A 115,343-nucleotide genomic window follows, 5' to 3' on the forward strand; every position below is an offset into this window, starting at 1 on the left:
GGCGTGGTCCAGCGGGCCTACGCCGTGCTGATCGATGAAGGACTCGTGCTCGCCCGCCCAGGCGCCGGCTACTACGTCAAGTCCCAGGAGCCACCGGCCGTCCTGGTGCGGCGCCAGCGCGTTGCACCAGGCGACGGATCGCCGACGGAGGCCACCCTCGCCCGGCAAGGCGTAGCAGGAACTTGGCGGCACGAGTCGCAGCCTCGTGCCGCCGACACCCGGATCGCGACCCGGCTGGAGATCCAGCCCGGTGATCCGGTGATGCACACCGGCTACGTCTACTTGGCCGACGGCGAGCCGGCTCAGCTGGCCGAGAGCTGGGAGCCCATGGCAATCACCGGTGGCAGCCTGATCGTCCTGCCGGAGGCCGGTCCGCACGCGGGCATCGGCGTCGCCGACCGGATGGCCCTCATTGGCATCGAGGTCGGCGTCCCGGTCGAGCGGGTCTCGGCCCGCCAAGCCAGCCGTTCCGAGGCCCAGGCCCTCGGCGTCGCACCCGCCGTGCCCGTGATGGGAATCGAGCGCACCTACTACGACCAGGCCACCGGCCGCCCGGTCGAGACCGCCGACATCGTGCTGCTCGGCTCCCGCTGGGTGGCCGAGTACGGCCACCGCCCACAGAACTGAGCCCCGCCGCCGGATCGCGATCCGGCGGCGGGGCCCCAACTCAATCCATTTCCGCTCAGGCGTCGAGCTTCTCGGGCTCGCGCTCGGACTGCTTGGCCTGCTTGGCCTGCTTCTTGGAGGCCATCAGGCTGGTCACCGTCGTCACGGCCAGCACCACCACGATGAAGCCGAGCGAGACCGGGATGCCGATCTCCGGCGCCCACGTCGCGCCCGCCTCGTGCGCGGCGTGCAGCACCAGCTTCACGCCGATGAAGCCGAGGATCACCGACAGGCCGTAGCTCAGGTGGACCAGCTTCTTCAGCAGGCCGCCGATCAGGAAGTACAGCTGGCGCAGGCCCATCAGGGCGAAGGCGTTGGCGGTGAAGACGATGTACGGGTCCTGGGTGAGGCCGAAGATGGCCGGGATCGAGTCCAGGGCGAACAGCACGTCCGTCGTGCCGATCGCCAGCATGACGATCAGCATCGGGGTGATCAGCCGGCGGCCTTTCTCCCTGATGAACAGCTTGGTGCCGCGGTAGTCGTCGGTGGACGGGAAGCGCCGCGTGATCGACTTGAGCAGGCGGTTCTCCTCGAACTCCTCTTCCTCCTCGTCGGCGCGGGCCTCCTTGATCAGCTTCCAGGCCGTCCAGACCAGGAAGGCGCCGAAGATGAAGAACACCCACGAGAACTGGGCCACCAGCGCCGCGCCGCCGGCGATGAACGCCGCCCGGAGCACCAGCGCGATGATCACGCCGAACATCAGCACGCGCTGCTGGTAGATCCTGGGCACCGCGAACTTGCCCATGATCAGGATGAACACGAAGAGGTTGTCGACACTGAGCGACTTCTCGGTGATGTAGCCGGCGAAGAACTCACCCGCGGGCTGCCCGCCGGAGTGCCACCAGAGGAAACCGCCGAAGAGCAGCGCCAGCACGACCCAGACGGCCGTCCAGATCCCGGCCTCCTTGATCGAGACCTCGTGCGGCTTGCGGCCACCGATGAAGAAATCGGCCACGATCAGGGCGATCAGCACACCGATCGTGGTGACCCACATGGTTACGGAAACGTCCACTACTGCTCCTCCGGCAGGTAGGCGAGACAGACATCGTCACTGCCGGAGGTCTCTTCCGCCCGTCGGGCCGGCCGCCCCGGGGCGCCGCGATGGGCACCCGTGATGACGGGGTCGGCTGTCGAGGAATACTCCCCTCCGCTGCCCTCGAGAGTAACAGGGAAGACAAGGAAAGGTAAAGAAGGTAAAGAACCGTCAGAGATAGGGCTCGATCGCCGGCAACAGGTCCTGGAACGTGCGCCCCTTGGCCGGCGCGCCGATCGCCTGCATCTCCCAGCCGCCGTCGCCGTCCCGGACCACCTTCGCCATGATCTGCCCGGTGTGCGGCCCGCCGCCCGCGAGCTCGTAGCGGGCCAGCTCCAGCCCGGTGGTCTCGTCCACCAGCCGGCAGTGCGCCCGCTGCACCTCGGCGAAGGTCTGCCCGGTGTACGAGCTCACCGTGAACACCACCTGGGTGATGTGCGCCGGCACGTGCAGCAGGTCCACCAGGATCGCCTCGTCGTCCTCGGCGCCGGAGCCGCCCTGAAGGTTGTCCCCGGTGTGCCGGACGGAGCCGTCGTTGCTCTCCAGGTGCTGGAAGAACACCACGTCGGACGGGGTCGTCTCGGCGTACAGCAGCGCCGAGGCGTCCAGGTCGATCGTCCGGGTACGGCTGCCGAACAGGCCCCGCTTGGGGGCGGCCTGCCAGCCGAGGCCCATCCGGACCACGGTCAGGGCGCTGCCCGGCCCCTTCTGGAGGCTGACCCGCTGCCCCTTGGCCAGGTTCACCGACACGACGTTGTCCTCTCTGCCGGCCGCGCGGTCGCTGCCGCCCGGCACCACGGTGGAACACCCCGTCGCCGTCCCCCGGCTGAGGCCCCCTCTGCGTAGGCCCGCGCCCGTCCCTTGAGCACGATGCCGCAGGCCAGCCTAGGCCCTGCGGCGCCCCCGTCTCCTCAGGGTTTCCCCGTTTGTGGCAAGGCTGAGACACCTCGGAGCTTGACCGGTGTCATTCCGGCCAAGCCCCGACCGTCCCGTCAGGCCACGCCGGCCTCGCGCATCTGCCGCAGCTCTTTCTTCAGTTCCTTGACCTCGTCGCGGAGCCGGGCCGCGACCTCGAACTGCAGGTCGGCGGCGGCCGTGTGCATCCGGTCTGTCATCTCCTGGATCAGGTCCGCGAGTTCGGCGGCCGGCAGGGACTTGGCGGGCTTGCGGTCCGCGCCCAGCGACGGCACCGGGGCCTTGCCCTTCCCCTGGTTCCGGTACCCGGTGGACAGCAGCTCGTCGGTGTCCACGTCCTCGCGGGCGAGGGTGTCCAGGATGTCGCCGATCTTCTTCCGCAGCGGCTGCGGGTCGATCCCGTGCTTCTTGTTGTAGGCCTGCTGCACCTCCCGGCGGCGGTTGGTCTCGTCGATCGCCTTCTCCATCGACGGCGTGATCCGGTCCGCGTACATGTGGACCTGGCCGGAGACGTTTCGGGCGGCACGGCCGATCGTCTGGATCAGCGAGGTACCGGAGCGCAGGAAGCCCTCCTTGTCCGCGTCCAGGATCGCCACCAGCGACACCTCGGGCAGGTCCAGGCCCTCGCGCAGCAGGTTGATGCCGACCAGCACGTCGAACCGGCCCGCCCGCAGCTCGCGCAGCAGCTCCACCCGGCGCAGGGTGTCCACGTCGCTGTGCAGGTACCGGACCCGGATGTCCAGGCCGAGCATGTAGTCGGTGAGGTCCTCGGCCATCTTCTTGGTCAGCGTGGTGACCAGCACGCGCTCGTCCCGCTCGACCCGCGTGCGGACCTCGTGCACCAGGTCGTCGATCTGGCCCTCGGTGGGCTTGACGATCACCTCGGGGTCGATCAGGCCGGTCGGGCGGATGATCTGCTCGACCTGGCCGTCGCCGCGCGACAGCTCGTACGGGCCCGGCGTCGCCGACAGGTACACCGTCTGGCCGATCCGGCCCAGGAACTCCTCCCACTTCAGCGGGCGGTTGTCCATCGCGGACGGCAGCCGGAAGCCGTGCTCGACCAGCGTGCGCTTGCGCGAGGCGTCGCCCTCGTACATCGCGCCGATCTGCGGGACGGTGACGTGCGACTCGTCGATGACCAGGAGGAAGTCCTCCGGGAAGTAGTCGAGCAGGGTGTTCGGCGGGGAGCCGGGCTCGCGGCCGTCGAAGTGCATCGAGTAGTTCTCGACGCCCGAGCAGGTGCCGATCTGGCGCAGCATCTCGATGTCGTAGGTGGTGCGCATCCGCAGCCGCTGGGCCTCCAGCAGCTTGCCCTGCTTCTCCAGCCTGGCGAGCGTCCCCTCCAGCTCCTTCTCGATGCCGGTGATCGCGCGCTCCATGCGCTCGGGGCCGGCCACGTAGTGCGAGGCGGGGAAGACGTAGACCGACTCGTCCTGGCTGATGATCTCGCCGGTGAGGGGGTGCAGGGTGTAGAGCGCCTCGATCTCGTCGCCGAACATCTCGATCCGGACGGCGAGCTCCTCGTAGACCGGGAAGATCTCGATGGTGTCGCCGCGCACCCGGAAGGTGCCGCGGGAGAAGGCGACATCGTTGCGGGCGTACTGGATGTCCACGAAGCGGCGCAGCAGGACGTCCCGGTCGATCTCCTGGCCGACCTTGAGCGGCACCATCCGGTCCACGTACTCCTGCGGGGTGCCGAGGCCGTAGATGCAGGAGACGGATGCGACCACGATCACGTCGCGGCGGGTGAGCAGCGAGTTGGTCGCCGAGTGGCGCAGCCGCTCGACCTCCTCGTTGATCGAGGAGTCCTTCTCGATGTAGGTGTCCGTCTGCGGGACGTACGCCTCGGGCTGGTAGTAGTCGTAGTACGAGACGAAGTACTCGACCGCGTTGTTCGGCAGCAGCTCGCGGAACTCGTTCGCCAGCTGCGCGGCCAGCGTCTTGTTCGGCGCCATCACCAGGGTGGGCCGCTGCAGCTTCTCGATCATCCAGGCCGTGGTGGCCGACTTGCCGGTACCGGTGGCACCGAGCAGCACGACGTCCTTCTCCCCTCCCCTGATCCGCCGCTCCAGCTCGGCGATCGCCGCCGGCTGGTCGCCGTTCGGCTGGAAGGGGCTGACGACCTCGAAGGGCGCCACGGACCGCTCAATACTCGTGATGGGACGCACGAGTCCACCGTACGACCCGCCACTGACAAGCGGGACCGCTTCGCTCAGCCCCGGCCGCAGAACACGCAGGCCGGGTACCAGGCGAGCGGGGTGAGGACCCGGTGGCGGACGCAGCAGGCGGCGGTGACCTCGGCCGGGTCGGCCGCGGCTCCGGAGGCCGGCACGGCGGTGGGGCGGGTGTCCTCGATCATCCGGCGGAGGGTGCGCAGGTGGCCCTCGGTGTACGGGGGGTGGTAGCCGAGCTCGTCCCAGCGGTGCCGGGTGAGGGCCAGGTCGACGACGGCGAGGGCGAAGGCGCGGCCCTGTTCCGGGTCGGGGCCCCAGTCGAGGTCCTCCAGGCGCAGTCCCACCGTGCCGCGGCCCATCAGGTGCTGGTCCTGGCGGGCGAGCTCGGCGGCGAAGCCGTACTCCCAGCCCTGGCGGGCCAGGGCGGTGACCGCGAGCATCAGGACCTCGACCAGCACCTCGGTGGCGCCGTTGCGCAGGTCGAGCTCGTGGCCCCCGCCCTCGAAGAGGTTCACCCCCGGGTCAGCTGCTCGCTGTCGTTCAGCTTCTCGCTGTCGCGGGCGAGGGCGACCAGGCGGGAGACGGCGCGCAGGTACTTCTTGCGGTAGCCGCCGCGGAGCAGTTCCTCGGGGAAAACCTGGTCGAAGGGGATCCCGGAGGCGGTGATGGGCAGTTCGCGGTCGTACATGCGGTCGGCCAGGACGACCAGGCGCAGGGCGGTGGACTGGTCGTCGACCCGGTGCACGCCGCGCAGGCAGACGGCGGTGACGTCGTCCAGCAGCGCGCCGTAGCGGCTGGGGTGGACGGCGGAGAGGTGGGCGAGCAGGGCGTCGAAGCCGTCCAGGGAGGCGCCGGGGGTGCGGGCGGCGGTGGCCTCGACGGCCTCGTCGGAGTACGGCGGCGGGGCGTCGGGCAGGCCGCGGTGGCGGTAGTCCTGGCCGTCGATCCGCAGCGGGCGGAAGTGCGCGGACAGGCCCTGGATCTCGCGCAGGAAGTCGGCGGCGGCGAAGCGGCCCTCGCCGAGCTTCTCCGGCAGGGTGTTCGAGGTGGCGCACAGCTTGACGCCGTTGTCTACCAGGCGGCCGAGCAGGGTGGAGACCAGCACGGTGTCGCCCGGGTCGTCGAGCTCGAACTCGTCGATGCAGAGCAGCGTGTGTCCGGAGAGGGTCCGGACGGCCTGCTGGAAGCCGAGCGCGCCGACCAGGTTGGTCAGCTCGACGAAGGTGCCGAAGGCCTTGGGGCCGGGCGCGGCGTGCCACAGCGAGGCGAGCAGGTGGGTCTTGCCGACGCCGTAGCCGCCGTCGAGGTAGACCCCGGCCGGGCCGGTGGGCGCGGGGGCGGAGCGGCGGAACCAGCTGCGCTTGGGCGCGGAACCGTTTCCTCCCGCGAGGGTGGCCGCGAACTGCTCCAGGACCTGGACGGCCTCGTACTGGCTCGGCTGGCTCTGGTCCGGGATGTACGACCCGAAGCTCACGCCGGCGAACCGGGGCGGCGGAACCATCTCGGCGACCAGCCGCTCAGCGGGCACGACGGGGCGGCGGTCGGTGAGCGCGATCGGGGAGCCGGCCGCGCTCGCGGTGGCTATGGACTCGGTCGCGGTGTCGGGGCGGGAGGCTGCGGGCACGGTAGTAGAGGGTACGCCTGGTCCCGGCCGCCTCCGAACCGCCCGGGGACGGCCTGCGGTGGAACACTGAGGACATGCAACAGTTGATCAGCCCGCTGGGTCGGCCGGTCGCCGATCCGGCCGCTCTGGAGTCGCTCGCCGCCGTGTACGCGTACCCCGAACAGGTGAATCGGGGTCGCCCCTGGCTGCGCGCCAACATGGTGGCCGGCCTGGACGGCGGGGCACGGCTCGACGGCCTGTCCGAGGGGCTCTCCGGCGACGCCGACAAGCGGATCTTCGGGGTGCTGCGGGCGCTGTCGGATGTGGTGCTGGTGGGCGCGGAGACGGTCCGCGCCGAGGGCTACCGGCCGGCCCGGGCCCGCAAGGAGTTCGCGGCGGCCCGGACGGCGGCGGGGCAGGCGCCAGCCCCGGTGATCGCGGTCGTGACCCGCTCGCTGCAGCTGGACCTGACCGCGCCACTGTTCACGGAACCGCTGGTCAGGACGGTGGTGATCACCACCGAGGACGCCTCCGCGGAGCGTCGCCGGGCGGTCGCCGAGGTGGCCGACCTGGTGCTCGCCGGCACCGGTTCGGTGGACCTGCGGGCGGGCGTCGCGGCGCTGGCCGAGCGGGGCTGGACCCGGCTGCTGGCCGAGGGCGGCCCGCGCCTTCTGGGGCAGCTCGCGGCGGCGGACCTGGTGGACGAACTGTGCCTGTCGCTGGCCCCGCTGCTCACCGGCGGCGACGCGCCGCGCATCCTCCACGATGCGGAAATGCCTGACGTGCAGCGGATGCGGCTGGTCTCATTGATCGAGCAGAAAGGATTCCTCTTCACCCGTTACCTGCGTCACCTGGGTTCGGAATGACCCCGTGACCCCCCGATCGTGATCCCGTTATGCGATGCCGGGGCCCGGGGGCCGGCCACTGGAAGGGACTCACGTGTTCAAGACGGTACTGATGATCGAAAAGGCTCTTTCCGCCGCGGACGTGGAGCTCGTCACCACGCTCCACAGCGACGAGAAGGTCTCCTTCGTCGTCCTGATGCAGCCGCGCGGCAAGCAGGACGAACTGCTGCGGGCGCTGGACGACGTCGCCCTCGGCCACCTCGACAAGGTGGTGCGCGAGCACGACGAGTCCGAGAGCGGGCCCACCGTGGCCACCGAGTCGCTGGAGCACAGCCTGCGCCACCTGCGCTCGGCCGGAGCCGAGGCGGTGGGCGAGCTGGTCGAGGAGAAACCCCTGGAACGGCTGCGCGCGGTCGTCGAGGCACACCGGGCGGACGAGGTGGTGGTGCTCACCTCCCCGCACTTCGTGGAGGAGTTCTTCCACCGCGACTGGGCCTCCCAGGCCCGGCACAAGGTGGGGGTGCCGGTGCTGAGGCTGTTCGCCAGCGACTCCTGACTCCGCGCGCCGGTGGTGCAGAATCGTCCTTGCGGTCCCGCCCGCGAGGACGGTTCCGGCGCCTGTGACGTCCGCGACGTTTCCGACGTTTCCGACGTCGGTGACGTGGGTGACGTCGATACGCACCGACCCGTCCGCTTGACCTGTCTGCCCCCGCCCGTACGGAGCCACGCCTTGAACGACGCCGCGCACGACCTGCACGCCCCGCACTTCATCGGCATCGGCGGCGCCGGGATGTCCGGCCTGGCGAAGATCCTCGCAGTGCGCGGTGCCAGCGTCTCCGGCAGCGACTCCAAGGAGTCCGAGACCGTCCTCGCGCTGCGCGCCCTCGGTGCCACCGTGCACGTCGGCCACGCCGCCGAGCACGTGCCGGACGGCACCAGCAGCGTGGTCGTCTCCAGCGCGATCCGCACCGACAACCCGGAGCTGGCCGCCGCCCACGAGCGCGGCATCCCGGTGGTGCACCGCTCCGACGCGCTGGCCGCGCTGATGGGCGGCCGCCGCGCGCTCGCGGTGGCCGGCACCCACGGCAAGACCACCACCACCAGCATGCTCGCCGTCGCCCTCGGCGAGCTGGGCGTCGACCCGTCCTACGCGATCGGCGGCGACCTCGACGCGCCCGGCTCCAACGCCCACCACGGCACCGGCGAGATCTTCGTCGCCGAGGCCGACGAGAGCGACCGCAGCTTCCACAAGTACGCGCCCGAGGTGGCGATCGTGCTCAACGTGGAGCTGGACCACCACGCCAACTACGCCTCGATCGACGAGATCTACGAGTCCTTCGAGACCTTCGTCGGCCGGATCGTCCCCGGCGGCACCCTGGTGGTCTCGGCCGACCACGACGGCGCCCGCGAGCTGACCTCCCGGGTGGCCGGCCGCGAGGGCCTGAACGTGGTCACCGTCGGCGCCGCCGAGGACGCCGACGTCCGGGTCCTCTCGGTGGTCGCCCACGGCATGACCAGTGAGGTCACCGTCGTCCTGGACGGCACCGAGCTGACCTTCACCGTCTCGGTGCCCGGCCGCCACTACGCCCACAACGCCGTCGCCGCGCTCGCCGCCGGCGTCGCGCTGGGCGTCCCGGCCGCCGACCTGGCCAAGGCGCTCGGCGCCTACACCGGCGTGCGCCGCCGCCTGCAGCTCAAGGGCGAGGCCGCCGGCGTCCAGGTGATCGACTCCTACGCCCACCACCCCACCGAGATGGCCGCCGACCTGGAGGCGATCCGCGAGGGCCTGGACGGCGCGGGCCGGGTGCTGGTGGTCTTCCAGCCGCACCTGTTCAGCCGCACCCAGCAGCTCGCCGAGGAGATGGGCCAGGCCCTGGCGCTGGCCGACGCCTCCGTGGTGCTCGACATCTACCCGGCCCGCGAGGACCCGATCCCGGGCGTGACCAGCGAGCTGATCATCGACGCCGCCCACCGGGCCGGCGCCGAGGTGACCGCCGAGCACTCCTTCGCCGCCGCCCCCGCCCTGCTGGCCGGCCTCGCCCGCCCCGGCGACCTGCTGCTCACCATGGGCGCGGGCGACGTCACCAACCTCGGGCCGGAAATTCTGGAGCAGCTCGCGAACGTTGCTTCCAACGTCTGACGTACGTCCGCCGCGACCGGGAGCCGTGATGAGCTACGAGATCGAGAAGTCCGAGGCCGAGTGGCGCGCCCAGCTCAGCCCGGAGGAGTACCACGTGCTCCGCGAGGCGGGCACCGAGCGCCCGTTCGCCGGTGAGTACACCGACACCAAGACGGTCGGCGTGTACGGCTGCCGGGCCTGCGGCGCGGAGCTGTTCAGCTCCGCGACCAAGTTCGACAGCCACTGCGGCTGGCCGTCGTACTACGCGCCGCTGGCGGAGGACCGGGTCCAGTACATCGAGGACACCACGCTCGGCATGCGCCGGGTCGAGGTGCGGTGCGCGCGCTGCGGCGGCCACCTGGGGCACGTCTTCGACGGCGAGGGCTACGGCACGCCGACGGACCAGCGGTACTGCATCAACAGCATCTCGCTGACGCTCAGGCCCGCCGAGTAGGACGGGCGGCAGGAGGCCCGGACACCGCACGGTGTCCGGGCCTCCGTGCTGTCCGGGTCCCTGCCGCCCGGCTTTCGTGCCGTCCGGGCACTACCCCGCCGTCGGCTCGAAGCGGACCGGGAGGTGCACCAGGGCGCGGTGGAACGGGCCCGGGCGCCAGAGCAACTCCTCGGCCGGGGTGGCCAGTTCGAGGTCGCTGAGGCGGCTGCCCAGCTGCTCGATCGCGGTGATCGCGATCAGCAGGGCCGGGTCGCGGGCCGGGCAGGCGTGCGGGCCGGCCGCCCAGGCCAGGTGGGCGCTCTCACCGCTGCGCAGTTCGCCGCCGTCGGTGGGCGGCGCGGCCTGGGAGTTGGCGGCCGCGTAGGAGACCAGCAGGAGGGTGCCGGCCTTGATCTCGCGGCCGTGGAAGACGATGTCGTAGCGCGGGTAGTGGGCCGAGAGGTTGGCCAGCGGCGGTTCGTGCCAGAGCACCTCGTCGATCGCCTGGTAGGCGGTCATCGCGCCGCCGAACAGCGAGCCGGCGTAGCGGGCGTCGGTGAGCAGGCGCAGCAGAGCGTTGCCGATCAGGTTGGTGGTCGGCTCGTGCCCGGCGATCATGGTCAGGCTGATCTGCCGGATCGCCTCGTCGTCGTCCAGCCCGACCGGGTGGGTGACGAACCAGGAGGTGAGGTCGTGCCGGGGGCGTTCGCGGCGCTCGGCGACCATGGCGGTGACCACCGCGAGGAGCTTCCCGTACGCGGCGCCGGCCTGCGCGGTGGACTCGATCAGTCCGGTGATCGCGGCGACCACCTCGGCGTGCTGCTCCTCGGGCACCCCGAACCAGGTGGTGAGCACGAAGGCGGGCAGCTGGCGGGCGTACTCGGCGATCAGGTCGGCGCGGCCGACCGCGGCGAAGCGGTCGATCAGCCGGTGGGCGGTCTCGGCGACCTGGCGCTGCAGCCGGTGCGGTTCGAACAGCGCGAGGGCGTCGGTGATCGCCGCGCGGTAGCGGGCGTGCGTCTCGCCGTCGGTGAACAGGGCGGTCGGGCGGTAGCCGAGGACCGGCAGCAGCGGGGAGTCCGGCGGGACGGTCTGCTGCCAGGCGCGGGAGTCCTTGGAGAAGGTGTCGGAGTCGCGCAGCAGGTCCAGGGCGGCCTGGTAGTCGGTGACCAGCAGGGCCTCCACCCCGGGCGCGATCTCCACCGGGGCGACCGGGCCGTGCCGACGCAGCCGCTCGTACACGAGTTGGGGGTCGGCGGCGAAGACCGGGCCGTGGATCGGGGTCGGGCGGGTCTCGACGGTCACGGGCGCTCCTGGGAGGCGGTGGAGGCGGCGGGCAGGGCCTCGAGCACGTGCTCGGCCAGCGCGATCAGCGCGTCCAGGCTGGCCTCGCGCTCGCGGGCGTCGCAGAGCAGCAGCGGGGTGGCGGGGTGCAGGTCCAGATGGGCGCGGAGCACCGCGACCGCGTGGACCGGCGCGTCCGGGAAGCAGTTGACGGCGACGGCGTACGGCAGGCCCTGCTCCTCGACCATGTCCATGATCTCGAAGGAGTCGGACAGCCGACGGGTGTCGGCGAGCACCAGGGCGCCCAGGGCGCCACGGGCGATGTCCTGCCAGAGCGGGAAGAAGCGGCGCTGGCCGGGGGTGCCGAACATGTAGAGCACGACGTTGCCGGGCAGGGTGAGCCGGCCGAAGTCCACGGCGACGGTGGTGGTGGTCTTCTCGGGCAGGCCGGCCAGGTCGTCCACCGGCCGTCCGGTCTCCGTCATCGCCTCCTCGGTGTGCAGGGTGGCGATCTCGGAGAGGGTGCGGATGAGGGTGGTCTTGCCGACCCCGAACGGGCCGGCCACCACCAGCTTCATCAGCGTCTGGTCCCGGTCGGGCAGGTAGCCCACCCCGGCCGGCCGACCGGCCGGCTGCCCGGCCGGGTCACCGACGGCCCGGCCGACGGGGTCACCGGCCCAATCACCGGCCCAATCACCGGCCCAGTCACCGGAGCGCACGGAGTCCAACGAGGAGCCTCTCGACGATGGAGCGGTCGGTCTGCTGGGCGCGCGGGATCGGCGCGCGGGCGTGCAGACAGCCCGCCGCGACCAGATCGGCCGCGAGGAAGACGGTGGCGCTGACCGGCAGGCGCAGGTGCGCGGCGGCCTCCACCACGGTCAGCGCGCCGGGGCGCAGCAGTTCCCAGAGCCGGCGGTGTTCGGGTTCGAGCCCGGTCGGCGGGTCGGCGCGGTCGGCGAACAGGACGGTGAGCCGCTCGAAGCCCTCGGTGCCGGGGCGGCTGCGGCCGCCGGTGGCCAGGTAGGCGGGCACCATCCGCCTGCGGGGGGCGGCGGTCATGACCGGGCGGTGTCGTCCTGCCGCCGGGGCGGGCTCGCGAGCGCGCGGCCCAGGGCGGCGACCTGCACCTGCATCTGGTAGGACACGTTGCCGAGTTGGGCGTCCGGGGCGGTGAACACGGCGAGCGAGGTGTTCTCCCCGGCCGGGACGACGATGGCGTAGCCGAGGTCGGACTCCACCACGGTCTGGGCCAGTCGCGGCCGCTCGGTGTCGGTGAACGCGGTGGTGAACGCGCGGGCGGCGGCGTGCACCGTGGCGGTCATCGCGGCGACCCGCTCGGCGGAGGCCCGCCCCAGGCCGCCCGAGGCGCCTTCGACCAGGCCGTCCCCGGTGGCGATGACCGCGTGCAGCACACCCGGCAGCTCCAGCAGCGGGGTCAGCACCCACGAGATCTCGTCGGTGGCGGTCGGGCTCGGCGAGTTGCTCACTGCTCGGCTCCTTCTAAGGTCGTCGGGCCGGTGGTGTGGTCACCGGTGGGGCGGGCGGCGACGGGGTCGCCGGGGGTGGCGGGGTTGCCGGCGGTGCTCGTGCTGTCCTCGGTCGGCGCGCCCTCGCGGGCGGCGCTCTCGCGGGCAGCGCTCTCACGGGCGGCGCGCTCCCCTGCGTCGCTCTCGCGGGCGGCCTGCGCCACGGCGGCGCGGCCGGAGTCGGTGCCCTGCTGCAGCGCCTGCCAGTGGGCGGCAGCCTGCTCGGGGGACCGGCCGGGGGCGGCGGTGGCGGTGGCGGTGGGCGTACCGGCCTCCTCGGCGGCCAGCGGACGGCGGCGGCGCCGGGTGGGCAGGCCGGTGCCGTCATCGGCCGGAGAGTCCGGAGAAGCCGGGAACTCCGGAGTGTCCGGGGAGCCCTGGGAGGCCCCGGAGTCCGCAGCCGGCGCGTCCGCCGCCGGGCCGGCCACCGGGCCGTTCGCGCCCGGGTCGGGTACCACGTGGATGGCCGGTGCCGGGTGCGGTCCGGGCTGGTGGTGGCGGTCCGCGAGCTGCGGGCCGTCCTGCTCGTCGGCGGCGCGCATCGGCGGGACGGCGGCGACGGTGGGCGCGGGGGCGGGCCCGGCGCCGGCTCGCAGCGGCAGCGGGGTGAGCACCGACAGCGGCTGCCCGTCGTCGACGACGGTCACCAGCCCGGCCGGGATGCGCAGGATGGTCCGCATGCCGCCGTACGGCGAGGGCTCGATGTGGCAGGAGAAGCCGTACTGGCGGGCCAGTTTGCCGATCACCGCGAAGCCGGTCTTGGGCGGGTTGCCGAGTTCGGTGAGCAGGAGGTCCGGCGGGCCGGCGAGCAGTCGGCGGGCGCGGTGCAGCTGGTCCTCGTCCATGCCGATGCCGCTGTCGTCGATGATCACCAGCGCGCCGCGGCCGACCTGCTGGACGGTGACCGGGACGTCGGTCTCCGGGTGGGAGTAGGCGGTGGCGTTGGCGAGCAGTTCGGCGATGGTGACGGCGATCGGCTCGGCGGCCCGGGCGACCACCGCGAGCCGATGCTCCCGCAGGTGGTTGGCGACCTTGATCCGGCCGTAGCCGGGCACCCGGGAGAGCGCGCCGACGACGACCTCGGCGAGCGGCGAGTCGGTGCGGGCCAGGCCCGGCCAGGCCTCGCAGAGCACGCCGACGGTCTGGATCCGGCGCAGCGCGATCTCGTTGCGGAAGTCGACCTCCAGCAGCCGGGGGTCGTCGTTGTCGTGCTGGAGGTGCTGGACCAGGCTCTGGATCTGGTAGAGCAGGGTCTGGATCCGGGAGGTGGCGCCGCGCATGGCGGCACGGGCGGCGGCGTCCACCCGTTCGCGCTCGTCGGCGAGGGCGGCGGCGGTGGCGTCCAGGACGGACTGCAGGGCCCGGACGGCCTCCGGGCCGGCGGCCTGCGGGTCCAGCGGGCCGACCAGCGGGGCGTTGGCGTGGGTGAGCCGTACGGCGGTGGCGGCGACCCGTTCGCGGGCGAGATGGCCGATCTCGGCGAGCAGCGCGGCGGCGCGGGCCTCGGCGGCGGCGCGGCGATGGTCGGCCTCCTCGGCGCGGGTGGTCGCGGCGGCGCCCTGCTGGGCGGCGTCCCGGACGGCTTCCTGCGCTTCCCGGGCCGTGTCCTGGGCCTCGTGGACGGCGTCCTCGGCGGCGCGGGTGCGGCCCTCCGCCCGCCGGGCCTCCTCGGTGGCGCGCCGGGCGGTGTCCTGCGCCTCGCGCAGTTGCTGCTCGGCGCGGGCAAGCCGGCCCTCGGCGACGCGGGCGCGCTCCTCGGCCCGGGTGAGCGCGGTCTCGGCGGCCGCCGCGCGGGCGACGGCCCCGGCCCGGCCGCGGGCGAGCACGGCCGCGGCCACGGCGGCGACCAGCGCCAGGGCGATCAGCGCGATCTGCGTCATCGGAGTCCTCGGGGGTGCTTGCGGGGCGGGCCGGACGGGGCGGGGCGGGCGGGTCAGGCCAGGAGGCCGGGGCGGGGCCGGTTTCCGGGCGGGGTCGGACTTGGGCGGGCGGGGGGCTCAGCCCCGGTCGGAGCGCGGGCGCGAGATCCGGGCGACGGCGTCCTCGGCCAGCTCCCGGGCGACCAGGGCGACCTGTCCCATGGCGTCCAGCGCGCCCGGCGCCGCCGAGCCGTCCAGGTGCCGGTACTCGGCCGCGACGGTGAGCACCAGCCGCTCGGGCAGGCCGAGTTCGGGGTGGCGCTGCTCGGCGATGACCCGCCGGGCGGCGTCCAGCGCGGGTATGCCGGCGGCGTGCAGGGTGTGGGCGCGCTCGCGGACGTACGCGAGGTAGCCGATGTGCTCCCGGACGCCCTCGCGGTCGAGCACCGGGCCGTGGCCGGGGACGAAGATCTCCGCGCCGGTGGCCAGGGCCTGCTCGCAGGCGCCGACGATGTTCTCCAGTGGGCCGGCCCAGTGCGAGGGGTGGTCGCCGGGCTGCTCGGGCGTCGAGGCGAAGATCACGTCGCCGGTGAACACCGCGCGCTGGTGCGGGAGGTGGACCATCAGGTCGCCGCCGGTGTGGGCGGCGGGCAGGCTGGTGATCTGCACGGGGTAGCGGCCGACCCGCAGCTCCAGCTCGCCGGTGAAGACGGTGTCCGGGTGCACCGGGTCGGTGCCGGACCAGTCGAACCGCCCGAAGTGCTCCCTGAGGTAGCCGCCGAGCAGGGAGTCCGGGTCACTGTTGGTGACGAGGGCGTGCTGCTGCTGCGGGGTGGGCTCCCAGTGGATGTGCTCCAGCGCCTCGCGGGTGGCGATCACCTCGGCGTCCGGTAGCACCCCGGCGCCCCACAGGTGGTCGCCGTTGGCGTGGGTGACGACCACCCGGTCGACCTCGACCCCGGCCGGCAGCAGCCGGCGGCTCGCGGCGAGGAACTCCCCGGCCATCGAGGGGTCGTAGGGGGTGTCGATCCAGAGCGCGGTCGTCTCGGAGGCCAGCAGGCCGCAGTTGGCCAGGCCCCAGCCCCGCTTCGGGGGGAGCCACACGTACAGGTCCTCGGCAATCGCGCTCACGTTCGCACGGTTGATCGTCATGTGCGCGATTATGCCCATGATGCGCCAGGAGTGGGGCAAAACCTGTACGTCCACCAGGAGTTCATGACCCGGTCTCACCCGTGCTGTCCGGATTCGCACCACGTGGTCGAGACCAATTATCTCACTGTTCGGGACGACTGACGGGCACCTCGCCCCGGAAGCCCGACGGGACCTCCGACCGGGGCGCGGGCAGGACGCGGCAGACCTCGACCGTGACGTCCACGGTGTCCAGCCCGATCACCCGGCCCTCCACCGCGACGAATCCTTTCTCCCCCGAGCGGAAGAGCGCCGCCAGCGGGGAGGTCCGGCTCGCCGTGGTCAGCGCCTCCACCGCCATCGCCGAGCCGAACGCGAACACCCCGCAGAGCACCACGCAGGGCGCGTGCCGGGGCGTGCGGGTCACGAAGATGAAGCCGTGATCGCGGATCAGCTCCCCGGTCGGGTTGAACAGCGCCTCGAAGGTCATTCCGCCCCACCGGGCGCGGGCTGCCTCCGGGTACTCGATCGCGAAGTCGGGGAACACCGCGTCCAGCACGCCGCCGGAGTAGGCGTTGACGCTCGGGCCGCCGATCGAGAAGGTCGGCATCCGCGGGTCCTGCGCGCCCGCCACCACCAGCTCGATCGTCGCCTTCCGGTTGACCTTCCGCAGCAGGTCGGTGAGTTCCGCTATGGCCCTCGCCTCGGCCATCGGCATGAACAGCACGTTCTTAGGCCCGCGGCTGGTCAGCTGGCAGCCGTCCGTGGTGAAGGCGAACTCCGCGACCTCGATGCTCGGCGTGATGATCTGCACCCGGCTGTACGGCGCCAGCAGCGCCCGCAGGAAGCCGTAGCGCAGGAACAGTCTGGTCCGGGCGAGGGAGTGGGCCGCGAGGAAGCCGATCACGGCCGGAACCGATGCGACCAACACCTGGAGCAGAAGGTCCATATCATCCCCTCGGAGGAAGACTCGACCACGAACTGTGTGCCCTGGTTAAGTCCCCGCCCGTGGCCGAAATACCCCCCTCGCGGCCATTCCGAGCGTCAGAATCACCGCACCGAGGGTCACTTCAGGCGCTTGATGCCCTTGCGCTCCCCGGCGCAGCGCTCGTACCCGAGCCATGCGTTGATCGCGAGCATCGGCGCGTTGGTCTCGTCGTTGGAGGTGTACGCGCGCCGGTAGCCCGCCGCGGCCGCCAGGCGCAGCGACTCCAGCTTGGCCAGCTTGACCAGGCCGCGCCCGCGGAAGGCCCGGCGGCTGGCGCTGAACGCGGACCAGTAGCGGTCCACGCCGTCGGTCTGCGCCATGGTGAACGCGGCCGGTTCGCCGTCCACCACGGCGACGACGGTCAGCGCCCGGTCCAGGTCCGGCCGGGCCCAGAAGCTGCGCAGCCAGTCCTCGTACTCCAGGGCGTCCATCGGCACCTCGCCGGGCTCGTCCCGGAGGGCGTCCGCATCGACCAGGAACAGCGGGCGCGGGTCGTCCGCCCAGTCGGTGGCCGGGCGCAGCTCGACGCCGGCCGGCCGTACAGGCGCCTGCGGCAGCGGCAGCGCCAAGTCCCGCCCGCCAAACTGGGCCGCGCGCCCGATCTCGTAGCCCCGGGCTGCGCCGAAGGCCAGCGAGGCGGGCTCGTCGTCCAGCCAGGTGTGCAGTTCGGTCACCCCGTGCTCGGCCAGGTGCCGTTCGGCCGCGGCCAGCAGCGCGGTGGCCGCGCCGCGCCGCCGGAACTCCGGCCGCACACTGCCGTTGGCGTACCCGACGCCGGCGGCCGTCGTCCCGAGCACCAGCGCGCAGCGCACCGCGCCGACCACCCGGCCGTCGCACTCGGCGACGAAGGTGCGGAAGTGCTCGTCGGGGTTCGGCTGGTCGTTCAGCCAGAGCAGGGCCTCGGCGGACATCACCAGGTGCTCGCGCCCGGCCCGGTGGGCGGCCGCCACCGCATCGGCGTCTCCGGGGCGGAATTCACGGATGGTCAGGGAAGTCGAAGAAGTCAAAGAAATCATAGGTTCCCACGCTAGCCGGGCACGCCCCCGCACCGCCTCCGATTTCCCGCCGGAACGGCGCCCCACCTGCGGGGACGGCCTCGGCCGGGGATCGAAGTCCATTATCGTCAGAACGGCAAGCTCAAATAATGCTCTGAGAAGACCGGGTGAGGCTTGGCAGCCACCCCGCTCGGGGACATCCTCAGCAACAACGGCCGCGTGGTCCTGCCGACGACGCCCGCACCACCCGACGGCCCTTCCCACCCCGGCCCTCAGAAGGGGGCGAACCGATGACTTCCCCTGCCCTGGCCCTGCCCGTACGGACCACCGGCGACCCCGCCGCCCCCACCCGTCTGGGCGTCGGCCTCGGCTGGCGCGGCGAGATCGACACCGTGGTCGAGCGCCAACCCGGCCTGGACTGGGTCGAGGTGGTCGCCGAGAACATCTGCGCCGGCCACCTGCCCCACTCGCTGACGGTGCTGCGCGAACGCGGCGTCACCGTCGTCCCGCACGGCGTCGGCCTCGGCCTCGGCGGCGCCGACCTGCCCGATCCCGGCCGCCTCGCCCAACTCGCCGACACCGCCCTGGCACTCGGCTCCCCGCTGGTCACCGAGCACCTGGCCTTCGTGCGGGCCGGCGGCCTGGAGGCCGGTCACCTGCTGCCCGTCCCCCGGACCCGGGACTCGCTGCGGGTGATCGCCGAGAACGTCCGGATCGCCCAGGACCAGCTCCCGGTGCCGCTCGCCCTGGAGAACATAGCCGCCCAGCTCGCCTGGCCGGACGACGAGTTCACCGAGGGTCAGTTCCTCGCCGAGCTGGTCGAGCGCACCGGCGTCCGGCTGCTGATCGACGTCGCCAACCTGCACACCAACCGGGTCAACCTCGGCGTCGACCCGGCCGCCGAACTCGACCGCCTGCCGCTGGAGGCGCTCGCCTACGTCCACGTCGCGGGCGGCACCCTGGTCGACGGGATCTGGCACGACACGCACGCCCACCCCGTCACCGAACCCGTGCTGGAGGTGCTGGCCGAGCTCTGCGCCCGGATCGCACCGCCCGGCGTCCTGCTGGAGCGGGACGCCAACTTCCCGCCGCCCAGCGAGCTGGCCGGTGAACTGGACGCCATCCGCCGGGTGCTGGAGGGGAGCACCCGGCGGATGGGCGACCTCACCACGGCCACCGGCCCCACCGGGGCGACCGATCCGACCACGACGGCCGGCCCGACCGCGCCCCGGGACGCCACCGCCGCCCGGGAGCGCCTGGCCCGGCGCCAGGAGGAGCTGCTGGCCGCCCTGGTGGCCGGCGGGCCCGTCCCGCCCGGCTTCGACCCGGCCCAGGTCCGCGCCCAGGCCACCGGCCTCGCCGCCAAGCGGCGCGACACCACCGCCAAGGTGGCCCCGGAGCTGCCCCGCCTGCTCGGGGAGCAGTACGGGCCGCTCTTCCTCCGCTACGCCCGCACCCACCCGCAGAACGGCGGCTACCGCGCCGACGCCCGGGCCTTCGCCCAGTGGGTGCTCACCGACGGCGGCCAGCCCGCCACCGACCACCGCCGGGCCCTGGAGCAGTGGCTCCACCCGGCACCCGTACGGCCGTCCGGCCCGCTCGCGCGTCTGCGCCGGGCCCTGCACGGCTAGCGACCCATCGTCATTCCGGGGGAACCGCCCATGTGGCACGACATTTACTTCATCATCCCGGCCGCCCTGCTGGTGGCCGCCGCCCTGTACGCCGCCCACACCCGGCAGCGGATCGGCCACGTCCCGTACGCCAAGGGCCTGCCCGGCCGCGGTCTGCCGCTGCTCGACACCGCGTTCCTGTCCGGCGGACCGGGCCGGGTCTTCGACACCGCCCTGGTCCGGATGCACCTGGGCGAGCAGGTCGTGATCAGCCGCTCCGGCCTGGTCACGCTCACCGGCGGCAAGCCGTACGACGCCGTCGACCAGGCGATCCAGGAGGCCGCCGGGCCCACCGGCAGCCGTGAACTCGCCCCGCTGCGCCGCATGGTGATGCGCTCCGCGGCCGTCCAGGAGATCGGCGACCGGCTCGCCGACCGCGGGTTGATGCGCCGCCCCGAACGGATGCACCGGGCCCGGACCGCCCGTCGGCTGCTCTGGCTCGCGATGCTCGTCGTCGTGGCCTTCGCCGTGGCCTCCGAGCTGATCGACGGCGTCTACGGGCCCGACCACCCCAACCTCTGGATCCCGGGCTTCCTGCTGTTCGCGGGCGCCGTCTCGCTGCTCGCCACGAGGCCGGTCAGGGGCCGGATCACCCCGGCCGGGACGCGCCAGCTGACCCTGATGGACGGCTCGCCGTGGACGCCCAGCTCCGGTGTGTCACCCAAGCTGGTGGGCGGCGCGCTGCTGGGCGCGCTCGCGCTGGGCGGGCTGGCCGCCGCCGGGCTGGAGAACCAGGAGTTGGAGGCCGCGATGCTGGCCGCGACAGCCGAGGAGGAGGCGATGCGGCAGGCTTCCGCGAGCTCGTCCTGGTTCGCCTCGTCGGCCTCCTCTTCCTCGTCGTCCTCGTCCTCCTCCTCGTGTTCGTCGTCCTCCACCTCGTGCTCCTCGAGCTCCTGGTGTGGTTCCTCCGGCTCCGGGTCGTCCGGCTGCGGCTCGTCCAGCTGCAGCTCCGGCTCCAGCAGCTGCGGGTCGTCGTCCAGCTGCGGCTCCTCGTCCTCCAGCTGCGGATCCAGCTGCGGCTCGAGCTGCGGCGGCGGCTGCGGCGGCTCCTGACGCCCGCCCGGCCCGCGCCGAGGGGAAATCGCACGGTTTCGGCTCGTCGTACCGTCGCGGTTCGTCCCACGGCCGACGTCACAGTTCGGTATCGCGGACCGGGAAGGCGTTCCCCGCACCATCGGGCCAGGCATAGAACAAGGCCATGTGGTTGCTGTTCCTGATACCGGCCTGTGTCGCGGCGGTGCTCTCCTGCCTCCGGCTGGTCCGAATGACCGCCACCGCCGACGCCCTGGCCGAACAGGACGGGCTGCGCCCACCGGAAGCCGTCGGCATCGGGCTCTACGAGACCGCCTACCTGGCCGGCGGCCCGGACCGGGTGGTCGAACTGGCCCTCGTCCTGATGGCCGGCCGGGGCCGGCTGCACCTGGCGCACACCGGCTGGACCACCGTGGTCGACCCCAGGGGCCGCAGCCGCCTGGAACGGGCCGTCATCGCCACCGTCGGCCCCGAGGGCCAGTGCCGCACGGACGAGCTGCGCCGCGCGATGGCCGAGCACCCCACCGTGCTGGAGATCGGCGCCCGGCTCTCGCTGGCCGGCCTGGCCACCCCGGCCCTGGTGCAGCGCAACACCGTCGTGGTGGTCCGGCAGGTCCGGCACGCGCTGCTGCTGTCGCTGCTCCTGCTGGCCGTCTCGCTGGCCGTCAGCGGCTTCACCGGCGGTGACACCCTCGCCCCGCTCGCCTGGTTCTCGCTGCCGCTCGTGCTCACCTCGGGCACCCTGCTGATGGCCCGGGTCGACGTCTACCCCTACACCCGCTGGGCCTCCCCGATCGGCCAGGAGGTGCTGCGCGAGGTCCGCCCGGCCCGCCAGCGCGGCCTCGCCGACGACGAGGAGCGCGAACTGCTCACCGCCGTCGCCATGAACGGCCCGGCCGTCCTCCCCGACGCCCGCTTGCGCGCCGCCCTGCGCCCCCACCGCACCTGAGCCCGCCGCCCGGGCGTCACGACGGCGCGTCACAACGGCGGAGGCCGGTTCCCCGTACGTACGGGGAACCGGCCTCCGAAGGAACCGCGGTCGCTCAGACCAGGCCGTTCAGCAGCTCGCTGACCGGCTTGCGGCGGCCGGTGAAGAACGGCACCTCCTCGCGGACGTGCAGCCGGGCCCGGGACGGGCGCAGGTCGCGCATCAGGTCGACGATCCGGTGCAGCTCGTCCGCCTCGAAGGCGAGCAGCCACTCGTAGTCGCCGAGCGCGAACGAGGCGACCGTGTTGGCCCGCACGTCCGGGTAGCCGCGCGCCATCTTGCCGTGCTCGGCGAGCATCGCGCGCCGCTCCTCGTCCGGCAGCAGGTACCACTCGTAGGAGCGCACGAACGGGTACACGCAGACGTAGTCGCGCGCGCGCTCGTCGGCCAGGAAGGCCGGGATGTGCGACTTGTTGAACTCGGCCGGGCGGTGCAGCGCCATGTTCGACCAGACCGGCTCCAGGTGGCGGCCCAGGCCGGTGCGACGGAAGCGGTTGTACGCCTCCTGGAGGTCGTCCGAGTCCTCGGCGTGCCACCAGACCATGATGTCGGCGTCCGCGCGCAGAGCGGAGACGTCGTACGTGCCGCGCACGGTCACGTCCTTCGCGGCCAGCTGCTCGAACAGCCCGTCCACCTCGGCGGCCAGGGCGGCGCGGTCCTCGGGCAGGGCGCCCTTGAGCTTGAACACCGACCACATGGTGTAGCGGATGACCTGGTTCAGGTCGCGCGCCTTCTTCTTCTCGGGCCGCTGCTCCGGCTCCCGCTCAACGCTCTCAGTCATGCGCCCATTGTCCTCTCCGTGGAACCTTCCCCGGTCGCCGGGGTCAACAGTCTGTCGACGGCGGCCACCGCGGCGGCCGCCGATCCGATGCACGCCGGAATGCCCACCCCGTCGTACGCGGCGCCGCACAGCGCCAGCGCGCCCACCCGTTCGGCCGCCGCCCGGACCCTGGCCACCCGGTCCGGGTGACCCACCGGGTACTGCGGCAGGCCGGCCGTGAAGCGTGAGACGAAGGTGTCGTACGGCCGGGCGGTCAGCCCGATCGCCTCCCGCAGGTCCGCCAGCGAGCGGGCCACCAGCTCCTCGTCCGGCAGGCCCAGCGCCTCCTCCTCGCGGTGCCGGCCCAGCGAGGTGCGCAGCAGGAACGCGTCCGGCGCGGAGCGCTCCAGCCAGCCCCACTTGTTGGAGGAGAAGGTCGACGCCTTGATCCGCCGCCCGTCCACCGGCGGCACCAGGAACCCGCTGCCGCTGGGGAGTTCGGCCAGATCGGAACGCCGGAACGCCAGCGTCACCAGCGCCATGCCCGCGTACTCGACGGTGTCCAGCTCGACGGCGGCCGCCGGGGCGTCCGCGCGCAGCAGCCGGGCTGCGGCCGGGGCCGGGACCGCCAGCACCACGGCGTCCGCGTGCAGCACCTCGCCGCCGGCCACCACCCGCCAGCCGTCGGGGGTGCGGCGCAGCTCGTCCACCGGGGCGTCCGTGCGCAGGTCCACACCCGCCTTGACGCAGGCCGCGGCGACCGCCTCCGGCAGGGTGCCGAGGCCCCCGCGCAGACCGTTGAACACCGGGCTGCCGACCACCTGCGGCCGGGACGCCAGCTCGTGCACCCCCTCGACCAGCGAACCACCGCCCCGGGCGATCGCCAGCAGTTGCGGTACGGCGGCGCGCAGCGAGATCTCGTCGGCGCGACCGGCGTAGACGCCGCCCAGCAGCGGCTCGACCAGCCGGTCCACCACCTCCCGGCCCAGCCGGTCGGCGACGTAGCGGCCGATCGCGACGTCCTCCCCCACCTCGGTCGGCTCCTCGTGCCGGGCCCGCTCCAGCCCCTCGGCGGTGAGCACCCCGGACGCCGCCAGCGCCTCCAGGTCGCCCGGTACCCCCATCACCTGCCCGCCCGGCAGCGGCCGCAGCGCCCCGCGCGTCCAGATCGCGGCCTTCGCGGTGGTCGGCGGCTCCAGCTCCTCCCCCAGCCCGACCGCCCGCGCCAGCTCCACCGCCTCCGGCCGCCGGGCCAGCACCGACTCGGCCCCGAGGTCCACCCGGACCCCGCCGACCTCCCCGCCCCACAGCTTCCCGCCGACCCGCCCCGACGCCTCCAGCACCGTCACCCGCGCCCGCGGCGCACCCCCGGCCGCTCCGCTCAGAAAAGCGGCCGCAGCCAGCCCCGCGATCCCACCACCGACGACGACGACCCGTGCATCCGACATGCCTCGCAGTCTCGCAGGTCCTTACACCGAACCCTCAATCCCCCGCACGCTTCGACCGGGGCACAAGCCCAGCGAGATCGACGGCGACGGGGAACGGCACCGGCCGTTCCAGCGTGCCCCGGAAGATCCCGGCAGCCACGTACGTGGAGGTCGGGACGTCCAATTCATAGACGTGCACGACCGGCAAGCCGTCCTCCTCCTCGACAATCCAGTAGTGCGGGATACCCGCTTCGGCGTACTTGCGGACCTTTACAGTGCGGTCGCGATGGGCGGACTCAGGGGAGACGACCTCCACGACGAGCACCACGTCAGCGGGGGCGTACCAGGTCCGGTCCGGGTCGTACGCCGCGGTGGCTACCACCACGTCAGGCTCCGGCCGGTTGCGCGGGTCAAGCTTGATTGTCATCTCACGCTCGGCGACCGTTCCGTCAGGAACCGAGTGCTCCAACACGGCGGTTAGCCGCGACACCACCTGACTGTGCCACGAGCGCTGCGGGGACATCATGAAGACCAGGGCTCCATCGATCAGTTCGGTGTGCCGCGGCGCCTGCGGCAGGTGGTCGAGGTCGTCGGCGAACCAACCCTCGTCTCTGGGGGCGTACATCCAGTCCGGCAGCTCACTCATGACCTCAAGATAGCGAGTTCAAGGACACGAGGAACCGCCGCTTAGGGTGTGTGCTATGGAGCCGATCATGGTGAGTGCGTGTCTGGCAGGCGTGCCGTGCCGGTACGACGGGCGGGCGAAGACCTCCGAGGGTGCGCTGCGCCTGGTGGAGGAGGGGCGGGCCGTCGTGGTGTGCCCGGAGGGGGCGGGCGGGTTGCCGACGCCGCGGCCGCCGGCGGAGATCGTGGGCGGGGACGGCGCGGACGTGCTGGACGGGCGGGCGCGGGTGGTGGACGCGACCGGGGCGGACTGCACCGGGGAGTTCCTGGCCGGCGCCCGGGCGGCGCTCGCCGCCGCAGAGGCGGCGGGGGCGCGGCGGGCGGTGCTGATGGCGCGCAGCCCGTCGTGCGGCTGCGGGCAGGTGTACGACGGGACGTTCACCGGGGAGCTGCGCCCCGGCGACGGCGTGACGGCGGCGCTGCTGCGGCGCGCGGGGATCGAGGTCACCGCCGGGTAGCGGGCCCCCGGGATCCGGAGGCCCGCCACCGTGGAGGGGTCAGCGCGCGCTGGCCTCGTGGACGAAGGCGACGAGCCGGCTGAGCGCGTCCGGGTCCATGGACGGCATGACGCCGTGGCCGAGGTTGAAGATGTGACCGCTGGTGCCGAGCGCCTCGGCGGCCTGCAGCACCTCGCGGGCCTTGGCCTCCACGACCTCGGTGGGCGCGAACAGCACCGCCGGGTCGAGGTTGCCCTGCAGGCCCTTGCCGGGGCCGACCCGCTCGGCGGCGACGTTCAGCGGCACCCGCCAGTCCACGCCGACGATGTCCGCGCCGGCCTGGCCCATCAGCCCGAGCAGTTCGCCGGTGCCGACGCCGAAGTGGATGCGCGGCACGCCGTACCCGGCGACAGCGTCGAAGACCTTCGTGCTGGCCGGCATCACCGAACGGCGGTAGTCCTCCGGCGCGAGCGAGCCGACCCAGGAGTCGAACAGCTGGACCGCCGAGGCGCCGGCCTCGATCTGCACCTTGAGGAAGGCCGAGGTGATGTCGGCGAGCCGGTCCACGAGGGCGGCCCACAGCTCGGGCTGCCCGTACATCATGGCCTTGGTGTTCTCGTGGTTCTTGGACGGGCCGCCCTCGACCAGGTAGCTGGCCAGCGTGTAGGGCGCGCCGGCGAAGCCGATCAGCGGGGTCTCGCCGAGTTCGTCCACCAGCAGGCCGATGGCCTCGGTGATGTAGGGGACGTCGTCCGGCTCGAGCGGGCGCAGCCGCTGGAGGTCGTCGAAGGTGCGGATCGGGTCGGCGATGACGGGGCCGATGCCGGGCTTGATGTCGACGTCGATGCCGACCGCCTTGAGCGGCACCACGATGTCGCTGAAGAAGATCGCGGCGTCCACCTTGTGCCGGCGCACCGGCTGCAGGGTGATCTCCTTGACCAGCTCGGGCCGCATGCAGGACTCCAGCATGGGGATGCCCTCGCGGACCTTCAGGTACTCGGGCAGCGAGCGGCCGGCCTGGCGCATGAACCAGACGGGCGTGTGCGGCACCGGCTCCTGCCGGCAGGCGCGCAGGAACGCGGAGTCGTACGCGGCGCCGCGGCGCGCGGGGGTGGTCCGGCCGTTGTTCGAGGCCGCCGTCGGGTCTGCCGTAGTCTCGCTCACGCGTCAAATCTTCGCACGCGTCCCGGGGACCCCTTCCCGGCCGGTCTCGTCGGTTCCTCCAAGATCTGCCCGGGTTTGCCGTTCCGGCACGCCGCTGGGAGAGAAGTTGCGGCGATAACCCGGGTTTTCGACCTAGTCTTCGGGTCATGGCAGCGGTCGGAGGGCACCCCGCACAGGGTGGCGGAGCAGGTGGCGGAACGGGTCGCGAGGGGGCGCCGAGCGAGTTCCGGGCTGCCGTGGCGGCCCTTGACGGGGCCCGGTTGCGGCCCGAGGTGCAGCTCTCCCCCGCGCCGGCGCCGCGCCGGCTGGCCCCGCACGCCTTCGCGGTGACCGCCGCGGTCGAGGTGGACGGCGAGGAGTTGGCGGACGGCCGGCTGGTGCTGCTGTACGACCCGGCCGGGCAGGAGGCCTGGAACGGTGAGTTCCGGGTGGTCACGATGACCCGGGCCGAGCTGGAGCCGGAGATGGCCGGCGACCCGATGCTCTGCGAGGTCGGCTGGGCCTGGCTGCTGGACTCGCTGCAGGCGCACGGCGCCGGGTACGCGGAGCCGTCGGGCACGGTGACCAGGTGCGCGTCCCAGTACTTCGGCGGTCTGGCGGACCGCCCCTCCTCGACCGAGATCGAGATCCGGGCGTCCTGGACGCCGGCCGACGGTCGTTTCGAGCGGCACCTGGCGGCCTGGGCGGACCTGCTCTGCATCAGCGCCGGCCTGCCGCCGGTCGCACCGGCGCCGCAGGGGCCCGCCGAGGTGCCGTCACTCGGTGGAGTGGTCCCGATGCCCGCCAGGCGACGCCCGCGGTCGCACTGACGGGTGGCGTCGGGGCTCGTCGACTGCGGGCGGCCGGACGCCACTCCCAGGACTGACGGAGTGTGACTTCAGACCCGCTCTGCGTCAATTAACCGGTCGATACCGACCGATCGGCATCGAATCTGATCGATTTTGTGCGAATACCAAGCATGTCGCATCAATCATTTGCGCGATTTGTCCGTATTGTTACTCACTAGATCGTGATCTTTTGCTAAAGCCGGGCACGGTTGCTGCCGAAGCAGACTGTGACCCTTTCCGAACGCGGAACACTCCGACCGCCCCCATCGGGGTTCCGTCCGCCACTCCCCGCAGGAGGCCTGGTGTCGGTCCTTCTTGAGCACCCCGCAAACGTGGTCGCCTACCGCCCGACCAAGCCCACCGCCATGGTGGTCATCGCCGATCCCCGCGTCCGAAACACCGTCACCCGTCACCTGTGGGCGCTCGGCGTCCGAGACGTGATCGAGGTGTCCTCGATCGCCGAGGCCCGCCCCCGGGTCTCCACCCCACGCGACATCTGCGTCGCCGACGTACACCTGCCCGACGGCTCCGGGCTGACCATCCTCGCCGAGACCCGCGCCGCGGGCTGGCCCAACGGCCTGGCACTGTCCGCCGCCGACGACATCGGCGCGGTCCGCAGCGCGCTGGCCGGCGGCGTCAAGGGCTACGTGGTCACCGGCACCCGGACGAACGTCGCGATGCCGGGCCGCCCGGGCATGCCGCTCGGCGCCGCCGGGCTGGCCGGCCGGATGCGCCGCCCCGGGATGCCGGGCATGCCGGGTGCCACCGGTGCACCGGGAGCCCCCGGAGCTCCCGGTGCGCCCGGTGCCCCGGGCCCCCAGCAGGCCGCCTACCGCGAACTGTCCGGCCGCGAGGTCGAGGTGCTGCGGCTGGTCGCCGAGGGGCAGTCGAACAAGGCGATCGGCGTGGCAATGGGCCTGTCGGCGCTCACGGTGAAGAGCCACCTCGCCCGGATCGCCCGCAAGCTGGGCACCGGCGACCGCGCCGGCATGGTCGCCGTCGCGCTGCGCACCGGGATCATCCACTGAGCCGAGCGCTCCGGACCGCCGCGGCGGCCAAGGAGGAACGTTTCCTCCTCGGCCGCCGCGCCGTTGCCTGGGCCCCCTCAGCAAGCGGGCGAGCACCCGGCGCGAGCGGGTGAGTCCCCGCCCCGAGACACCCTTGAGGCGAGCGGGCGAGTCCCCGCCCCGAGCCGAAGGGGCGCGCCGGTGCCGAAAGGGAGAAGCGAGGAGGCCTGAGGAACGAGGGCCTTGGAGCGCCGACCGTCGGCACCGGGCCAGAGCGCCCCGGAGGCGAGCGGGCGAGTCCCCGCCCCGAGCCGAAGGGGCGCGCCGGTGCCGAAAGGGAGAAGCGAGGAGGCCCGAGGAACGAGGGCCTTGGAGCGCCGACCGTCGACACCGGGCCAGAGCGCCCCGGAGGCGAGCGGGCGAGTAACTGGCGCCCCGGAGGCGAGCGGGCGACTAGGGGGTGAGTATCCGTCTGACCAGTCCGACAACACTCCCGGTCGCGAGGTCCGTCGTACCCTTGGGGGGTGACCGACGCCGTAGCAGCCATCCCAGAAGAAGCAGCCCCGGTCCCGCTCCTCGAGCCGAAGGAGGGGATCCCGCCCGTCGTGGCGGACGAGCAGGCGCTGGCCGCCACGATCGCGGCCTTCGCCGCGGGCACCGGGCCTGTCGCCGTCGACGCCGAGCGCGCCTCCGGCTACCGCTACGGGCAGCGCGCGTACCTCATCCAGCTGCGCCGCGCGGGCTCCGGCTCCGCCCTGATCGACCCGATCGCCTGCCCCGACCTCAGCGCGCTCAACGCCGCCCTCGAGGACGCCGAATGGGTGGTGCACGCCGCCACCCAGGACCTGCCCTGCCTGGCCGAGGTCGGCATGAGACCCCGGCGTCTCTTCGACACCGAGCTGGCCGGGCGGATCGCCGGCTTCGCCCGGGTCGGCCTCGGACCGATGACCGAGAACGTGCTCGGCCTGAGCCTGGCCAAGGAGCACTCGGCGGTCGACTGGTCCACCCGCCCGCTGCCCGAGCCGTGGCTTCGTTACGCCGCTCTGGACGTCGAGGTGCTGGTCGAGCTGCGCGACGCACTCGAACAGGAGCTGGACGCCCAGGGCAAGCTCGACTGGGCCCTGGAGGAGTTCGCGGCGATCGCCGCCGCGCCCCGCCCGGCCCCGCGCACCGACCCGTGGCGGCGCACCTCGCAGTTGCACAAGGTCCGGCGGCGCCGCCAGCTGGCCGTGGTGCGCGAGCTGTGGCTGGCGCGCGACCGGATGGCGCAGGAGCGCGACGTCTCCCCCGGCCGAGTGCTCTCGGACGCCGCGATCGTCAACGCCGCGCTGGCCATGCCGCTGAACATCGCCTCGCTGCAGGCCGTCCAGGGTTTCGGGCCGCGGGTGCACCGGCGCCAGCTGGAGCAGTGGCTGGCGGCCGTGCAGCGCGGCCGGGAGATCCCGGAGGGCCAGCTGCCGCCGGCCGCCGCGCCGCACGACGGACCGCCGCCGCCGCGCGCCTGGGCGGAGAAGGACCCGGTGGCCGCCGCCCGGCTCTCCGGTGCGCGCAGCGCGGTCAGCGAGCTGGCCGAGCGGCACCACCTGCCGGCCGAGAACCTGATCACCCCGGACCTGGTCCGGCGGGTCTCCTGGGAGCCGCCGGCCGACCGCGGCCCCGAGGGTGTGGCCGCCGCGCTGCGCCGGCTCGGTGCCCGGCAGTGGCAGGTGGACCTGGTGGCGCCTGCGATGGCCGCCGCCTTCGCCTCGGCGGCGACCTCGGCAGCCGAGGCCTGACCCCGGCAGGACCCCGAAGGGGATGCCGTCCGTACGGGCGGCATCCCCTTCGTCGTCCCCGCTCGCGCGCCCGCTCGTTGTACCCGGGGCAGCGTTCCTGGTCGGACGTGTCGCGGGACACACCGTCAGAACCGTCCGAGGGGCCTGGGCAGGTTGGTTACCGACGGGTAGCATGACCGTGAAGCGGCGCCGCTCGGGTCTTTCGCCGGCGGCAGCCTGCCCACCTCAAATGTTGGTCCCTGGGAGGAGAGCCCCCGTGCCTCGTACCGCGAGGGACGTCGTCTTCGTCGATGGCGTCCGCACCCCGTTCGGCAAGGCCGGCCCGAAGGGCATCTACCACGAGACGCGCGCCGACGATCTCGTCGTCAAGTGCATCCGGGAGCTCGTGCGCCGTAACCCGAACCTGCCCGTCGAGCGCATCGACGAGGTCGCCGTGGCGGCCACCACGCAGATCGGCGACCAGGGTCTGACCATCGGGCGCACCGCCGCCCTGCTGGCCGGCCTGCCGAAGTCCGTCCCGGGCTACTCGATCGACCGCATGTGCGCCGGCGCGCTGACCGCGGTGACCGCCACGGCCGGCGGCATCGCCTTCGGCGCCTACGACGTGGTCGTGGCCGGCGGCGTCGAGCACATGGGCCGCCACCCGATGGGCGAGGGCGTCGACCCGAACCCGCGCTTCGTCTCCGAGAAGCTGGTCGACGAGTCCGCCCTGTTCATGGGCATGACCGCGGAGAACCTGCACGACCGCTTCCCGCACATCACCAAGGAGCGCTGCGACGCCTACGCCGTGCGCTCCCAGGAGAAGGCCGCCAAGGCGTACGCCAACGGCGACATCCAGCCGGACCTGGTGCCGATCTCGATCCGCAACACCAACCCCGAGGTCGGCGAGACCGGCTGGGGCCTGGCCACCGTGGACGAGCCGATGCGCCCGGGCACCACGATGGAGTCGCTGGCGAACCTCAAGACCCCGTTCCGCCCGCACGGCAACATCACCGCGGGCAACTCGGCCGGTCTGAACGACGGCGCCACCGCCTCGCTGCTGGCCGCCGAGGACGTCGCCGAGGAGCTCGGCCTCCCGGTCAAGATGCGCATGGTCTCCTACGCCTTCGCCGGCGTCGAGCCCGAGGTCATGGGCATCGGCCCGGTCCCGGCCACCGAGAAGGCCCTGGCCAAGGCCGGTCTGACCATCGACGACATCCAGGCCTTCGAGGTCAACGAGGCCTTCGCCGTCCAGGTGCTGTCCTTCCTCGACCACTACGGCATCGCGGACGACGACGAGCGGGTCAACCCGTTCGGCGGCGCGATCGCCTTCGGCCACCCCCTGGCCTCCTCCGGCGTGCGCCTGATGAACCAGCTGGCCCGCCGCTTCGAGCAGCGCCCGGACGTCCGCTACGGCCTCACCACGATGTGCATCGGGTTCGGCATGGGCGGCACCATCATCTGGGAGAACCCCCACTTCGAGGGTGGTAAGTGAGCATGAGCAACACCACTGAGCTGCTCCAGCACGGCGCCGAGCTGTTCCCGGGCGAGGTCGTCACGACCGCCCACGTGCGCCACCTGGACCTGCCGCTGCAGGCCGGCAAGCTGGCCCTGATCACCCTGGACAACGGCTTCGACCACACCAAGCCGACCACCTTCGGCCCGGGCTCGCTGCTCAAGCTGTCCGCCGCGCTGGACCAGGTCGAGGCCGAGGCCGCCGAGGGCAAGATCGTCGGCGCCGCGATCACCGGCAAGCCGTTCATCTTCGCGGTCGGCGCCGACCTCAAGGGCGTCGAGCTGCTCAAGGAGCACGCGGACGCGCTGGCCATCGGCAAGGGCGGCCACGAGGTCTTCAAGCGGATCGCCGCGCTGCCCGTCCCCACCTTCGCCTTCTACAACGGCGCGGCGATGGGCGGCGGCGTCGAGGTCGGCCTGCACGCCACCTACCGCACGGTCAGCGCGGGCGTCCCGGCGTTCTCGCTGCCGGAGGTCTTCCTGGGCCTCGTCCCGGGCTGGGGCGGCTGCAGCATCCTGCCGAACCTGATCGGCCCCTCGAAGGCGATCAAGGTCATCATCGAGAACTCGATGAACCAGAACAAGCAGCTCAAGGGCAAGGACGTGTTCGAGCTGGGGATCGCCGACGCGATCTTCGAGCCGGCCGACTTCCTGGAGCAGTCGCTGCTGTGGGCCGCCAAGGTCCTCAAGGGCGAGGTCGTCGTCGCCCGCGAGGAGATCGACCGCGGCAAGGCCTGGGACGACGCCGTCGCCTGGGGCCGTCTGGTCGCCGACGCCAAGGTGCACGGCGCCGCGCCGGCCGCCTACAAGGCGCTGGACATCATCGCCCAGGTCAAGGACGCCGACCTGCAGGCGGGCTTCGACGCCGAGGACGCGGCCCTGGCCGACCTCATCATGAGCGGCGAGCTGCGCAGCGGCATCTACGCCTTCAACCTGGTGCAGCGCCGGGCCAAGCGCCCGGTCGGCGCGCCGGACAAGTCGCTGGCCCGCCCGGTCTCCAAGGTGGGCGTCGTCGGCGCCGGCCTGATGGCCTCGCAGCTGGCGCTGCTGTTCGCCCGCCGTCTGGAGGTGCCGGTGGTCCTCACCGACATCGACCAGGAGCGCGTCGACAAGGGCGTCGGCTACGTCCACGCCGAGATCGACAAGCTGCTCTCCAAGGGCCGCATCGGCCAGGACAAGGCCAACCGCCTCAAGGGCCTGGTCTCCGGCTCGCTCGACAAGGCCGCCGCCTTCGGCGACGCGGACTTCGTCATCGAGGCCGTGTTCGAGGAGATGGGCGTCAAGCAGACCGTCTTCGCGGACCTGGAGAACGTGGTCTCGCCGACCTGTGTGCTGGCGACCAACACCTCCTCGCTGTCGGTCACCGAGATGGCCTCGAAGCTGAAGCACCCCGAGCGGGTCGTCGGCTTCCACTTCTTCAACCCGGTCGCGATCCTGCCGCTGCTGGAGATCGTCCGCGGCGACAACACCGACGACGCGTCGCTGGCCACCGCCTTCGCCGTGTCGAAGAAGCTGAAGAAGACCTCGGTGCTGTGCAAGGACGCCCCGGCGTTCGTGGTGAACCGGATCCTCACCCGCTTCATGGGCGAGATCCAGAGCATCATCGACGAGGGCACCCCGATCGCCGACGTCGAGAAGGCCGTCGAGCCGCTCGGCCTGCCGATGTCCCCGATCGTGCTGCTGGAGCTGGTCGGCCCGGCCATCGCCCTGCACGTCTCGGAGACCCTGCGCGGGGCCTTCCCGGAGCGGTTCACCGTCTCCGAGAACCTCGCCAAGGTCGTCAAGGCCGGCAAGCGCGGCTTCTACACCTGGACGGACGGCCAGCAGGTCCTCGACCCCGAGGTGCTGGAGCTGCTGACCTTCGGCGACTCGGTGCTCACCGAGGAGCAGGTCCGCGCCCGCGCCCTGGAGGCCGTGGCCCAGGAGATCGGCCTGATGCTGGAGGAAGGTGTCGTCGCCGAGGCGCAGGACATCGACCTCTGCATGATCACCGGCGCCGGCTGGCCCTTCCACCTGGGCGGGATCACCCCGTACCTGGACCGTGAGGGCATCTCGGAGCGCGTGAACGGCAAGCCGTTCCTGGCCCCCGGCGTGGCCTCGGTGCCCGCGTAAGGCCCGGCGGTACGACGGAGCCCCGGTGACCTGGTGGTCACCGGGGCTCCGTCGTCGTGTGCGGCTCCGTCGTCGTGTGCGGGCTCAGCCGTTGTGTGCAGGGGCTGCGGGCTCAGTGCTTGAGGCGGTAGACCACGGTGTCGGCGAAGACGCCGACCATCTCGTAGTGGGTGTCCAGCAGGTTCTCGATCCGCGGGACCATGACCGGCTGGTACGGGGCGATGCCGGAGTCGTCGACCACGACCTCGGGCAGGCCGTTGGCAAGCTCCTTGTCGAAGGTCTGCCAGGCGTTGGAGACGCTGAACTGCTCGCCGACGTTGGCGCTGCCGTCCTTGCCGCCGCTGTAGTTGGTGAGGAAGCCGGCGGTCAGGTAGCGGCTGGCGGGCTTGCGGTCGGCCAGCCAGTACAGCTCGGGGTGCATGCCCCAGACCAGCACGGTGTCCTTGGGGGTGGTCTGGGCGGCGACGGCGGTGGCGACCTCGGTGGTGCGGTTGAGCCGCTCCCCGGGCCAGGCCAGCGCGAGGCCCCAGAACACCGTGGCGGCGACCGTGGTGTACAGCAGGACGGGCTTCCAGCGGATCGCCGAGGTGGCGACCGCCCCGGTGCCCAGCAGCACCAGCGGCGGGATCAGCTGCAGGTAGTAGTGGCCGAAGAAGTGGAAGCCCACGCTGACCGCGACGACCGAGGAGACCAGCCAGACCCACAGGTCGGTGGTCGAGCCGTGCTCCTCGCCGGCCACCGGCAGCGGGCGGTGGCGGTACTTGAGCCAGAGCCGGCGCCCGACCGGGAGCAGGAAGCCCAGGCCGGCCACGGCCAGGATGGCCGAGTTGCCGAGCGCGCGGCCGGCCATCTGCAGCCAGGCGCCTCCGAAGGAGGCGTAGTCGCCGCTGCCGGTGACCACCCAGAAGAGGAAGCCCTTGGGCTTGGTGAGGATCACCGCGACCAGCGCTATCGGCAGGATGAAACCGAACCCGATCTTGAACAGCGCGGGCGGCCAGCGCACCCCGCGCCGGCGGGTGTCCTGGAAGAGCATCCAGAGCACCGGCAGCAGCACCGCGCCGCCGGTCTGCTTGGTCAGCGAGCAGAGCGCCACCGCGATGCCCGCGGCCAGCCAGCGGCGCCGCTCGGCGTACCGGAAGGCGGCCACCATGGCGGGCAGCATGAAGACCTCGAAGGTCGCCGCCTGGGTGTCCTCCGGGGAGAGCCCGATGGAGACCAGCAGGTAGAGCAGGCCCGCGCCGGCGCCGGCCCGGTTGCCCCAGCGGCCGCGGGCGATCGAGGCCAGCAGGATCGCGGTGACCAGGTGGGCCACCACGGCCAGGGTGCGCTGCGGCCAGAGCGAGGCGGAGCCGAAGACCGCGAAGCAGGCCTGGTAGAGCCAGGGCAGCAGCGGGGGCTTGCGGTCCACCACGGTGTCGTACAGCACTCCGCCGTCCGCCAGCATCCGGGCCTGGGTGGCCAGGAAGCCCTCGTCCGGGCTCCAGACGGGCCGGGCGAAGGAGGGGATGTGGGTGACCAGCGCGACCAGCGTGAGAACCGGCACCAGCCTGGTCCAGTACCCGGTTCGGACGTGGGTACGGACGCGCTCGGGCAGGCGCTCGGCCAGTCCGGCGGGGCGGAGGCGGGTGGGGGTCGGCACGGTTGACAACCTACCGGGCGGGATCGGCGCGGGCGGCGCCGGTCCCGCCTTTCAGTACGATTGTCAGCTTGTTCCGTGACGAACTGTTACAGAGTTAGGACGAACAGTCGTCGCCGGAACGGCCCATCACCTGTCGGAATCACGCGGTCGTTCCTTGTGACGACCTCCGGTCAGGCGTCGACCGGCGCCGCGTCCAGGCTGGCGACCAGGGCGGTCACCTTGCGGGCGATATCCGGGGCGTTCAGGCCGATCTCGGCCAGGATCTCGTTCCGGCTCGCGTGGTCCAGGAACTCCTGCGGAATGCCGAAGTCGCGCACCGGCAGATCCACGTCCGCGTCCCGCAGCGCCTGCGACACGGCGGCGCCGACGCCGCCGACCCGGCCGTTGTCCTCGATCGTGACGACCACCCGGTGCTCGGCGGCCAGGCCCGGCAGGGCCCGGTCCACGGGCTTGACCCAGCGCGGGTCCACCACGGTGGCGGTGACGCCCTGGGCTGCCAGCAGGTCGGCGACCTCCAGGCTGGTGGGGGCCATCGCGCCGACCGAGACGATCAGCACGTCGGCGCGGTGGGTGCCCGAAGGCTCCTCGGCGGCGCGCAGCACGTCCATGCCGCCGATCCGGCCGACCGCGGCGACGGGCGCACCGACCGTGCCCTTGGAGTAGCGGACGACCGTCGGGGCGTCCTTGACCTCGACGGCCTCGCGCAGCTGGGCGCGCAGCTGGTCGGCGTCGCGCGGGGCGGCCATCCGCAGGGTCGGGATGACCTGCAGGATCGACATGTCCCACATGCCGTTGTGCGAGGCGCCGTCGGTGCCGGTGACCCCGGCCCGGTCCAGCACGAAGGTGACGCCCAGCTTGTGCAGGGCGACGTCCATCAGGACCTGGTCGAAGGCCCGGTTCAGGAAGGTCGCGTAGACCGCGAAGACCGGGTGCAGCCCGTTGGTGGCCAGGCCGGCCGCGCTGGTCACGGCGTGCTGCTCGGCGATGCCGACGTCGAAGGTCCGGTCCGGGAAGGCCTCCGCGAACGGGGCCAGGCCCACCGGGTGCAGCATGGCGGCGGTGATGCCGACGATGTCCTCGCGCTCGTGGCCGAGCGCGACCATCTCCTCGCCGAAGACCGAGGTCCAGTCCTTGCCCGAGTTCTTGACCGGCAGGCCGGTGTCCGGGTGGATCACGCCGACGGCGTGGAAGCGGTCCTCGTCGTTGTTCTCGGCGGCGTGGTAGCCGCGGCCCTTCTCGGTGAGGCAGTGCACGATGACCGGGCCGCCGAAGCCGCGCGCCTTGGTCAGCGCGGACTCCAGGGCGGTCAGGTCGTGGCCGTCGATCGGGCCGATGTACTTGAGGCCGAGGTCTTCGAACATGCCCTGCGGGGCGATGAAGTCCTTGAGGCCCTTCTTGGCGCCGTGCAGCGTCTCGAAGAGCTGCTGGCCGACCACCGGGGTGCGCTGCAGGGCGTCCTTGCCCCAGGAGAGGAAGCGCTCGTAGCCCTGGGTGGTGCGCAGCGTGGCGAGGTGGTTGGCGAGGCCGCCGATGGTCGGCGAGTACGAGCGCTCGTTGTCGTTGACGACGATGACGACCGGCAGGTCCTTGGCGTCGGCGATGTTGTTGAGCGCCTCCCAGGCCATGCCGCCGGTGAGCGCGCCGTCACCGATGACGGCGACGACCGGGTCCGCCTTGCCCTGGATCTTGTTGGCCTTGGCCAGGCCGTCGGCGTACGAGAGGACCGTGGAGGCGTGCGAGTTCTCGATCACGTCGTGCTCGGACTCGGCGCGCGAGGGGTAGCCGGACAGGCCGCCGCTCATCTTCAGCCGGGAGAAGTCCTGGCGGCCGGTGAGCAGCTTGTGGACGTAGCTCTGGTGGCCGGTGTCGAAGAGGATGCGGTCGCGCGGCGAGTCGAAGACCCGGTGCAGCGCGATGGTGAGCTCCACCACGCCGAGGTTGGGCCCGAGGTGTCCGCCCGTCTTGGAGACCTCGGTCACCAGGAAGGTCCGGATCTCCTGGGCCAGTGCGGCCAGCTGTCCGGGCGTGAGCCGGTCGAGATCGCGCGGTCCCCGAATGCGGGTCAGCAGGGCCACCCGTTCCTCCTCGTTCAGTGTTCGCGGACCGCGGGCGGTCCGACGGGCGTCGCTGCCCGGTCCGGCGGCAGGCCGGCGGTCGCGGCCGGTACCGACCGGTCGAGTCTAATGTCCGCTTGCCGGACACCGAGCGGCGCGCCCGGTGCCACCGTTCGGTTATCGCCATTCCGGGAGGTCGGCCGGGGGGTGCGGGTCACGCCGCATTGACGGACGGGCGTTCGATCGCCTTTATGTCGGTCGCCTTCGGGTCGGTTTCGGGGCGGTCGCCTTGGGGTCCGCCTTCAGGTCGGTTTCGGGGCGGTGACCGGCAGCGCTAGGCGCGGCCCAGGGCTCCGGACTCGCCCATCTCGCTCATCACCAGCGCCAGCGCGCCGAGCACCTCGGCCCGGCCGCCGAGGGTGCCGGGGACTACCGACAGCTGCCGGGCGGCGCTGGGGATGGCGTAGCGGGCCACCGAGTCCCGGATCGGGGCGAGCACCAGCTCACCGGCCTCGGCGAGGTCGCCGCCGAGGATCACCCGGCGCGGGTTGAGCAGGTTGCACAGGGTCGCGACGCCCGTGCCGATCTGCCGGCCGGCGTCGGCGATCACCCGGCGGCAGCCGAGGTCGCCCTGGTGAGCCAGCTCGACCACCCGGGGCAGCGAGAGGTCCGGGCCGAGGGTGGAGGCGAGCAGGGAGAGCAGGTAGCGGGAGCCGACGAAGGTCTCCAGGCAGCCCCGGTTGCCGCAGCGGCAGACCGGCCCGGCCTCGTCCAGGGTGATGTGCCCGATCTCACCCGCCGTACCGCCCGGGCCGCGGTAGATCTGGCCGTTCACCACCAGGCCGGCGCCGACACCGCTGGCGATCTTGATGTAGGCGAGGTCGCTCAGCCCGCGGCCGGCCCCCCAGACCAGCTCGCCGAGCGCACCGAGGTTGGCGTCGTTGTCCACGTGCACCGGCATGCCGAGCCGCTCGCCCAGCTCCCGGCCGGGGGCGATGCCCGTCCAGCCGGGCAGGATCGCGGTGGAGCCGAGCGCGCCGGTCTCCACGTCGATCGGGCCGGGCACGCCGAGGCCGACACCGATCACCTTGTCCGGACGGAACCCGGCCTGCGCCAGCAGCCGCTCGACCATCGCCTCGGCCCGGTCGAAGCCCTGCTGGGCGGAGACGTCCACGTCGATCGGGGCGCTCTCCTCGGCCAGCACCCGGTGCGCCAGGTTGCCGACCGCGACCCGCAGGTGGGTGTGGCCGAAGTCGATGCCGACCACGATGCCGGCGTCGCCGCTGAGCGAGACACTGCGGGCCCGGCGGCCGCCGGAGGAGGTGTCGGCGACCACGACGGTGCCGCTCGCCTTCAGTTCCCGCACGATGTTGGACACGGTGGCCGCGGAGAGGCCGGTGCTGCGGGCGATCTCGGCCTGGGTCAGCGAGCCGGCCATCCGCACCGCGCGCAGCACCCGCTCCAGGTTCGCCCGGTGCAGGGATGACTGCGAGCCCGGTGTGTCCGTCGACATGATCCACCCTCCCAGGGCGGGGAACCCTCCGCCGGGTGTCCCCTTCAACTCCTGAAGGGTACGGCCCAGGGGCGGGGGTGGGGGTGTCGACGGGGACGGTCGTGTGCGGGAAGTGACAGCCCGGGGAGCCGGGTGGGGGCGCGGGGTGGGGCCGGGCGTTCGGCCGGGTGGTGCCGGGGAGTGGGGGCCGGGCCGTGGGGGGAGGGGCACGGGGTCACGCCGCGGTGTCGGGGGTGGGGGCCGGGTGATCGGGGGGTGAAGGTGTTGCACGGCCGGGACCTGCGAGGACGGGGTTCGGCGGTCCTGGCGGCGGCCGAAAACCACACACCACTAGCATGGTGCCCAATTCTCACCCGTCCCACCGGAACCGGGAACGGTACCGGCACGGGGACGCTTCCAGACATGACGGGGAATCAGATGGCAGGGGATCACCCTACGCCGGGGGCAGGCGAAACGCCCGGCAACGGTCCGCAGGACAACCGGGGCGTCTCGTTCGGACGCCCGCCAGGCGGTGGCGTCGATCCTGCCGCCGTCGCGGACCAGATGACTCAGCTCGACGGCTCGGCCATCCCGGGCCCGGCCGCGCCCGCCGGGCCGCCGCCCGCACAGCCGCCGGCACCGCCCGCGCAGCCGCCCGTCGGTGGCGCCGACTACGCGGCGTACGCGCCGACCGCGGCCGGCGGCTTCCCCGCGCAGGCCCCGCCGCCGGCCGGTGCGCCGGTCGGTCCGTACGACCCGCCGGTCGGTCCGTACGACCCGGTGGCCGGTGCCCCGTACGGCCAGGACGGCGGGCAGGGCTACACCACCGGCGGCTACGCCTTCCCGCAGCAGCAGCCCGGGTACACCTACCCCGGCGCTCCCGCCGCTCCCACCGCGCCCAAGCAGCGCAACCCCGTGATGCTGTGGGGCGGGATCATCGGCGGTGTGCTGGCGATCGCGATCGTGGCCGCCCTGGTCGTCCTGCTCAAGGACGACCCCACCCCCACGCCGGGCCCGAACCCGGGCCCCGTCGCCGACGGCGGCACCACCGACGGCGGCTCCGGTGGCACCAGCCCCGGTCCCGTCGTCAAGGGCGCCACCTTCAACGTCGCCTGGAGCGCCCCCAAGGGCGCCAACACGGACAGCTCGAACCAGATGCTCGGCGTCTGGGGCACCGACAAGCTCGCCATCCGCGTCGACAGCAGCGGCGTCAAGGCCTACAACCTGACGGACGGCAAGGAGGCCTGGACCATCCCCGTCCCGGCCGGCAGCAAGGAGATCTGCACCGCCTCGTACGGGGCCAACTCCAAGGGCATCGCCGCCATCGCCTTCAACACCGGTGACAGCGACTGCTCCACCATCGGCGCCGTCGACCTCAACCAGGGCAAGCTGCTCTGGAGCGTCAAGGCCTCGGCCGACCGGATGTCCTCGCCGACCCTGAGCGTCACCGACAACGTCGTCGCCATCGGCGGCAGCACGGTCGGCGCCCTGAACATCGCCAACGGCCTGGCGGCCTGGCAGTTCCAGCCGCGTGACAAGGACTGCAGCCTGCACGGCCGGGCAGCCGGCGCCCAGATCGCGGTCAGCGACCGCTGCTACGGCGGCAGCGGCCCGAAGTCCCAGCTCGTCATCGTGAACGCCGAGACGGGCAAGGCGGCCAGCACGCCGATCACCCTGACCGGCAGCATCGAAGAGGTCGACCAGGTCGTCCAGGACAAGCCGCTCGTCCTGCTGATGTCCAGCGGCCCGCAGGGCGACTACATCCTGCCGTTCGACAAGGACAACAAGCCGGGCAACCAGATGTCCGTGAAGGAGCCCGGCTCGGACAGCCTGCGCCTGTCCGGCCAGGGCGAGGCCCTCACCCGGAACGTGGTCAGCGGTTCCACGCTGTACGTCCAGGTCAGCGGCACCAAGCCGGGCATCAACGCCTACGACCTGAACACCGGCAAGCGCCTGTGGGCGGCCGCCGCCGCCTCGGCCAGCAACGACATGCGCCTGGTCTCCGGCACCGACAAGGACGGCAAGGTCCGCGCCGTCGTCGAGCAGGGCTACGACAAGCCGGCCCGCCTGGTGACGCTCTCCCCGACCGACGGCTCGATGACCGACATCGGCACCATCGCGATGCCGAACGGCCTGGACATCGGCACCAGCACCTCCGAGTACCTCATCTCGGACGACGGCAGCGCGGTGTACGCCTTCCGTCGCTACAGCGCCACCGACGGTCCGCTGACCAAGTGGAAGAAGTGACGCCGGGGGCATGACCCCTCGTCGCGGCCCACGCGGGCGCGACTGACGCGGACGTGGCCGACGCGGGCGCGGCCGATGACGTAGTGACCGATGAGGCCGCGACCGCACACGGGCGGGGCGGGCACGGGCGAACAGCCCGAGCCCGTCCCGCCCGTGAATTTTCGGCGGTCCGATGCGTTGGACATGCGAGGATTCGGACCATCAGCCTGACAAAGGAGTGCAGCGAGTGCCCGGCACAAACCTGACCCGCGACGAGGCCCGCACCCGGGCCGATCTGCTCCGCGTGGACGCGTACGACATCGAGCTCGACCTGGGCTCGGCCCGCGACGGTGGCACCTTCCGGTCCACCACCGTGGTCCGGTTCACCGCCACCACGCCCGGCGCGGACACCTTCATCGACCTCGTCGCCCCGAGCGTCGAGGAGATCACCCTCAACGGCGTCTCGCTCGAGCCGGCGAGCTTCGCCGACAGCCGCATCCCGCTGCCGAACCTGGCCGCCGAGAACGAGCTGCGGATCGTCGCCGACTGCGCGTACACCAACACCGGTGAGGGCCTGCACCGGTTCGTCGACCCGGTCGACGGCGAGACCTACCTGTACACCCAGTTCGAGGTGCCGGACGCCCGCCGGGTCTTCGCCACCTTCGAACAGCCCGACCTGAAGGCCACGTTCGCGTTCACCGTGACCGCTCCCAAGGGCTGGGTCGTGGTCTCCAACTCGCCGACCCCGACCCCGGTCGGCGACGGCGACACCCAGGTCTGGACGTTCGAGCCCACCGGCCGGATCTCCAGCTACATCACCGCACTGGTCGCCGGCCCGTACGTCGGCGTCTTCGACAGCTACGAGAACGGTGAGCAGAAGGTGCCGCTGGGCATCTACTGCCGGCCCTCGCTGCGCGAGTTCCTGGACCCGGAGGCCATCTTCGAGGTCACCAAGCAGGGCTTCGACTACTTCCAGAAGAAGTTCGACTTCCCGTACCCGTTCGCGAAGTACGACCAGCTGTTCGTCCCGGAGTTCAACGCCGGCGCGATGGAGAACGCGGGCGCCGTCACCCTGCGCGACCAGTACGTGTTCCGCTCCAAGGTCACCGACGCCGCGTACGAGTCCCGCGCCGCGACGATCCTGCACGAGCTCGCCCACATGTGGTTCGGCGACCTCGTCACCATGGAGTGGTGGAACGACCTCTGGCTGAACGAGTCCTTCGCCACCTTCGCCGAGGCCGTCTGCCAGGCCGAGGCCCCCGGCTCCAAGTGGCCGAACTCCTGGACCACCTTCGCCAACCAGATGAAGACCTGGGCCTACCGGCAGGACCAGCTGCCGTCCACCCACCCGATCATGGCCGACATCAACGACCTGGAGGACGTCCAGGTCAACTTCGACGGCATCACCTACGCCAAGGGCGCCTCGGTGCTCAAGCAGCTGGTGGCCTACGTCGGCCAGGACGCCTTCTTCCAGGGCGTGCAGGCCTACTTCAAGCGCCACGCCTGGGGCAACACCCGGCTCAGCGACCTGCTCGGTGCCCTCGAGGAGGCCAGCGGCCGCGACCTCAAGGCCTGGTCCAAGTCCTGGCTGGAGACCGCCGGCATCAACGTGCTGCGCCCCGCCATCACGCTGAACACCGACGGCGAGATCGAGTCCTTCGCCGTGCTGCAGGAAGCCCCCGCGCTGCCCGCCGGCGCCAAGGGCGAGGCCGTGCTGCGGCCGCACCGCATCGCGGTCGGCCTGTACGAGCTGAACGGCGACGCGCTGGTGCGCACCGACCGGATCGAGCTGGACGTCGACGGCCCGCGCACCGAGGTGCCCGAGCTGGTCGGGCGTCACCGCCCGGCCGTCGTCCTGCTGAACGACGACGACCTCTCGTACGCCAAGATCCGGCTCGACGAGGACTCGCTGGCCGTCGTCACCGAGCACCTCGGCGGCTTCACCGACTCGCTCCCCCGCGCGCTGTGCTGGGCCTCCGCCTGGGACATGACCCGCGACGGCGAACTCGCCGCCCGCGACTACCTGTCGCTCGCGCTGTCCGGCATCGGCCGCGAGTCCGACATCGGCGTCGTGCAGTCCGTGCACCGCCAGGTCAAGCTCGCCCTCGACGGGTACACCGACCCGGACTGGCGCGAGGAAGGCCTCTCCCGCTGGGCCGCCGCCGCCGAGGAACACCTGCGCGCCGCCGAGCCCGGCAGCGACCACCAGCTGGCCTGGGCCCGCGCCCTCGCCTCGGTCGCCCGCACGGACGGTCAGCTCGAGCTGCTCGCCGGGCTGCTGGACGGCTCCGTCGAGATCAAGGGCCTCGCGGTCGACACCGAGCTGCGCTGGACGCTGCTCACCCGCCTCGCGGCCACCGGCCGCGCGGACGAGGCCCTCATCGCCGCCGAGCTGGAGCGCGACAACACCGCGGCCGGCCAGGAGCACGCGGCCACCTGCCGCGCCGCCCGGCCGACCGCCGAGGCCAAGGCGCAGGCCTGGGCGTCGGTGGTGGAGTCCGACACGCTGACCAACTACGTGCAGGAGGCCGTCATCGCCGGCTTCCAGCAGTCCGACCAGCGCGAGCTGCTCGCGCCGTACGCGGAGAAGTACTTCGCGGCGGTGAAGGGCATCTGGGAGACCCGCAGCCACGAGATCTCGCAGCAGATCATCGTCGGGCTGTACCCGGCGCTGCAGGTCACGACCGCGACGCTGGAGACCACGGACGCCTGGCTGGCCTCGGCCGAGCCGGCGCCGGCGCTGCGACGCCAGGTCGTCGAGTCGCGGGCCGGGGTCGAGCGCGCGCTCAAGGCCCAGGCGGCCGACCGTGCGGCGGGCTCGCGCTGACGAAGCGCCGGGTAGGTCGCCGGTAGGCCGCCGGGTAAGCCGCCGGTAGGCCGCCAGCAAGCCGCTGAGACCGCTGAGACCGCGAAGGGGCGTCGGACGGGATCGTCCGGCGCCCCTTCGGGGGTTGTGCGGGTCGTGCAGGTCCTATGGACGCCGTGCGGGTCCTGACGGACGCCGTGCGGGTCCTGAGGGACGCCCGTCGTGCGAGGCGTCCGGGTGGGTCTTCGTGCGCGGGGTGGTTACTTCTTCTTGCCCTTGCCGTACGGCATACCGGCCAGAGCAGCGATCACCGCGAAGGCGACGAGCGGGAGAAACACGTACAGGCCGAGGGTCTGGCCGACGCTCAGGCCGGAACCGGGGTCATCGCCGTCGTCCCTGGTCAAGGCCATGGCGGGCGACGACAGCAGCATCATCAGCGTGACCGTTGCGGAGACCGCGCCGGCTCGCAAAGCGTTCCTCTTGTCCACGTTTCCAACTTACCCGCCGCTTATGGGAGGGCGCGCGTCGGGGTCGGCCTGGTGGCGTGGGGGCCGACCGGCGTCGGGCTCCGGCGGTCAACGGGACGGGTCGTGGGGCCTGGGCGGGGCGAGGAGGTGGGCTAGGAGGCGGGCCGTGGGGGTGGTGGCGAGGCGGTCGAGGGTGACCGGGTCGCCCGCGTCGTCCGCGACCGGGAGGCGCCAGTTCGGGTACTGGTCCCAGGTGCCCGGCAGGTTCTGCGGGCGCGGGTCCCCGACCAGGTCCGGCAGCCAGACGCCGACCAGCTCCGCCGGAGTCGCCCGCAGGAAGCGGTACAGCACGGGCATCGACAGCGGCTCGCCCGGGGTGATCAGCCCCAGCTCGGCCAGCTCCGCCCGCCAGTCCGCCAGCTCCCCGGCCGCCTCCTCCTGTTCCTCCCCCAGCGGGCGGGCCAGCAGGCCCAGCCGGTGACGCAGCTCGACGTGCTCACCGGAGAGCCGGGCCGCGGTACTCGGCAGGTCATGGGTGGTGAGAGTGGCCAGACAGCCCGGCCGCCAGCGCTCCGGGGCCAGGATGCCGCCGCAGGCCTGCCAGTCCCGCTCGAACCAGAGGACCGAGGTGCCGAGCACACCGCGCGCCGCCAGCTCCTCCCGTACACCCGGCTCGACCGTCCCCAGGTCCTCGCCGATCACCGCCGTCCCGGCCCGGTGCGCCTCCAGGGCCAGCACCCCGAGCATCGCCTCCGCGTCGTAGCGGACGTAGGCGCCCTCGGTGGGCGGGTGCCCTGCCGGTACCCACCAGAGGCGGAAGAGGCCCATGACGTGGTCGATGCGCAGGGCACCCGCGTGCCGTGTCGTCGCCCGCAGCAGCTCCGCGTACGGGGCGTAGCCGGCCTCGGCGAGCGCGTCCGGGCGCCAGGGCGGCAGGCCCCAGTCCTGGCCGTGCGCGTTGAAGGCGTCCGGCGGGGCGCCCACCGAGATGCCCCCGGCGAGGACGTCCTGCAGCGCCCAGGCGTCCGCGCCGTCCGGGTGGACGCCGACCGCGAGGTCGTGGATCAGGCCGACCGGCATCCCGGCCTCGCGAGCGGCGCGCTGGGCGTCGGCGAGCTGCTGGTCGACCTGCCAGGCGAGCCATCGGTGGAACTCCACCCGCTCCAGGAGTTCCTTCTCCGCCTGCTCGATCTGTGGGCCGTCCGGGTGACGCAGGCCCTTCGGCCAGTGGTGCCAGTCCGCGCCGTGCACCTCGGCCAGGGCAATCCACAGCGCGTGCCGACGCAGCCACTCGCCCTCGCGTCGCCGGAACGCCTCGTACGCGGCCTGCCGGCCGGGCCCGCGCGGCACCTCGTGCAGCAGCTCCAGGGCCTCGCGCTTGAGCGCCCAGACGGCGTCGCGGTCGATCAGGCCATCGTGCCCGAGGACCTCCTCGCGCAGGCGGACGGCCCGGCGGGTCAGCTCCTCGGCCCTTTGTCGTTGCTCCGCAGTCAGGTACGCGTACTCGGGGACTGCCTCGATCCGCAGATGCACCGGGTCGGCGAAGCGGCGGGAGGACGGGCGGTAGGGGGACGGATCGGACGGGGCGCCGGGCAGTCCCTGATGCAGCGGGTTGATCTGCACGAAGCCCGCACCGAGGTCGGCACCCGCCCACTGCGCCAGCTCGGCGAGGTCGCCGAGGTCACCCATGCCCCAGGAACGGTCGGACAGGACGGAGTACAGCTGGGCGAGGAACCCCCAGCTGCGGCCCGGGCGTTGGGGGACCTGCTGCGGGGCGACGATCAGCCGTGCCTGGGCCTTTCCTTCACTGGTCTCCGCCTTGAGCGTGTGCCGTCCGAGGGGCAGATCGGCGGGCAGCCAGTGCGAGTGCCCGCGCGGCAGCTCCCAACTCCCCCCGCCCTCCAACTCCACCCGCAGCCGGGCATCCGCCGGCACGTCCAGCGCGGTACGCCGCCCCTGCCGGACCACCACACACGGCGGCAGCAACCGGGCCTGCTGCTCCGCCCGGTGACGCTCCAGCGCCTCCCGCACCTCCCCCGGCGTCCCGGCCGCCACCCCCAACGCCGCGAGGACCGCCACCAGCGTCCGCGCCCCCACCCCCTGCCCGCCAGGGCCCGGATACCGGGCATCCACCCCGTACGCCTGCGCCAACGCCACCAGTTCGGCAGGCGGCGGCGGAGCATCCTGCGCCGGCACCTGCTCGGCTCCGTCACTGTCGTGGTAAGCGGCCACTCGCGGCTCCTGCGATGTCTCGGCAACACCCGGGTAGGACTCCCCAAGTCCTACCCGGGTGACACCTCGATCACCCAGCGCGACACGAGCGTGGGCCGCATCCCCTCTGCGACGACGCTAAGCACGTGACTTGGGGCCCCGCCGAGCGACTGCACAATCTGCTTGCGGCACAGGCGACATGGCCACGAGGGAAGCGCCACGGCAACCGCCCGAGCAGGCTGCCGCCACGGCAGGGGACGTTCTCAGTCCTGTCCGCCCCGGGGCCGCGGGTACCTGGCGTACAGGTCTGCCAGTTCACCCAATGCCTTGGCCAGCGCCGCCTGGGCATCGCGCCGCGGTTGGCCAACTTGGACTTCCCCGAGAGCCTCCCGCTTCGGTCGGCCTGCCGCAGCAGCCTGCTCCCGGAGAGCGTGGCGCTCCTTGTCCAGGGCCTCCCCTGCTGCCATGAGCCGGCAGCACGCTCCTTTGACCACTTCCCAACCGTCGACCGCATCGGCCCACGCTTCGACGAACCCCTCGTCGTCATCTGTGGCGAACGACCCGGCCCGGTTGAGATACGAGGTGTTTGAGCTGACCAGCAGCCGCCCGAGCTGGTACTCGACCTCATGGTCGGCATGCCCGCTCGCAAGCATGTCGCCCAAGGCAGCCGCCCCAGTGGGCGCCGCGGACTCGCTGTGGTTCCAACGCGACATCGGAGCAGCTCCCCTCATCTTCCCATGAGATCCCTGACCGAGAGCCCGAACAGCGCCCCGAACTCTCGAACGCCCGCAGTTGGCAAGCCCCCAGCTGCAGCTACTGCCCTACAGTGAGTGAGGCAACTATTCGTAATTTGATCATATGCGCCAAGGCTTCTCGAGCTGTTGACCAGCCTATGTTGCAGAGCCAGCGCCGCCTGCGGGTTGGGCAGGGGAATGGTGATTGAGCGGCGCTTGGGCGTCGCCTTCTCGAAATCGTCGATCTCAGTTGTCAGCTTGTCCTCGGAATGGATCTGTTCGGTGTGCCGAGAGACCGAACCATTCGAGACCTCAACGCTGTAGTGGGGGGCATCGCCCGCCGCATCGGGCTCCCAGCTGTGCAGGGTGATCGTCCCGTCGCCGCAGTTGTGAACCAGGACCGGGGAGGTGCCAGCCAGCACATAGTACGTGTGGAGCAGGTTGACGGTGAGGTTGTGGGTGGTGACGGCGTAGGGGTAGTTGCGGACGGACTGGATGGTGAGGGTGGTGCCGTCGGGCTTGCGGAGGTGTTCGCCGGGGGTGAGTTCACCGGCATCCACCCACTGCTGGCGGGTCTCGCTCCAGTAGGGATGGTGGTGGGTGGAGGTGATCTTCGCCTGATCAGCCGCGGGCGGCCCGCGGCGACTGGCGTCGTCGGTGAGGGTGAGGTCAGTGAAGTCCTTGTCGTCGGGGGTGGTGATGGTCGCGGTGACGGGTTCGGGGTGGGTCTCGCCGGTCTGGGGGTCGGTCGCCATGACGACGTCGCCCTCGTGGATGTCCTCGATCGGCTTGAGGGTGCCGTCCCCCATCAGGACCTGGGTGCCGGTCGGGAAGCTGTTGGGTCGGCCAATCGGGCAGCTGCCGCCGACAGAGTCGTCTGCTTCCTTGGCCACGGCCTTGGGCTCGGTGCCGGCTGCGTCTGCTGCTGTTTCCTTTGCTGCTTTTTCTTCTGCGGCCTTGGCGGCCGCCGCTTCAGCTGCTCGGGCCTCCGAAGCTGCCGTCTTGGCGGTGACCAGGGCGGCTTCGGCTTCCTTTGCGGCGCGTTCGCCGGACCTGATGGCGGTGTAGGCCTTCTCGATCTCCTTGTAGATCTTGAGTGCCTGGATGCCGACTTTGATGGCCTTGAAGATCTTGCCCCAGGGGACCACGTTGAGGGCGGTGTTGATGCAGCCCATCACGTCGCCCTTGGTGAAGCAGTCGCGGGCGTCGTTGAAGCCGATCAGATCGCCGATGATGTCGACAACCTTGTGCACGAGCTCTTCGCGCTTGTGCTTCGCCTCGTTTACGACCTTGTCGGCAGCATCCTTACGGTTCCCTGCATCCTGCTCCTCCGGCGTCTTATTCGGCACCGAAGCCAGGGTCGGGGAGTTCCCGCCCGCCGGGGTGATGTAGGAGTAGCCGTGACCGTTGTCCCTTTCAGTCGCGAGGCCATCGCACTCGGCCGTGGTGTCGCAGGTGGGCCGCAGGCCGTTGGCGTCGGACTTGTTGATCGGGCTGTTGTTGGCGTAGGCGTAGGCGTTCCATTGCTGGGGGTCGCCGGGGTCGGTGATGGGGTCGGGGCTGATGAAGCGGCCCGTTGTGGAGTCGTACTCGCGGGCGCCGAGGAGGGTGAAGCCGGTTGACTTCTCCTTGGTACCGCCGACGAAGCCCTTGTCACCGGCCCAGACGCCCGCCTCGGGCTGGGTGCCGCGCTCGTTGCCGAAGGGGTCTGTGGGGCGGCGGACGTGAGTGAGCGTCGCGGCGTCGAACTGGACGCCGTTGGTGCCGTGCGGGTCCGCGCCCTGGTAGGCGAGCGTGGAGGTGCCGTTGGTGGTGGTGCGGGTGATGGAGAGGCCGGTGGACGCCGCGTAGGAGCGGACGTCGGTGACGACCTTGGTGTTGGTGTCCAGGGTGATCTGGTCGGCACCCAGGTTGAGGGTGACCTTGCCGGGGTCACGGCGGATCAGCTGGTTGCCTGACACGTCGTACAGGTAGCTGGTGGCGCCGCTCTGGCCAGTGCCGGTGATCTGGTCGAGCTTGCCCTGGGCGTTCCAGGCCAGTGTCCGGGTGCCCGGGGTGTCGGTGATCGAGGTGGTGTTACCCGTGGCGTCGTAGGTGTAGGAGGTCACCGCGGTGCCGGCCGGGCCGGTCTGGGTGGACTTCATCAGCGCGTGCGGACCGCCGGTGCCGCCGCCCGTCTTCGGGTCGGTGGACGGGGTGTTGGGGCCGGTGCCGAAGGTCTGGGTGGTGGTGACGTCCTTGGTGGTGTCGCCGGTGACGTCCTTCTGGACCAGCTTGGTGCGGTTGCCGATGAGGTCGTACTCGTACTGCTGCCAGTACGGGGCCGGTCCGCCGACGCTCGGCTTGTCGGCGTCCATCGACGGTCCGTCGGTGTTGGCGCAGGCACCGACGCCGGGGACGCTGGGTTGGGGCCTGGTGGTCTGGGTCCCGGTGTCGGTCCAGGCCTGCGTAAGGCGCCCGAGGTAGTCGTGGGTGAAGCACTGCAGGTCGGCGATCTCGCCGTCCTGCGCGTTGCGGGCCGACGTCACCTGGCCGAGGGGGTTGTAGGTGTAGTCGACCGAGTCGACGTGGGCGGTCTCGGCGGTCTGCTTGTCCAGGATCGAGCGCGCGACCCGGCCGGTGGCGTTGTCGATGTCCAGCGTGGCGACCACCTGAGCGCCTGCGCCGCCCACCGTGGTGCGGTACGGCCGGCCGTACGGGTCGTAGCGGACGTCGGCAACGAAGGTCGTGGTCTCGAAGCCGATGGTGCTGGAGAGGCCTCCGAACTGGCCGACGACATCGGTGGCGAAGCTCAACGTCTCCCGGCCCATACCGGCCACCGCGGGCATCGTCGTCGTCGCCAGACGGCCTGCGGCGTCATAGGTGTTGTCGGTCTGGTAGACGCCGGCGAGCTTGCCCTCGGCAGCGGGAATCGTCGTCTTCGCACCGGTCTCGCGATACCCGATGTCGTAGCCGGTGACTTCCGACGTGTACGCGGCCCCGCTCACGCCGCCGACGTAGCGGGTGGAGGAGGTCGGCTTGCCCTTGGCGAGGGTGTCGAAGGTCCACGCGGCGACCTGCCTGGCCGGGTCGACCGCCGTGCCCTCGTAGGCCGCGACGGTGCGGCCGAGCAGGTCGGTGACGCTGGTCGCGCTCTTGCCGCGCGAATCCGTGGCTGTGACGAGGTTCTTGCTGTCGTCGTACGACGTCGTTCCGATGCCCGAATCCGGGTCGGTGGTCTTCACCGGGCGGCCGAGCAGGTCGTACTCGTACGTCCACTGGTTGCCGGCCGCGTCCTTGCGCCAGACCTCCTTGCCGTCCGGCGTGTAGCTGTAGGTGGTCTCGTCGTACGGGCCGGTCGGGGTATTGCCCTTGTACTGGCGCAGGGCAACGGTGTTGCCGCGGGCATCGGTGATGGTCGCGGAGGCGTAGCCCCCGGCCGGCGGGGTGGTGCGGACCTCGTCGGCACCGACGAAGTCGGTGTGGGTGCGCCACTGTTCGATGCCATAGGACTGGAAGATCGAGTCGACGACCCGGCCCATCCCGTCGAGCTTCTGAACGGTCTGGGAGGGGATCTTGCTGTCCGGCTCCACGCCGCCGTTGGGCAGGAAGAGCTGGCCGCTGGGCTGCGCCTGGTCGTTGTAGTAGGCGGCGCTGGTCTTGGTCTGCCAGCCGTGCGAGTCGAACAGCGCGTCGGTGACCATACGGCCGGTGGCGCCCGAGGGCGTGCTGGCCTGGGTCTGCCGGACGCGGCCGAGGCCGTCGTAGATGGTGAAGCTGGAGGTGTAGGTCTTCAGGTCACCCATCAGCGCCTGGCTGAGCACCTGCGAGGGCGCGTTGGTGCCGTTGACCGAGTAGGAGATCTTGCGGTTCGGCCGGTTCGGGTTCTTGGTCCGGTCGTTGTCGGGGCTCCAGCTGGCCATCGCACGCCCGAGGGCGTCGAAGTCCTGCTCGCTGATCCGGCCGTTCTCGTCCTTGATCTTGAGCGGTGAGCCGCGGCCGACGTCCAGCGTGCTGACGGTCTGCCAACCCACCGGGTTGGTGTGGGTGACCTCCGTGGGCAGCTGGCCGGTGGCCGGGGAGTACGCGGTCTTGGTCTCGGCGCCGGTCGGGTGGGTGTCGTCGGTGCGGGTCGGGTCGATGGTGCTGACGACTCGGCCGTAGGCGTCGAAGCTCGCGCGGGCGGTGGTCCGGTAGACCGGCTTGCCCGCGGTGTCGTAGCGCTCCAGGACCTCGGTCGAGGTCTGCTCGGCCTTGGCGCCGGACTGGCCGAGAGGCAGGCCGTCGAAGTACGCCCGGGTGTCGGCGACCGTGTTGTCCTTGGTCGCGGTCTGGCCGCAGGCGCCCTTGAGGACCAGAGTGCGCGAGGCCAACTGCGTGGGTGCGCCACCGGGGCCGGCGGCGTACTCGAACGAGGTGCAGAGCAGTTGCTCCGGGTGGGTCGGGTCGCCGTTGTCGTAGACGGTCAGCGGACGGGCGAACGGCGTCGAGTCGTACGAGGTGGAACGCTCGCGGGTGCGCCAGCCGTCGGCCAGCTTGTCGTGGTTGGTCACCTTGAGGACGTTGACGGCTCGGGCCGTGATCGCCGGCATGCCGCCGGACTGGCCGCGAGTCGCCGTGATCGGGCCGATCCACGGGTCGGAGACCACGGTGGAGAGGAGCTCGCCGTTCTCGCCGTTGTAGTTGGCGGAGTCCCGGATGAAACCGACCAGGGCGTTCTCGTCCTTGATGGCGCCGCCGTGGACGTCGGTCACGGTCACCTGGCGGGTGGTTCCGTTGGCGAGGACGTCGCCGTCCATGCCGCGCAGGAACGTGGCGACCGACTTGGTGCGCGGCGCCTCGACATCGTTGCCGCTGCCGGTGAGGGTCGTGACCGTCGCGTAGCCGCGGAACTGGTCCCAGGTCCGGCTCTTGGAGTCGGCCATCTCGGAGTCGTTGCGGTGCCAGGCCGCGCCGCCGCCGTACACGTAGTTGGTGACGACCGCGGGCTGGCCACCGGCGACCGAGTCCTCCTGGGTGACGGACTGCACGATGATCTTGTTGAACCAGTCGTTCACCGGATCCGGCGCACTCTGCCCGGGCAGGTACCACTTGACCGGCATGCAGGCCATCGTGTTGCTGTCCTCGGACGCCGGCATCGTCCCGCCGGCCTCGCGCGAGCACTCTGCCGGCCGGTAGACGACGTTGATCAGGCCGCCGGTCTCGGTGGTGATCTTCTGGATGCGCGGGCGGTTGTACGGCTCGATCGAGGCCGAGGTGCCGTCCGGCGCGACGATCTGGCCCTGGACGCGGTTGGCGATCTGAAGCGGCTGGAAGGACACCGCCGGCAGGGTGATCGGCGTGCGATTGTTGCTGCCGGTGTGCTGGACCGAGTCCAGCCACAGTGACGGCGAGGTGCCGTCACCCGGGTCCTGGAAAGACTGGTTGAGGGCGAAGGAGTCGACCGGGCGGTACGTAGCGCCGTCCCAGACCTCGGTGTCGATCTTCGTGAGGCGCTTGGTGGTCCAGAAGGTCGGCGAGTAGACGGTGCAGTCGCCGGTCGCGTCGCAGTTCTGGTCGACCGGGGTATCCGGCCAGCGCTTGGCGTTGGCCTTGGTCCGCTGGGACGGGTCACAGGTGAAATCACTGTCCGGCAGGCAGCGCTCGGCAGTGCGGAACCACACCTGGGCGGCCGGGTTGGCCTTGCCCTTGGCGGCGATCTGGTCGGGCAGGCGCTGGCCGTAGCCCACCCAGGTCGGGTAGCTGGCGCGCTGGTACTGGGTCCGGGGGCCGTTGCCGTTGTTCTGGCCACCGCCCTGGACGTAGCGGTTCTGCTCCTGCTCGTACCGGTAGGTGATCAGGTTCTGGTGCGGGTCGACGACGTAGTCCAGCGACCACTGCCAGCCCATCTGGTTCCAGGTGTTGGTGGCCGGGGAGCCGCTCTTCAGGCACGGGTCCTGGCCGCCGGGCCAGTAGACCGGGAGTGTGGAGACCGAGTTGGCGGCCTGGTCGGTGCCGTCGCCTCCGGGCAGGTGGTTGGCACCGAAGTAGTACTGCGTGCCGTCGACGGTGGTGATCCGCCAGGCCTCGCCGTTCCAGGCACCGTTGTTCTGGCCGGTCAGCCGCTCGACCTTGGTGCCGTCCTCGCCCTGCAGGTGCCACTCGCAGGACTTGTCGTCCTTGACGAGCTGGCCCGCGTGGCCGGCGAGCGAGAGCTGGAGCAGGTCGCCGCCCCAGCACTGGTCGCCCGACTTGTCGATGCCGGCGTCCTTGCAGCCCTTGTAGCCGCGGACGATGGAACCCGGCTGCCACTCCCAGCCCTCGCCGACCCAGGACGGCTGGGCGTTGGTGGAGGCGGTCTTGCCGTCCACGGCGGAGGAATCGTAGCCGAGCGAGACGTCGGGGGCGGGTCCGGCCAGCGCGGAGGGCAGCTCGACGGTGTAGCCGTAGGTGAAGTTGCCCGCGTTGGCGCCGGCCTGCCAGGAGGCGGACGGGGTGATCGGGGAAGCGGTGAAGTCGCCGCTGCTGCCCTTGGCGTCGGCCTCGACGGCGAGCGCCACCGTGGGGGCGGCGGCGGCCGGGCTCGCGAAGACCCCCGAGGTGAAGGACTTGGCGGCGGCGGAGGTCTGCTGCGGAACGTCGACCTCGGCCACCAGCCGGCCGGTGGAAGCGTCCCGGTGGGACGGCACCGGGGTGCGCGCCGTGCAGCCTGCGGCGCCCGGCGTCGTCAGCGCGCAACCGGGCAGCTGGACGATCCTCGCCCGCGAGGCCCAGTTGGCACCGGCGTTCTTCGCCCAGGCCCGGACGTCGATCCCGACCTGGACCCGACCGGCCTGGTTGCCCACACCGGTGTCGGTGAGAGCGACCAGGGCACCGTTCACTCCGGCGGCCTTCGCTTGGCCCTGATCGGCCAGATCGACCTGCAAGGCCGAGGGGTCGTCCTTGGCTGACGGGGTCGCCGGTGCGGTTCGAGCGGCCGATTTCCCACCCGGGGCCGGGGCGATCCAGACCGGCAACGAGCCGGCCTGAACCGGCTGCGAGGGTGTGGCTGCCGGTGCCGCGTCGGATGCGGTCGGCGCCGGCGCCGCCTTGGCGCCGACACCGCCGAGGACCGCGGTGGCCCTGCCGGACGGTGGACTGGAATCGGTCGGTGGCGACCACTTCTTTCCGGGATCGGGGTGGTAGCCGGCAGCCTTGCCGTTCGTGCCCTTCACCGGATGGGTTTCCGGCACCGGCGTGTTCGGCGGCACCCAGACCTTCGGCGGAGTGGCCGCGTGGGCGACCGCCTCGACCGAGGGGATCGTCACCACCGACATACAGACAGCCAGCGCGGCCGCGACAGCCACCTTCAGGCTGCGCGGACGTGTGAACACGCGGACACGACGAGACAACTGATCCCCCCACAGATCACGAAAGCTTGAATCGGGCCGACCCCACCAGCCCAGGCTCCCGGCACCTTAGGGGCACACGACCTATCCGGAACAGGAAGACTTCATGATCACGCAGTGTGAGGAATGTCACCCGGAGAGCAATGTGCCACCACCCGCGACAACTCGGACACCCTGTCGACAAAACGCTTTGACAGCGAAGCAATTGTGAAGGCAGCGTGCCGCTGACTTCTGCTCACATCACCTTTGACGACGGGGTCTTCATGTCGAGGGCAAAACCTCCATCTCTTCCAACTCCCGGACGGAGCACGAGAAGCCGGACATTCGGCGCGGCGCTCCTGCCACTCGCCTGCACGGCCGTCCTCTCCCTCGGCGCGGGGCTGTTGGCGGTGCCCGGCATCGCCGCGGCGGCGACCGCCGACCGCAACCACGGCCCTGCCGACACCTCCTGGCCGACGCCTCCACCGCCTCCGGCCAAGGGACGGTCCGACGCCCGCTCGGCGCAGACCGAGGCGATACGCACCGCCCAGGCGAAGGCCAAGAGCACCGGAAAGCCCGTCGTCGTCGATGCCTTGACCACGGGGAACAGCCGGACCACGGCCAATCCGGACGGCACGGTGACCAACGACTCCACACCGGTGGCGGAGCGGGTCAAGAACGCCGACGGCACCTGGCGCGCCGTGGACGCGACCCTCCGAACCAACCCTGACGGCACCGTCACACCGACCGCCGTCCCGTCCGCGCTCACGTTCTCCGGCGGGGGCAGCGGGCCACTCGCCACCATGGCGACGGCGGACGGCAAGAAGCTGTCGATCAAGGCACCGTTCGACCTGCCGAAGCCCGAACTCACCGGCAGCAGCGCGCTCTACCGGTCCGTCCTGCCCGGCGTCGACCTGGAGCTGAGCGCCACCACCGCGGGCGGCTGGCGCCAAGTCCTGATCGTCCGCACCGCACAGGCGGCCGCGGATCCGAAGATCAAGAATCTGCACCTCGACACCGTCGCCGACGGGCTGACCGTCAAGGCGGACGCCAACGGCAACCTGACGGCCGAGGACACGGCCGGCAAGGCCCGATTCACCGCTCCGGCCCCGGTCATGTGGGACTCCGCCCCGGCCGGATCCCAGCCCAAGTCGGTGGCCAAGGCCGCCGCAGCCGCCCCGACGGACGGCACCCCGACCTCGGTCGGCTCCGACAGCAAAGCCCCCGGGCCTGGCGCCAGGACCGCTCCGATCACCACCACCGTCAGCGCCAGTGGCATCGACCTGGTGCCGGACCCCTCGTTGCTCGCGCAGGGCACCGGCCCCTGGTACATCGACCCGGGTTGGAACCCCAGCGCCGACAACGGCACCCAGGCCTGGGCGCAGGTCCAGTCGGCCTACCCCGCCACCCCGGAGTACAACGGCACCCAGTACGGCCAGGACAAGCCGGGTTCCGGCTACTGCGGCTACATCGACACCAACAACCGCTGCCAGAAGGAAGGGAAGGAGCGCGCCTACTTCCAGGTCGGTCTGAACCCGACGTTCTGGGACTCGGCCGTGCTGAGTGCCAAGCTCTACGCCACCATCGCGGAGTCGTCCAGCCCCTCGACGTCCACGCCGATGGGCCTGTACTCGACCGGTGCGGGCAACAGCAACCCGATCAACCAGTGGACGCGCTGGGAAGCCCAGCCCTGCCCGGAGCTTTCGAGCTGCGCCAAGGTCGGCACGAACTGGATCATGGGAGCGGGCGGCAAGGAGTTCGACGTCCTCACCCAGATGATCTGGGCGGCGCGCGAGCACTGGGGCGGCTGGACCTTCATGTTCGCCCCCGACGACGAGACCAACAAGTACTACCACCAACGGTTCGACAAGAGCCCGCACATCGTCGTCACCTACGACGTCGCACCCGCCATCGGCAGCCCCGCCACCAGCCCGACACCCGGCTTCGCCCGTGACGCTGCCTACAGCCCCTGCCAGACTCCCGGAACCGGCAACCCGTGGGACACTCCGGGCTGGGTCGGGATCAACACCGACGTCAACCTGAGCGTCGACACCTGGTCGCCGACCGGTGAGCAGCTCTGGACCACGTTCAAGATCTGGGACGACGACGACAACGGTTCCTCGAAGGTCTCCGACACCGACTGGGCGGCGAGTTCGGGCCGCAAGAACGTGAGCGTCGGCCCGCTGATCGACGGACACCAGTACGGCTGGTACGCCGTCACCGACGACGGCACGCTCCACAGCGGAAACTCCCCGATGTGCTACCTGCGCGTCGACCGCACCCCGCCGACCGCCCGCATCACCTCGACGGACTTCCCTGAGTCGGGCACTCTGGGCGGACACCCGAAGCTCGTGGGCCAGGAGGGCGTCTTCACCCTGACCGGCACCGACCCGGCTCCGGCCACGGGCGGCCGCTCCTCGGGCCTGGCCTGCGCCCGATGGACCACGGACCCCGTCCAGGCCGCCGCCACCGGATGGAACTGCACCGACGGCGGCAACATCGTCAAGATGGACGGCGACGGCAGCTTCCAGCTGAAGTACACCCCCTGGCACTGGGGGACCAACTTCCTCTACCTGCAGACCCAGGACAACGCCGGCAACATGTCGCAGCCGGTCGCGTACACCTACTTCGTGCCGAGCAACCCCGCCGCCGGCGATCCGGTCATGGGCGACATCGACGGCGACCGGAAGAGCGATGTCCTCCTGCCTGACGGCACCGGCTCACTGCGCCTGGTGGGCGGCAACGCCGACCCGTACGCGGCCCCGAACACCAGGCCGGCCTCGGCTCCCGGTGCGGCGGACAACCAGGACTGGAGCACCGTCCAGATCACCCACCGGGGCTCGTTCACCGAGCGGAACGTGGATGACCTGATCGCACATGCGCCCGGCGCCGCCGAGTTGTACCTCTACGCCAATGACGACAGGGCGGGGCACCTCGACGGTCAGGCCGCGAACGAGCTGGCCAAGAGCCGCACGTGCGCGCTGCCCGATGCCACACCGATCGACTGCGCGGCCTACGGCAACGGCAGCGACTGGTCTGCGGTCACCCAGATCGCGGCGTTCGGATCCCCCATGGGAGACACGCCCAAGAACGTCGGGACCGCCATGGCCGGTCTGCCGCACTCCTCACTGCTCGTCGTCGAACGCGGCCGACTGTGGCTCAACCTGCAGGGCACTGTGAAGCACCTCGACGGACCCGCCATCCTGCTGTCGCAAAGTCAAGCCTGGGACTACTACGACCTGATCACCCCCGGCCCGACCAAGGGCACCAACATCCCCACCGTCTGGGGCCGGTCCAAGGGTGACGGAACCATCCACGCCTACCAGTTGGCCAAGGGCAGCGCCCCCGGGACCTTCGACGCCTCCGGCTTCGCCGACCCCACCAAGGGCTGGCTGGCCAACGGCGTCGACGCCAAGCTCTACCCGAAGGTCGGCTCCAACGGCGACGTCACCGGTGACGGTGTCCCGGACCTCTGGGCGGTCGACACCGACAATCAGCTGGTCGCCTGGGCCGGCGTCGGCACCAAGACGGCCGATGTCAACAGCGGCCCGACGGTGACCGGCCTGGAGCAGAGCCCGGTCGCCCTCGGCAACCTCAACCGGCCGATCGGCAACTGGCTGGCCGCGCCCGACGGCGGCAACGCCGTCGGCGACGGGCAGAAGCGCGCCAACGGTACGGCCTCGGGCGTGAGCTGGGTCGGGGACACCGTGGACGGCCGGGCGGTCACCGTGGGTGCCTTCAGTCCCGACGCGGGATCGAACATCACCATGTCGGGTCCGGTGGTCGACACCCGCAGGAGCTTCACCCTCTCCACCTGGGCCAAGTCCGGACCGGGCGGCGGCGTGGTCGCCAGTCAGGAGACCGGACACGGCAGCAACTTCCTGCTGTACACCGACGGCCCCGGGCGGAACTGGAGCTTCGCCCTGGCGTACGCGGACGACGACAACTGGTCGTACGACTTCACCCGCGTGGTGAACGCCAGTGCCCAGACCCGCCCCGGTGTCTGGACCCGGCTGACCGCCTCCTACGACGCGAACACCGGCATGATGGCACTGTACGTCGACGGCGTCCTCGCCGGCACCGCGGTCCACAGGGCGAGCACCAGCCCGCCGTCCTCGGGGCCGTTCGAACTCGGCCGCTACCGGTACCAGTCGAAGCCGAGCCCGAGCTTCGACGGCGGCATCAGCAGCACCGCCGTCTACCCCTTCGCGGTGGCACCCACCGCACCGAGCGTCACCGGGGTGGTCCGCTCGGCCGTCAACGGCGACATGTGCGTCGACGACACTGGTGCCGGCACCGCCAACGGCACCGCGATCCAGCTCTACGACTGCCACGGCGGGGCCTCGCAGCAGTTGTCGCTCGGCAACGACGGCACTCTGCGCGTCCTCGGCGGGTGCATCGCTCCGGTGAACGCGGGTGCGGGCAACGGCACTCCGCTGGAGTACCGCACCTGCGACGGCACGGCGGCGCAGCAGTGGGTGCCGTTCGCGAACAACGTGCTGTACCACCCGGCCTCGGGCCGGTGCCTCGACCTTCCGGAGTGGAAGGCGGTCGACGGCGCCCGGCTCGACCTGTGGGACTGCACCTACGCGGCGAACGAGCAGTGGAGCGTCCCGATGGTGCGGACGGCCGTGCTGCCTGCGGCGCCGCGTTCCTGACGTCCGCGTCCTGAGCCGGACACACGGGCCCGCTTCGCCGGTCGGCGGGGCGGGCCCGACGTGGTATCGGGGGCGGGTTCGGGGAGAGGAAGAAAAGGGGCAAGACAGGCATAGCCGTCGGTGGCGTTGACACCGGGTTGGGTAGCTGGTGGGGTTGCGGGCGTTGTGGTTCCGGCCTGGCTAGGAGGCTCCTGTGCAAGCCCGAGTGTCCGTTGTGGCCGGGCGGCGGCTGCGGTTGCAGTTGGAGCAGAGTCCGGCGTTGCGGGACGTGTTGCAGCATCCGGCGGCGTTGGTGGCGCGGCGGGCGACGGCGCGGACGTGCCGTCAGTTGGCGCCCCGGACGGCGGACCGGCTGATCGCCGATCTCAAGGGCACGGAGCCGCTGTTGGCGTCCGTGCGGGCGGAGCGTGCGACGGGGCGGCCGGGGCGGCGGGCGATGCAGATCGCGGCCGGCGTGGCGGCCGCGGCGGTGGTCGGCGGGCTGTTGGCCGGGCCGTTGCCGTCGGCGTACGCGGCGACGCCGGGGCCGGACGTGGTGAGCACCGCGCCGCAGACGCCGCTGGGGAGCGTGACCGATCCTCAGGTGTTCCCGCGGCCGCAGGAGCAGGCGGTGGCGGGCAGGGCGGTCGTGGTGCCGGGTGCCGTGACGCTGGTGACCACGCCGAAGACGGACCCCGGGGCGGTGCTGGCCGTCCGTGAGGTGCTGGACATCGCCGGGGCGACCGACGTGACGTCGCGGCCGGACGGCGGGACGCCGGTGGCCGGGTCGCTGGTGGTGTACGTCGGCGGGCCCGCGGAGGGTGCCGGCGGCGAGGTGGACCGGGTGCTGCGGCAGCTGACCGCCGCGGCGGGCGGCAAGGAGGGCACCGCGCCCTCGACCGCGAACCTGCCGGCCGGCGGGTACGTGCTGTCGGCCGGTCAGTTGCCCGCCCAGGGCGGCGGGACGTACGGCGCGGTGGTGCTGGCGGGCGTGGACGCCACCGGGACGTTCTACGCCGCGCAGAGCCTGCGCCAGCTGCTGGCCGCCGTGCCGGCCGGGCAGGGGCAGGCGGCGGGCGCGAACGGGCTCGGCCTGCCGGGGATCACGCTGCGGGACTGGCCGAGCGGCGCGCCGGTGCGCGGCACCGCGGAGGCGTTCTACGGCACCCCGTGGACCGCGCAGCAACGGCTGGACCAGATCGACTTCCTGGGCCGCTCCAAGCAGAACTTCTACCTCTTCGCCCCCGGTGACGACCCGTACCGGCTGTCCCGCTGGCGCAACGCCTATCCGGCCGCGCAGGCGGACGAACTGCGCGACCTGGCCACCCGGGCGCGGCGCAACCACGTCACGCTCGGCTACGCGATCGACCCGGGGCAGTCCCTCTGCTTCAGCTCCGGCAAGGACGTGGACGCGCTGGTGGCCAAGCTGGACGGGCTGCGGGCGCTCGGCTTCACCGCCTTCCAGCTGCAGTTCCTGGACGTCAGCTACGACGAGTGGCACTGCGGAGCCGACCGAGACGAGTACGGCACCGGGCCCGCCGCGGCCGCCAAGGCGCAGGCCGAGCTGGTGAAGAAGGTCAACGACCGGCTGATCGCCAAGAACCCGGGCCTGGCGCCACTGTCCGTCGTCCCGACCGAGTACCACCAGCAGGGCGCCACGCCGTACCGCAAGGCGCTGGCCGCGGCGCTGCCGGCGGGCGTGCAGGTGGCGTGGAGCGGGGTCGGGGTGATCCCGGAGAAGATCACCACCGCACAGGCCTCCGACACCACCGACCTGTACGGGCACCCGCTGGTCACCATGGACAACTACCCGGTCAACGACGCCAGCCCGGACCGGCTCTTCCTCGGCGCCTACACCGGGCGCGACCCGGGCGTGGCCACCCGCTCGGCGGTGATGCTGACCGGCGCCATGCAGCAGCCGGTGGCCTCCCGGATAGCCCTCGCCACGGCCGGCGACTACGCCTGGAACCCGGTCGGCTACAAGCCGGACGAGTCCTGGCAGGCCGCCCTGCGCTCGCTGGCCGGGCCGACCGGCGCAGCCGCGACGCCCGCCGGGACGGCACTGCCCGCGGTCACCGCCCTGGCCGGCAACAGCACCTCCTCGCCGCTGTCCAAGCAGGAGTCCGGCTACCTGACGCCGCTGCTCGACCGCTTCTGGGCCGCCGCCGAGCCGACCTCGGGCACGGCGCCCGACCTCGCCAAGCTGATAGAGGCCGCCGGCCCGCTGCGGGAGGCGTTCGCCGCGATGGCCACCGCCCAGCAGACCCTGGCGGGCACCCCGGCCACCGCCCAGCTGGCCGGCGAGGCCGCGCCCTGGCTGGGCCCGCTGCGCGACTACGGGCTGGCCGGGCAGGCCGCGCTGAACATGCTGCTGGCCCAGCACGGCGGCGACGGCGCGGCGGCCTGGAAGGCCCGGGTGGAGCTCAACCGGCTGCGCGAGCAGCTCGACCGGGCCCCGGCCACCATCGGCGCCGGGGTGCTCGGCCCGTTCCTGGAGCGCGCCGTCCGGGCCGCCGACAACTGGGCGGGCGTGGTCGGCGGCGGGGTCACCGCGACCACCACCCTGGGCACCGCGCAGGACCACCTGCCCGGGCTGATGACCGACGGCGTGGCGAACACCTTCTACTGGAGCTCCGCTCCCCCGCAGCCGGGCGACGCGGTCGGCCTCGACCTCGGCGCGGGCCGCCCGGTCAGCGGCGTGACCGTGCTGATGGGCAGCTGGGGCAACGGCGCGGACGCCGCGACCGCCGTGGACGACTACATCCGCGACGGCGTACTGGAGTACTCCACCGGCGAGGGCGGCTGGAAGCAGCTCGCCGTCGTCAAGAACCAGAAGACGGTCAGTGCCCAGCTCCCGCCGGGCACCGTCGTCCGGGCGGTGCGGCTGCGGGCCACCGCGGCGCAGAAGACCGCCGTCGCGGTGCGCGAGTTCACCGTCACCGCCCCGGACGAGTCCCCGGCGAGCGTCACCGGCGGGCCCGACGCGCTGCCCGGCTCCTCCGCCGCCGCCGTGCTGGACGGCAACCCGGACACCGCGTACCGGGCCGCCAAGGCCCCGACCGCGCAGGACGACCCGCTCATCGTCGAGCTCGGCGCCGCCCGTCCGCTGGACCGGCTCACCGTGCTGACCGACCCGGGCGTGCGCGCCACCGCCACCGTCGCGGTGCGCCGGGCCGACGGCACCTGGGCGGACATCGGCACCGTGCAGCCCGGCTACAACGAGCTGCCGGCCGGCGGGCAGGTGGCGGACGCGTTCCGGCTGACCTGGAAGCCCGGCGGCGACCCGCCGGTCGTCAACCAGGTCATCCCCTGGTACGCGGACGCCCCGGCGGCCCGGCTCACCCTGTCCGACCCGGCCCTGGACGTGGTCACCGGCGCGGGCTCGCCCGCCCAGACCCGGGCCACCGTGGAGGCCGGGCGCCCCGAGGGCACCACCGGCGAGCTGCGCGCCGAGGTGCCGGCCACCGCCAAGGGCCTGACCGTGACCCCGGCCGGCCCGGTGACCGTGCCGCGCGGCGGCCGGGTGGGCGTGCCGCTGCTGGTCGCCGCCGCGCCGGGCACGCCGTCCGGGACGTACCAGGTGCCGGTGCGGTTCGTGGCCGGGGCGACCACCGTCCAGCAGGTCCTCCAGGTGCACGTGGTCCCGCCGACCGGCGGGCCGGACCTCGCGCTCGGCGCGAAGGCCACCTCCTCGGGCGACGAGACGGCGAACTTCCCGGCCTCGGCGGTCGCCGACGGCGATCCGAAGAGCCGCTGGTCCTCACCGGCCAAGGACGACGCCTGGGTGCGGCTGGAGCTGCCGCAGGCGACCCGGCTGGGCTCGGCGGTGCTGCACTGGCAGGCCGCGTACGCGAGCTCGTACAAGATCCAGGTCTCGGCGGACGGGAACTCCTGGACGGACGCGGCCACGGTGGACAACGGCAAGGGCGGCGACGAGACGGTGCGCTTCGACGCGCCCGGGGTCCGGTTCGTCCGGGTCCAGGGCGTGGCGCGGGCGACCAAGTACGGCTACTCGCTGTACGGGGTCGAGCTGTACGCGGTGACCCCGCCGGCCGCGCCGCAGCCGCCGGCCGGCCAGCCCGGGCAGCCGGGCGGTGCGCCGAGCGCCCCCGCGACTCCTCCGGCGGCGCCGCCGAAGCCATAGCCGTAGCCGTAGCCGTAGTCCGGCGGGTCGGGCACGAGAAGCCCGGTCTGGCAGGAAAAACGCGGCAGGTCGGCAGGTCGGCAGGAGAAACGCGGCGGGCCGCCGTGCTCCCCGGTGCGGGGGCGCGGCGGCCCATGAGGCGCGTACCGACGGTGTGACGGGCGAGCCCGTGTGTCGCTTCGGTCAGGCGGAGAGCGGTTCGGGCTGCTCGCCGCGGCGGATGGGGGTGGGGTGGGCGCCGTGCACCCGGCCGATCGGGACCGAGTGGTTCGGCTCGGTATGGTCGAGGTGCTCGTACTCGCCCCACTGCGGGGCGCGCAGTTGGTCCGCGCCGCCGTAGGGCTCCAGGTAAGGACGCCAGCGCGGGTCCTTGATGCCGGTGCCGATGATCCGCCAGGCGAGTCCGCTGGGCGGTGCGGGTGGGCGCTTCATCCGCCACCCGAGTTCGGTGAGGTGGCGGTCGGCCTTGGTGTGGTTGCAGCGGCGGCAGGCTGCCACCACGTTGTCCCACCGGTGCTGGCCGCCCCGGCTTCGCGGGATGACGTGGTCGACGCTGGTGGCGGCGGCCCCGCAGTAGACGCAGCGGCCGTGGTCGCGGGCGAACAGCGCCCGGCGGGTGAGCGGGACGGGCCCGCAGAACGGGACCCGGACGAAGCGGGTCAGACGGACGACGGACGGCGCCGGAAGGGCGCTGGTGGCGCTGTGCAGAGTGACTTCCGAGTCCTCCAGGCTGACCGCCTTGTGGTTGAGGACCAGGATGAGTGCGCGGCGCATCGATACGACGCCGAGTGGCTCGTAGGACGCGTTGAGGACCAGGACATGCGGCACGGATGCCTCCTTGGACGCCTGCGGCGCGTGGCTCGCGCCGGGACGAGCGGTTGGATCGCGCAACAAGTACGCGATCTCCCCCAGTGTCGCCTTACGCCTTTGTACGGCGCCACCACTCCTGTGTAACGGAGCTGACGTGAACTCCGGGTGTGGTCTCTGTCATAGCCGGTATGCCCGGGGAAGGTCGGGTTGGCACCCGGGTGCCGGCCGAGCACCGCGCGGGTGCCGCCCGGTGGCCCTCCCGGGCGACGACTCGGCCGGTCGGAGCAGTGTCCGGCCGGGTCGGGGCGGCGTCCGGGGCGGGGTACGGGGGGAGCGCACCGGGGCGTTGACGGGGCGTCCGGGCCGTTCCGTACGCCCTCCGGCGGCTTCCCGCGAGGCGGCGGACGATCTTCGGCGTGTCCGGGCGGGCGTTCGGCGCCGGATAGGCTAAGGCGCACGGTCCGCGGGCCGCTCGCCGGCGGTGCGGACCCGACACGCCACTCAGCAAGGAAGGTCCGCACGTGTTCAGCTCCGGTGCCACCGGTCTGTCCGACGCGTCCTCGACGCCCTCCGCTCCGACGCCGGTCCCCAGCCCCACCGCGCAGCTGCCGAACCTGGACCTGCGGATCCCGACCAGCGCGCAGGAGGTCTCGGACACCACCAAGCAGGCCGCCAGCTGGTTCGACACCCACTGGCAGAGCTGGCTGGCCTCGGGCCTGCGGATCGTCTTCATCGTGCTGCTGGCGCTGGTGCTGCGGGCCATGCTGCGCAAGCTGATCACCCAGCTCATAGGGCGGATGGCGCGCACCCCCGAACACCAGGAGGAGAGCCGGCTGGGCGGACTGCTGGCCAACACCGGGGTCGTGAACCCGGAGCGGCGCCAGCAGCGCTCGGAGGCGATCGGTTCGGTGCTGCGCAGCGTGGCCTCCTTCACCATCCTGGGCACGGCGGCGCTGATGGTGCTCTCCGCACTGGGCGTGAATCTGGCGCCACTGCTGGCGAGCGCCGGTGTGGCCGGTGTGGCGATCGGTTTCGGCGCCCGCAACCTGGTCACGGACTTCCTCTCCGGGGTCTTCATGATCATGGAGGACCAGTACGGCGTCGGCGACGAGATCGACACCGGGGTGGCCAGCGGCACAGTGCTGGAGGTCGGCCTGCGGGTGACCAAGCTGCGCGGCGCGAACGGCGAGATCTGGTACATCCGCAACGGCGAGGTGAAGCGGATCGCCAACATGAGCCAGGGCTGGGCGACCGCCTCGGTGGACGTCCAGATCGGCTACAAGGAGGACCTGCTGCGGGTCGAGGACCTCATCCTGCGGACCGCCGAGGAGCTGGCCAAGGAGGCACCGTACGACGAACTGGTCTGGGCGCCGGTGTCGATCCTGGGCCTCGAATCGGTCGCGGCGGACTCGGTGATGGTGCGGGTCGAGGCACGGACCGCGCCCGGCAAGGCCCCGGCGGTCTCCCGGGCGCTGCGGCAGCGGCTGAAGGTGGCCTTCGACCGGGCCGGGATCAAGGTCAAGGAGGAGACCCCGGCGGCGGCAGCAGCAGCGACGGCGGCGGGCGCGGCGACCGGAGTGGTGATCGCGCCCGCCCCGGCCCCGGCGATCGAGCAGGCAGCGCCGTCCGCGCTCGCCGACCCGAACTCGGCCCGCTTCCGGGCCAGCGAGCCCATCCCGGTACCGAAGTCGGAGCCGTAGTCGACCCCGGAGCCGAAACAGCCCCCGCAAAGCGGACCAGAGCCCCGCTCCCACCTTCCCTACCGAGGAACCGGCGGAAGGTTCGTAAGCGTGCGCAGAGCCCGATCACGCGCGCGGAAACCGATGCTGATGAGGGTGACGCTCTCCCCAGCACTGAGCGGCGTCCGGCCGTGCGGCGTGAGCGCGCCATCGAATACGACACAGTCACCCGCGGCGAGGTCGCACTCGAGGTAGCCGTTGGCGTTGATGAAGACGGTGGTGCTGGCCCTGGGCGCACCGGCAAGGCGAGCATGCTTGAGGCAGAGGATCAGGTTGGCCTCACCGAAGCCGGACTCGTCAACATGGAAGTCGAGGAACTGCCCTTCCTCGTAGCCGATGTAAACGCCGGTGTGCGGCTGCTCGACGTCCAGGCCGGTGGACCGCCCTACGACTGCGGCGAGATCGACTTGTTCGGCGAAGCGGTTCGCGGCGTCGCCGACCGGCGCGTTCCACTTGCCGTTGTGCAGGTATCCGCCAGCAGCGACGGCCTTCTCGGCCTCCTCCGCCATAGCGGCGATCAACTCGGCGGGAAACGACTGATCACGCAGGTGGTGCGGGGGCACGCGCTGGTGTGCGGTGAGCCCGCGCACAGCGTCCCGGAGAGCAGGGAAGTCCTCTGCCCACCGAACCGGCGTCTTGGCCGTGGTGCGGGACTGGAGCCACGAGGTCCACTGACCGCTCCACCGGCTCGGTGCCGCAATGTCTGCAACTGATCCGGCGACGTCGCCGAGCATCAGCTCGACCCGGTCGAGTGCGGCCTGCGTGGACTCGACCAGTTCGGTGTTCCCCTTGGCGATCCGCAGCCGCATCGCTTCTTGAAGATGGGCCTGGGCACCCGCGAGGTCGCCACGCTCCATCAAGTGCTTGCCGGTGTGCTGAAGCGCGAAGTCGACAAGTTCCGGGTGCCGGCTTCGCGCGGTGTTCAGGGCGCTGCGATAGAGCGCGTCCGCCTTCTGCAAGTCACCGGCGTAGCGGTGCGCGTCGCCGAGGTTGAGCCCGGTGGCTACGAGCGCCTGGGTGTTGCCAATCGCCGCGGCCAAGTCGAGCGACTGCCGGAGGAACGCACGCGCCTCCGCGTGGCGACCCAGGCACATCTGGCCGATGCCGATCCACCTGGTCAGGACCCGAGTACGCGCCGGGTCGCTCTCCTCCGGCAAGGCCCGCAGTTCCTCGCGGAGTCGGCTGACCGCAGTGGTCAGCTCGTTCCGGTCCGTGGGGACCATACGCAGGTTGTCGTCGTGAGTGATGAGGTGATCCAGCACGTGACTCTCCGTGGTTCGGTTCTGCCCAGAGTGGTATTACAGCTGCTCGATCTGGTGGCGCAGGTCGGCCAGCAGATCCACTCCGTGGGAGGTGAAGTGCTCCCGGAGGAGTTCGAGTTCGCGCATGAGGTAGCGGACGGCCGGCAGGCCCTCGTCGTAGGCGCTCTGGAAGGTCGCACGCTCGGTGGGCGTCAGGTCGTCGCGGCGCAGTTCGGACTGGCGGAACCGCAGTAGCTGGTTGTACACGCTGGTCGCGTGGAAGCCCCTGTCGATCTCCCAGTAGTGGTTGCGGTCCTCTCCTTGCCCGGCCCGCCACTTGATCTCGATCTTGGGAGAACTCTTGGACGAGTACCCGTCGGCGAAGACCTGGCGCTGGAGGACGTGGAAGCTGATCGACTGGTGCACTCCTTCGTGCAGCACGTTCTCCGCCAAGAAGAGGGGGGAAGGCTGCTCGCTGACCGTGTTCGGCGGAATGTGGCGGCACGCCTTGTCAGAGAATGTGATGACGTACGGGAGCGCCGGGTCGCTGGAGCTGGTCAGCGAGGACGTGTGGACGCCCGGCTTGAGGCCGACCCACAGCAGCCCCCGGACGAATTCGCGCACGTGGGCGAACCCCTCGGGGTGGACCAGCGACAACCGGTCCAGGGCCTGGGTCAGCGTCGCGCGGCGCTCGTCGGTGTGCTGGACGATTTCGTAGCCCGCCAGATTGATCTCGTCGGCGATCTCGCCGGGAAGCTCGGCGTCGAACCAGCCAAAGGTGGCCCCGGCCACGGTCACGGGTTCACTGCGAAGAGAACGGGCGTGCTCCGCGTAGGGGGTGCCCGACTTCACCAAGCGCTCCATCAGGGCGAACGGCAACGCCGACTCGGCACCCTCCTCGCGGAGCCGGGTCAGCACCGGGTCATTCCGATCGAGGTCGAAGAAGGAGCCGAGGGGGACACGGGTGGGGCGGTCTTCAATGCGGACTCTCCTTGGTTGGGGTGTGTGCGCGGCCGAGCGGCGGGTCGGCTCGGATGATCACCCGCGTCGACCCGCCCATGCCGCCAACTAATCGGCATCAGTTCGGAACTGCGGTCAGACCTCGGTACCCAGCGGGGCGAAGTCGCCGTCGGGGACCTTGTGGTCCAGGCGCCGGGTCAGGGACTCGACGGACGTCTCCGGGGTGAAGTCCCCGTCCGGGACCGAGTGGTCCAGGCGGCGGGTCAGGTTGGTGACCTCCGGGTCCGGCTCGATGGTGACGGTGCTCACGGGGCTCTCCAATCGGGTTGGCTCTGCTCGCCCGGGTGCGGGTGTGCAGTCTTGCGGGGTGGTGCGACCCGGCCCGTCAGACCCTGTCCGACGAACCGGGGTTTTGTGGGGCTCCCAGGGTCGCGAGTGTTGCTGGACGCGGCCGAAGGAAATGAGCGCCGTTGCCCCTACTGGCTTACTCGCTCTTCGGCTTGTCGCCGTTGTGGTCGCCCGACCCGTTGCCGGTGCCGTTCTTGTCGTCCATGCCGTGCACTCCTTCCGATTCACCCGCCGAGAAGCGCGGGGGTGGTGGGCTGCCGACGGCCGGCGTGCACAGCCAGGAAACCCCCAAGACGCAGCCGGCCCTACGCAACAGCGAGTAGTCACACCGTCACTCCGACGGGGCGGGGACCAGTTGACCGCCACGGCAAGATCAACGGCTGACAATCGGCGGACTTTTCGACGGACTTTTTCATGCGCGGGCCGCTGCACGGCCAGCAGCCTGGGGTTACCGTCTGCGATGTGGAGACCCAATTCACCCGCTTGTGCACCGAGTTCGGCTGGAGTAGCCCTGCCCGGTTCAGACAGGTGTACGCCGCGACGGCGCGCAAGCTCGGAGAGGAAAAAGAGGTCAGCAGCCGCCAGTACCACCGCTGGCGTCAGCCGTTACCACCATGCCCTCATCCGGCACGCCAGCGGGTTCTCGAAGCGATGTTGGGTATCCCGTTGAAGCAGGCGGGTTTCACCGTTCCGCCACACCGTCGATCAGGGCCACCACCCGCGCCACGGAAAGAGCCAGAGGACGTGAACCGTCGATCCTTCATCGCCATGGCCGGGGGTGCCGCCGTGTCCGCCACGCTGACGCCGCCGCGAATCGGGACCGAGACCGTCCTGGACCTGCGGGCCGGGCTCACGTCCCTGTACGGGCTGGACGACCGGTTCGGCGGTGCGACAGTCGGGCCTCTCGCGCAAGCTCACCTCGCTCGGGTCGAACGGCTGATCGCCACCAGGAGTTACCCGGGTTCGATCGGCCGTCAGCTCCGACTGATCGCGGGAGAGACTGCGGAACACGTGGCGTGGCTGGCCTTCGACGCCGGCGACAACGTCCGGGCCAAGAAGCATTGGAAGCACGCACTCACCCGAGCCGAGGAGCTGCAGGACAACTCGCTCGCCGTAGTGGTGATGGCGTCCATGGCGCTGATGAGTCTTCGAGAACGCGAGCCTGGTACCGCACTCGATCTCGCCCGCGCCGCACAGTCGAAGGCCGCGTCGTGGGCGCCCCCCTCGCTAATGTCCATCCTGATGACCCGGGAGGCCCGCGCCCACGCGATGATGGGGGAGCCCGTCAGGGCCCGATCGACCCTGGCGCAGGCGGCCCGCACCTTCGAGCAAGAACGCAACGAGCGACCGGTCCCCGACTGGGCGGTGTTCCACGGGCCGGCGGAGTTGGCGCTGGCGCAGGCATCCCTCTTCACGGAGGCGGGGCACCACAAGGCGGCAGTGGACTGGCTGCGGCGCTCGCTCCGACACCAGGAGACGAACTACGCGCGGAACGAGGCACTGGTGCGGTTCAGCCTCGCCGGAGCGCTTGCGCAGGCAGGTGAGGCCGAGGAGTCGGCCCACGAACTCACCTCGGGAGCCGTCCTGCTGACCGAGGTGTCGTCCGGCCGGGCTCGCACGTCGATGGAGGAAGCACACTCCCACCTGAAGCTATTGAACCCCTCCCTGGCCGGTGCCAGCACCGCCCACCTGATGGCCTAAAAGGAGAATCGTGCAGACGCCCGTCTTCGAGACCTTCACGGATCCGGATGCCGCTGCCCGGGTGCTGGGCGAGATAACACCGCTGTACGAGCAGGTGTTCGCGGAGCCACCGTACTTCGAGGGGCCCCGCGACCTGGCCGGGTTCCTGGAGGGCTACGAGGCCTTCCGGACCATGCCTGGCTTCCGACTGGTTCTGGCTCGCTCAGGTGCTGCCCTGGTCGGGTTCGCTTTTGGCGTCCTGCTCCAGGCGGACAGCCGTTGGTGGAACGGCCTCGGCTTGGACGAGGGCTTCACCCGCGAGGACGGGCACCGGACGTTCGTGATCCGGGAGATCGCCGTGGCCCCGGATCAGCGCCGACAGGGGTTGGGCCGGGAGCTTCACGCGGCCGTACTCGAAGGGGCCCAGGTGGAGCGCGTCACGCTTGCAGTCCGACCCGAGGCACAGGCAGCAATGAAGATGTACGAAGCCCTCGGTTATCGGGACCTGGGCAACAAGACCCCGGCCGGGGAAGGGGCCCCGGCGTACCGCTACATGGTCCGATAGCCCGCTACCGGCTCAGGACGGATGCGTCCGCCGCGGATCTCCGGCCTTTCCCGCGTGCCCCGTCGCCCCATCAGTGGTTTCCAGAAGGCGGGGCCTTCCGCTGCGACGACCACTTGCTCGTCAACCCGCTGTGCCCAGCGGCGGGGCAACGGCCCGGCAAGCTCGCTCGCTCGCTGGGGCGGGTGGGTGGATGAGGCGCCCACCCTTCTCATCCGTTCCCTGTTCGCCTGCATTGCGCTACGTTCCGCCGCGATCACGATCGCGGCGGAACGGCGAGCAGGAAGTCGATCCGGCCGACTTCCTGCGCAGAGGGCCGAACACGGCCGTCGCCGCTTCGGCCGCGCCGAAGCGGCGACGGGGCACCCTCCGCACGGGGTGGCCCACCTGCTGTTTTCCGGCGCCGGCCTCCTCACTGGAGGAGGCCGGAACCCTTCTTCTCTCTCTTTACCTTTTCTCTCACGATCGCCCGCCTTGCCACCGTAGGCGAGGCTGCGATCGAGTTCCCACGACCCCCTCTACTAGCCTCGGGTTATCCAATCGGGTTTTGGCGGAGATTCTCCCATCGGCCTACCGGGGAAGTGGAATCGGAAGCATGTCAAGGGCAACCCTCAACAGTCTGGTGAGCGCCCGAGATAGGGCTTGCGATCATTTCGCTTCGCCGGCTGCTTCTATTGATGTCGCCCCTCGGTGCACCGAGGGGCGACATCACAATTCCCACCTTCTCTAATAATTTCGCCCGCACCCACTGCTGTGGGGGGCGGGGCCGTGCGCCGTCCGGTGACGCTTCGGCATCCTCCGCTGCACCGGCCATTGACACCCCGCTGACGCGGCCCTTACGGTCCTACCCAAGCGACTGGAAAGTTTCCTAACAGTTCTCTCGGACGAACCGAAGGAGGAGGATTCCGGGCATGACCAGGAGCACCGCCAGGGTCCCCCTCGCCGGCACGCCGAGCCTGCTGCGGGCCATCAACGACCGCGCCGCCCTCGAACTGCTGCTGGAGAACGGCCCGCTCTCCCGCACCCAGATCGGCACGCTGACCGGGCTGTCCAAGCCCACCGCCTCCCAGCTGCTGGCCCGGCTGGAGGCGGCCGGGCTGGTCCTGCCGGTCGGCACCACGGCGGGTGGTCCTGGGCCCAACGCGCAGCTGTACCAGGTGAATCCGGCCGCCGGGTACGTCGCCGGGCTGGACGTAACCAACAGCGGGATCCGGGTCGCGGTCGCCGACATCACCGGCACCACGCTGGCCGAACACACCGTCACCACCAAGGGCGTGCCGGCCGCCGAGACCGTTCCCCGGGTCGCGGCCGCGGTGGCCGAGGCGGTCCGGGCCGCCGGGCTCGCCGAGGGCAGCCTGCGCACCGTGGCGATCGGCGTCGGCGGCGCCCCCGACCCGGTCACCGGCAAGCTGCGCTACGCCTCCCACCTGCCCGGGTGGCACTCGCCGCGGCTGGTCGAGGAGTTGTCCGAGGCGATCGGCGCGCCGGTGTCGATCGAGAACGACGTGAACCTGGCCGCCGTCGCCGAGCAGGCCTCCGGCGCGGCGGCGGGCTTCGAGGACTTCGTGCTGCTCTGGGCCGAGGCGGGCGTCGGCGCCGCGATCGTGATCGCCGGTCGGCTGCACCGCGGCTTCACCGGCGGCGCCGGGGAGGTCGGCTACATGCCGGTGCCCGACTCACCCGTCGAGTGGGACTCCCGTCGCCGCAAGTTCGGCGGGTTCCAGGCCCTGGTCGGCGCACCCGCCGTCCGGGCGCTGGCCCGCGAGCACGGGCTCGGCGCGCCCACCGCCGAGGAGTCGATCGCCAAGGCGCTGGCCACCCCGGGCGCCGGCGACGTCTTCCTCGCCGAACTGGCCGGGCGGCTCGCTGTCGGGCTGACCGTGATCGTCGCCGTGGTCGACCCCCAGCTGGTGGTCCTCTCCGGCGCGGTGCCGACCGCGGGCGGCGAACGCCTGCGCGCGCTGGTCGAGGACGAACTGGCCAAGCTCTCCATCGCCCGGCCGGAGGTGCGGAGCAGCGCCCTGCCCGGCTCCCCGGTGCTGCTCGGCGCCCTGCAACGCGCCCTGTCGGACGCCCGCGAGGCGGTCTTCTCCACCCACTGACGCCGCCACCCACCGACGCCGCCGACCGACACCGCCGACCGACACCGCCGACCGACACCGCCACCGCCACCGCCACCGCCACCCACCGAGGCTCCCACCCACCGACGCTCCCCGCACCCACCTCTCCCCACCCCCGAACGCGGGACCCGAGGCGACGCCGCCTGCCCGCGCACTCCCAGGAGGACCTCGTAGTGCACGCCACCACCTCCCGCCGAGGCCACCGCGCGATCGTCGCCGTCGCCGGCAGCGCCGTCCTGGCCCTGCTCGCCACCGCCTGCACCGGTTCCAGCGACTCGGGCGGCAGCGACGACTCGGCCAGCGGCAAGGACGTCACCATCACCTTCTGGCACGGCTGGAGCCAGGACAACGAGACTAAGGCGATCAACGACAACATCGCCGCCTTCGAGAAGACCCACCCCAACATCCACGTCAAGGCCGTGGGCAACATCCCGGACGACAAGGTCAACCAGGCCCTGCGGGCCGGCGGCGACGACGCACCCGACGTGGTCTCCTCCTTCACCACCAACAACGTCGGCATGTTCTGCTCGACCAAGGCCTTCATCGACCTCAAGCCGCTGCTCCAGAAGAGCGGCATCGACGCGGCCAAGACCTTCCCGGCCGCGATGCTCAACTACACCCAGTTCCAGGGCGACCAGTGCTCGCTGCCGCTGCTCGGCGACGCGTACGGCCTGTTCTACAACAAGAAGGCCTTCGCCGACGCGGGCATCGCCAACCCGCCGAAGACCTTCAGCGAGTTCGCCGCGGACGCCGCCAGGCTGACCGTCCCCGACGGCGACTCGTACAAGCAGCTCGGCTTCATGCCGCTGTACCACGGCTACGAGTCCACCACCGAGCACTTCCTCGGCCAGTACGGCCCGACCTACTTCGGCGCCGACGGCAAGTCGACCATCGCCACCGACCCGAAGGTCGCCGCGATGCTCAAGTGGCAGAAGGGCCTGGTCGACCAGCTCGGCGGCTACGCCAAGCTGGAGAAGTTCCGCTCGACCTTCGGCGAGGAGTTCAGCGCCAAGAACCCCTTCCTCACCGGCCAGGTCGCGATGGCCATGGACGGCGAGTGGCGCACCGCCGCGCTCGCCGACAACAAGCCCGACTTCGAGTGGGGCACCGCCGCGTTCCCCGTCCCGGACGACCAGGCCGACACCTACGGCCGCGGCTACCAGACCGGCACCATCGTCGGCATCGCCGGCACCAGCAAGAAGCAGGCCGCGGCCTGGGAGTTCGTCAAGTACCTGACCACCGACACCGACGCGGTCGTCGGCTTCGCCAACGCGATCCACAACGTGCCCAGCACCTTCGAGGCGCTCGACTCGCCGAAGCTGGTGAGCGACGACAACGTCAGGACCTTCCTGGACATCGCCAAGAACGCGCACTCCGGCACCACCCCGCCGGCCGTCAACGGCAGCGCCTACATCGTGTCCCTGCAGAACCTGGGCTACGACTACGAGTCCGGCAAGCAGACCGACCTCCAGGTCGGCCTGAGCGCCACCGCCAAGCAGATCGACACCGACATCGCCCAGGCCAAGTAAGCGCCGCGAACGGCCCACGGAGCTCCCATGTCACTTGCGTTCGGCACCCGCAAGGGAAGCGGCGGCAAGGCCGGCGCCGGACCGACCGACCCGGCGGCGCCCTCCACGCAGCACCTGCTGCGCCGGAAGCGCCGCCGGGAGGCGGCCCGCACCCTCGCCTTCCTCTCCCCCTGGCTGATCGGGTTCAGCGTCTTCTTCGTCTACCCGCTGGTCTCCACCGCCTACTTCTCCTTCACCCAGTACAACGGCTTCGGCCAGCCGACCTTCAACGGCCTCAAGAACTGGGACTACGTCTTCAACCAGCTTCCGACCTTCTGGCAGGGCCTGCGCAACACCCTGTGGCTGGTCGTCGTCATGGTGAGCCTGCGGGTCGCCTTCGGCCTCGGTGTCGGGATGCTCATCACCAAGGTCAAGACCGGTGCCGGCTTCTTCCGCACCGTCTTCTACCTGCCGTACCTGGCCCCGCCGGTGGCCGCGACCGTCGCCTTCGCCTTCCTGTTCAACCCCGGCACCGGTCCGGTCAACCACCTGCTCGGCGAGCTCGGCCTGCCGCAGCCCGGCTGGTTCGCCGACCCGGACTGGTCCAAGCCCGCGCTCACCCTGCTCGCCATGTGGGGCGTCGGCGACCTGATGGTCATCTTCATGGCCTCGCTGCTGGACGTCCCCAAGGAGCAGTACGAGGCGGCCGCGCTGGACGGCGCCGGCCCGTTCCAGCGGTTCCGGTACGTCACCCTGCCGAACATCTCGCCGATCATCATGTTCGCGGTGGTCACCGGGGTGATCCAGACCATGCAGTACTACACCCAGGCGATCGTCGCCGGGAAGGTCGCCAGCGGCATCGCGGGCAACTCCGGCCAGCAGTTCGAGCCCGGCTACCCGGGCGGCTCCACCTGGACCCTGCCGCAGATGGTCTACAACCTCGGCTTCCAGCACTTCAACTACGGCGCGGCCTGCGTCGTCGCCCTGGTGCTGTTCGCCATCTCGATGGCCGTCACCTCGATCCTGCTCCGCCGCAAGTCCGGCTTCATGGCGAGCGACGACTAGCGGGCCAGTGAGGACCTGATCATGACTCTTGGCAACACACTCACCGAGGCGCCGGCCACGGCCGGCTCCACCCGCCCCCGCGGCCCCGGCAGCCCCGCCGCCCGGGCCGCCCGGCGCCGCGCGCTGCTCAACTGGGTGGCCGTCCACTCGTTGGCCATCGCCGCCGCGCTGTTCTTCCTGCTGCCCTTCGTCTTCGTCTTCCTCACCTCGGTGATGGACGACCGGCAGGCACTCACCACCGACTACTGGCCCACCCACTGGGAGTGGGGCAACTACAGCAAGGTGTGGGACACCCCCGGCTTCCTCACCTGGTGGCGCAACACCCTGCTCTACGCCGGGGTGGGCACGCTGCTGACCATCGTCTCCAGCCTGCCGGTCGCCTACGCGCTCGCCAAGTTCCGCTTCCGCGGCCGCAACCTGGCGCTGATGGCGGTCATCGCGATGATGATGCTGCCGCCACAGGTCACGGTCATCCCGATGTACCTGTTCTGGGCCAAGCAGATGGGCCTGAGCGGCTCGCTCTGGCCGCTGATCATCCCGATGGCCTTCGGGGACGCGTTCTCCATCTTCCTGCTGCGCCAGTTCCTGATGACCATCCCCAACGAGTACATCGAGGCGGCCCGGATCGACGGCTGCGGCGACCTGCGCACCCTGCTGCGGGTGGTCCTGCCGATGGCCAGGCCCGCCATCGCGGCGGTCGCGCTGTTCCAGTTCTTCTACTGCTGGAACGACTACTTCGGCCCGCAGATCTACGCCAGCAACGAGCGCGAGGCCTGGACCCTCAGTTACGGACTGGAGTCCTTCAAGGCCGCCCACCACACCAACTGGAACCTCACCATGGCCGCCACGCTGCTGGTGATGGCGCCGGTGATCATCCTCTTCTTCTTCGCTCAGAAGGCCTTCATCGAAGGCGTGACACTGACAGGGGTCAAGGGCTGATGTCCGCACCGAAGACGTCCGGAGCTTCCTCGCTCAAGCTGGCCATCGTCGGCGGTGGTTCCACGTACACCCCGGAACTGATCGACGGCTTCGCCCGGCTGCGCGACACCCTGCCGGTCGGCGAGCTGGTGCTGATCGACCCGGCCGCCGAGCGGCTGGAGCTGATCGGCGGGCTCGCCCGGCGGATCTTCGCCAAGCAGGGGCACGCCGCGGTCGTCACGGTGACCACGGACCTGGCGGCGGGCGTCGCGGACGCCGACGCCGTCCTGCTGCAGCTGCGCGTCGGCGGGCAGGCGGCGCGCAACCAGGACGAGACCTGGCCGCTGGAGTGCGGTTGCGTCGGGCAGGAGACCACCGGCGCCGGCGGGCTCGCCAAGGCGCTGCGCACCGTCCCGGTGGTGCTGGACATCGCCGAGCAGGTGCGCCGGACCAACCCGGACGCCTGGATCGTCGACTTCACCAACCCGGTCGGCATCGTCACCCGGGCGCTGCAGACCGCCGGTCACAAGGCCGTCGGGCTGTGCAACGTCGCCATCGGCTTCCAGCGCAAGTTCGCCGGGCACCTCGGGGTGGACCCGGAGCTGATCCGGCTCGACCACGTCGGGCTCAACCACCTCACCTGGGAGCGCGGGGTGACCCTGCTGGACGCGCCGGGCGCCTCCGGCGGGCGGGAGGTGCTGCCCACGCTGCTCGGCGACTTCGGCAAGGAGATCGCCGAGGACCTGCACCTGCCGCAGGCCGTCATCGCGCGGCTCGGCGTCGTACCGTCCTACTACCTGCGGTACTTCTACCAGCACGACGCGGTGGTCGCCGAGCTGAAGGAACAGGGCTCGCGGGCCGCGCAGGTCGCCGAGATCGAGCGGCAGCTGCTGGAGATGTACGCCGACCCCACCCTGGACACCAAGCCCGAACTGCTCGGCAAGCGCGGCGGCGCCTTCTACTCGGAGGCCGCCGTCCAGCTGATCGCCGCGCTGCTCGGCACCGGCGGCGGGACCTCCGTCCAGGTGGTCAACACCCGCAACGACGGCGTCCTGCCCTTCCTGCCGGACGACGCCGTCATCGAGGTGCCGGCCGAGGTCGACGCGGCGGGCGTGCGCCCGCTGCCGCAGCGCCCGCTGGAGCCGCTGTACGCCGGCCTCGTAGCCGCCGTCACCGCGTACGAGCACCTCGCCCTCGACGCCGCCCTGCGCGGCGGGCGCGACCGGGTCTTCGACGCGCTGCTCGCCCACCCGCTGGTCGGCCAGATCGAACAGGCCGACCGGCTCACGGACCGGCTGCTCGCCCACAACCGCGAGCACCTCGCCTGGGCCTGACCCGGCGAAACCGTCCACCCCCGGCCGACGACACCCCCGGCCGGGCACCCCCGGCCGACGACTTCCCGGCCGGGCCACGTACGAGCCGCGGGGACTTGATGACCCACCAGCCCGAACCACTCCTGCCCGGCGTCCTCGCCATCGACGCGGGGAACTCCAAGACCGACGTCGCCCTGATCGGCGCCGACGGCAGCATCCTCGGCACCGCCCGCGGCGGCGGCTTCGAACCCCAGAAGATCGGCGGCGCCGCAGCCGTCGCCGGCCTCACCCCGCTCGTCGAACAGGCCGCGGCCCAGGCCGGCCACCCGGGCTGGCGCGGCGTGCTCACCAGCCACGTCAGTGCCTGCCTCGCCAACGCCGACCTGCCGGTCGAGGAGCAGGGCCTGCGCGACGCCCTCGAAGCCCACCCGTGGGGCGTCAGCAACACCGTCGTCAACGACACCTTCGGCCTGCTCCGGGCCGGCACCGACGGCCCGCGCGGCGTCGCCGTCGTCTGCGGTGCCGGGATCAACTGCGTCGGCCTGCTGCCGGACGGCCGCACCGCCCGCTTCCCCGCCCTCGGCGAACTCACCGGCGACTGGGGCGGCGGCTCCGGCCTCGCCATCACCAGCATGTGGCACGCCGTACGGTCCGAGGACGGCCGCGGCGGGCCCACCGCGCTCGCCCGCGCCATCGCCGAGCACTTCGGCCTGCCCAGCGCCGGCGCCGTCGCCGAGGCCGTCCACCTCGGGCAGCTGCCGAGCGCGCGGCTGCACGAGATCGCGCGGGTGCTGTTCGCGGTCGCGGGCGACGGGGACGCCATCGCCCTGAAGCTGATCGACCGCCAGGCCGACGAGATCGTCCGGCTCGCGGTGGTCGCGCTCGGACGCCTCGAACTGCTGGACACCCCCACGCCGGTCGTGCTGGGCGGCGGCGTGCTCGCCTCCGAACACCCGCTGCTGCTCGACAACCTGAAGGCGCGCCTCGCGCAGGCCGCGCCGCTGGCCGAGCCCCGGGTGGTCGTCGCGCCGCCGGTGCTGGGCGCAGCACTGCTCGGGCTCGACCATCTGAAGGCCGGCGCGCAGGCGCAGACGCGGCTGCGCGAGGCCTACGAGGGGCCGCGGCGGGCCGCGGCCTGACGCCCGCTCGACGACTTCCCTCCCCCGCCGGATCCGCACGTCCGGCGGGGGAGGGAACCGCGCTCCCGGACGAGGGTGAGCTGCCCGGCCCATACGGTGTAGAGGCTCCCCTCAACTGTTGATAGTCCGCTGCGCTACGCGCATCAACGCCCTGCCACCTGCGGGCTTTTGATGTTCGAGGCGGTACGTGTGGGTTTTCTTTGCGCTCGACGTCGTTGACCCGGTTTCAGCGGCTCTGCTTTGCTTCGGGCCGTCGACGGCGGAACGGTCCCCCATCCCCACTTCGCCGACTGCTCGTGACGAGCGGTCCGCCGTTCCGTGCTGCCGTCGTCGTACTCCCCTTCGTCCCCCCACGGTGCCGCCGCGCCCTACCGGCGTGCGGTCGGCACATGAGAGAGGAACCCTCACGATGGGCATGTCCCCCACCTCCCGCCGGACGCGGACCCGGGCCCTGACCGGGCTCAGCGCGCTGGCGCTCGCCGCCGCCGGCTTCGCCGCCGCCCCGGCCGCCCAGGCCGACCAGCCGACCAGTGAGTTCGCCGGGAACAGCCACCCGTACCGGCACGGCGCCGTCCCCACCAAGGAGGGTGCCGAGCACGCCAACGCCTCCTCCGCGGCCGCGGCCCGCACCTCCAACCTGAAGTTCGGCGGCAGTGTCAGCGGCGTCGGTGTCACCACCGGCGCGCCGCAGGTGTACCTGATCTTCTGGGGCTCCCAGTGGGGCACCCAGGGCACCGACTCCAACGGGTACACCACCCTCTCCGGTGACCCGTCGGGCGAGGCCGTCCGCGCGCAGCAGCTGTTCAAGGGTCTGGGCACCAACAACGAGACCTGGTCCGGCGTCATGACCCAGTACTGCGAGGGCGTCGCCAAGGGCGCCACCAGCTGCCCGTCGACCGCCGCGCACGTCGGCTACCCGACCGGCGGCGCGCTGGCCGGCGTCTGGGTGGACTCGTCGGCCGCCGCCCCCGGCCAGGCCACCGGCAACCAGATCGCCAAGGAAGCCATCGCGGGCGCCGCGCACTTCGGCAACACCACGGCGGCCTCCAACCGCAACGTGCAGTACGTGGTGCTCTCCCCCACCGGCACCCACCCGGACGGCTTCAACACCTCCACGGGCCAGTTCTGCGCCTGGCACGACTGGAACGGCGACACCACGCTGAGCGGCGGCGCCGCCTCCTCCCCGTACGGCAACCTGGCGTTCACCAACGACCCGTACGTGACCGACATGGGCAGCTCCTGCGGCCAGAACTACGTCAACAGCGGCAGCGCGGGCCTGCTGGACGGCGTGACCATGGTGTACGGCCACGAGTACTCGGAGACCGTCACCGACCAGTTCCCGGCCGGCGGCTGGACGGACTCGTCCGGCGCCGAGAACGCCGACAAGTGCGCCTGGAAGGGCGTCGGCGGCACCGGCGGCTCGCAGAACGTGAACTTCGCGACGGGCTCGTTCGCCATGCAGGGCACCTGGTCGAACGCGGTCAGCGGCTGCCAGATCTCGCACGCGATCGTCCCGTGACGATCGGACGCCCCGTGACGGTCTGACGCGGGGAACGGCGCCGGGGTGGGCTGTGCGGGCCCACCCCGGCGCTCTCGCGTTCCCGGGCCGGCTCGGCGCTCTCGCGTTCCCGGGCCGGCCTACGGGCTGACCAGCCCGAACTCGTAGGCCTGGATGACCAGGTGGACCCGGTCGCGGGCGTCGAGCTTGGTGAAGAGCCGGGCGACGTGGGCCTTGGCGGTGGCCACGCTGATGGTGAGCTCCTGGGCTATCTCGGTGTTGGACAGACCGCGGCCGACCAGGGTGAGCACCTCGCGTTCGCGCTCGGTGACGCCCCCGGTGACGGCCCGCCTGGGCTGCCGTCCGGCGGCGGCGTCCGGGCGGGCGGCGAACTCGCCGATCAGCCGGCGGGTGACGCCGGGGGCGATCAGCGCGTCCCCGGCGGCGACGACCCGGACGCCGTCCAGGATGGTCTCCAGGGCGAGGTCCTTGACCAGGAAGCCGCTCGCGCCGGCCCGCAGCGCGCCGTACACGTAGTCGTCGTCGTCGAAGGTGGTGAGGACGAGGACGTGAGTGGGCAGGTCCGGGTCGGCGGTGATCCGGCGGGTGGCCTCGATGCCGTCCGTGCCGGGCATCCGGATGTCCATCACCGCGACGTCGGGGCGCAGCCGGGCCACCAGGTCGACGGCCTCGGCGCCGTCGCCGGCCTCGCCGACCACCTCCAGGTCCGGGGCGTCGGCGATGAGCACGCGCAGGCCGGTGCGGATGAGCGGCTGGTCGTCCACCAGAACGACACGGATCACGGTCCCACCTCCAGGGGGATCGGCAGTCGGGCGGCGACCCGGAAGCCGCCTTCGGGGCGCGGGCCGGCACTGAACTCGCCGTGCAGCAGGGCGACCCGCTCGCGCATGCCGGCGATGCCGTAGCCGGCGCCGGGGGTGGCCGTCGCCGCTCCGGCGCCCAGGTCGACGACGGCGACGGCCAGTTCGTCCGGCCGGTAGTCGACGGTGACGTGGCAGTCGCGGGTGCCGGAGTGCTTGACCACGTTGGTCACCGCTTCCTGGACGATCCGGAACGCGGCGAGGTCGACGTCGGCGGGCAGTGCGCGCGGCTCGCCGCCGCGGGTCACCGCGACCCGGACGCCGGCGCCCGCGCCCTTCTCCACCAGCCGGTCCAACTCGGCCAGCCCCGGGGCGACTTCGAGCGGCGCGGACTCGTTCTCGCCGGCCCGGAGCGCGCCGAGCATCCGGCGCAGCCCGGCCAGGGTCTCCCGGCTGGTGGCCTCGATCGCGTTCAGCGCGTTGCGGGTCTCGGCGGGCTGGGTGTCCATGACCCGGCTGCCCATGCCGGCCTGGATCGCGATGATGCCGATGTTGTGCGCGACCATGTCGTGCAACTCGCGGGCGATCCGCAGCCGTTCGGCGGTGACGGCCTGCTCGGTGGCGCGGCCGCGCAGGGCCTCGGTGTGGGTACGGCCCTGGTGGACGGTGTTGCCGACCAGCCAGGCGATCAGCGCGGTCGCGGCGAGGCCGCCGAAGGCGAACGGGTTGACGGGGAAGCCGGCGGCCAGACCCCGGAGGAACAACCCGGCGAGCGTGGCGAGCGGCAGTCCCAGGGAGCTCAGCGAGACGCGGCGGGAGCGGGTGGCTGCGCAGTAGCCGACCACCGCGTCGGCGATCAGGAACTGGAGCACGGGGGTCTCCGGGACCCGCGTCATCCCGAGCGAGTAGACGCTGCCCGCCAGCGCCACCGCGACGGCGGCCAGCGGCAGCCTGACGAGCAGCGTCGCGACCAGGGTGGTGACGACCGCGGTGACCACCAGCGGCATGTCCTCCGGGTTGCCGTCGTACTCGAAGAGGAGGCGCAGCTCGTCCCGGCGGGTGAACAGCCGGAACACCACGACGAACATCCAGAACGCCCCCACCCACACCCCGGCGGGCAGGCGCCTGAGCAGCGGCGGACGGGCTTCGGTGATCATGACGCGATGGTAGCCGCGGCCCGTCCGACGGCACATCGGCCCGGGGGCGTAATCCCCGGGGCCAGTGCGGCGGCGGCCGGTTGTGGCCCGCCGCCCGATGCCGCACCCGGGCGCCGACCGGCAGCGTTGTCCCCGTGATCGAGATCGAGCGACTGACCAAGCGGTACGGCGCCACCACGGCCGTCGACCAGTTGACCTTCACCGTCCGGCCGGGCACCGTCACCGGCTTCCTCGGCCCCAACGGCGCCGGCAAGTCCACCACACTGCGGATGATCCTGGGCCTCAACACCCCCACCGAGGGCACCGTCACCGTGGCGGGCGTGCGCTTCGCGAGCCGGCCGCGCGGGCTGCGGCACGTCGGCGCGCTGCTGGACGCGGGCGACGTGCACGGCGGGCGCACCGCCCGGGCGCACCTGTCGGCCCTGGCCCGCAGCAACCGCGTCCCGCTCGGGCGGGTGGACGAGGTGCTGGCGGAGGTCGGGCTCGGCAAGGCCGCCGGGCGGCGGATCGGCGGCTACTCGCTGGGCATGAAGCAGCGGCTCGGCATCGCGGGCGCGCTGCTCGGCGACCCGCCGGTGCTGCTCTTCGACGAGCCGCTGAACGGGCTGGACCCGGAGGGCGTGCTGTGGGTGCGCGGGCTGTTCCGGCGGCTCGCGGACGAGGGGCGGACGGTGTTCGTCTCCAGCCACATGATGGCTGAGATGGAGCACACCGCCGACCGCCTGGTGGTGATCGGACGCGGCCGGCTGATCGCCGACGAGAGCCTGGCGGAGTTCTCGGCCCGCAACGCGGCGACCTCGGTGGCCGTGCGCACGCCCGAACTCGCGCTGCTGGCAGCGTCCTTGCGCGCGGAGGGGGCCGAAGTACAGGAGGTCGAGCCGCAGTTCGGAATCGTCACCGGCATGCCCGCCGAGCGGATCGGCGAACTCGCCCTGCAACACGGCGTGGTGCTGGCCGAGCTCGCCACCCGCACGTCCTCCCTGGAATCCGCGTTCATGTCCCTGACCGCCGACAGCGTCGAATACCTGGCTGGAGAGGCCCGATGAGTACCGTCCTTGCCCTGGGCCTCGCCGAACCGACGCCCCGGTTCACCGACCTGCTCGCCGCCGAGTGGATCAAACTGCGCTCGCTGCGGTCGACGTACTGGGTGCTGGCGCTCGCCTCGCTGGTGGCGATCGTGATCAACATCAACGCCGTGCACAGCGACCTGACGTACATCGACCACCCGCCGGCGCCGATACCCGGCCTGCCACCGTACAAGTACGACCCGCTGTACCACGGCCTGAGCAACATCGCCGGCTACGTGATGGCGATCGCCGCCGGCAGCCTCGGGGCGATCACCGTGTTCGGCGAGTACACCACCGGCATGATCCGCACCACCTTCGCCGCCGTGCCCGAGCGGCGTGGGGTGATCGCCGCCAAGGTGCTGCTGATCGGCGGGATCACCGCGCTGGCGGGAGCCGTGGTGTCGACGGTGTCCTTCTTCACCACCAACGCCATGCTGGCCTCCCGGCACGTCGGGCTCTCCATCACCGAAGGCGTCAGCCTGCAGGCCGTCCTCGCCTACGCGGCGATCGTGCCGGTCTGCGCGCTGATCGGGATGGCGCTGGGCGCGGTACTGCGGCACGCCACCGCCTCGATCGTGTCGCTGGTGCTGCTGATGTTCATCCTGCCGCTGATGTTCGCCGGGGACCGCTACCGGTGGTTGCACGAGATCGGCAGCCACCTGCCGCTGTCCACCGTCAACCGGCTCACCTACAACCCCGACTCCTTGACCACGATCAGCAAGTGGGCGCCGAGCGTGCTGGACTCCTGGATCACCATGGGCGTGTGGGCCGCCGTCGCGGTGGCGGTGACGATGGTCGTGGTGCGGCGGCGGGACGTGTGAAGTCCCGCACGATCACCGGATGTCGAGACGCCGCGCGGTCGCGGCGGGCAGCGGGTACGGGCGCTCCGGCGGCAGCAGCCGCTGCGCCTTCGCCGCCTGCCCACCCCGCACCAGCGCGGCGATCCGCTGTACCTGCGGGGTGAGGTCGGTGAGCCCGGTGACCCACTCCTCGGCGAAGGTCCGGATCAGCGACCGGCCGACGCCCACCTGGATGCTGTAGTGGTTCAGCGCCGCCCCGCGCAGCGTCCGCTCGGGATCCCACTGCACATGGACCTCCGCCCGGGCCACCTCGTCCGGGTGGGCCGTGGTCAGCACGGCGCGACCGAGCGCCTCCTCCCAGCCGGCCCGGGTGATCCGCACCGCCAGCACCCGGGTCTGCCCCGGCTTCTGCGCCCAGTTGCTGCGGTGCATCAGCCAGCGGAACGAGGGCTTGATCCAGGTCATACGGCCGAAGCTGAACGGCGGCACGAACCGGCCCGCCGCCAGCGCGGCGTCCGCGACGGCGGGCGGGTAGGCCTGGTAGAGCACGATCGTCCGGTCGTCGTGGTCGGCGCGGATCTCGCGCAGCGCGGTCATCGCACACCCCCTGATGGTCTCCGTACCCCCTGGCCCGGCACGCTGCCAGGCCGGGCGGGGCCGGCGCAACGGGATTCCGCCACGGCCGCGGAACGGGGCGGGGCGCCGGCCGCCGGACGGGTCAGGCCGTCGCCGCGCCGGCCTTGCCGCGGAAGGCGGCGAGGGTGGCGGCCGGGACGCCGCAGGTGGGGAGGAAGGAGGCGGCGCCGCCGTGGTGGGTGCGGACGCGGTCGAGGAAGACGGACATGGCCTCGGCCGGGGCTTCCAGGAGGGGCGCGGGGATGGTGAGGTGGCGGCCCTGGGAGTCGGTGACGCGGGAGGTGGAGCGCTCGTTGAGGGCCGTGCGGTGGCGTTCGGCGAGGCCGGCGAAGATCTGCGGGAGGGCGTCGGTGGTGCGGGCGTAGTCGGCGACGATGCGGTCGGCGGGGACGCCGAGGAGGTCGAGGAGGAGCGCGGTCAGCAGGCCGGTGCGGTCCTTGCCGGCCGCGCAGTGCAGCAGCACGGCGCCGGGACGGACGGTGGCCTCGACGGCGGCGGCGACCGCCCCGGGGGCGGACTCGGCCAGCAGCACGTAGAAGTCGCCGAGGTCGGCGGGCGTGACCATGGTGCTCATCCGCGCGGTGAGCGCGTCGGTGGCGGGGTTCACCGGGGCCGCGACGACGGCTATCCCGGCGGCCTCGGCGGCGGCCCAGTCGGCGGGGTCGGTCTCGCGCGGGTCGCGCAGGTCCACGATGGTGCGGATGTCGCAGGCGCGCAGCTGGGCGACGGTGGCCTCGTCGGCGGCCGGGAACGGCTGGGCGGAGCGGTACAGCACGCCGGGGCGGACCCGACGGCCCTCGGGGTCGCCGAGGACGGCGGCGTCTCGGAAGTTGACCAGGGACATGCGGGAGGCCTTTCGGTGGAGCCGCGCTCGGAAGGGGTGGGACGTCCAGGCGAACATCCAGACGTCTAGATGTCTAATTAGCCCCTCCGGGGGTCGCCGGGCAAGCGGCGGCCGACGGGCGCTCCCTCCATCCCACTCCCGTCCGAGGGCCGGGGCGAGCCGAGCGCGGCGTCCCCAGCGAGGCGGCGGGCTCGGCGCGACCCCAGCGAGGCGGCGGGCTCGGGGCGGCGGGCTTCGTAGGATCGAGCGTGTGGCGACGAACCCTCCTGGCACCCCGAGCACCCCGAGCACCCCGCTGTACCGCCGCCTGGCGCGCCGGCTCCAGGAGCGCATCGACGCCGGCGCGTACCCGGCGGGCGCCCGGCTGCCGAGCGAGCCGGAGCTGAGCGCCGAGTTCGGTGTGAACCGGCTGACCGTGCGGCAGGCGGTGGCGGAGCTGGAGCGGGCGGCCGTGGTGGAGATCCGCCGGGGCGTGGGCACCTTCGTCCGCCCGCCCGCCGTCCGCGTGTCGATCGCCGTCGACCCGCGCAGCCAGCGCTTCGACCTCGGCAGCGTGCACGCCGCACTGCCCTACGGCGGCCCGGACGGCCCGGACGGTTCGGACGGTTCGGACGGCGGTCGGGGCGACGGCGAGTTCGTCGTCGCCGCACCGCCCGTGACCGGCTCGGCGGACGACGCGGAAGCGGCCCGCCAGCTGGGCCGTGAGCTCCGGGAGCTGTCCCGGGTGGACTCGGTGATCCGGCTGGGCGGGCGGGCCCGGGCGGCCTGCAGCTACTGGGTGCCGTTCGGCCCGCTGCCCGCCGAGCTCGTCCGGCCGGGCCGTCCCGGGAACCTGGTGCTGGATCTGGCGCGGGCCGCCGGGGTGGAGCTGGAGTACGACTGGCGGGCGTTCGGCGCGGTCGGCGCGGATCTCGCGGACGCCGAGCTGCTGGGCGTCCCGCCGGGCACCGCGCTGCTGGTCCGCGAGGGGGTCAGCTGCACGCCGGACGGCGCGCCGGCCCTGTACGTGCGGCGGCGGATCGACGGCAGCAGCGCGCGGTTCGTCCTGCACTTCCGCGACCGGTAGCGCCCGGGCTCCGCGACCGGTGGCGCCGGGTGTCCGGGACCGGTCGCGCCGGCCCCGGGCCGTATCGATCCTGCTAATGTTCAGCGCCGAAATACCAGGTCGTACGGGGGATGGCAGGACACGGTGACCGAGGGGATCGAGCACGACATACCCACCGAGCTGGCCGAGGCGTACCTCGACCTGCTCGCCGACGTCTCCCGCACCGGCCGGCTGCTGCGCCGCGACGAGCTGGAGGGTCTGCGCAAGCTCGGCGAGCACTGCGCGGAGGCCGGGTACGGGCTGCGCGAGGTGGTGGCGCACTGTCTGGCGGCGGCCCGCCGAGCCTGGCAGACGCTGCCCGGGACGACCGCCGCGAGCAGCGTCAACGAGCTGCGCCGGATGGGCGACGCCGTCCTCGTCGCCACCGACACCGCACTGGCGGCACTCGGCGAGGGGCACGAGCGCGCGCAGCGCCTGGCTGTCCGTCAGGAGGAGGCGGCCAGGCGGGAGTTCATCGACGACCTGCTGTTCGGTCGCAGCGACCTCGGTCTGCTCGCCGAGCGCGCGGAGCGGTTCGGGCTGCGGCTGGCGGGCGCGTACACGGTGGCGGTCGCGGTGGGCGACGAGGCGTTCGCGGACGTGCATCCGCTGGTGCACCGGGTGGAGCGGGAGCTGGCCGGGCGGTTCGGCGAGCGGGACGTGCTGCTGGCCGGCAAGGACGGCCGGCTGGTCTGCATCGCCCCGGACTCCGAGCGGGCGGTGCTGGAGGCCTTCGCCGACCTGACGCTGCGCCCCGGCTCGGGGTACCGCCCGGTGCTGCGGGTGGCCACCGGCCGCCGGCACTCGGGGCCGAGCGGGGTGCTGCGCAGTTACGAGGAGGCACTGGACGCGCTGGACTACGCGCAGCGCCTGCGGCTGCCGGCCCAGCAACTGAAGGCGGAGGAGTTGCTGGTCTTCCCGGTGCTGATGCGCGACCGGGCGGCCATGGCGGACCTGGTGCGCAGCGTGCTCGGCCCGCTGAGCGAGGCGCGCGGCGGCGCCCGTCCGCTGCTGGACACCATCGCGGTGCAGGCGGAGGCCGCGTACGTGAACGCGGAGGCGGCGCGCCGGCTGGGGCTGAGCGTGCGCACGCTGGGCTACCGGCTGGAGCGGATCAGGGCGCTCACGGGGTACGACCCGTCGGACGCGCTGCAGCGCTTCACGCTGGAGACGGCGGCGATGGGCGCGCGGCTGCTGAACTGGCCGGAGCAGCCCCTCTAGCCCCGTCGCCGCAAACCGGCGGGAGCCCGTTACGACAGCCCGGCAACCATCCTGTTGCCGGGCTGTTGCGGTGTCACGTGGGTCGCGCGTACCAGGGTGTCAAAGAGCCGTAAAGATTGCCGGATCCTGGCAATGTGCGGCGGGCGCCCCCACTGCCATGATCTCCCCGGCGCCGAAGCGCGGTGCCGTGGGGAGGGCGGGGGAGCGTGGCCGGGATGGGGGAATTCTTCGCGGCCGCGCTGGCCTTTCCGACCGCGCTGTTCAGCTTCGCGCTGGTGGTGGTCGTCGGGTACTGGCTGCTGATGCTGCTCGGCGGACTGGGGTTCGGCGCCGTGCACGGGGGGCACGGCGGCGGGCACCACCTGGACGCCGGGCACGTCGGCCATGTCGGGCACGTCGGGCACGGCGGTCATGTGGGTCACGTCGGGCACGGTGCCGGGGGACACGGTGCCGGGGGGAACGTGGCACACGGGACGCCCGGCAGGCACGGCACCGGCGGCCACGACGTGGCCGACGGGGGGAACGGGGGCAAGGGCGCCCGCACGGGAAACGGCCACCACGGGGGCGTGCTGGACGCGCTGGGGCTGGGCGGGGTGCCCGTGACGGTGGCGGTGTCGCTGCTGGTCGCGCTCGCCTGGTTCGTCAGCCTGGCCGGCACCGTGCTCACCTCGGGGGCGCCGGCGCGCGGCGGAGTATTCGCCGTCGCGCTGGTCGCCTCCTGGGCGGGCACCCGGGTGCTCGTCAAGCCGCTGAGGCGGCTCTTCCCGCAGGACCGGCCGACCACCCGGGGGGATTTCGTCGGCCGGGTCTGCGTGATCCGGACCGGCCGGGTGACGGCCGACTTCGGGCAGGCCGAGGTCACCGCCGAGGACGGCTCCACCGCGACCGTCCAGGTCCGCACGGCCACCCCGGAGCCCGGGCTGACGGTCGGGCGGACCGCCCTGATCTTCGACTACGACGCCGAGGGCGAGCACTTCCTGGTGGCGCCCTTCGACCCGTCGCCGCCGGGCCTCACCTGAGACCCCGCACCCGGGGCCTCACAGCTGACGCCCCGCCACTTCACTTCCATCGCTTTCCTCTTCGCACCAACTCGCCATCTCGTCAAAGGACTCCGTGATGGACACCATCGCCGTGGGTTTCGGCGTGCTCGTCGCCGTCGTGCTGCTCATCGTGCTCGCCATGCTGCTGTTCGTGGGCCGCCTGTTCCAGAAGGTCGAGCAGGGCAAGGCCCTGATCGTCTCCCGGACGAAGAAGGTCGACGTCACCTTCACCGGCGCGATCGTCCTGCCGGTCCTGCACAAGGCCGAGCTGATGGACATCACCGCGAAGACGGTGGAGATCCACCGGGCCGGCCGGGACGGACTGATCTGCCGCGACAACATCCGCGCGGACATCCGGATCTCCTTCTTCGTCCGGGTGAACAAGACCGTCGAGGATGTCGTCAAGGTGGCGCAGTCGATCGGGACCGTCCGGGCCAGCGACCCGCAGGCGATCCAGGACTTCTTCGCCGCGAAGTTCGCCGAGGCGCTCAAGACCGTCGGCAAGCAGCTGGACTTCACCGACCTGTACACCCACCGGCACGAGTTCCGGGACCAGATCATCGCGGTCATCGGCACCGACCTCAACGGCTACACGCTCGAGGACGCGGCCATCGACCACCTCGAACAGACTCCGATGAGCCAGCTGGACGGCGACAACATCCTGGACGCCCAGGGCATCCGCAAGATCACCGAGCTGACCGCGATCGAGCACGTGCGCACCAACGAGTACCAGCGCACCGAGGAGAAGGAGATCACCCGGCAGAACGTGGACGCCCGGGAGACCGTCCTGGAGCTCGAGCGCCGCCAGGCCGACGCCGAGATCCGCCAGCGGCGCGAGATCGAGACCCTGCGGGCCAAGGAGGACGCGGTGATCGCCCGGGTGCAGGAGGAGGAGCGGCTCAACGCGCAGACCGCCTTCCTGCGCACCGAGGAGGTGCTCGGGGTGCAGCGGGAGAACCAGGCCCGTGAGGTCGCGGTGGCGCAGAAGAACCGCGAGCGGGTGATCGCGGTGGAGAACGAGCGGATCGAGAAGGACCGCCTGCTGGAGGTCGTCGGCCGCGAGCGGGAGACCGAACTCGCCACGATCGCCAAGGTGAAGGAGGTCGAGTCGGCCAAGCGGGACGTCGCCGACGTGGTCCGTGAGCGGGTCGCGGTGGACCGGACCGTCGCCGAGCAGGAGGAGGCCGTCAAGACGCTGCGCGCCGTCGAGGAGGCCGAGCGCGTCCGCAAGGCCGTCGTCATCCAGGCCGAGGCGGAGGCGCAGGAGAAGCTCGTCAAGGACATCAAGGCCGCCGAGGCCGCCGAGCAGGCCGCCGCGCACAAGGCCCGCGAGGCGCTGGTGCTGGCCGAGGCCCGGCAGCGGGCCGCCGAGCTGGACGCGGCCGCCAAGATCCGGATGGCCGAGGGCGTCCGGGCGGAGGCCGCCGCCGAGGGCCTGGCCCGCGTCCAGGTGCGGGAGCAGGAGGCCGCGGCGGTGGAGAAGGTGGGTCGCGCCGAGGCCGTCGTCCAGACGGAGAAGGCCAAGGCCGCCGCGCTGGAGGTCGGTGCCAAGCTGAAGGCCGAGGCCGAGGGCCTGACCGAGAAGGCCGCGGCGATGGCCAAGCTGGACGAGGCCTCGCGCGGGCACGAGGAGTACCGGCTGCGGCTGGCCGCCGAGAAGGACGTCCGGCTGGCCGGGCTGGACACGCAGCGGCAGATCGCCGAGGCGCAGGCCGCGCTGGTCGCCGCCGGGTTGGAGAAGGCCAAGATCGACATCGTCGGCGGGGACTCGGTCTTCTTCGACAAGCTGGTGCAGTCGGTGACAGCCGGCAAGAGCGTGGACGCCTTCGTCGGCCACTCGCAGACCGCCCAGGCCCTGGCCGGCCCCTGGCTGGACGGACGGGCCAGCTTCACCGAGGACCTCACCCGGGTGCTGTCCTCCGTCTCCACGGCCGACGTGCAGAACCTGACGGTGTCCGCGCTGCTGATGAACCTGATCGGCTCGGGGGCCGGCGAGCAGTCCGGACAGCTGCGCCAACTGCTGGAGTCGGCGCGGAAGCTGGGCGTCGCCGAGACCCCGATCGGGGCGCTGGCCTCGATGAACGGCTCCAGGTAGCCACCCGGCAGTCCGTCGTCACCCGGCGGTCGGACCCACCCGGCGGTCGGACCCGCCCAGCAGTCAGCCGTCACCCACTGAGCACCCGAGGAACTGACCGTGGACGTCCTCGACGCCCGGCTCGACGCCGGCACCTACGAGGTCCTGCGCGACCGGCTCGCCCGGTCCGCCGCCGAACTCGCCGACCGCGCCCGGGCGTTGAACGCCCGCCGGGTCGAGGAGTTCGGCGGCGGGGAGCTGCGGCTGGCCGGCACCGGGCGGCTCACCACCGCCCGGGCCTGCCTCCCGCAGGACCTCACCGCCGTCGGCGGGCTGCTGCTGCTCGGCACCCGCCCGACCGACGCCGAGGACGGCGCCGAGGACTTCGCCGATGTCCTCGGCCTCCACGGCCCCGACCTCTCCGCTGCCCCCGCCGGGGGCAGCCTGCTGGACGACCCCCGGCTGCGCCAGGACCTCACCGACCTGCGGCGCTACTTCCGCGACGCCCGCCTGGAGCGGCTGCGCCCGGTGGAGGGCCGGCTGCTCGCCGTCTTCCGCACCGGCCCGGCCGCCACCGACGTCCGGGTGCTGCGCTGGCGCCTCGACGACAGCGCCGACGACGCCCTGCCCGCCTACCTGGACGGGCGCGGCGAGCGCGACCACACGCCCGCCGACGGGCAGCAGCTCGCCTGGACCGCGCTGACCCGCGACGACCAGCTGCCGGCCGGCCCCGGCCGCCCGCCCCGCGCCGACCTGGCCGGCGAGCTCCACCTCGGCGTCGACGGCGGCCGGCTGACCCTCGCCACCCCGGACGGCCGCGAGCTGCACCGCGAACCGCTGGCCGAGGCCCTGCAGACCCTCGCCGACGCCCAGATCGGCCACGCCCGGCTCGGCACCCTGCTGCTGGTGCGCGTGCGCCCGTACCAGGAGGAGACCGTCCGGCACCTGGTGGTGCACCTGCCCACCGGCAAGGTCACCCGGATCGACGCGCTCGGCCAGGCCTGCCTGCGGCTGCCCGCCGACCAGGGCGTGGCCTTCCCCGGCGGCTGCCACCTGGTGGACGGCACCGTGCGCACCTTCGACCAGCCGGTGGACGGCCTGGCGTACGAGCGCACCGTCGTCTCGCCCAACGGCGAGGACGTGCTGTACGAGTTCCGCTCCCCCGCCGACGGCCGCGCCCTGCTGCAGCCCTACAACAGCGTCCGCCAGGAGGCCGCCGCCCCGCTGCCCTGCCAGGGCTACGCGCTGCTCGCCGACGGCACCCTGATCGCCCTGCGCCCGGCCGAGGACGGACCCACCCGGCTGCACCCCGTCCAGCTCTGGCAGACCCCGTTCACCAGCGAGCGTTTCGCCGCGCAACAACCCCCCGGCACCGGGCCGCTGGCCCGGATCGGCAACGCCGACCTGGTCCGCGGCCTGGCCGACTGCCTCGCGCTCGCCCGGCTCGCCGCGGCCGGCGCCGACACCCCGGCCGGCCACCGGGCCGTCCTCGCCGCCTGCACCCGCACCGCCGACCGGCACCACTGGCTCGGCCAGAGCGGCCTCGGCGACCTCGCCGCGCCGCTCGCCGAGATCCGCGACACCGCCCGGCAGGTCATCGCCGAGTACGACGCGATCGCCCAGCTCACCGCGCACGCCGCCCGGCAGACCGACGAGGCGGCCGAGCACGTCGAGGGCCTGCTGCGCACCGCCCGCGGCGAGACCCTCGCCGACGCCGCCGAATGGGTCGACCGGCTCGCCGGGCTGCGCCGCGCCCAGGGCCGGGTCGAGGCACTGCGCGACCTGCCGCGGGCCGACCCTGAGCGGATCGACACGCTCGCCGCGCACCTCGCCGAGGGCCTGGCCGAGGCCGCCGACCGCGCCGTCGTCCAGCTCGCCGAACCCTCGGCCTTCGAACCGCACCGGCAGCGGGCCGCCGAACTGGCCGAGCAGTGCGCCGCCATCGCCACCGCCGCCGAGGCCGAGCCGCTGGGCCTCGAACTCAGCACCCAGAGCGAGGCGCTGCAGACCGTCTCCGAGCTGGTCGGCACCCTCGACCTGGCCGACGCCACCACCCGCACCGCGATCCTGGACCGGCTCGCCGACGTCCTCGGACTGCTCAACCGGGCCCGGACCGCGCTCACCGTGCGCCGCCGGGAGCTACGCACCCACGAGGCCGCCGCCGAGTTCGCCGCCGAGACCGCCCTGCTCGCCCAGGCCACCACCGCCGCGCTCGCCGCCGCCGACACCCCCGAGGCCTGCGACGACCGGCTCGGCCGGCTCCTGCTGCGGATCGAGCAGCTCGAGACCCGCTTCGCCGACGCCGACCCGGCCCTCGGCGAGCAGCTCACCGACCGGCGCACCGAGATCCACGACGCGCTCACCGCCCGCCGCCAGCACCTGCTGGAGGAGCGGGCCCGCCGCGCCGACCGGCTCGCCGCCTCCGCCGAACGCATCCTCGACACCCTGCACCGGCGCCTGGCCGCTCTGGACACCGCCGCCGAGATCGACGCCGCGCTCGCCGCCGACCCGACCGCCGTCAAACTCCGCGACCTGGCCGGCCAGTTGACTACTCTCGGCGACCGGGTCCGGGCCGAGGAACTGACCGGACGGCTGCGCGCCACCCGGGGCCGCGCCCAGCGCGCCCTGCGCGACCGCGCCGAACTCGCCGGGGACGGCCCCGGCACCCTGCGGCTGGGCCGGCACCTGTTCGCCGTCACCACCCAGCGGCCCGAACTCGCCCTCGTGCCCTGGCGCGGCCGCCCCGCCTTCACCCTCACCGGCACCGACTACCGCTCCCCCGTCACCGACCCGGCCTTCGCCGCCACCGAACGCTACTGGGACCGCCCGCTGCCCTCGGAGACCCCGCAGCTGTACCGCGCCGAGTACCTCGCCGCGAGCCTGCTGCCGGCCGCCGAATCGGGCTCGCTCGCCGACTCGCTCGCTGCGGACTCGGCCCTGCTGGAGTACGTCCGGCGGGCCGCCGAGCAGCGGCCGGACGAGGGCTACCAGCGCGGCGTGCACGACCACGACGCGGCGCTACTGCTCCGCGCCCTGCTCGAACTCGGCGCCGACGCCGGACTGTTGCGGCACCCCGCGGACGCCCGGGCCGCCGCGCAGCTGTACTGGGCGTACGGCGCGGACGAGCGGCAGCGGCTGCTCTGGCACACCCGGGCCCGCTCGCTCGGCCTCGCCCGGCAGGCCTTCGGCGGCGTGCCCGCGCTGGACGCGCTGGCCGCCGAACTCTCCGCCGCCGTCGCCAGGTTCACCCACGGAGCGGACACCCCCGGCGCGGACGCCGCCGGACCGTACCTGGTGGCCGAACTCGCCGCCGACTCACCCACGTTCGTCTACTCGGCGGGCGCGGCCGCGCTGCTCGACAAGTTCCGCGCCGCCCCCGAGTCGGCCGGCCTCACCGAGGCGCTGGCCGCACTGCCCGACGAGCCCGGGCTGCTGCCCGTACGGCGCCAGCTCGCCGCGGCCTGGCTGGAGGCGGGCGCCGCCGACGCCGACCCGGCCGACCTCGCCGAGGCGGCGGCCGTGCTGCTCTGCCCGTCGCTGCCGCGCCGGCCGGTCGAGGGCGCGGTCGGCACCCGGCTGACCGGTCTGCTCGGCGACCACCCGCGGCTCGCGGGCGGCGCACTCGACCTGCGGCTGGACGAACTGCTCGCCCGGGTCCGCACGTTCGAGGAGGTCGAGGTGCCCGGCTACCGGGCCTACCAGAAGCTGCGCGGCGAGCTGCTGGCCGCCGAGCACGCCCGGCTGCGGCTCGACCAGTACCGGCCCGCCCCGCTCAACGGCTTCGTCCGCAACCGGCTGATCGACCAGGTGTACCTGCCGCTGATCGGCGACAACCTCGCCAAGCAGCTCGGCACGGCGCAGTCCGGCGGACCGGTCGACCGCAGCGGCCTGCTGCTGCTGGTCTCCCCGCCCGGCTACGGCAAGACCACCCTGGTCGAGTACCTCGCCGAGCGGCTCGGCGTGCTGCTGGTCTCCGTCAGCGGCCCCGCACTCGGCCACCGGGTCACCTCGCTGGACCCGGCCGAGGCCCCCGACGCCACCTCCCGGCGCGAGGTCGAGAAGCTCAACTTCGCCCTGCACGCGGGCGACAACGTGCTGCTCTACCTGGACGACGTCCAGCACACCTCGCCCGAGTTCCTACAGCGCTTCATCCCGCTGTGCGACGCGCAGCGCCGGATCGACGGCGTCTGGGACGGCGAGGCCCGCGAGTGGGACCTGCGCGGCAAGCGCTTCGCCGTCGTGATGGCCGCCAACCCGTACACCGAGTCGGGCCGGCTCTTCCGGCTGCCCGACATGCTGGCCAACCGCGCCGACGTGTGGAACCTCGGCGACGCCGTCGCCGGGCGCGACGACCTCTTCGCGCTCAGCTTCGTCGAGAACGCCCTGCCCGCCAACCCCCACCTGGCCCCGCTCGCCACCGCCGAGCGCGCCGACCTGGACACCCTGCTCGCCCGCGCGGCGGGCGTCCCCGGCGGCACCCTGACCGGCGCCTGGCCCGCCGCCGAGGTCGAGCGGATGACCGCCGTCCTCGCCGGCCTGCTCCACCTGCGCACCACCGTCCTGGCCGTCAACCGCGCCTACCTGCACTCCGCCGCCCAGGACGACCGCACCCGCACCGAGCCCCCGTTCCTACTCCAGGGCTCGTACCGCAACATGGCCAAGCTCGCCCAGCGCCTCGACCCCGCCCTCACCCGGCCCGAACTCGACGCCCTCCTCGCCGACCACTACCGCGCCGAGGCCCAGCCGCTGGGCGCCGACGCGGAGGCGCAGCTGCTGAAGCTGGCGCAGCTGCGGGGGGTGCTGACGGAGGCGCAGGCGCAGCGCTGGGAGGAGCTGAAGCGCGTCTGGCGGGGCTGACGGGCGTCCCCGGGGGTGTAGCCAGGTACACCCCCAGGACTGAACCCCTGACCATGGGAACCCACCGGTCGCGGGTGATGGAATGTGATCATGAACGTCACGGACTTTGCCGTCGAACTCCGATCGGTTCGCCGGACCTACCGGCGCGGGCCCGAGCCGGTCGTCGGCCTGGACGAGGTGAGTGTCGGGTTCCCCTTCGGCACCTTCACCGCCGTCATGGGCCCCTCCGGTTCCGGCAAGTCGACCCTGCTGCGCTCGGCCGCCGGGCTGGAGCCGATCGACGGCGGCGAGGTGCGGGTCGACGGCACCGTCCTGGGCGGACTTCGGGACAAGCAGCTGACGGTGCTGCGCCGGGAGCGGATCGGCTTCGTCTTCCAGTCCTTCAACCTGATGCCCGCCCTGACCGCGGCGCAGAACGTGGCGCTCCCGGCCCGGCTGGCGGGCCGGCGCCCCACGCCGTCCGAGGTGAGCACCGCGCTGGCCGAGGTCGGCCTCGCCGACCGGGCCGGGCACCGGCCGGGCGAGCTCTCCGGCGGCCAGCAGCAGCGCGTCGCCATCGCCCGGGCACTGCTCACCCGCCCGGCGGTGCTGCTGGCGGACGAGCCGACCGGCGCGCTGGACAGCCGCAGCGGCCGCGAGGTCCTCGCCCTGCTGCGCGGCGCGGCCGACGACCCCGGCCGGGCGGTGGTCATGGTCACCCACGACCCGGTCGCCGCCTCGTACGCGGACCGGGTGCTGTTCCTCCGGGACGGCCGACTGGCCGGCACGCTGGAGCGGCCCACCGCCGAGCAGGTCGCCGCCCGGATGACCACGCTGGAGACCGCGCTGGAGGCCGTGGCGTGCTGAGCCTCGCCCTCGCCACCGTCCGGCTCCGCTGGGCCTCGTTCGTCGGCAGCTTCGTCGCCCTGGCCTGCGGTGTCGCCCTGATGGCCACGTCGATCCTGGTCATCGCCGCCACCTCCGGCGTCCCCGACCAGGGCCGCCGGCGCTTCTCCGACGCCCCGGTGCTGGTGACCGCCGACCTGAGCGTCGACTACGCCGCCGCCGGCGGCGAGACCGTGCCGACCCCGGTCGCCGTCCAGCCGGGCCTGTCGGCCGGGCTGATCGCCGCCGTGGCCGGGACCGGGCGCACCGTCGAGGACCGCACCTTCTACGCCCAGCTCGCGGACGGGCCGCGCACGGCGACCGGCCCGAGCGACCAGGTCGGACGGGCCTGGTCCGGCGCGGAGCTGGGCGGCTACCGGCTGGCCGCCGGTTCGGCGCCGTCCGCCGACGACGAGGTCGTCATCGGCGGGGGCCGCCCGGACCAGGTCGGTCAGCGCGTCCGGTTCGTCACCGCCGACGGCCCGCACACCGCGACGGTCTCCGGCGTGACGGAGGCCGAGCCGTTCGAGCAGGCCGTCTTCTTCACCGACGCGCAGGCCGCCCGGTTCTGCCCCGCCGTCGGCGTCCTGGCCGCCTTCGGCGACGCCGACGCGGTGCGCCGGGCGGTGGCCGCCGCCGGCGGCGAGAGCGTCGCCCGGGTGCTCACCGGCGCCGAGCGCCGCCAGGCTGACCCGCACTACACCGAGGTCAGCAGCCGCTTGGAGGGCGTGCAGACCCCGCTCGGCCTCTCCGCCGCGGTCTCCGGCGGCACCGCCGTGTTCGTGGTGGCCGGCACCTTCGCGCTGTCGATCGCCCAGCGGCGCCGCGAGCTCGCGCTGCTGCGGCTGATCGGCGCCACCCGCCGCCAGCTGCGCACCCTGGTCAACCGGGAGGCCCTGGTGGTCGGCGTGCTGGCCTCCGCGGCCGGGTGCGCGCTCGGCGCGGCCGGGGCGGCGCCGGCCGGCCACTGGCTGGTCGAGCGCGACCTGGTGCCGGCCGGTTTCACCGTGCCGGTCTCCTGGTGGGGGCTGCTCGTCGCGGCCCTGATCGGCCTCCTGACCGCGATCGGCGGTGTGCTGATCTCCTCGCTGAAGGCCGGTCTGATCAGCCCGGGCGAGGCGCTGGCGGAGGCGGACGTCGACCGGCCCTCGCGCGCCGCGCTGGCGTTCCGCTGGGGCGGCGGCCTGCTGGTGCTCGGCGGCGCCGTCGCGGCCGTCGCGATCACGGCCCGGAGCTGGCCCGACGCCGCGGCCAACGTCGCGGACTCGCTCGGCCTGCTGCTGGCGGTCGTGGCCGGCTGCGTGCTGCTGGCGGGGGTGCTGGCCGGGCCGGTGATCCGGCTGCTGACGGTGCTGCCCGGCCTCCCGGCCCGGCTGCACGGGCGCCCCGTCGAGGAGGCGGGCGGCATCGCCTGGTCCACCGCCCGGCTGGGCGCGCTGACCGCCTTCCGGCGCACCGCCGCGACCGTCACCCCGGTGGTGCTGATCATCGCCTTCGCGGGCTGCCTGCTCGGCAGCGTGCGGACCATCGACCGCTCGCTGGTCACCGAGGTCCGCAACCAGCTGTCCGCCGCCGACTACGTCGTCACGCCGGCCGGCACGCCCGGGCTGAACCGGGCCGTGGTGGACCGCGTCCGCGCCGTCCCCGGCGTGCAGGCCCTGGCGATCACCCCGACCTCGGTGATGGCGGACCGGGACGGCGAGTCCCTGGTCGCGTTCCGGGCCGCCGAGGCGGACCCGGCCGCGCTGGCAGCGGTCGACCGGCTGCCGGTCGTCGCGGGCTCGGTCGCCGATCTCGGCCCCGACTCGATCGTGCTCAGCCGCACCTGGCCCGGCTCGCCCCGGGTCGGACAGCGGGTGCCGGTCCGACTGGCCGACGGCACCCCCAGGACCCTGCGGGTCGCCGCCGTCCTCGGCACCGGCGCCGAGACCACCCAGGCCTGGGTGAGCGAGGCCAACGCCGTCACCACCGGCGTCGGCGGCCCGACCCTGCCGAGCCAGTTGCACCTGCGGCTGCTGCCCGGCGCTGACCCGCAGCAGACCGTCGCCACCCTGCGGACCGCCGTCGACGGGCTGGGCGCCCGGCTCGCCACCCCGGAGGAGATCGGGGCGGCGAACGCCGACGGCAACGAGAAGGCCACCTGGAACGCCCTGCTGATGATCCTCGGCCTGGCGATCTGCTACGCGGCCGTCGCGCTGGCCAACTCGCTGGTGATGACGGTCACCGACCGCAAGCGGGAGCTGTCCCTGCTGCGCCTGGCCGGCGCCACCAAGGCCCAGGTGCTGCGCGCCGTCGCCGTCGAGACCCTGATCTGCGTGGCGGCGGGCACCCTGCTCGGCGCGCTCGGCACGGCCGTCAGCGTCGGCGGCTCCTGGGCCGCCCTGACCAACCTGGTCGGCCCGACCCCCGCGGTCGTGCCCTGGGGCGAGCTGGGCACGCTCGCCGGCTGCTGCGCGGCCATCGCCCTCACGGCGGCGGTCCTCCCGGCCGCGCTGGCGCTGCGGGGGCGGGACGGCCGGGACATCCTGAGCGGGGCCGGCGGGGCGGGCTGAGGCCTCGGGTCGCATCAGGGGGGCATCCGGGGGGCACCGGGGTGGGCTTCGGGGTGGGCTTCGGGGTGGGCTTCGGGGGTGGCTTCGGGCGCCTGCGGGAGGCGCTGTTCAGCTGATCACTCATGTCATTCAGTCACTCAAGTCCGATGACCGTACAACCCCTCCCAGCGGGGCAACCGCCCGTGGCGCCGCCGGGAGGAGGCCGGGCCCGCGGTTAGCGTGTCCGCATGGGCGCTGAGCAACTCGATCTGGCCGGGCTGCGCCGGGTGTACGGACGGGCCGGCAGCCGGTGGTTCTACACCCGGGTGGCACGCAACGCCCGGCACTGGGGGTGGACGGAGCCGGGGCAGTCGAAGTGGCGGCTGTGGCGGGCACAGCGGCAGCTCGAGGACGTGCTGGGACGCAAGCTGGCACTGCGGGCGGGGGCCCGGGTGCTGGACGCCGGGTGCGGGGCGGGCGTGGTGGCGCGGGCGATGGCGGCGCGGTTCGGGCTGACGGTGACCGGCGTCGACGTCCTGGACTTCCACCTCGCGGAGGCCCGCCGGCTCAGCACCCGCGCCGCGCTGGACGGACGGACCGCCTTCTCCTGGGGCGACTACCACCGACTCCCGTTCGGCGACGACGAGTTCGACGGCGCGTACTCGATGGAGACGCTCGTCCACTCCTACGATCCGCCCCGGGCCCTGGCCGAGTTCCACCGGGTGCTGCGCCCGGGCGGCCGGCTGGTCCTGCTCGGCCCGATGAGCACCGTCCCGCTGGACGAACTGGAGCCGCGCGCACGGGCGTTGCTCGAACCGTACCTGGACGCGATGGCGATGACCGGCGCGAGGCTCTACCACGCCCGCAACCTGCCGCGGCTGCTCACCGAGGCCGGTTTCGAGGTCGAGGAGGCGCTGGACGCGACGCCGTACTACACGCCCACCTCGGAGGCGGTGTACGCGTACTTCCGGCTGCCGTGGGAGGTCCTGCGACGCTTCGGCGATCCGGCGAAGTGGCTCAACCTCCGTTCCACGGTGGAGATGTACGCCGTCCGCGAGTACGTCGCCTGGTACGTTCACACCGCCGTCAAGCCCTCGAGGTGACCTCCGCCATGGACGAACGCCGCGCGCCGCTGCCGTACCCGAGCGGCTGGTTCTGTGTCGGCCGGGTCCGGGACCTGCCGCCCGGGCGGGTGCGGACGGCCCGGCTGATGGGCGAGGACGTGGTGCTGTACCGGACCCGTCGGGGCGCGGTGCGTGCGGTGGGGCCGCACTGTCCGCACCTGGGCGCGCACTTCGGGGCGGGCGGGACGGTCCGGGGCGAGGAACTGGTCTGCCCGTTCCACGGTTTCGCCTTCGGCCCGGACGGCTCGTGCACCGGAGCGCCGGACGGCACCCGGTTCCGGGCGTCGCTGACGACGCGCCAGCTCTGCGAGCGGGACGGCGCGTTGTTCGTCTGGCGGGGGGCGGACGGCGAGGCTCCCGGGTGGGAGCTGCCGCCGGCGGTCGGGGTGCGGCCGCTCGCCTGGTGGAGCGGGGAGGTGCTGTCCCACCCGCAGGAGGTGATGGAGAACAGCGTCGACTTCCGGCACGTGAGCGTGCTGCACAGCCTGGACACCCGGGAGACCGCCCCGCCGGAGGTGGACGGCCCGCTGTTCACCGTCCACCAGCGCACCACGACCCGTTTCCCGGGGCTGGGCGCGGTCCGTCTGGAGCAGCCGGTGACGCTGGCCGGGCTCGGGATGATGCGCCTGGTGGCCGACCTGCCGGAACTGCGCAGCACGTTGCGGGTCTGGTTGCTGGCGACGCCGGTCGCGCCGTGGCGGACCAGGATCCGGTTCGCGGTGAGCAGCACGGTACCGGTGCCGGGGGTCGGGTCGGCGAGGGCCCTCGACCGGGCGGCGTCCTGGCTGGCGCTGCAGGCTTCGGTGCGGATCATCAAGCAGGACCGGCCGGTGCTGGCTCACAAGCGGTACCTGGAGCAGCCGCGGCTCGTCCCCGGGGAGCGCTCGCTCGGGCTGTTCCGACGCTGGGCCCGGCAGTTCTACCCGGAGGCGTATCCCGTGGGCTGACTCCCGCCGCCGGGCGCGGCCAGGGTCTCCCACACCGGGTCGGGCAGTCCGGGCACGGACCGCCCCTCGGCCTGCCACCGCCGGGCCAGCTCGGCGTAGATGGGCGCCTCCGGATCGGGTTCCCCGGGTGGCTCCAGCCCATGCAGGATCGTTTCTTCGACCGGCCGCCGACGCGGTACCGGCATCACCCCGAATCCACTCACACCGGCCCAACGCACCCCACCCGCGCCGGGACACGGTCGCGTCAACCCGGAGGCCCGCACATCAACCCCTCGCGGGGCCCGGCCCGGGGTTGATGTGCAGGAAGTCGGCCCGGTCGACTTCCTGCACATGTCCCGCGCCTACCGCCGCCGGCCCGCCGCCAGCAGCTCGGGCACGGTGGCGAGCTTCACCCGGGGCCGCCCCTCGGCCTCGCCCCGCTCCCGCTCGGCCCGGTCCACCGCCCGCAGTTCCCTCAGCCCGACGGCGTCCGGCCGTCGACGCCGCACCAGCCGGTCGAAGTCCTTGCGCCCCGCCCCCGGTACGGGCAGCGCGCGGGCGGCCGCGTCGTCCAGCAGCGCGTCCACGGTCTCGCGCGCGCAGGCCCGGTTGGCGCCGATCCCGCCGGACGGCCCGCGCTTGGCCCACCCCACGACGTACGTCCCCGGCAGCGGCTGCCCGGTCGCCGGGTCGACGACCCGGCCGCCCCGGTGCGCGACCGTCCCCGTCCGCTCGTCGAACGGCAGCCCCGGCACCGGCACACCGCGGTGCCCGATGGAGCGCACGACCAGCCCGGCCCGCAGCACCTCCTTCTCCCCGGTGGCCTCGGCCCGCTCCCCGTCCACCAGCGTGGTCCGCTCGACGGTCAGGGCCTCGACCCGCCCGTCCCCGGACAGCTCGACCGGCGCCGACAGGAACCGCAGCACGATCCGCCGCCCCGCGGCCGTCCCCGGGCCCGGCTCGGCGGCCCCGTCGTACGGGACCAGCGGCAGCCCGGCGAGCAGCGCGGCCTGCGAGTCCGGTGCGGTCCGCGAGTCCGGTGCGGTCCGCGGATCCGCCACCGCCGCCTCGATCGCCGCCCGCACCTCCGGGTGGTCCTCGACCACCACCTCGACGCCCGGCAGCTGCCGCAGCGCCAGGAACTCCGCCCTCGTCCAGGCCGCTTGCTCGGGACCGCGCCGGGCGAGCAGCACGACCTCCCGCACCCGGCTGCGGCGCAGCGCGGCGAGGGCGTGGTCGGCGATGTCGGTGGCGGCGAGCCGGTCGGGGTCGGTGAGCAGGATGCGGGCGATGTCCACGGCCACGTTGCCGTTGCCGACCACGACCACCCGCTCCGCCGACAGTTCCACGGCGTCGGCCGGCACGGTCGGATCGGCGTTGTACCAGCCGACGAACGCGGTCGCGGGCAGGCTGCCGGGCAGGTCCTCGCCGGGGATGCCGAGCCGGCGGTCGGCGGCCGCGCCGACCGCGTACACCACCGCGTGGTGGTGCGCGGCGAGTTCCCGGTGGGTGACGTCGGTGCCGATGTCCACGTTGAGGTGCATCCGCAGCCGCGGGTCGCGGAAGACGCTCGCGAAGCTCTCCGCGATCCGCTTGGTGGACTGGTGGTCGGGCGCGACGCCGTGCCGCAGCAGACCGCCGGTGACCGGCAGCCGGTCGATCATGGTGATCTCGGCGCTGGTGCTGCGCAGCAGTTCCTGCGCGGTGTACCCGGCGGACGGCCCGGTGCCGACGACGGCGATGCGCAGCGCGCCGAGTTCGCCCGGCAGGCTGCGCGGGAAGCTGGGCCGACCCCAGGCGTGGTCGCTGGGGTGGTCGCGGAACCAGTCGCGGTTGAGGTCGCCGAACACGGTGTCCGGACCGCGCAGCCGGTCGACCGGGAACACCGCGTCCACCGGGCAGGCGTCGGCGCAGGCGCCGCAGTCGATGCACGCCTGCGGGTCGATGTAGAGCATGTCGGTGGTGCCGAACTCCGGCTCGTCCGGGGTCGGGTGGATGCAGTTGACCGGGCAGACGGACACGCACGAGGCGTCGTTGCAGCAGGTCGGGGTGATCGCGTAGGCCATGGCCGGAGTGGGGTCCTCGCTGTGTGCGATGGGCGGAGGTGACCTGAGGTGCCTGACGGCCCGTCAGAGCATGTGCACGCGGCGGTAGACGGCCGCCGACCGACTGGTGAGCAGCCCGGCTTCGGCGAGGAAGGCCATCAGGTGCCGGGAGCTGGTGCGCATCATCACCTTGCGGTGCTCGTTGGCCCGCGCCTCGGCGATCGCCCGCGGCACGTCGAGCCCGGCGGCCTTGTACACGCCCGGGTGGACCATGCTGGTGACGATGACGTACGCGCCCACGGCGATGCCGGTGGCCGAGGCGCGCCGCCGGGCCGGGCTCGCGTGGCGCATCCGCTCGCGGACCTCCTGCCGGGCGAACTTCATGTGCCGCGACTCCTCGACCACGTGGATCCGGGAGGTGCCGCGGACGATCTCCAGCACGTTCTCGCCGCGCATCCAGTCGCGCTGCATGACGTCGAGGACCTCTTCGGCCACCAGGATGCCGCCGTAGGCGAGTTCCCCCTTGGCGAGCGACTTGAACACGCGCCCGGCCTGGGCGATCAGCTTGTTCGGCCGGTAGGCGGGAACGCCCATCTTCTCGCAGGCCCGGGCGAACATGATCGAGTGGCGGCACTCGTCGGCGATCTCGGTGAGCGCGAACTGGAACGCGGCGCCGGCGGGGTTCTTGAGGTACTGGTCGCGCAGCACCATCTGCTGGAGGATCATCTCGAACCAGATGCCGGTGTTCATGATCGAGCAGACCTCGTGCCGGGTCAGGGTGACCCGCTGCCGCTCGGTCATCTCGTCCCACAGCCGGGTGCCGTAGAGCGTGCTCCACTCGGGGTTGAGGCCGTAGTGCTCCTCGGGGAGCGGGGTGTCCCAGTCGATCTCGGTCGAGGGGTCGAAGGAGAGGGTGGCGGCCGACTCCAGCAGCCGCTTCGAGACGTCGTCGTCGGCGGCGGTGTGGCCGTGCTCCGTCTGCCGGGTGAGAGCCATGGCTGCCTCCAGGTGCCTGCGCCGCGGGTTCCCGCTGACCCGCTTATTAGACGGACAGTACAATAAGAGCCCACTGCCGAGAACCCCCTGTGCGGCGGTGAACTGGTGCACGGTCGGCGGCGGACGCGCGAAGGGCGGGGCCCGCCGAGGCCCCGCCCTTCACTCCGTTCCCGTCGGCCCCTGTTCGGCCCGTCGACCCCCGTTCGGCCCGCCGGCCCTTGTTCGGCCCGTCGGCTACGCCGCGCCGCCCAGCGCCTTCCGCAGCGCCTCGGCCGCCTCGGCCGTCGCCTCCCGGAAACGGTGACCGACGCCGAGGTAGCTGGCGTAGCCGTGGATGAGGTCCGGCTGCCGGCTCAACCGCACCGCCACTCCCGCCTCCTGCAACGCCCGCGCGTACGCCTCGCCCTCGTCGCGCAGCGGGTCGAAGCCCGCGGTGCCGACGTACGCGGGCGGCAGGCCGGACAGGTCCCCGGCGAGCAGCGGCGACAGGCGCCGGTCGGTGCGGTCGGCGTGGTCGGGCGCATACCGGTCGGCGAACCAGTCCATGTCGGCGCTGGTCAGGAAGAACCCGTCGGCGAACAGCTCGCGCGACGGGCGGCGGACCGAGGCGTCCGCCGCCGGGTACAGCAGCAGCTGGAACACCGGCGCGGGACCACCCCGCCGCACGGCCTCCTGGGTCGCGACGGCGGCCAGGTTGCCGCCCGCACTGTCCCCGCCGATCGCGATCCGCTCCGGGTCCGCGCCCAGGTCGGCCGCCTTGGCGTGCGCGTAGTCGAACGCGGCCAGCGCGTCCTCGGCCGCCGCCGGGAACACGTGCTCGGGCGCCAGCCGGTACTCCACCGACAGCACCCGCACCTGCGCCCGCTGCGCCAGGAACCGGGCGACGTGGTCGTGACTGGCCCGGCTGCCGACCACCCAGCCCCCGCCGTGCAGGTACACCAGCAGGCCGGAACCCTCCGCCAGACCGTCCGGCGTGTACAGCGTCGCCGCCAACTCCCCCTGCTCCTGCGGGATCCCGACGGCCCGCGCGGCCACCGAACGCAGCGTCGGCCCGCCCACCAGGTGCCGCGCGTACTCCATCGCGGCCCGCGACGGCCCGACTCCGCCCGGCATCACCAGGGCCGCCTTCGACAGCCGCTGCAGCGTGAGGATCAACTGCGCGTCCAGCGCGAGCGTCTGCCCGTCCCGCACCACCGGCTTGCCGACGATCGCCCGCCGCAGCCCCTCCGGCAGGGCGTACGCGCCCCGGACGACGGCGGCCTGGATCCGGACGGGGAGTGGGATCGTCATCTCTTCTGCCTCCTGGGGACGGTTCTGCCCGAACGGGAGCCCATGATGGGGCCGCCCCGGCAGCGTGGGAAGCCCCCTCGACGCCCCCTCGACGCCGCCTGAACCCACCCTCGACCTTTTTTCCGCGCCCCCGAAGCCCCCAGGAGGTGCCGATGATCACGGTACGGCAGGCCCCCTGAGCAGTCGCGTCGCCCGGGCGCCCGTTCCGGCATCGCTCAGGTGCTGCGCCGCTCGTCCGCGTCGAAGGCCGCGAGTGCCAGCGCCCCCGGTTCCAGCGACCGCCGCAGCGCCGCCCTGGCGGACGTCTCCAACCCGCCCAGGGCTTCGGCGAGTTCGTCCGTCACGTCCTGCGCGATCTCCTCCGCCACCGCCTCCGTGGCTGTTCGCGGCCCCAGTTTGCTGACGGCGGCGGCCGCCCGGGCGGGGGTGAGCAGCGCCGATGCCTGGACCAGCAGCCACGCCGGCACTCCGGCCGCGCCTTCCGGCGGGGGCAGGTAGGGGCGGGCGCCGCCGTAGCGCTCGTCTTCGGCGAAGGCCCGCTGTTTGACCTTCACCAGCGGCCGCACCACCGCCCCCTCCGTGCCCAACTCCTGCCATTGCCCGGCCGGTTTGAGGACGTACCCTTCCGCGAGGTTGTCCGCCAGTTCGGGCAGCCCGTTCAGCGCGGGCACCCGGCTCGGGAACAGCACGGGCAGGTCGTGCAGCGCGTTCAGCGGGCCGTGTGCGAGGAGCGGTACGCAGGTGAGCCCGGCGGTGGCCGCGGTCGTGCGCAGGGCACGGTCGGCGATCCACCAGCGGCCCTCGGGTGTCTGCACGGTGGCGTCGAAGGGCAGCCAGCGCAGGCCGGGGTCGTACCAGATGCCGGTCTGCACCGGGTCGACCCCGGCGACGGCGGGCACCTCGGGGTGGGGGTAGCGTCCGCCGGCCAGTTCGCCGTAGATCGTCACCACCGCCGAGGGGCCCCAGGTCTCGCGCACCGCACGGGCGAACCGGGCCGCGGCGACGGCGAGTCGGGGCCAGATGCGGCTCACCCCGAAGAAGTCGTCCAGGGCCTCGTCGTCCAGCAGTTCGCGCCGTTTCGCGGCCCGCACGGAGTCGCCTTCGCAGACGATCGCGAAGTGCGCACCGTGCACCTTCTCCGCCGCGGTCCACTCGCGGCTGCCGGGTCCGCCGGAGCGGCCGCGCGCGGGGATCTTGGGGTAGGGCCGCAGCTCGGACCCGTCGAACGCCGTCGTCTCGGACACGAACGGGATCCTCGCCGCTGGGCCCGCTCCCCGGCAACCGGGATTCCCGGGATTCTCGGGATTCCCGGGACTCCGAAGGGGCTCGGGTCTCCCGTCAGCGGCGGGGGGCGGGTACGCCGGCTGAGCGGAGTCCGGCCTCGGTGAGCGCGGTCAGCCGGGCCGCGACCGGTGCCTGGTCGCCGCGGTGGTTGTCGATCAGCCGGTACTGGGCGGAGGCCCTGCTCCAGGCCCGCAGGCTGGCGGGGTCGCCGAGGAGGGCGGGGTTGGCGAGGTAGTGGTCGGTCATGGCGGTGGCGAGCTCCTCGATCCTGGGGTCGTCCGGTTCCCAGCTCTCGGCTTCCTGGCCGCGCTTGGCCAGGTCGACGAACGCGGGGTCGTCGAGGCGGTGTTCGAGCTGGGCCAGGAAGCCGTCGAAGCCCTCCGGTACGAGCACCCGGGCCAGCACCAGGGCCTCGCGTTGCGCGGCCACGTAGTCGGGGCCGAAGCCGAGGCCGGGCATCCGGTCCAGGATCGCGCAGGCGCGTTCGGGCAGCAGGGCCCGGTCGCCGTCGGCGAGCCGGTGCAGCGTGTCACGGCGTGCGCTCAGCTCCTCGATCCGTTCGGTCAGCCGCCGTCCGACATCGGCGACGGCGGCGGAGAACTCCTCGGTGCCGGCGTCGAGGAGGGGCCGGATCTCGGCGAGCGGCACTCCGGCGGCGGCCAGCGTGCGGACCTGCACGAGCCGTAGCAGTTCGGCCGATCCGTACCGCCGGTAGCCGGAGGCGTCGCGTGGCGGTTCGTCGACGAGCCCGAGCTGGTGGTAGTGCCGCACGGTCTTCACCGTGACGCCGACGTAGGACGCCGCCTGCCCGATCGTGACTCCGTTCGCCATCTGCTCTGCCTGCCTCGTGCTCGGGCCCGGCGGCTGCGCGCACTGCCGCCGAGCGGGTGGATGGGGACCGCCGGGAACGATCTCCCCGAAGCGTACGGGGCGCGGGTGTTCAGCCAGCCGGCCGTGCCGGGTCGGCCTGCCCGCCGCGGAACACCTCGTCGACGAGGCGCTGTTGGACGTTCTGGAAGCCCGCCGCGAGGGTCATGTCGGCGTCGTCCACGTAGCTCAGCCCGGCGGTCAGGGTCGTGCGGCCGTCGGGGGTGGAGTACATCAGCGTCGCCGAGCCGATGGTGGCGCCGTGGTGGTGGTAGAGGGTGCCGACGCCCGGGCCCAGGTCCTGTGCGAACACGCCCAGGCCATAGCCGACCGTCGCCTCCGGGGTACGCATCTCGGCGAGCAGATCGACCGGCTGCCCGGTCGGCAGGAGCCTGCCGCCCATCAGCGCGGAGAAGTACGTGTGCAGGTCCCGGGTCGTGGAGATCATGTCGCCGCCGGCCGCGACCCAGGTGGGGTTGTGGCGGGTGATGTCGACCGTCTTCTCCTGCCCGTCCTCCTCGTAGCGGTAGTAGCCGTGGTTGTGGGGCTCGGGGATCTCGGGCGACGTGCCGGGTGCGACGGTGCCGGTCATTCCCAGCGGCCCCAGGATCAGCCGCTGCAGTTCCTCGGCGAACGTGCGGCCGGTGACCGCCTCGATCACCAGCCGGGCCAGCACGTAGTTGGTGTTGGAGTAGCTCCAGCCCGTGCCCGGCGCGAACCGGGCCGGCTTGGACAGCGACAGTCGCACCAGCTCTTCGGGCGGATAGACGCGGAACCGCTGGTCCACCCATTCCTTGCCGCGCCAGGCGACGCCCGGCACGACCGTCCCGTCCTCGAGGAGTTCGCCGGTGTGGCTGAAGATCCCGCTGGTGTGCTGCAGCAGCATCCGTACGGTGATCCGCCGGTCGAGCCCGAACGCGGGCAGGTGGTCGGCGGCCGGGGCGTCCAGGGCGATCCTGCCCTCGGCCACCAGCATGAGCACCGTGGTCGCGATGAAGCTCTTGGTGGAGCTGCCGATGCGGAAGTGCCCGTCGGCCAACGCCTCCGCGTCCCGGCCCAGTTCGCGCACCCCGGCGCTGCCGGCCCACTCGCCGTGTTCGTCGTTCACCCGCAGCTGCACCCCGACGAAGCCGGACGCGGCGATCTCCTCGATCGCCTTCCGCAGCTCCGGACGGTCCTGGCCCTGGTGGGAAGAGGTGGTGGACATGGCGCTCTCCTTCGCATCCGTGGTGCCCGGCTCGGTGCCGGGCCCGCTGCGATGAGCCTCCACCCCGCCCCAGGGTCAACCTCAAGCGTGATCCGGGTCACATCCATGGACCCGCCCGAGCCCCCTCGCCTCTCCGCCCCTCCGCCCCGTCGGCGCCCGGCCAGACCGCCCGGTCAGACCGCCCACTCCGTCCGCAGCCGCGCGAAGGCTTCGTGGAACCCCGGGAAGGTCTTCCGCACGCACCCCGGGTCGTCGAACGTGATCCCGGGCGTGCGCAGCGAGGTGACGGCGAAGGACATCACGATCCGGTGGTCGGCGTGCGTGGCGATCTCGACCGGGCGGGGCGCGCCGGGGTGGATCTCGATCCAGTCGTCCCCGGTCGCCACCGTGATGCCCATCGCGCGCAGGTTGGCGGCGCAGGCCTCGAGCCGGTCGCACTCCTTGACCCGGGTGTTGTGGACGTCCTCGATCCGCACCGGCCCGGACGCGAAGGGCGCGATCGCCGCGAGGGTGGGCATGGTGTCGGAGATGTCCCGCATGTTGACGGTGAGGCCGTCGAGCGTGCCGTCGCCGGTCACCGTCGTACGGTCGCTCCCGATGTCCACCCGGACGCCCATCCGCCGCAGCACGTCCACGAAGCGCAGGTCGCCCTGGAGGGCGCCTCGGCCGAGGCCGGGGACGGTGATCTCCCGGCCGGCGAGGGCCGCGGCAGCGAAGAAGTAACTCGCGGTGGAGGCGTCCGGCTCGACGGCGTACCCGGTGGCCCGGTAGCCCCCGGACGGCACGTCGAACACCTCGCCGCGCGGCGTCCGCTCCCGCTTCACCTCGACCCCGAACTCCCGCATCATCGCGAGGGTGATGCCGATGTACGGGGCCGAGACCAGCCGGGTGACGGTGATCCGCAGCCCGTCCCGGGTGAGCGGGCCGAGCAGCAGCAGTGCGGTCAGGTACTGCGAGGACTCCCCGGCGTCCAGGGTGAGTTCGCCGCCGCGGACGCCGTCGGCGACGACGGTGAGCGGATGGTGCCCCTCGGCTTCCTCGTGCCGCAGGTCGACGCCCAGCTCGCGCAGCGCGCGGGTCAGCGGGGCGACCGGGCGGCGGCGCATCTGGGCGGAGGCGTCGAAGCGGTAGGTGCCGTGGCCGGCGGCGGCGAGGGCGGGCAGGAAGCGCGCGGTGGTGGCGCCGTCCCGGCAGTACACGTCGGCCGCCTCGGCGGCGGGCCCGGCCGGCCGTCCCGTGACCCGCCACCGGTCCGCCGCCCGCTCGACCTCGTAGCCGAGCGCGGCCAGTCCCTGCGCGAAGCCTTCGGTGTCGTCCGAGGCCAGTGGCCGGTGCAGGGTGGTCACGCCGTCGGCGGCGGCGGCCAGGAACAGCGCCCGGGCGGTGATGGACTTGGACCCCGGGATCTCTACGGCAGTCACGGCAGGCTCTCCCCACACAGGTGTTGTCCGGACCGAGGTGGGTCCGGCGGCGTCGGCCCCGATCCTGCCCCACCGACCCCCTGCCGTTCCCGACCATCCACGGACCGGACGACGACGGGACGACGACCGGACGACGATGCCCGGACGACACGGCCGGACGACGACGGCCGGGCGAACTCCGTGGGCTCGGCAGCGCCCCCAGAGCCCGAGCCTCACGCGCCCTGCAGGCCGGGCACGACCAGCCCGGACTCGTACGCGATCACCACCGCATGGGTCCGGTTCTGCGCGCCGAGCTTGGTCAGCACGTTCCCGACGTGCGTCTTCGCCGTCTCCAGGCTCACCGCCAGCGACTCCGCGATCTCCGGATTCGACAACCCGGTCGCCATCAGCCGCAGCACCTCCTCCTCCCGCCCGGTCAGCGCCGCCCTGGGCAGCGCCTCGGCCGAGTTCAGCGGGCGGGCGGCCACCATCCGGCGCAGCGCGGCCGGGAAGAGAATCGCCTCCCCGGCCGCCGCGACCCGCACCGCCTCGGCGATCTGCGGGACGGGCCGCCGCTTCAGCACGAAGCCGCTCGCTCCGGCGCTGAGCGCGGCGGTCACGTAGTCGTCGTTCTCGAAGGTGGTGATCACGACGACCTTCGGCGGCTCGGCGCTGTCGTCGAGCAGTGCGCGGGTCGCCTCGATCCCGTTGCGGCGCGGCATCCGCACATCCATCAGCACCACGTCCGGCCGCAGCCGCCGCACCTGCTCGATGACCTCGACCCCGTCCGCCGCATGCCCGACCACCGCGAGGCCGGGCTGGGCCCCCAACAGGGTGCTCAGCCCGCTGCGGGTCACGGGGTCGTCGTCTGCGATCAGAACGGTGACGGGGGCTTGCGGGCTGCTCACGCCGCCCACCGTAGCGGCAGCCGAACGGCCAGCCGCCAGCGCCGCGGGGCGTCACCGTTGCCGTCGCCGTCGCCGTCCGGGCCGGCCTCGAACTCGCCGTGCAGCAGGCGGACGCGCTCGGCGAGGCCGGTCAGGCCGTGGCCGGAGGTCGGGAAGCCGCTCGGCCCGGCCTTGATCCCGTTGACGACGCTCAACTCCAGCCCGTCCGCCGCCACCGCCACCCGGAGCCGGATCGGCCCGCCCGCCCCGTGCCGCAGCGCGTTGGTCAGGCCCTCCTGGACAATCCGGTACGCGGCGCGGGAGAGCGTGCCGTGCACGGCGGCCGGGTCGCCGACCGTCTGCGTCTCCACGACCGCGCCCGCGTGGCGCAGCCGGTCCAGCAGCTCGGGCAGGTCGGCGAGGGCCCGGGTCGGCGCGGTGCCCGAGTCTTCCTCCCTCAGCACCCCCAGCACGTAGTCCAGATCCTCCAGCGCCGCGCGGGTCGACTCCTCGATGCTGCGCATGGCGGCCCGGGCGGCCACCGGGTCGGCGGCGAGCACCTCACCCGCGACGGCGGCCTGGATGGTGGCGGCGGTCAGGGTGTGCCCGATCGAGTCGTGCAACTCGTGGGCCAGCCGATTGCGTTCGGCCAGCGCCCGCTCCCGCTCGGCGGCCAGCGCCAGCCGCTCCGCCGGCGACGGCCCGAGCAGCCGCGGCGCCAGCCACCGCAGCGCCCCCGACACCGCCACGAACAGCACCAGCGCCAGCGCCAGAAAGACCGCCGCCGCCACCCAACGCCAGCCGGCCGTCAGGTCCTTGGACCACCCGAACAGGTTCAGCTGCGCCTTGCCCTCCGCGTACCGGCCGGGCAGGAACAGCGCCATCACCAGCAGCACACCGCCGCCGAACAGCACCACCCACCCCGACACCACGTGCAGTACCAGGAACACCGGCGTCCGCCACCGCTCCCCCGGCGGCCCCTTCACCGGCTCCGGCACCGCCACCCGGAGCAGCCGCCGCGCCACCCGGACCAGCACCCGCCGCGTGCCCCCGGCCAGCCCGGCCAGCCCGATCAGCACGGCCCAGAGCAGCAGCGCCGACCCCGCCTGCACCACGTAGGGAGCCGACCGCATCCCGGCAGCGGGTACCAGCGCGACGAGCGCCAGGGGCAACCCCGCCAACGCCCCGAGAACGGCGAACAGCACACCCGTGTAGGTGGAGCCGCGCAGCAGCGGCCGAATTCCGTTGATCATGGTCGCCAGTATTGTCGTGCCCACCGACGCCGACCTCCCCCGATCGAGGGAGCACCCGAACTCGTACACCTGCTCGGGCAACTCCGGTTGAGCGATCCGGAACTGCGGTACGTAACGGTAAGTGACGGCTTCGGGGAGCGGGCTCGCCAGCCGCCCCGCCCACGGGAAGGAAGCCCCCGTGAAGATCCGCATCACGACCCGGGCACCGGCGAACGCCCCACGTGCCCGAGCGAAGGTCACGCTGGCGCTCGCGGTGGCGGGGACGGCCGCCGGGCTCGCCGCCCTCCAGGGCTGCGGCAGCCCGGGACACAAACCCGCACAGCCCGCGCCCACCCAGCCCGCGCCCGCACAACCCACGCCCTCGCCCACACCGCCCCCGCCGACGCAGCCGCCGAACCCGCCGCCGTCGAACCCGCTGGACAACGTCGGCACGGCGGGCAACACCCTCGCCGTGAAGATCGACAACGTCGGCGCCCGGGTACAGGCGATCCACCAGGGGCTCGCCGAGGCCGACATCGTGTACTGGATCGAGGTCGAGGGCGGCCAGTCCCGGTTCCTCGCCGTGTACGACGCGAACCACCTGCCCGCCCTGGTCGGCCCGGTGCGTTCCGCCCGGCAGACCGACATCCCGCTGCTCCAGCAGTACGGGCACCTCGACTTCGCCTACAGCGGCGCCATCAGCGGGCTCATCCCGCTCCTCGGCGCGGCCGACCTGCGCAACGTCACCCCGTTCACCGACCCGGCCGTGTTCACCGACCGCGCCGTGGACCCCACCTTCATCGACCCGCACCGGATCCTCACCGCGCACCCGTCGGTGCCCGCCCGCTCCCCCGGCTTCACGTTCGGTGCCGCGCCCGCCGGGGGCAGCCAACTCGCCGCCATGACCTGGCGCCTGCCCGCCGCGTCGATCGGCGTGCGCTTCGACGGCGGCGCGTACGACGTCGCCGTGGACGGCCGCCCGGCCTGGTCCGGCACCGCGACCGTCGTCGCCCAGCACGTCGGCATCGTTCCCGGCCTGTTCACCGACTTCAACGCCGGGCACCCCGACAACGAGGTGTTCACCCGCACCACCGGCTCCGGGACGGCCGAGGTGCTGCGCGACGGCCGGGTGTGGAGCGTGCGGTGGAGCCGGCCGGACCCTGCGGCGGGCACGTCGTTCACCCTGGCCGACGGCGCCGCCGTGCCCTTCGCCACCGGGCCCGTGCTGGTGGTGCTGGTGCCGTGACCGTGCACACGGCGGCACTCCCCGCCCGCCGCCACACCGAGCAGCGCGCCGCGCAGCACCCCGAGCAGCGCGCCGCGCAGCACCCCGAGCAGCCGACCGAGCAGCACAGGAGCCGACCATGGCCATCTCCCCGCTCCCCCGCCGCACCGCCCTCAGCCCCCGGGTGCTGACCGTCTGGCTGCTCAAGGCCGTGGCGGTCGCGGCGCTCGCCGTCGACGCCGCCATCCACGCCGAGCTCGCCCCCGACTACGACCCGTACGGCGCGGCCATCTCCCAGGGCACGCTGTTCCGGGCCGAAGCCGCCGTGGCCTGCCTGGCCGCGCTGCTCCTCCTGCTCGCCGCCCGCCGGCGCGCGGTGTGGGCGTTCGCCTTCCTCGTGTCGGCCTCCGCGCTCGGCGCCGTCCTCCTGTACAGCCACGTCGATGTGGGCACGCTCGGCCCGCTGCCGAACATGTACGAGCCGGCCTGGTACCCGAAGAAGACCGCCACCGCGATCGCCGAAGCCGTCGGCACCGCGGCCGCCCTCGCCGGCTTCCTGGCCACCCGCCCGGGACTCCCCACCAGACTCCGGCGCCCGCCCTGGCGCTGAACGCCGGCTCACCGGCAGGTCGCCCTCAGGCCGGCCGGGTCAATCGGCCGCCGTGAAGTAGGCGGCCGGATCAAGGGAGTTGAGCGCGATCCAGCGCCTCGCTTCGGCGGGCGCCCGGCCGCTGCCCGCCGAAGCGAGGCGGAAGAAGCCCTGCACGTCAAGAGCGATGCGGGGATCGTCGTCGATGCGCCGCGCCATGTCGTAGTAGACGGACAGCTCGTGGACGCACCGCGGGGTGGCGGACGGGCAGGAGCAGTCGACGCTGTCGAGGGCCGGCGCGGGCGGATGGCCCGCGTCGGCGAGCGCGCGGTACAGGTCGTCGGTGAGCAGGGGCTGGATGCCGCTCAGCTGACGGGAGATCTCGGCCGCCGCCTCCGGGGACATCGGCGCGACCTCGATCGTGACCACCGAGGTGCCGCGACCTCGGTGCACGACGGCACGCACGGTCCGGTCGTCGAACGTGATCCGGACCTTTCCGTCGCGTGCCGTGCGGCGTGCGCTCGGCAGCTGGGGATCAGGACGGGTCTGGCGCAACGACTCGGCGAACCGGACCCAGTCCTTGCCCCACTTCGTGTAGCCGTAGTCGTGGTCGGCCATGGTCAGTTGACTCGCTTCCGGCGCAGGACCTCGATGAGACGGTCGTCGTCAAGTCGGGCCAGCTCGGCGACGCCGGACGCGTCGGCGATGTCCGACAGCGCGGACTTGCGGTCGTGCATGGCCGCGATGTGCTCCTCGACAGTGGTACCGGTGGTCAGGGTGGTGACGGTGACCGGGCGGGTCTGACCGATCCGGTGGACCCGGTCGGACGCCTGGGCCTCCACGGCCGGGTTCCACCACCGGTCGAAGTGGATGACGTCGGCCGCGCGCGTGAGCGTGAGCCCGGTGCCCCCTGCTTTCAGGCTGAGGACGAGCACCTTCGGACCGTCGTCGGACTGGAACCGGCGGACGATGTCGGCCCGCTGCTCCTGGTTCAGGCCACCGTGGAAGAACGGCGCACTCACCCCGAACTGTTCGGCGAAGTGCCGGACCAGCAGCTCACCGGTCTGCCGGTACTGGGTGAAGACGAGGGTCGGCGAGTCGTTCTCCAGGTTGTTGGCGACGATGTCGGCGCACAGGTCGAGCTTGCCCGACCTGCCCGACAGCTCATCGAGGTCGTCCGTGATCAGGCCCGGATGGTTGCAGACCTGCTTGAGCGACGTCAGGACCGCGAGCACCCTGGTCTGCCGCTGGGCGCCGCTGCCGAATCCGTCGTCGATGACCTGGTCCAGCAGCCGGTCGTACAACTGCTCCTGCTCCTCGCTGAGGTCGCAGATGAGATCGGCGTGGATCTTGGCGGGGAGTGACCCTGCGACCTGGGACTTCTTCCGCATCAGCACGACCGGCTCGACGGCCCCGCGCAACCGGGCCGAAGCGGCCGGGGAGCCGTCCGCGATCGGCCGCACGAAGCGACGGCGAAACTGTGTCCGGTTCGCGAACAGCTGCGGTGCGACCAGATTGAGCAGCGCCCACAGCTCGTCGAGGTGATTCTCGACGGGCGTTCCGGTCAGGGCGATCCGTGCGTCGGCCGCGATGGTGCGCGCGGCCTTCGACACCTGCGTACGGGGGTTCTTCAGGACCTGCGCCTCGTCGAAGACCGCGGTGCTCCACTGGATCCCCGCCAGGGCCGGGCCGTG

Annotated in this window: 85 protein-coding genes (2 of these 85 only partly in view); 42 read left to right on the forward strand and 43 right to left on the reverse strand. The window is 72.6% G+C overall.

Features of this window, described 5'->3' with window-relative positions:
- A protein-coding gene (locus ACIBEC_RS25155; protein WP_360509965.1) for a GntR family transcriptional regulator crosses the window boundary here: on the forward strand, positions 1-627 show its 3' portion. 129 nt of this gene lie to the left of the window's left edge; 627 of the gene's 756 nt are visible here — the last part of the coding sequence; its start codon lies beyond the left edge, outside the window; its stop codon occupies positions 625-627.
- A gap of 55 nt (positions 628-682) precedes the next feature.
- On the opposite strand, the gene ACIBEC_RS25160 is transcribed toward ACIBEC_RS25155, so the two are convergent.
- From ACIBEC_RS25160 to zapE, 5 genes are all read right to left on the reverse strand, one after another.
- A complete protein-coding gene (locus tag ACIBEC_RS25160) occupies positions 683-1,678 on the reverse strand; it encodes a TerC family protein (RefSeq protein WP_360506103.1) in 996 nt (331 codons plus the stop codon).
- A 192-nt stretch (positions 1,679-1,870) separates the two neighbouring features.
- Positions 1,871-2,449, reverse strand: a complete 579-nt coding sequence (locus ACIBEC_RS25165; RefSeq protein WP_360506105.1) for a TerD family protein — start codon at positions 2,447-2,449, stop codon at positions 1,871-1,873.
- A 242-nt stretch (positions 2,450-2,691) separates the two neighbouring features.
- Entirely contained in the window at positions 2,692-4,782 is a 2,091-nt protein-coding gene (gene uvrB, locus ACIBEC_RS25170) for an excinuclease ABC subunit UvrB (protein WP_360506108.1), read from the reverse strand.
- 44 nt (positions 4,783-4,826) lie between these two features.
- Complete coding sequence (locus tag ACIBEC_RS25175; RefSeq protein WP_360506110.1) at positions 4,827-5,303, reverse strand: hypothetical protein; 477 nt, start codon at positions 5,301-5,303, stop codon at positions 4,827-4,829.
- Positions 5,300-6,373: a cell division protein ZapE gene (gene zapE / locus ACIBEC_RS25180; protein WP_360506225.1), complete on the reverse strand. Its 1,074-nt coding sequence runs from the start codon at positions 6,371-6,373 to the stop codon at positions 5,300-5,302. Before zapE ends, ACIBEC_RS25175 begins: the two co-directional genes overlap by 4 nt.
- 113 nt (positions 6,374-6,486) lie before the next feature.
- Here zapE and ACIBEC_RS25185 point away from each other — a divergent pair, with 113 nt between their 5' ends.
- The 4 genes from ACIBEC_RS25185 (at position 6,487) to msrB (ending at position 9,809) form a co-directional block, all read left to right on the forward strand.
- On the forward strand, positions 6,487-7,257 hold the full coding sequence (locus tag ACIBEC_RS25185) for a pyrimidine reductase family protein (protein WP_360506113.1): 771 nt from the start codon (positions 6,487-6,489) through the stop codon (positions 7,255-7,257).
- A 73-nt stretch (positions 7,258-7,330) separates the two neighbouring features.
- Positions 7,331-7,792, forward strand: coding sequence for an indole-3-glycerol phosphate synthase (locus ACIBEC_RS25190; protein ID WP_360506116.1), 462 nt, complete (start codon positions 7,331-7,333; stop codon positions 7,790-7,792).
- A 195-nt stretch (positions 7,793-7,987) separates the two neighbouring features.
- A complete protein-coding gene (gene murC, locus ACIBEC_RS25195) occupies positions 7,988-9,376 on the forward strand; it encodes a UDP-N-acetylmuramate--L-alanine ligase (RefSeq protein ID WP_360506228.1) in 1,389 nt (462 codons plus the stop codon).
- A gap of 28 nt (positions 9,377-9,404) precedes the next feature.
- The gene (gene msrB, locus ACIBEC_RS25200; protein WP_360506119.1) at positions 9,405-9,809 is read left to right on the forward strand and encodes a peptide-methionine (R)-S-oxide reductase MsrB; all 405 of its coding nucleotides are present in this window, start codon (positions 9,405-9,407) and stop codon (positions 9,807-9,809) included.
- Between the two features lie 90 nt (positions 9,810-9,899).
- On the opposite strand, the gene ACIBEC_RS25205 is transcribed toward msrB, so the two are convergent.
- The 8 genes from ACIBEC_RS25205 to ACIBEC_RS25240 all read right to left on the reverse strand — a co-directional run bounded on the left by ACIBEC_RS25205 (position 9,900) and on the right by ACIBEC_RS25240 (position 17,580).
- Complete coding sequence (locus tag ACIBEC_RS25205) at positions 9,900-11,093, reverse strand: cytochrome P450 (protein WP_360506121.1); 1,194 nt, start codon at positions 11,091-11,093, stop codon at positions 9,900-9,902.
- Complete coding sequence (locus ACIBEC_RS25210) at positions 11,090-11,650, reverse strand: ATP/GTP-binding protein (RefSeq protein ID WP_360506230.1); 561 nt, start codon at positions 11,648-11,650, stop codon at positions 11,090-11,092. Before ACIBEC_RS25210 ends, ACIBEC_RS25205 begins: the two co-directional genes overlap by 4 nt.
- A 127-nt stretch (positions 11,651-11,777) precedes the next feature.
- A complete protein-coding gene (locus ACIBEC_RS25215) occupies positions 11,778-12,131 on the reverse strand; it encodes a DUF742 domain-containing protein (protein WP_360506124.1) in 354 nt (117 codons plus the stop codon).
- Positions 12,128-12,559, reverse strand: a complete 432-nt coding sequence (locus ACIBEC_RS25220; protein ID WP_360506127.1) for a roadblock/LC7 domain-containing protein — start codon at positions 12,557-12,559, stop codon at positions 12,128-12,130. The genes ACIBEC_RS25215 and ACIBEC_RS25220 overlap by 4 nt, the downstream gene beginning before the upstream one ends.
- Positions 12,556-14,478 carry an ATP-binding protein gene (locus ACIBEC_RS25225; protein WP_360506130.1) on the reverse strand — a complete coding sequence of 641 codons (1,923 nt, stop codon included), beginning with the start codon at positions 14,476-14,478 and terminating at the stop codon, positions 12,556-12,558. Before ACIBEC_RS25225 ends, ACIBEC_RS25220 begins: the two co-directional genes overlap by 4 nt.
- A 117-nt stretch (positions 14,479-14,595) precedes the next feature.
- Positions 14,596-15,609 (reverse strand): MBL fold metallo-hydrolase, encoded by a 1,014-nt coding sequence (locus tag ACIBEC_RS25230; protein ID WP_360506132.1) that lies wholly within the window; start codon positions 15,607-15,609, stop codon positions 14,596-14,598.
- Positions 15,610-15,730: 121 nt separating this feature from the next.
- Complete coding sequence (locus ACIBEC_RS25235; protein WP_360506135.1) at positions 15,731-16,534, reverse strand: hypothetical protein; 804 nt, start codon at positions 16,532-16,534, stop codon at positions 15,731-15,733.
- A 116-nt stretch (positions 16,535-16,650) separates the two neighbouring features.
- A complete protein-coding gene (locus ACIBEC_RS25240) occupies positions 16,651-17,580 on the reverse strand; it encodes a GNAT family N-acetyltransferase (protein WP_360506137.1) in 930 nt (309 codons plus the stop codon).
- A 278-nt stretch (positions 17,581-17,858) separates the two neighbouring features.
- Between ACIBEC_RS25240 and ACIBEC_RS25245 the strand changes: the two genes are divergently transcribed.
- From ACIBEC_RS25245 to ACIBEC_RS25255, 3 genes are all read left to right on the forward strand, one after another.
- The gene (locus tag ACIBEC_RS25245; protein WP_360506140.1) at positions 17,859-19,199 is read left to right on the forward strand and encodes a DUF692 domain-containing protein; all 1,341 of its coding nucleotides are present in this window, start codon (positions 17,859-17,861) and stop codon (positions 19,197-19,199) included.
- A gap of 30 nt (positions 19,200-19,229) precedes the next feature.
- Complete coding sequence (locus tag ACIBEC_RS25250; protein ID WP_360506142.1) at positions 19,230-20,291, forward strand: TIGR04222 domain-containing membrane protein; 1,062 nt, start codon at positions 19,230-19,232, stop codon at positions 20,289-20,291.
- A 145-nt stretch (positions 20,292-20,436) separates the two neighbouring features.
- Positions 20,437-21,219 carry a TIGR04222 domain-containing membrane protein gene (locus ACIBEC_RS25255; RefSeq protein WP_360506145.1) on the forward strand — a complete coding sequence of 261 codons (783 nt, stop codon included), beginning with the start codon at positions 20,437-20,439 and terminating at the stop codon, positions 21,217-21,219.
- A gap of 94 nt (positions 21,220-21,313) precedes the next feature.
- On the opposite strand, the gene hemQ is transcribed toward ACIBEC_RS25255, so the two are convergent.
- Genes hemQ through ACIBEC_RS25270 form a run of 3 tightly spaced genes read right to left on the reverse strand, consistent with a single transcriptional unit; the run spans position 21,314 to position 24,091 of the window.
- Positions 21,314-22,039 (reverse strand): hydrogen peroxide-dependent heme synthase, encoded by a 726-nt coding sequence (gene hemQ, locus ACIBEC_RS25260; RefSeq protein ID WP_360506148.1) that lies wholly within the window; start codon positions 22,037-22,039, stop codon positions 21,314-21,316.
- On the reverse strand, positions 22,036-23,466 hold the full coding sequence (gene hemG / locus ACIBEC_RS25265; RefSeq protein WP_360506150.1) for a protoporphyrinogen oxidase: 1,431 nt from the start codon (positions 23,464-23,466) through the stop codon (positions 22,036-22,038). The genes hemQ and hemG overlap by 4 nt, the downstream gene beginning before the upstream one ends.
- 34 nt (positions 23,467-23,500) lie before the next feature.
- Positions 23,501-24,091, reverse strand: a complete 591-nt coding sequence (locus ACIBEC_RS25270) for a Uma2 family endonuclease (RefSeq protein ID WP_360506153.1) — start codon at positions 24,089-24,091, stop codon at positions 23,501-23,503.
- 55 nt (positions 24,092-24,146) lie between these two features.
- Between ACIBEC_RS25270 and ACIBEC_RS25275 the strand changes: the two genes are divergently transcribed.
- Positions 24,147-24,587 (forward strand): DUF523 domain-containing protein, encoded by a 441-nt coding sequence (locus tag ACIBEC_RS25275; protein WP_360506156.1) that lies wholly within the window; start codon positions 24,147-24,149, stop codon positions 24,585-24,587.
- Between the two features lie 39 nt (positions 24,588-24,626).
- Here ACIBEC_RS25275 and hemE read toward each other — a convergent pair whose 3' ends face one another.
- Positions 24,627-25,640 (reverse strand): uroporphyrinogen decarboxylase, encoded by a 1,014-nt coding sequence (gene hemE, locus ACIBEC_RS25280; protein WP_360506233.1) that lies wholly within the window; start codon positions 25,638-25,640, stop codon positions 24,627-24,629.
- A 236-nt stretch (positions 25,641-25,876) separates the two neighbouring features.
- Between hemE and ACIBEC_RS25285 the strand changes: the two genes are divergently transcribed.
- The 5 genes from ACIBEC_RS25285 to ACIBEC_RS25305 all read left to right on the forward strand — a co-directional run bounded on the left by ACIBEC_RS25285 (position 25,877) and on the right by ACIBEC_RS25305 (position 32,945).
- On the forward strand, positions 25,877-26,539 hold the full coding sequence (locus tag ACIBEC_RS25285) for a DUF3000 domain-containing protein (RefSeq protein WP_360506159.1): 663 nt from the start codon (positions 25,877-25,879) through the stop codon (positions 26,537-26,539).
- A 320-nt stretch (positions 26,540-26,859) separates the two neighbouring features.
- On the forward strand, positions 26,860-27,585 hold the full coding sequence (locus tag ACIBEC_RS25290) for a response regulator transcription factor (RefSeq protein WP_360506162.1): 726 nt from the start codon (positions 26,860-26,862) through the stop codon (positions 27,583-27,585).
- Between the two features lie 503 nt (positions 27,586-28,088).
- Positions 28,089-29,339: a ribonuclease D gene (locus ACIBEC_RS25295; protein WP_360506165.1), complete on the forward strand. Its 1,251-nt coding sequence runs from the start codon at positions 28,089-28,091 to the stop codon at positions 29,337-29,339.
- A gap of 256 nt (positions 29,340-29,595) precedes the next feature.
- Positions 29,596-30,813, forward strand: a complete 1,218-nt coding sequence (locus tag ACIBEC_RS25300; protein WP_360506168.1) for an acetyl-CoA C-acyltransferase — start codon at positions 29,596-29,598, stop codon at positions 30,811-30,813.
- Between the two features lie 2 nt (positions 30,814-30,815).
- Positions 30,816-32,945, forward strand: a complete 2,130-nt coding sequence (locus ACIBEC_RS25305) for a 3-hydroxyacyl-CoA dehydrogenase NAD-binding domain-containing protein (RefSeq protein ID WP_360506171.1) — start codon at positions 30,816-30,818, stop codon at positions 32,943-32,945.
- A 112-nt stretch (positions 32,946-33,057) separates the two neighbouring features.
- Here the strand turns inward: ACIBEC_RS25305 and ACIBEC_RS25310 are convergent, their stop codons facing one another.
- The 3 genes from ACIBEC_RS25310 to ACIBEC_RS25320 all read right to left on the reverse strand — a co-directional run bounded on the left by ACIBEC_RS25310 (position 33,058) and on the right by ACIBEC_RS25320 (position 38,151).
- Positions 33,058-34,584 carry a glycosyltransferase family 39 protein gene (locus tag ACIBEC_RS25310; protein ID WP_360506174.1) on the reverse strand — a complete coding sequence of 509 codons (1,527 nt, stop codon included), beginning with the start codon at positions 34,582-34,584 and terminating at the stop codon, positions 33,058-33,060.
- Positions 34,585-34,754: 170 nt separating this feature from the next.
- Positions 34,755-36,659, reverse strand: coding sequence for a 1-deoxy-D-xylulose-5-phosphate synthase (dxs, locus tag ACIBEC_RS25315; protein WP_360506177.1), 1,905 nt, complete (start codon positions 36,657-36,659; stop codon positions 34,755-34,757).
- A 313-nt stretch (positions 36,660-36,972) separates the two neighbouring features.
- Entirely contained in the window at positions 36,973-38,151 is a 1,179-nt protein-coding gene (locus ACIBEC_RS25320; protein WP_360506180.1) for an ROK family transcriptional regulator, read from the reverse strand.
- Positions 38,152-38,694: 543 nt separating this feature from the next.
- On the opposite strand from ACIBEC_RS25320, the gene ACIBEC_RS25325 reads away from it, so the two are divergent.
- Together ACIBEC_RS25325 and pepN are read left to right on the forward strand one after the other, a co-directional pair.
- Positions 38,695-40,377 carry a PQQ-binding-like beta-propeller repeat protein gene (locus tag ACIBEC_RS25325; RefSeq protein WP_360506183.1) on the forward strand — a complete coding sequence of 561 codons (1,683 nt, stop codon included), beginning with the start codon at positions 38,695-38,697 and terminating at the stop codon, positions 40,375-40,377.
- Positions 40,378-40,603: 226 nt separating this feature from the next.
- Entirely contained in the window at positions 40,604-43,183 is a 2,580-nt protein-coding gene (gene pepN / locus ACIBEC_RS25330) for an aminopeptidase N (RefSeq protein ID WP_360506186.1), read from the forward strand.
- A 239-nt stretch (positions 43,184-43,422) separates the two neighbouring features.
- Here the strand turns inward: pepN and ACIBEC_RS25335 are convergent, their stop codons facing one another.
- The 4 genes from ACIBEC_RS25335 to ACIBEC_RS25350 all read right to left on the reverse strand — a co-directional run bounded on the left by ACIBEC_RS25335 (position 43,423) and on the right by ACIBEC_RS25350 (position 53,458).
- Positions 43,423-43,650: a hypothetical protein gene (locus ACIBEC_RS25335; protein WP_360506189.1), complete on the reverse strand. Its 228-nt coding sequence runs from the start codon at positions 43,648-43,650 to the stop codon at positions 43,423-43,425.
- 87 nt (positions 43,651-43,737) lie between these two features.
- The gene (malQ, locus tag ACIBEC_RS25340) at positions 43,738-45,825 is read right to left on the reverse strand and encodes a 4-alpha-glucanotransferase (RefSeq protein WP_396288939.1); all 2,088 of its coding nucleotides are present in this window, start codon (positions 45,823-45,825) and stop codon (positions 43,738-43,740) included.
- Positions 45,826-46,103: 278 nt separating this feature from the next.
- The gene (locus ACIBEC_RS25345) at positions 46,104-46,502 is read right to left on the reverse strand and encodes a hypothetical protein (protein WP_360506191.1); all 399 of its coding nucleotides are present in this window, start codon (positions 46,500-46,502) and stop codon (positions 46,104-46,106) included.
- Between the two features lie 65 nt (positions 46,503-46,567).
- Positions 46,568-53,458 (reverse strand): polymorphic toxin-type HINT domain-containing protein, encoded by a 6,891-nt coding sequence (locus tag ACIBEC_RS25350; RefSeq protein ID WP_360506194.1) that lies wholly within the window; start codon positions 53,456-53,458, stop codon positions 46,568-46,570.
- A 268-nt stretch (positions 53,459-53,726) separates the two neighbouring features.
- Here ACIBEC_RS25350 and ACIBEC_RS25355 point away from each other — a divergent pair, with 268 nt between their 5' ends.
- The 3 genes from ACIBEC_RS25355 (at position 53,727) to ACIBEC_RS25365 (ending at position 62,680) form a co-directional block, all read left to right on the forward strand.
- A complete protein-coding gene (locus tag ACIBEC_RS25355; RefSeq protein WP_360506197.1) occupies positions 53,727-53,927 on the forward strand; it encodes a hypothetical protein in 201 nt (66 codons plus the stop codon).
- Between the two features lie 382 nt (positions 53,928-54,309).
- A complete protein-coding gene (locus tag ACIBEC_RS25360) occupies positions 54,310-58,557 on the forward strand; it encodes a ricin-type beta-trefoil lectin domain protein (RefSeq protein ID WP_360506200.1) in 4,248 nt (1,415 codons plus the stop codon).
- Between the two features lie 193 nt (positions 58,558-58,750).
- Positions 58,751-62,680: a beta-N-acetylglucosaminidase domain-containing protein gene (locus ACIBEC_RS25365; RefSeq protein ID WP_360506202.1), complete on the forward strand. Its 3,930-nt coding sequence runs from the start codon at positions 58,751-58,753 to the stop codon at positions 62,678-62,680.
- A 183-nt stretch (positions 62,681-62,863) separates the two neighbouring features.
- On the opposite strand, the gene ACIBEC_RS25370 is transcribed toward ACIBEC_RS25365, so the two are convergent.
- The gene (locus ACIBEC_RS25370; protein WP_360506205.1) at positions 62,864-63,508 is read right to left on the reverse strand and encodes an HNH endonuclease; all 645 of its coding nucleotides are present in this window, start codon (positions 63,506-63,508) and stop codon (positions 62,864-62,866) included.
- Positions 63,509-64,011: 503 nt separating this feature from the next.
- Here ACIBEC_RS25370 and ACIBEC_RS25375 point away from each other — a divergent pair.
- Positions 64,012-65,190 (forward strand): mechanosensitive ion channel family protein, encoded by a 1,179-nt coding sequence (locus tag ACIBEC_RS25375; protein ID WP_360506208.1) that lies wholly within the window; start codon positions 64,012-64,014, stop codon positions 65,188-65,190.
- Between the two features lie 59 nt (positions 65,191-65,249).
- On the opposite strand, the gene ACIBEC_RS25380 is transcribed toward ACIBEC_RS25375, so the two are convergent.
- The 3 genes from ACIBEC_RS25380 to ACIBEC_RS25390 all read right to left on the reverse strand — a co-directional run bounded on the left by ACIBEC_RS25380 (position 65,250) and on the right by ACIBEC_RS25390 (position 67,739).
- The gene (locus ACIBEC_RS25380) at positions 65,250-66,491 is read right to left on the reverse strand and encodes a tetratricopeptide repeat protein (RefSeq protein ID WP_360506211.1); all 1,242 of its coding nucleotides are present in this window, start codon (positions 66,489-66,491) and stop codon (positions 65,250-65,252) included.
- A 36-nt stretch (positions 66,492-66,527) separates the two neighbouring features.
- The gene (locus tag ACIBEC_RS25385) at positions 66,528-67,388 is read right to left on the reverse strand and encodes a hypothetical protein (RefSeq protein ID WP_360506214.1); all 861 of its coding nucleotides are present in this window, start codon (positions 67,386-67,388) and stop codon (positions 66,528-66,530) included.
- A 177-nt stretch (positions 67,389-67,565) separates the two neighbouring features.
- Positions 67,566-67,739, reverse strand: a complete 174-nt coding sequence (locus tag ACIBEC_RS25390; protein WP_360506216.1) for a hypothetical protein — start codon at positions 67,737-67,739, stop codon at positions 67,566-67,568.
- Between the two features lie 783 nt (positions 67,740-68,522).
- Here ACIBEC_RS25390 and ACIBEC_RS25395 point away from each other — a divergent pair.
- The 9 genes from ACIBEC_RS25395 (at position 68,523) to ACIBEC_RS25435 (ending at position 79,602) form a co-directional block, all read left to right on the forward strand.
- Positions 68,523-69,479, forward strand: coding sequence for a hypothetical protein (locus tag ACIBEC_RS25395; RefSeq protein ID WP_360506219.1), 957 nt, complete (start codon positions 68,523-68,525; stop codon positions 69,477-69,479).
- A gap of 10 nt (positions 69,480-69,489) precedes the next feature.
- The gene (locus ACIBEC_RS25400; RefSeq protein WP_360506222.1) at positions 69,490-70,023 is read left to right on the forward strand and encodes a GNAT family N-acetyltransferase; all 534 of its coding nucleotides are present in this window, start codon (positions 69,490-69,492) and stop codon (positions 70,021-70,023) included.
- A gap of 908 nt (positions 70,024-70,931) precedes the next feature.
- Positions 70,932-72,122: an ROK family transcriptional regulator gene (locus tag ACIBEC_RS25405; protein WP_360503355.1), complete on the forward strand. Its 1,191-nt coding sequence runs from the start codon at positions 70,932-70,934 to the stop codon at positions 72,120-72,122.
- A 191-nt stretch (positions 72,123-72,313) separates the two neighbouring features.
- On the forward strand, positions 72,314-73,669 hold the full coding sequence (locus ACIBEC_RS25410; RefSeq protein ID WP_396288910.1) for an ABC transporter substrate-binding protein: 1,356 nt from the start codon (positions 72,314-72,316) through the stop codon (positions 73,667-73,669).
- Positions 73,670-73,696: 27 nt separating this feature from the next.
- Positions 73,697-74,713, forward strand: coding sequence for a sugar ABC transporter permease (locus ACIBEC_RS25415; protein WP_360503358.1), 1,017 nt, complete (start codon positions 73,697-73,699; stop codon positions 74,711-74,713).
- A 21-nt stretch (positions 74,714-74,734) separates the two neighbouring features.
- Entirely contained in the window at positions 74,735-75,652 is a 918-nt protein-coding gene (locus ACIBEC_RS25420; protein WP_360503361.1) for a carbohydrate ABC transporter permease, read from the forward strand.
- Complete coding sequence (locus tag ACIBEC_RS25425) at positions 75,652-76,965, forward strand: 6-phospho-beta-glucosidase (RefSeq protein ID WP_360503363.1); 1,314 nt, start codon at positions 75,652-75,654, stop codon at positions 76,963-76,965. Before ACIBEC_RS25420 ends, ACIBEC_RS25425 begins: the two co-directional genes overlap by 1 nt.
- 98 nt (positions 76,966-77,063) lie before the next feature.
- Positions 77,064-78,083 (forward strand): BadF/BadG/BcrA/BcrD ATPase family protein, encoded by a 1,020-nt coding sequence (locus ACIBEC_RS25430; RefSeq protein ID WP_360503366.1) that lies wholly within the window; start codon positions 77,064-77,066, stop codon positions 78,081-78,083.
- A 409-nt stretch (positions 78,084-78,492) separates the two neighbouring features.
- Positions 78,493-79,602 carry a hypothetical protein gene (locus ACIBEC_RS25435; RefSeq protein ID WP_360503369.1) on the forward strand — a complete coding sequence of 370 codons (1,110 nt, stop codon included), beginning with the start codon at positions 78,493-78,495 and terminating at the stop codon, positions 79,600-79,602.
- A 119-nt stretch (positions 79,603-79,721) separates the two neighbouring features.
- Here the strand turns inward: ACIBEC_RS25435 and ACIBEC_RS25440 are convergent, their stop codons facing one another.
- Positions 79,722-80,384 carry a response regulator transcription factor gene (locus tag ACIBEC_RS25440; RefSeq protein ID WP_360503372.1) on the reverse strand — a complete coding sequence of 221 codons (663 nt, stop codon included), beginning with the start codon at positions 80,382-80,384 and terminating at the stop codon, positions 79,722-79,724.
- Entirely contained in the window at positions 80,381-81,559 is a 1,179-nt protein-coding gene (locus ACIBEC_RS25445; RefSeq protein WP_360503375.1) for a histidine kinase, read from the reverse strand. Before ACIBEC_RS25445 ends, ACIBEC_RS25440 begins: the two co-directional genes overlap by 4 nt.
- A gap of 134 nt (positions 81,560-81,693) precedes the next feature.
- Here ACIBEC_RS25445 and ACIBEC_RS25450 point away from each other — a divergent pair, with 134 nt between their 5' ends.
- Positions 81,694-82,605 (forward strand): ATP-binding cassette domain-containing protein, encoded by a 912-nt coding sequence (locus tag ACIBEC_RS25450; RefSeq protein ID WP_360503378.1) that lies wholly within the window; start codon positions 81,694-81,696, stop codon positions 82,603-82,605.
- Positions 82,602-83,447 carry an ABC transporter permease gene (locus ACIBEC_RS25455; RefSeq protein ID WP_360503381.1) on the forward strand — a complete coding sequence of 282 codons (846 nt, stop codon included), beginning with the start codon at positions 82,602-82,604 and terminating at the stop codon, positions 83,445-83,447. Before ACIBEC_RS25450 ends, ACIBEC_RS25455 begins: the two co-directional genes overlap by 4 nt.
- Positions 83,448-83,459: 12 nt before the next feature.
- Here the strand turns inward: ACIBEC_RS25455 and ACIBEC_RS25460 are convergent, their stop codons facing one another.
- Positions 83,460-84,023 (reverse strand): DUF4291 domain-containing protein, encoded by a 564-nt coding sequence (locus ACIBEC_RS25460; protein WP_360503384.1) that lies wholly within the window; start codon positions 84,021-84,023, stop codon positions 83,460-83,462.
- 121 nt (positions 84,024-84,144) lie between these two features.
- Positions 84,145-84,906 (reverse strand): tyrosine-protein phosphatase, encoded by a 762-nt coding sequence (locus ACIBEC_RS25465; protein ID WP_360503386.1) that lies wholly within the window; start codon positions 84,904-84,906, stop codon positions 84,145-84,147.
- A gap of 250 nt (positions 84,907-85,156) precedes the next feature.
- Here ACIBEC_RS25465 and ACIBEC_RS25470 point away from each other — a divergent pair, with 250 nt between their 5' ends.
- The 9 genes from ACIBEC_RS25470 (at position 85,157) to ACIBEC_RS25510 (ending at position 100,648) form a co-directional block, all read left to right on the forward strand.
- Positions 85,157-85,972, forward strand: a complete 816-nt coding sequence (locus tag ACIBEC_RS25470; protein ID WP_360503389.1) for a GntR family transcriptional regulator — start codon at positions 85,157-85,159, stop codon at positions 85,970-85,972.
- Between the two features lie 123 nt (positions 85,973-86,095).
- A complete protein-coding gene (locus ACIBEC_RS25475; RefSeq protein ID WP_360503392.1) occupies positions 86,096-87,211 on the forward strand; it encodes a helix-turn-helix domain-containing protein in 1,116 nt (371 codons plus the stop codon).
- A gap of 215 nt (positions 87,212-87,426) precedes the next feature.
- A complete protein-coding gene (locus ACIBEC_RS25480; RefSeq protein ID WP_360503395.1) occupies positions 87,427-88,230 on the forward strand; it encodes a hypothetical protein in 804 nt (267 codons plus the stop codon).
- Positions 88,231-88,327: 97 nt separating this feature from the next.
- A complete protein-coding gene (locus ACIBEC_RS25485) occupies positions 88,328-90,346 on the forward strand; it encodes a flotillin family protein (protein ID WP_360503397.1) in 2,019 nt (672 codons plus the stop codon).
- A 99-nt stretch (positions 90,347-90,445) separates the two neighbouring features.
- Positions 90,446-95,182: a DNA repair ATPase gene (locus ACIBEC_RS25490; RefSeq protein ID WP_360503400.1), complete on the forward strand. Its 4,737-nt coding sequence runs from the start codon at positions 90,446-90,448 to the stop codon at positions 95,180-95,182.
- A gap of 90 nt (positions 95,183-95,272) precedes the next feature.
- Positions 95,273-96,028, forward strand: coding sequence for an ABC transporter ATP-binding protein (locus ACIBEC_RS25495; protein ID WP_360503402.1), 756 nt, complete (start codon positions 95,273-95,275; stop codon positions 96,026-96,028).
- On the forward strand, positions 96,022-98,598 hold the full coding sequence (locus ACIBEC_RS25500; RefSeq protein WP_360503405.1) for an FtsX-like permease family protein: 2,577 nt from the start codon (positions 96,022-96,024) through the stop codon (positions 98,596-98,598). The genes ACIBEC_RS25495 and ACIBEC_RS25500 overlap by 7 nt, the downstream gene beginning before the upstream one ends.
- A 227-nt stretch (positions 98,599-98,825) precedes the next feature.
- A complete protein-coding gene (locus ACIBEC_RS25505) occupies positions 98,826-99,680 on the forward strand; it encodes a methyltransferase domain-containing protein (protein WP_360503408.1) in 855 nt (284 codons plus the stop codon).
- Positions 99,681-99,688: 8 nt separating this feature from the next.
- Positions 99,689-100,648: a Rieske 2Fe-2S domain-containing protein gene (locus tag ACIBEC_RS25510; protein WP_360503410.1), complete on the forward strand. Its 960-nt coding sequence runs from the start codon at positions 99,689-99,691 to the stop codon at positions 100,646-100,648.
- 341 nt (positions 100,649-100,989) lie between these two features.
- Here ACIBEC_RS25510 and ACIBEC_RS25515 read toward each other — a convergent pair whose 3' ends face one another.
- From ACIBEC_RS25515 to ACIBEC_RS25555, 9 genes are all read right to left on the reverse strand, one after another.
- A complete protein-coding gene (locus ACIBEC_RS25515; RefSeq protein ID WP_360503412.1) occupies positions 100,990-102,693 on the reverse strand; it encodes an FAD-dependent oxidoreductase in 1,704 nt (567 codons plus the stop codon).
- Between the two features lie 63 nt (positions 102,694-102,756).
- The gene (locus ACIBEC_RS25520) at positions 102,757-103,668 is read right to left on the reverse strand and encodes a diiron oxygenase (protein WP_360503414.1); all 912 of its coding nucleotides are present in this window, start codon (positions 103,666-103,668) and stop codon (positions 102,757-102,759) included.
- Positions 103,669-103,902: 234 nt separating this feature from the next.
- Positions 103,903-104,958, reverse strand: a complete 1,056-nt coding sequence (locus tag ACIBEC_RS25525) for an alpha/beta hydrolase (RefSeq protein ID WP_360503417.1) — start codon at positions 104,956-104,958, stop codon at positions 103,903-103,905.
- A gap of 215 nt (positions 104,959-105,173) precedes the next feature.
- Positions 105,174-106,202 (reverse strand): RNA ligase family protein, encoded by a 1,029-nt coding sequence (locus tag ACIBEC_RS25530; protein ID WP_360503420.1) that lies wholly within the window; start codon positions 106,200-106,202, stop codon positions 105,174-105,176.
- 94 nt (positions 106,203-106,296) lie between these two features.
- Positions 106,297-107,073: a MerR family transcriptional regulator gene (locus tag ACIBEC_RS25535; protein WP_360503423.1), complete on the reverse strand. Its 777-nt coding sequence runs from the start codon at positions 107,071-107,073 to the stop codon at positions 106,297-106,299.
- A gap of 109 nt (positions 107,074-107,182) precedes the next feature.
- Positions 107,183-108,316: a serine hydrolase domain-containing protein gene (locus tag ACIBEC_RS25540; protein WP_360503426.1), complete on the reverse strand. Its 1,134-nt coding sequence runs from the start codon at positions 108,314-108,316 to the stop codon at positions 107,183-107,185.
- A gap of 173 nt (positions 108,317-108,489) precedes the next feature.
- A complete protein-coding gene (gene aroA / locus ACIBEC_RS25545; protein WP_360503429.1) occupies positions 108,490-109,737 on the reverse strand; it encodes a 3-phosphoshikimate 1-carboxyvinyltransferase in 1,248 nt (415 codons plus the stop codon).
- A 212-nt stretch (positions 109,738-109,949) separates the two neighbouring features.
- On the reverse strand, positions 109,950-110,624 hold the full coding sequence (locus ACIBEC_RS25550; RefSeq protein WP_360503432.1) for a response regulator transcription factor: 675 nt from the start codon (positions 110,622-110,624) through the stop codon (positions 109,950-109,952).
- The gene (locus ACIBEC_RS25555) at positions 110,621-111,856 is read right to left on the reverse strand and encodes a histidine kinase (protein WP_360503435.1); all 1,236 of its coding nucleotides are present in this window, start codon (positions 111,854-111,856) and stop codon (positions 110,621-110,623) included. The genes ACIBEC_RS25550 and ACIBEC_RS25555 overlap by 4 nt, the downstream gene beginning before the upstream one ends.
- 178 nt (positions 111,857-112,034) lie before the next feature.
- Between ACIBEC_RS25555 and ACIBEC_RS25560 the strand changes: the two genes are divergently transcribed.
- Complete coding sequence (locus ACIBEC_RS25560; RefSeq protein WP_360503438.1) at positions 112,035-113,081, forward strand: DUF3048 domain-containing protein; 1,047 nt, start codon at positions 112,035-112,037, stop codon at positions 113,079-113,081.
- A gap of 118 nt (positions 113,082-113,199) precedes the next feature.
- Entirely contained in the window at positions 113,200-113,670 is a 471-nt protein-coding gene (locus tag ACIBEC_RS25565) for a hypothetical protein (RefSeq protein WP_360503440.1), read from the forward strand.
- Positions 113,671-113,709: 39 nt separating this feature from the next.
- Here ACIBEC_RS25565 and ACIBEC_RS25570 read toward each other — a convergent pair whose 3' ends face one another.
- Together ACIBEC_RS25570 and ACIBEC_RS25575 are read right to left on the reverse strand one after the other, a co-directional pair.
- Complete coding sequence (locus ACIBEC_RS25570; protein WP_360503443.1) at positions 113,710-114,267, reverse strand: hypothetical protein; 558 nt, start codon at positions 114,265-114,267, stop codon at positions 113,710-113,712.
- A 2-nt stretch (positions 114,268-114,269) separates the two neighbouring features.
- Positions 114,270-115,343: the 3' portion of a DEAD/DEAH box helicase gene (locus ACIBEC_RS25575; protein ID WP_360503446.1), read on the reverse strand. The gene runs 738 nt beyond the window's last position; 1,074 of the gene's 1,812 nt are visible here — the last part of the coding sequence; the start codon falls outside the window, past its right edge; its stop codon occupies positions 114,270-114,272.

It is taken from the genome of Kitasatospora sp. NPDC051164 (genome assembly GCF_044455625.1).
Taxonomy (GTDB): Bacteria; Actinomycetota; Actinomycetes; order Streptomycetales; family Streptomycetaceae; genus Kitasatospora.

Bases quoted from the DNA above. Each gene is read 5' to 3' on its own strand.
- ACIBEC_RS25185 (WP_360506113.1), top strand. From the start codon at position 6,487: ATGCAACAGTTGATCAGCCCGCTGGGTCGGCCGGTCGCCGATCCGGCC.
- msrB (WP_360506119.1), top strand. From the start codon at position 9,405: ATGAGCTACGAGATCGAGAAGTCCGAGGCCGAGTGGCGCGCCCAGCTC.
- ACIBEC_RS25210 (WP_360506230.1), bottom strand. From the start codon at position 11,650: ATGAAGCTGGTGGTGGCCGGCCCGTTCGGGGTCGGCAAGACCACCCTC.
- ACIBEC_RS25215 (WP_360506124.1), bottom strand. From the start codon at position 12,131: ATGACCGCCGCCCCCCGCAGGCGGATGGTGCCCGCCTACCTGGCCACC.
- ACIBEC_RS25225 (WP_360506130.1), bottom strand. From the start codon at position 14,478: ATGACGCAGATCGCGCTGATCGCCCTGGCGCTGGTCGCCGCCGTGGCC.
- ACIBEC_RS25230 (WP_360506132.1), bottom strand. From the start codon at position 15,609: ATGACGATCAACCGTGCGAACGTGAGCGCGATTGCCGAGGACCTGTAC.
- ACIBEC_RS25235 (WP_360506135.1), bottom strand. From the start codon at position 16,534: ATGGACCTTCTGCTCCAGGTGTTGGTCGCATCGGTTCCGGCCGTGATC.
- ACIBEC_RS25245 (WP_360506140.1), top strand. From the start codon at position 17,859: ATGACTTCCCCTGCCCTGGCCCTGCCCGTACGGACCACCGGCGACCCC.
- ACIBEC_RS25250 (WP_360506142.1), top strand. From the start codon at position 19,230: ATGTGGCACGACATTTACTTCATCATCCCGGCCGCCCTGCTGGTGGCC.
- ACIBEC_RS25255 (WP_360506145.1), top strand. From the start codon at position 20,437: ATGTGGTTGCTGTTCCTGATACCGGCCTGTGTCGCGGCGGTGCTCTCC.
- hemQ (WP_360506148.1), bottom strand. From the start codon at position 22,039: ATGACTGAGAGCGTTGAGCGGGAGCCGGAGCAGCGGCCCGAGAAGAAG.
- hemG (WP_360506150.1), bottom strand. From the start codon at position 23,466: ATGTCGGATGCACGGGTCGTCGTCGTCGGTGGTGGGATCGCGGGGCTG.
- ACIBEC_RS25270 (WP_360506153.1), bottom strand. From the start codon at position 24,091: ATGAGTGAGCTGCCGGACTGGATGTACGCCCCCAGAGACGAGGGTTGG.
- ACIBEC_RS25275 (WP_360506156.1), top strand. From the start codon at position 24,147: ATGGAGCCGATCATGGTGAGTGCGTGTCTGGCAGGCGTGCCGTGCCGG.
- ACIBEC_RS25285 (WP_360506159.1), top strand. From the start codon at position 25,877: ATGGCAGCGGTCGGAGGGCACCCCGCACAGGGTGGCGGAGCAGGTGGC.
- ACIBEC_RS25305 (WP_360506171.1), top strand. From the start codon at position 30,816: ATGAGCAACACCACTGAGCTGCTCCAGCACGGCGCCGAGCTGTTCCCG.
- ACIBEC_RS25320 (WP_360506180.1), bottom strand. From the start codon at position 38,151: ATGTCGACGGACACACCGGGCTCGCAGTCATCCCTGCACCGGGCGAAC.
- ACIBEC_RS25325 (WP_360506183.1), top strand. From the start codon at position 38,695: ATGACTCAGCTCGACGGCTCGGCCATCCCGGGCCCGGCCGCGCCCGCC.
- ACIBEC_RS25405 (WP_360503355.1), top strand. From the start codon at position 70,932: ATGACCAGGAGCACCGCCAGGGTCCCCCTCGCCGGCACGCCGAGCCTG.
- ACIBEC_RS25415 (WP_360503358.1), top strand. From the start codon at position 73,697: ATGTCACTTGCGTTCGGCACCCGCAAGGGAAGCGGCGGCAAGGCCGGC.
- ACIBEC_RS25420 (WP_360503361.1), top strand. From the start codon at position 74,735: ATGACTCTTGGCAACACACTCACCGAGGCGCCGGCCACGGCCGGCTCC.
- ACIBEC_RS25425 (WP_360503363.1), top strand. From the start codon at position 75,652: ATGTCCGCACCGAAGACGTCCGGAGCTTCCTCGCTCAAGCTGGCCATC.
- ACIBEC_RS25430 (WP_360503366.1), top strand. From the start codon at position 77,064: ATGACCCACCAGCCCGAACCACTCCTGCCCGGCGTCCTCGCCATCGAC.
- ACIBEC_RS25435 (WP_360503369.1), top strand. From the start codon at position 78,493: ATGGGCATGTCCCCCACCTCCCGCCGGACGCGGACCCGGGCCCTGACC.
- ACIBEC_RS25445 (WP_360503375.1), bottom strand. From the start codon at position 81,559: ATGATCACCGAAGCCCGTCCGCCGCTGCTCAGGCGCCTGCCCGCCGGG.
- ACIBEC_RS25455 (WP_360503381.1), top strand. From the start codon at position 82,602: ATGAGTACCGTCCTTGCCCTGGGCCTCGCCGAACCGACGCCCCGGTTC.
- ACIBEC_RS25460 (WP_360503384.1), bottom strand. From the start codon at position 84,023: ATGACCGCGCTGCGCGAGATCCGCGCCGACCACGACGACCGGACGATC.
- ACIBEC_RS25465 (WP_360503386.1), bottom strand. From the start codon at position 84,906: ATGTCCCTGGTCAACTTCCGAGACGCCGCCGTCCTCGGCGACCCCGAG.
- ACIBEC_RS25480 (WP_360503395.1), top strand. From the start codon at position 87,427: ATGGGGGAATTCTTCGCGGCCGCGCTGGCCTTTCCGACCGCGCTGTTC.
- ACIBEC_RS25485 (WP_360503397.1), top strand. From the start codon at position 88,328: ATGGACACCATCGCCGTGGGTTTCGGCGTGCTCGTCGCCGTCGTGCTG.
- ACIBEC_RS25495 (WP_360503402.1), top strand. From the start codon at position 95,273: ATGAACGTCACGGACTTTGCCGTCGAACTCCGATCGGTTCGCCGGACC.
- ACIBEC_RS25505 (WP_360503408.1), top strand. From the start codon at position 98,826: ATGGGCGCTGAGCAACTCGATCTGGCCGGGCTGCGCCGGGTGTACGGA.
- ACIBEC_RS25510 (WP_360503410.1), top strand. From the start codon at position 99,689: ATGGACGAACGCCGCGCGCCGCTGCCGTACCCGAGCGGCTGGTTCTGT.
- ACIBEC_RS25515 (WP_360503412.1), bottom strand. From the start codon at position 102,693: ATGGCCTACGCGATCACCCCGACCTGCTGCAACGACGCCTCGTGCGTG.
- ACIBEC_RS25520 (WP_360503414.1), bottom strand. From the start codon at position 103,668: ATGGCTCTCACCCGGCAGACGGAGCACGGCCACACCGCCGCCGACGAC.
- ACIBEC_RS25525 (WP_360503417.1), bottom strand. From the start codon at position 104,958: ATGACGATCCCACTCCCCGTCCGGATCCAGGCCGCCGTCGTCCGGGGC.
- ACIBEC_RS25535 (WP_360503423.1), bottom strand. From the start codon at position 107,073: ATGGCGAACGGAGTCACGATCGGGCAGGCGGCGTCCTACGTCGGCGTC.
- ACIBEC_RS25540 (WP_360503426.1), bottom strand. From the start codon at position 108,316: ATGTCCACCACCTCTTCCCACCAGGGCCAGGACCGTCCGGAGCTGCGG.
- ACIBEC_RS25555 (WP_360503435.1), bottom strand. From the start codon at position 111,856: ATGATCAACGGAATTCGGCCGCTGCTGCGCGGCTCCACCTACACGGGT.
- ACIBEC_RS25565 (WP_360503440.1), top strand. From the start codon at position 113,200: ATGGCCATCTCCCCGCTCCCCCGCCGCACCGCCCTCAGCCCCCGGGTG.
- ACIBEC_RS25570 (WP_360503443.1), bottom strand. From the start codon at position 114,267: ATGGCCGACCACGACTACGGCTACACGAAGTGGGGCAAGGACTGGGTC.